Below are 112,652 nucleotides of genomic sequence, written 5' to 3'. Positions count from 1 at the left end.
CTCGGGCCGTACAACCCGTCACACATCTCCGCCGGTTCACAGCCGGACTGGTACATGCTGTGGACGGAGGGCGGCGCACGTGTCATGCCGGCATGGGAGCTCTACCTGGGCCCGTACACAATCCCCGCGGTCCTCTGGGTGGCCGTGATGCTCGGCGCCATGGTCGTACTGATGTTCGCCTACCCGCAGATCGAGGCCAAGCTCACCGGCGACAAGGCGCACCACAACCTGCTGCAGCGTCCGCGCGACGTCCCAGTGCGTACGGCGGCCGGTGTCATGGCGATCTCGTTCTACGTGATCCTCGTGCTGATGGGTTCCAACGACCTCATCGCGTACCACTTCAACATCTCGCTCAACGCCACCACGTGGGCCGGCCGCATCGGCCTGATCCTTGTGCCGCCGCTGGCGTACTTCTTCACCTACCGGCTGTGCCTGGGTCTCCAGCGCGCCGACCGCGAGGTGCTGGAGCACGGCATCGAGACCGGCATCATCATGCGCATGCCGCAGGGTGAGTTCATCGAGGTCCACCAGCCGCTCGGCGGCATGGACGACGACGGTCACGCCATCCCGCTCGAGTACGCCGGTGCCAAGGTCCCGACCAAGGCCAACCAGCTCGGTGCCGCCGGTCGCCCGATCCGCGGCATGTTCACCGCCGACCCGGCCGATGAGGCTCGCCGACTCGAGGACGCCGAGCACAGTGGCCACAGCGAGGAGTCCTCAATGCTCCGCACGCTGCAGGAGGAGAACCGCTCGCTCCACTCGCGCGACGAGCACTGATCCACCGGCTCACGCGCCGACCGCGGGCCGGATCTCCACTCGGAGATCCGGCCCGCGGTCCATTTCGCCTCCGGCGCGCTCGGATACCCTGCCGCGTCGAGCCCGCACCACCAGCTCCGAGCGCCCGTGTCGGTTCGCGCGGCCTGCGTCCCTCGCGGTTCGTGTGCTCTTCGCAACCCGAGCGGCCCGCATCGCCACCACTGCACCCGGGCGAGGTCGAGAATCTGACCACGGCCGTTGCCGATGCCGACGCCGTTGCCGGCGTGGGTCACTGCCCGCCGCCGGCCCCGCCACTGTTCACGTACATCTGCTCCGGCGCGCGCCAGGGCAGACGTACGCGATCAGTGGCGACGTCCGCGCCCCACGAGCATCTGCTCGAGCACGTGCCGGCCCCGACGACGCCGTGGCCCAAACGGCACGTCCCGTCGCAAGGGCACGCCGCCGGTGGGCGAGGGCCGCACGGCTCTCTGACGTCCTCAGCCGTCAGGTGGCGGCACCGGCGAGGAAAGGGGCCCATACATGGGTCCGCAGGCGCTCCACGGGCGTTCTGGCCCCCTCTAACGCGGGTGTCACGGAGCACGGGGCGACACGAGCACCTGCTGGACGCCACCGGGCCCAGCCGGCCGAGTTCCCCGGGACCGCCCAGCCCCCGGGACCGCCGAGCCCCCAGCTCCTGGACCAGAAACGGGGAGGCCCCCACCGCGGGCAGCGCGGTGGGGGCCTCCCGGAGAGACCGTGGGGGTCAGTGCTTCTCGCGACCCCAGTGGTATTCGAACACCAGGCCACTGGCGGTGATGATGATCGCCACAGCGCCGCCGATGATCACCCACCAGTTCCAGAACGCCGCGCCGAAGCCCAGCACGAAAATGGCGGAGGCGAGGAGGAAGGGCCAGAAGCTGTGCGGGCTGAAGAAGCCCAACTCGCCCGCTCCGTCCGAGACCTCTGCCATCTCGTAGTCCTCGGGCAGGGTGTTGATGCGGCGTCCGACGAACCGGAGGTAGCCGCCCACCAGGAGGCACAGGCCCGCGGTGAGGACCAGCGCCGTGGTACCCACCCACTCGACGTCGGTGCGCGAGCGCCCCGTCGAGTAGGCGTAGCCGACCGCGACGACGGCGAGGAATATGAACAGACCGTCGAAGATCTTCGTGGTTGCGCTCATCGTGCTGGAGTCCTTCGCGTGCTACCGGGGAGAGGCATCAGTTGGCGGATGCGTTCTCGATGATGTTGTTCGTGTCACGAGTGTCGCCACGGCCCGTCTTGAACGGGGCGGTGGACGTGGCGTACGGGTCCTGGCCGATGGCCTCGAGAGCCTCGGCGTTGGTCGCCGTCGGGTTGTCCTGGCGGAACTCGATGTAGCGACCGAAGTCCTCCGGGGACACCGCGCGGAGTTCGAAGTTCATCATCGCGTGGTAGGTGCCGCACATCTCGGCACAGCGGCCGACGAACGCGCCCTCACGCTCGATCCGCTCGACCTGGAACATGCTCAGCTGCTGGTTTTGGCCGGGGTGCGGCATCACGTCCAGCTTGTAGATGAACTCTGGGATCCAGAAGGAGTGGACCACGTCCGCGGACGCGAGCCGGAACTCGATCCGCGTGTCGGTGGGCACCACCAGGACCGGGACCTCCTCGGAGGTGCCGACGGTCTCGATGTTGTTGTAGTAGAGGAACGACTTGTCCTCGGCGAGACGGCCGTGGATCGGACCGCCGGCCGCGGGCTCACCGTGGTGGCCGAGCGCCTCGCGCTGCTCGTCGGAGAGGACACCGGCCTCTTCCGCGGCGCGCTGCGCCTCGTGGTTCGTGCCGTCCTCGATGGTCACGCCCCCGACGTTGTTGACGCGGTTGTAGCCGAACTTCCAGTTCCACTGGTAGGCGGTCACGTCCACCTTGACCCCGACCTGGTCCTCGGGGGCCAGGTGCAGAGCCTTGTTCTGGGTGAGAACGGTGAAGTAGAAGAGCACCGAGATGATCACGAACGGCACGGCGGTGTAGACCAGCTCGAGCGGGACGTTGTACCCGGTCTGCCGCGGGAACTCCTCGTCGCCCTTCTTCTTGCGGTGGAAGGCCATCGACCAGAAGATCAGGCCCCACACGAAGAAGCCGACGATCAGCGACGTGACCACCGTCAGCGTCCAGAACTCACGGATCGCGATGCCCTCGGGCGTGATGCCCTCCGGGAATCCGAAGTTCATGGTCTGGTTCCACCACTTGTTCTCGGTGTGGAGGCTGGGCAGAGTGCACCCGGACAAGAACAAGCCGAGAGTGCCGAGAGACACCGCGAGTGCAGCCCTGCGCGTCCGTCGACGCCCGTCACGCTGTTCCACCATCACGCCTTCCTGATCAGCGGCTCCGGCCACGTGGCCGGGACACCTAAGAAGAGTAGACCACGGCTCTCAGTTTGCGGGCCGCGGGTACCGGCAATTCACCGAAGTTCCCCCCTCGCCGTCGGGCGGAGTGGTGGGGAACGTCGACACCAGTAGTATTCGCCACGCACCGCGACCCGCGACAAGCGTGTCCGACCCCACCCCCGACCGATGATCGATGAGGTACCCGACGCATGTGTGGCCTGCTTGGTCTGCTCACCCCCGACGGCTCCGCGCGGGGCCTCGAGCCGAGGATCCTGTCGGCCATGGGGTGCCAGCGGCACCGGGGACCCGACGAGGTGGGGACGTGGGTTGACGACGACGTCGCGTTCGGCTTCAACCGGTTGTCGATCATCGACATCGCCCACTCGCACCAGCCGCTGCACTGGGGCCCGCCGGAACACCCCGACCGCTACGTCATGACGTTCAACGGCGAGATCTACAACTACCTCGAGCTCCGTGAGGAGCTGCAGCGGGAGTTCGGCGCCCGGTTCACGACGGAGGGTGACGGCGAGCCGATCCTCGTGGGCTTCCACCACTGGGGGGCCGGCGTGGCCCGGCGGCTGCGGGGAATGTTCGCCTTCGCGATCTGGGACACGGTCGAGCGCACTCTGTTCGTGGCGCGCGACCCGTTCGGCATCAAGCCGCTCTACATGGCGTCGGGCCCCGGGGGCACGGCCGTCGCGAGCGAGAAGAAGTCGCTCCTGGAGCTCGTCGACGTCCTCGCCGTCGACACCTCGATCGACACCCGCGCCCTCCAGCACTACGTCACCCTCCAGTACGTCCCGGAGGACGAGACACTGACCCGCGGCGTCCGGCGCCTCGAGTCCGGGTGCCACGCCACCCTCTCCCCTGGCGCCGCACCGGTGGTCGAGCGCTACTTCGAGCCCACGTTCCCGGTGGTGCCGGTGGCCGACGGCGAGGCGGAGAAGCGCTACGACCAGATCGCGGCCGCGCTCGAGGACTCGGTGGCCAAGCACATGCGCGCCGACGTCACGGTGGGGTCCTTCCTCTCCGGCGGCATCGACTCCACGGCGATCGCCGCCCTGGCCCGCCGGCACAACGAGAACCTGCTGACCTTCACCACCGGCTTCGAGCGGGAGGGCTACTCGGAGATCGACGTGGCCGCCGAGTCGGCCGCCGCGATCGGGGTCGAGCACATCGTCAAGGTGGTCTCCCCCGAGGAGTTCGCCGCCGCGATCCCGGAGATCATCTGGTACCTCGACGAGCCGGTGGCCGACCCGGCGCTCGTCCCCCTGTACTTCGTGGCGGCCGAGGCCCGCAAGCACGTCAAGGTGGTCCTGTCCGGCGAGGGCGCGGACGAGTTGTTCGGTGGCTACACCATCTACAAGGAGCCGCTCTCGCTCGCCGCGTTCGAGAGGGTGCCGGGGGCGCTGCGCCGCGCACTCGGCCGGGCCAGCACCCGCCTGCCCGAGGGGATGCGGGGCAAGAGCCTGCTCCACCGGGGCTCGCTCACCCTCGAGGACCGCTACTACGGCAACGCCCGCTCCTTTTCCGAGGAGCAGGTGCGCTCTGTGCTCCGCGACTACCGGCCCGAGTGGGGGCACCAGGACGTCACCGGGCCCATCTACGAGCGCTCACGCGGCTGGGACCCCGTGGCCCGGATGCAGCACCTGGACCTGTTCACGTGGCTGCGGGGCGACATCCTGGTCAAGGCGGACAAGATCACCATGGCCAACTCCCTCGAGCTGCGCGTGCCCTTCCTGGACCGAGAGGTCTTCGAGGTCGCGCGGCGTTTGCCGCACTCGGAGAAAATCGCCCACGGCACCACCAAGTACGCGCTGCGCCAGGCCATGGAACGGATCGTCCCGGCGCACGTGCTGCACCGCCGCAAGCTGGGCTTCCCGGTGCCGACCCGCCACTGGCTAGCCGGTCCGGAGCTGCACGACTGGGCCCGCGAGCACGTCGCGGCGTCGGGGACGGACGAGTTCGTGGACAAGGCCGCCGTCCTGCGAATGCTCGACGAGCACCGGCGCGGCGACTCCGATCACAGCCGCCGCATCTGGACCATGCTGTGCTTCATGATCTGGCACGGCATCTTCGTCGAGGGGCGGATCACCCCCCGCATCGAGCAGCGCGAGTACCCGGTCCGGCTCTGAGGCTCCGGACGCCCCCCAGGCCTCAGCCGGGCAGGACGGCCACGATCTCCTGTGCGGCCTCGGCCCCGTAGGCGTCGGTGAGCCGGCGCCGCATCGCGGGCACGTCGAGCTCCCACTCCTGCGTGCCCGTCGTCTCCAGGACGAGGGTCGCCACCACGGCACCGAACTGCGCTGAACGCTCCAGGGAGAGCCCGTCCAGGACGCCGGTGAGGAAGCCGGCACGGAACGCATCCCCCACGCCGGTGGGGTCGAGGAGGTTTTCCGACGGCACGATGCCCACCTCGAGGGGCTCCGCGCCCTGCTCCACGATGACGACCCCCTTGCCGCCGCGGGTGGTGATCCGCGTGCCGACCCGGGCGTCCAGCTCCTCCGCCGTCCAGCCGGTCTTGGTGAGCAGCAGCTCGTACTCGTACTCGTTGGTGAAGAGGTAGCGGGCGCCGTCGACGAGGGCCTTGGCGGCCTCGCCGTCGAGAAAGGCGAGCTGCTGGGAGGGGTCGGCGGCGAAGTCGAGCCCGAGCTCGCGGCACTCGGCGGTGTGCGAGTGCATGGCCGTGGGGTCGTTGGCGCCCACGAGCACGATCTCGGGACGCCCGATGCGCTCGACGAGGCTGGCGAGCGAGATGGTGGCGGCCTCCCCCATCGCCCCGGGGTAGAAGGAGGCGAGCTGCGCCATGTCCGAGTCGGTGGTGCACACGAACCGGGCGGTGTGCATGGCGGTACTGATGTGCACGGCCGAGCAGTCCACGCCGTGCTCCTCGAGCCAGGCGCGGTAGTCGGCGAAGTCCTCGCCGGCGGCGCCCACGAGGTGCGGGGCCCGCCCAAGCACGCCGAGGGCGAAGGCGATGTTGCCTCCCACCCCACCCCGGCGGATCTGCAGCGAGTCCACGAGGAAGCTCAGCGACACGTGGGCCAGCTGGTCGGGCAGGAGCTGCTCGGAGAACCGACCGGAGAAGGTCATGAGGTGATCGGTGGCGATGGATCCGGTGATGACGACGGGCATGCCCCAGACAGTAGACGCCCCGGGCCGGTCGTCGATCGGCCCGGGTCGTCGGTGCGCGGGGGCGTCCCCGCCGGAGGTCAGTTGAACGAGTCGCCACAGGCGCAGGAGCCGGTGGCCTGCGGGTTGTCGATCGTGAAGCCCTGCTTCTCGATGGTGTCCACGAAGTCGATCGACGCGCCGGTGAGGTACGGCACGCTCATGCGGTCCACGGCCAGCTTGACGCCGCCGAACTCGTCCACGACGTCGCCGTCGAGCGTGCGGTCGTCGAAGAACAGCTGGTAGCGCAGGCCCGCGCAGCCGCCGGGCTGGACGGCGATGCGCAGCGAGAGGTCGTCGCGCCCCTCCTGTTCGAGGAGCGCCTTGGCCTTGGAGGCCGCGGCGTCGGTGAGCACCACACCGGTGGCGGTGTTCTCTGCAGTGGTCATGAGCGGTTCTCCTTGCGGTGTCACAGACGGGTCGGTGGTCGTCTGAGGGGTGCAACGCCCCGACGGGCGTCCTCTATTCCCGCTCCACGGTACGCCCTCGTCGCGCGCGGGCTGGATGTCCGCCACCCAACGGCATCGCCTAGCCTGGGTGCGTGAAGTTGCGCGCATTCGGCTCCAGGAACGATCGGCCCGGCGAGGATCCGGAGGACCGGGCGGCCACGCCCGCCCCCGCCCCGGAGTCGACCGTCGATCCGAAGCGCCCGGCGGGCAAGGGCAAGCCCACCCCCAAGCGCCGCGACCAGGAGCGCGCCCGGGGCCTGCATACCGGCCCGGTGACGGCGCCGATGACGCGCAGGGAGGCCAAGGAGCGCAAGAAGGCGGCCGAGGCCGGCATGTCCAAGGAGGAGCGCAAGGCGCACCGCGCCGAGTTGCGGGCGGCCCGCGAGGAGCGGCGCCAGCTCATGCTGGACGGTGACGACCGCTACGTGCTCTCCCGGGACCGCGGCGAGGTCCGCCGGTACACGCGCGACTGGGTGGACACCCACCGGCGCCTCATCAACTGGTTCATGCCGTTGGCACTGTTCGTCATCGTGTTCCAGCTCATCCCGGACCCCACGCTCATGATGTACAGCCAGACGCTGTTCCTCATCCTCATCGCGGTGATCGTCGTGGACGGCGTCCTGCTCGGCCGCTCGGTCAACAGGGCGGTCCGCGAGCGGTTCCCGGACACCGAGGACACCGGCTTCGGCCTGGGCTTCTACGCGGTCATGCGCGCCACCCAGCCCCGCATGCTCCGCACCCCGCGCCCGCGGGTCCGCCCCGGCGACATGATCTGACCCCACGCGCCCCGTTTCCCCGACACCCCGAAAGGCCACTGACACCATGCGCCTGCTCGTCCTCGGCGGCACCCGCTCGGGTAAATCCGCTCACGCGGAGGCCGTGGCCGCCGCCGCCGGCGCGCCGGTGGTCTATGTGGCGACCGCGCGCCGGGATGACGCCGACGCCGAGATGGCCGACCGCATCGCCGCGCACCGCGACCGCCGGCCCGCCGACTGGGTGACCGAGGAGACCACCGAGCTGGCGCGGGTCCTGCGGGAGCACCCGGACGCGACGGTCCTTGTCGACGACCTGGGGGGCTGGCTCACCGCTCGTCTCGACGCGACGCTCGGCTGGACCGACGGCGGCCACGGGCTCGCCGCGGAGCTCGACGCCCTCGTGGAGGCGGTGGCCCACCACCCGGGGTCGCTCGTCCTGGTCTCCCCCGAGGTCGGGCTGGGCGTGGTCCCGGACACGCTCTCGGGTCGTGTCTTCGGCGACCTGCTCGGCACGCTCAACCGGAGGATGGCCGACGCCTGTGGCGACGCGGTCCTCGTCGTCGCCGGCCGGGTCCTGCCCCTCGGGGCCTCCGGCTCCGGCTCCGGCACCGGGGGCTCCGCGGCCATCGCGACCGCCCCGGTTGCAGCGGCGACGGTGTCCTCAACGACGACGAGCCCGGCGGCTCCGGAGGACGACGACGAGGGCGCGGCCGCGCCCACCTCCCGCGGGACCGGCCGGGACGCCGCGCCCGCCGATCCCCCGGCCGGCGGTTTCCGCGGGCTCGACGACGTGCGGTACTACGACGACCCGGTCGCTTTTGAACCCGTCCAAGGCCCATCGCACTCCGTCGCCGACGAGGCGCGTGCCCGCCAGCTCACCCTGACCAAGCCGGCAGGCTCGCTGGGCCGGCTCGAGGAGCTCGGCGTGTGGATCGCGTCGTGCCAGGAGACGTGCCCGCCGCGGCCGCTGGAGCGGGCGCGGGTCGTGGTGTTCGCCGGCGACCACGGCGTGGCCGCCGGCGGCGTGTCCGCCTATCCGCAGGAGGTGACCCTGCAGATGGCGGGCAACATCGTGGGCGGCGGTGCCGCCGTCTCCGTGCTGGCGCGCGCGGCCGGGGCCACGGTCCGCGTGGCCGACCTCGCGATGGCCGACGAGGTCCCGGGCGGGCTCGACGACCACAAGGTCCGCCGCTCCAGCGGGTCCATCGACCGCGAGGACGCGCTGACCGAGGACGAGGTCCGCGCCGCGATCGCGGCCGGGCGCCGGATCGCCGACGAGGAGGTCGACGGCGGGGCGGACCTGCTCATCGCCGGCGACCTGGGCATCGGCAACACCACCCCCGCCACCGTTCTGACCTGCCTCGTCACGGGCCGCGAACCGGTCGAGCTCGTGGGCCGCGGCACGGGCATCGACGACGAGGGGTGGATGCGCAAGACCGCCGCCATCCGCGACGCGATGTTCCGCTGCTCCGATGACCTGCGCAATCCCGTGGCGCTGCTGCGTCGCGCGTCCGGAGCCGACATCGCGGCCATGGCCGGCTTCCTCGCCCAGGCCGCCCAGCGGCGCACTCCCTGCCTCCTCGACGGCGCGGTCGTCACGTCGGCGGCACTGCTCGCCGAGTTCCTCGCCCCCGGCTCCCGCCAGTGGTGGGCGGCCGGACACCGCAGCGCCGAGCCCTGCCACTCGGCGGCCCTGACCTATCTCTCGCTCGAGCCGATCCTCGAGCACTCGATGCGGCTCGGCGAGGGCAGCGGCGCGGTGGCCGCGCTCCCCACCGTCCACGCCGCCGTCGCGATCCTCGGGGAGATGGCGACCTTCGCCGACGCCGGGGTCAGCGACAAGGACTGACGCGCGGTGCTCTCCGCCGTCCGGCTGGCCGTCGCGTGGATGACGGTCCTGCCCATGGGCCTGCGCGACACACCGGACCCTCGCACCGCCGGCCGGGCCATGACCGTCCTCCCCCTGGTGGGGCTCCTGTGCGGGCTTGTCGCGACCGGCGTGGCGCACGGCATGCTCGCGCTGGGTTCCGAGCCGCTGCTGGCCGGGGTGGCCGGGATCGCGGCCGTGCTGGCACTCACCCGCGGCATGCACATGGACGCGCTCGCCGACACCGCCGACGGCCTCGGTTCCTACGCCGGACCCGAGAGGGCCCGCGAGATCATGCGCTCCGGCTCGATCGGCCCGATGGGCGCGGCCGTGCTCGTCATGGTGCTGCTCGCCGAGGTCGCCGCCCTCGGGGCGTTAGCCGAGGCCGGCGCGTGGGTGGCCCCGGTCGCGGCGCTCGTGCTGCCCCGCTGCCTGCCGGCCGTTCAACTGCGACGAGGGGTTCCCGCCTCCTCGACCACAGGGTTCGGCGCGCTGCTCGCGGGTTCGCAGTCGCGGGCCGCGGTGCTGGTCCTGGGCGTGCTCGCGACGCTGGCCGGCGCGGCACTCGCGGTGGGCGGGCCGGCAGCGGTCGACGCGGTGGGCGACGCGGCGGTGTCCGGGTGGTGGGCGGTGTCCGGGTGGTGTGCACCGGCCGTGGGGGCCGCGTTCGGCCTGGCGGTCTACGCGGCGGCGGCCGGGTTCGCCCGTCACGCTGTCCGCCGATTCGGCGGCATCGGTGGCGACGTACTGGGCGCGACCATCGAGGCGGGCACCGCGGCGGCACTCGTCGCGGCCGTGCTCCTCATCTGACCCCAACCGCCTGGTCCACACTCCCCACCACGGATATCGGCGGGGCGCCGGACGGCGGTCGGGGGCTCAGCCGAGGGTGGTCATCCAGCCGAACGGGTCCTCGACGGAGCCGCGCTGGATCCCGGTGAGGGTCTCGCGCAGGCGCATGGTGACCTCGCCGGGCGCGCCGTCGTCGATCGTGTATCCGCCGCTGGCGTGCTTGACCGAACCGACCGGGGTGATCACGGCGGCGGTGCCACAGGCGAACACTTCGGTGATCGTGCCGTCGGCCACGCCGGACTCCCACTCGTCCACGTCGATCCGCCGCTCGGAGACGGGGTAGCCGAGGTTCGCCGCCACCTTGAGCAGGCTGTCGCGGGTGACGCCCGGCAGCAGCGAGCCGGACAGTTCGGGGGTGACGATCTCGGCGTCGGCGCCGCTGCCGAGGACGAAGAACAGGTTCATCCCGCCCATCTCCTCGACGTAGCGGCGCTCGATCGCGTCGAGCCACACCACCTGGTCGCAGCCCTGGTCTGCGGCCTGTTGCTGGGCCAGCAGTGAGGCCGCGTAGTTGCCGCCGAACTTGGCGGCGCCGGTGCCGCCCGGGCTGGCGCGCACGTACTCGGTGCTCAGCCACACGCTCACGGGCGCCACACCACGCGAGAAGTAGGCGCCGGCGGGCGAGGCGATCACCGCGAAGAGGTACTCGTCGGCGGGCCGGACGCCGAGGCCGGTCTCGGTGGCGATCATGAACGGCCGCAGATAAAGCGACTCCTCGCCGCCGGCGGCGGGAACCCAGTCGCGGTCGATCGCGATGAGCTGCCGCAGCGACTCCAGGAACAGCTCCTCCGGTAGCTCCGGCATGGCCAGCCGCTGCGCCGAGCGGTTGAAGCGTGCAGCGTTGGCCTCCGGCCGGAACGACGCGATGGAGTCGTCGGCCTGCCGGTAGGCCTTGAGGCCTTCGAAGATGGTCTGCGAGTAGTGCAGCACCACGGCCGACGGGTCCAGTGTGAGCGGCCCGTACGCCTCGACGGTCGGGGTACCCCACTCGCCGCCGGCATACGGGATGGTGACCATGTGGTCGGTGAAGTACTTGCCGAAGCCGGGAGCGGCGAGGATCGCTTCGCGCTCCTCGGGGGTCCGCGGCGAGGCGGAGGGGTGGACGGCGAAGCGCGCTGCGGTGTCGGACATGTTCTCTCCTCGTGGCGAGCGGTACGGGAGCCGTGTGGGCCCGGCTACTTGGTGCGGATCTGCACGAGCGGGGGTACCGCGAGTCGGCAGACGACGTCTCGTCCACGGACGTCGACGACCACCTCGTCGTCCTTCTTCACTCCCGCGTCCGTGGCCACGAACGCCAGCGCGATCCCGGTCCTCAGCGTGGGCGAGAACGTCCCGGAGCTGGTGACGCCGACGTCGCGGCCCCCCGCCCGGACGGTCTGCCCGGCTCGGAGTACACCACGGCCGGTGACCTCGAGTGCGTACATCCGCCGAGCCGGTCCCGCCTCCTTGCGGCGCAGCAGCTCGTCCCGGCCCCAGAACGAGGGCTTGTCCCAGCCGATCGCCCAGCCGCAGCGGGCCTCGAGCGGGTCGAGGTCCACCGACAGCTCCTGGCCGTGCAGCGGGTAGCCCGCCTCCATGCGCAGGGAATCGCGGGCACCGAGGCCGCAGAGGGCGCCCTCGCGGGCGAGGACCTGCTCGGCGAGGGCGTCCCACAGCGGGCCCGCCTCCTCCCAGGCGGGCAGGACCTCGAAGCCGTACTCGCCGGTGTAGCCGGTGCGGCAGATCCGCACGGTGTGCCCGTTCCAGTCGGCATCGACGAAGGCCATGTAGTCGAGGTCGGTGGGCAGCCCCAGCGCCTCGAGCACCTCGCCGGACCGCGGGCCCTGGACGGCGATCACCGCGCGGGAGCGGTGCTCGTCGGTCACCGTGACCTCCGGGGCGCGTTCGGCGGCCGCGGCCTGCAGCAGGCGCACGACCTCGGCGGTGTTGGCGGCGTTGGGGATGAGGAACACCTCGTCGCTGGACACCCGGTACTGGATGAGGTCGTCGATGACGCCCCCGTTCTCGTCGCAGCACAGGGTGTACTGGGCGCTGCCCGCGGCGATCTTGTCGAGGTCGTTGGTCAGGCAGGAGTTGACGAAGGCGGCGGCGCCGGGCCCGGAGACGAGGGCCTTGCCGAGGTGGCTCACGTCGAACAGCCCCACGGCGGTGCGGGTGGCGGTGTGCTCGGCGACGGTGCCCGTGTACTGGACGGGCATGGACCAGCCGCCGAAGGGTGCGAAGGTGGCCCCGGCCTCGACGTGACGGGAGTGCAGCGGCCCCTCGTGGAGATCTCCGGTCTCGGTCATGTCGTCCTCTCCTCGCACGCGGCCGCGGACCCCGGCCGCGTCGCCCGATCGTTCCCTCCCACGGTAGTCGATAGACTGTGGTGCCCTCGCGCCAGTCGCCGGACCCGGCGCACCGGGCGTGACCCGTCACCGCGACCCCAGGAGCGCTCCATGCCGACCGCGCAGTCGATCCTCTCCCGCACCCCGGACCTCGCCGCCCTGGAGGCGGTCACCACGCCTGTCGAGTCCGACGTCGTGGTGGTGGGCGTCTGCGCGGCGTCGACGGGGGATGACGGCGAGGCCGGCGGTCGCGGCGCCGGGGCGGGGCCCGACCTCGTCGTCGTCGCCCCCGGCCTGTCCGGGGAGGCGACCGGCGCCGTGGCCGCCGCCGCGTCGGCCGTCGCCGCCTCGACCACGGTCGGCGCCACCACCCGGATCCCCGCCGCGGACAGCGTCCCGGGCGCCTCGGTGATGCTGGTGGGATTGGGGAAGGACGACGACGAGCGCACCGACGAGACGCTGCGCCGCGCCGCGGGGGCGGCTGCGCGCGCGTGCCGCGGGCTGGGGACTGCCCTCGTCGCCCTCGACACCGACCGCGCCGAGGCGGTCGCGCTCGGTGCCGGCCTCGGCTCCTTCCGCCCGGCCAAGGTCACCGCGAAGGACGAGGAGGCGACGACGGACACCCTGCGCATCCTCGTGGCCGATTCCGCCGCCGCGACGGCCGTGGACCGCGCCGCGGTGATCGCCGACTGTGTGGGCCTGGCCCGCGACTTCGTCAACACCCCGCCCAACCTGCTCTTTCCAGGCTCCTTCGCCGACCGCGCCGCCGAGCTCGGGGCCGGCGCGGGCCTCGAGGTGGAGGTCCTCGACGAGGCGGCGCTGGCCGACGGTGGCTTCGGCGGCATCCTCGCCGTGGGCGGCGGTTCCTCGCGCCCGCCGCGCCTGGTCCGGCTCACCCACCGCGGCGGCGAGGGCCGCCCGCCGGTCGCGCTCGTGGGCAAGGGCGTCACCTTTGACACCGGCGGCATCTCCATCAAGCCGGCCGCCGGCATGGAGCAGATGACCATGGACATGGGCGGGGCGGCGGCGGTCGTGGCCACCGTGATCCTCGCCGCGCGGCTCGGCCTGGATCTCACGGTGATCGCCACCGTCCCCATGGCCGAGAACATGCCGTCGGCCACCGCCTACCGTCCGGGCGACGTGCTCACCATGTACGGCGGCACCACCGTCGAGGTGCAGAACACCGACGCCGAGGGTCGGCTCATCCTGGCCGACGCGATCGTCCGCGCCTGCGAGGACTCCCCGAGCCACCTCATCGACACCGCCACGCTCACCGGGGCGCAGATGGTGGCGCTGGGCAAGAAGACCCCGGGCGTCATGGGCACCGAGGACTTCCGTGACCGCGTGGCCGAGCTGAGCCGGGAGGTCGGGGAGGGCGGTTGGCCCATGCCACTGCCGGAGGAGCTGCGCGACGGCCTGGACTCGGAGGTCGCCGACCTCACCAACGTCACCCCGCACCGCTGGGGCGGCATGCTCTCGGCGGGGCTGTTCCTCTCCGAGTTCGTGGCCGACGGTGTGGAGTGGGCGCACATCGACGTGGCCGGCCCGGCCTACAACGACGGTGGCGCCGACGGCTACCTGCCCAAGGGCGCGACCGGCGTACCGGTCCGCACGATGCTCGCGGTGCTCGAGGACATCGCCGCGAGCTGATACCCCGGGCTGGGGCTACCGGCCGTCGGCCTCGCGCATCTGCTCCCGCAGGCGCTCACGCCGCTCGCGACGTTCGACGGCACGGCGCCCCTCCTCGAAGTCCCGCATCCGCTGGGGGTAGCCCGTCTCGAGGACGTCGTACAGGGGCAGGCCGAGCTCGTCGGCGACCTTCCGGGCGGTGGCGACGTCGCCCACGGGCCGCCGGGTCCACTCGCCGTCGAAGGCCACGAGGCACAGTCCGGGAACCGACACGAGCGTCTCCGGTTCGAGGAACGCCTCGATCCCGACCCGTGTGACGCACCAGCGGCGGAGGTGGTCGAGGTCGGCCGGGTCGGCGGGCACGCGCGGGCGGCGCCGCCGGAAGAGATCGCGGATCGCCACCCCTGTACCTCCTCGTCGGTCCGCCCCCGTCCGGGGTGAGGAGGCGTTCAGGTCGTCGATCGTACCGGGCGCCAACTGCATCGATGTCACGGCCGTCGTGCTCCCCGCGCCCGGGTCCGGTGGCCGGATCGGTGCGTCCGTCCGACACTCGACAGTGGCAGAGGGCACAATGGGCAGCGATCGTCCCGGCGGGGCGCCACCGCGATCCCGTCGGCCGGTCACCGTAGTAGACGAACAGTTTCAAGCACCCACCCACGACGCCGCCACGAGCGGGCGCGGACCGCGTCCCCCGGCAGCGTCCGAGAACTCTCGAGGAGTCACGACACCATGGCCTTCTCCGTACAGATGCCGGCTCTCGGTGAATCCGTCAGCGAGGGCACCGTCACCCGCTGGCTCAAGAAGGAGGGGGACACGGTCGAGGTCGACGAGCCCTTGCTCGAGGTCTCCACCGACAAGGTCGACACCGAGATCCCGTCGCCCGCCGCGGGCACGCTCAAGAAGATCATCGCGGAGGAGGACGAGACCGTCGAGATCGGCGGCGAGCTCGCCCTGATCGACGACGGCTCCGACGGCGACTCGGACGATTCCGACGACGAGGACGACGACGCCGACGACTCGGCCGAGGACGACGCCGACGACTCGGCTGATGACGAGGACGAGGACGACTCGGACGACGAGGCGGAGGAGAAGCCGAAGCCCAAGAAGAAGAAGTCCTCCGGCGGCGGCACCGACGTGTCCATGCCCGAGCTCGGCGAGTCCGTCACCGAGGGCACCATCACCAGCTGGCTCAAGAAGGTCGGCGACACCGTCGAGCTCGACGAACCCCTGGTCGAGGTCTCCACCGACAAGGTCGACACCGAGATCCCCTCCCCCGTCGCCGGCACCCTGCTGGAGATCGTCGCCGAGGAGGACGAGACCGTCGAGGTCGGCGCCAAGCTCGCCGTCATCGGCGACGAGTCCGACGCCGACGGCTCCGACGATGACGACGACGCGGCCACCGACGACGAGGGCGCACCCTCGGAGGAGGCCATCGAGGCGTCCGAGGACAAGTCCTCCGACGACACGGTCGACGAGGCCGAGGAGAAGCCGAAGCCCAAGAAGAAGTCCTCCGGCGGCGGCACCGACGTGTCCATGCCCGAGCTCGGCGAGTCCGTCACCGAGGGCACCATCACCAGCTGGCTCAAGAAGGTCGGCGACACCGTCGAGCTCGACGAACCCCTGGTCGAGGTCTCCACCGACAAGGTCGACACCGAGATCCCCTCCCCCGTCGCCGGCACCCTGCTGGAGATCGTCGCCGAGGAGGACGAGACCGTCGAGGTCGGCGCTAAGCTCGCCGTCATCGGCGACGAGTCCGACGCCGGCACCTCCGCCGATGACGACGACGCAGCCGAGCCCGAGGACGAGGGCACCCCCGAGGAAGCCGAGGAGGCCCGCCCGGACGATGCGGACAAGCAGGCCGAGGGCGACGCCGCGGACGCCTCAGACGCCGACGAGCAGGACGACGCGTCCGGCAAGACCCCGGATGCCGAGAAGAAGGCCGCGGAGAAGGCGGACGCCAGGACTGCCGAGAAGTCCGAGAAGAAGCCCGCGAAGGACGAGTCGTCGGAGGTCATCCCGAAGCGGGCCGAGCCCGCGGCGGCCGCCAAGGCGGGCACGACTCCCTACGTCACCCCGCTCGTGCGCAAGCTCGCGCAGGAGCACGGCGTGGACCTGGAGACGGTCAAGGGCACCGGTATCGGTGGTCGCATCCGCAAGCAGGACGTCCTCGCCGCGGCCAAGGGCGAGGGCGCCGGGTCCGGCGCCGAGGCCCCCGCCGCGGAGACGAAGGCCTCCGGCGGCCCGTCGAGCGCCGGGGTCCGTCCCGAGCTCGCCGAGCTGCGCGGCACCACCCAGAAGGCCAACCGGATCCGCAAGATCACGGCGCAGAAGACCCGCGAGTCGCTGCAGCAGAGCGCCCAGCTCACGCAGGTCTTCGAGGTGGACATGACCCGAGTGGCCCAGTTGCGGGCCGAGGTCAAGGAGCAGTTCGCCGAGAAGCACGACGTCAAGCTGACGTACCTGCCGTTCTATGCGAAGGCCGTGGTGGAGGCCCTGGTCTCGCACCCGAACGTCAACGCGTCATTCGACGAGGAGGCGGGCGAGATCACCTACCACGAGTCGGTGAATCTCGGCATCGCGGTGGACACCGAGAAGGGCCTGCTCTCGCCGGTCATCAAGGACGCGCAGGACATGGACATCCCGGCCCTGGCCAAGGCGATCATCGACCTGGCCGAGCGGGCGCGGGCGTCCAAGCTCACGCCCAATGACCTGTCGGGCGGCACGTTCACCATCACCAACATCGGCAGCGAGGGCGCGCTGTTCGACACGCCGATCCTCGTGCCGCCGCAGGCGGCGATGCTCGGCACCGGCGCGATCGTGCGGCGCCCGGTGGTGGACTCCGACGACGACGGCGAGGCGATCGCCATCCGGTCGATGGGCTACATCCCGCTGACCTACGATCACCGCCTCATCGACGGCGCCGACGCCGGCCGCTTCCTCACCACGGTCAAGGACCGGCTGCAGAAGGCGGAGTTCGAGGGCGACCTCGGGCTGTAGTCACGACGTACGCCACGCGACGGGCGTCCTCCCCTGCGGAGGGCGCCCGTCGTCGTCATCCCTGACCCGCGCCTACTCTGGACGGCATGTCCCATACCGGTCAGTCCCTACGCCGCGATCCGGCCGAGCTGGAGATCCGCCGCCTCGGCACCGCCGAGTACACGCCCACCTGGGAGCTGCAGCGCACGCTCGCCACCGAGCGGGCCGACGGTCTCCGGGGTGACACGCTGCTGCTGCTGGAGCACCCGCCCACGTACACGGCGGGAAAGCGCACCGAACCGTCGGACCGCCCCGTCGACGGCACGCCGGTGGTCGACGTGGACCGGGGCGGCCGCATCACGTGGCACGGCCCGGGCCAGCTCGTCGGGTACCCCCTCGTGGCGCTCGCCGAGCCGGTGGACGTGGTGGAGTTCGTCCGCCGCATCGAGCAGGCGCTCATCACCAGCTGCGCCCGGCTCGGGGTCGAGGCCGGCCGGGTCGAGGGCCGGTCGGGCGTGTGGTGCGCGGCCGACGGCGACCGGCCCGAGCGCAAGATCGCGGCCATCGGGATCCGGGTGCAGCGGGGCGTGACGATGCACGGCTTCGCCCTCAACTGCGACTGCGACCTCGGCGCGTACTCCCGGATCGTCCCCTGCGGCATCGCCGACGCCGGTGTCACCTCGCTCTCGGCGGAACTCGACCGGGACGTCACGGTGGCCGAGGTGCTCGACCAGGTCACCACCGACCTGGTGGACGCCCTCGACGGCCGGCTGCCCGTGTCCTGAAAGCGGCGTACCCTCGGGGGCGTGACTGTGACTCCCGAAGGCCGCAAGCTGCTCCGCATCGAGGCCCGTAACGCCGAGACCCCGATCGAACGCAAGCCGTCGTGGATCCGCACCCGCGCCACCATGGGCCCGGAGTACAAGGAACTCAAGGGCCTCGTGCGCGGAGGGGGTCTGCACACGGTGTGCGAGGAGGCGGGCTGCCCCAACATCTACGAGTGTTGGGAGGACCGCGAGGCCACCTTCCTCATCGGCGGCGAGCAGTGCACGCGGCGGTGCGACTTCTGCCAGATCGACACCGGGAAGCCGAGCGCCCTGGACCGTGACGAGCCGCGGCGCGTGGCCGAGTCGGTGCGCGAGATGGGCCTGCGCTACTCCACGATCACCGGGGTGGCACGTGACGACCTGGAGGACGGCGGCGCGTGGCTGTACGCGGAGACCGTCCGCAAGATCCACGAGCTCAATCCCAATACGGGTGTGGAGAACCTCATCCCCGACTTCAACGGGAACCCGGACCAGCTCGCCGAGGTCTTCGACTCCCGGCCCGAGGTGCTCGCACACAACCTCGAGACGGTGCCGCGGGTGTTCAAGCGCATCCGCCCGGCCTTCCGCTACGACCGCTCGCTCGAGGTGATCCGCGCCGCCCGTGACTTCGGCCTGGTGACCAAGTCCAACCTCATCCTCGGCATGGGCGAGACCACCGAGGAGATCGTCGAGGCCATGCGCGACCTGCACTCCGCGGGCTGCGACCTCATCACCATCACCCAGTACCTGCGCCCGAGCGCGCGGCACCACCCCATCGACCGGTGGGTCAAGCCCGAGGAGTTCGTCGAGCTGTCGGACCAGGCGCGCGAGATCGGGTTCGCCGGCGTCATGGCCGGACCGCTGGTGCGGTCCTCGTACCGCGCGGGCAAGCTCTACGCCCAGGCCATGGCACACCGTGGCCAGGAGGTTCCGGAGAACCTCCGCCACCTCACCACCGAGGGCTCCGCCGCCCAGGAGGCCTCGAGCGTGTTGGAACGCACCCGCGCCTGAGCCGCGGTTCCCGAACCGTGGTGTCCGCCACGTATCCTGGTGGGCATGGCGAAGAGCGAGGTCAGCAAGGCGGACAAGAAGGCGGCCCGGGCCGCGCGGCGGCAGGCCGCCAAGGAGCAGCGAGGCCAGATGTGGCAGGCGCTCAAGATCCAGTCCAAGCAGGACAAGCTTCTGTGGCCACTGATGATCGGCGCCGTGGTGCTCTCGGCCGCGGCGTTCTTCCTCCTGGGCATGCTGTGGGGCGGGCAGTGGTGGATGCTCCCACTGGGAGTGCTCGTGGGCGTCATGCTCGCCATGCTCGTGTTCACCCGACGCGTCCAGAACACCGTCTACGCGCGGGCCGAGGGCCAGCCGGGCGCGGCCGCGTGGGCGCTGGACCAGCTCCGCTCGGGGTGGCGCGTGAGCCAGGCCGTGGCCGCCACGACCAACTTTGACGCCGTGCACCGCGTGGTCGGCCGCTGCGGGATCGTGCTCGTGGGCGAGGGGCAGCCACACCGGCTCAAGCCGCTCATGGCGCAGGAGAAGAAGAAGGTCGCCCGGATCGTGGGCGACACCCCGATCTACGAGCTCATCGTGGGCGAGGAGGAGGGCGCGAGCCCCGAGCAGGTGCCGCTGCGCAAGCTCACCCGCCGCCTCACCCGCTATCCGATGAACATCGACCGGGCGAAGGTCGACGCGCTCGACGGTCGCCTCCGCGCACTGAGCACCAAGACCGGCATCCAGAACCAGATGCCCAAGGGCCCGCTCCCGCAGGGCGCCAAGGTCCGCAACATGCAACGCTCCGCCCGGCGCCGTAGCTGATCCCGCGCCGTAGCTGATCCCGCGCCGCGGCGACCGGGCCGGCGCCGCGGCGACTCAGCGGGTACGGATGAGCGCGGTACCCGTGGCGCGGTCGTGCATGCCGCGGCCGTCCTCGTCCTGGATGAGCGGCGGAAGCAGGAAGACGATGAAGAGCACGCGGACGACCGAGCGCCACAGTCCGACCCGCTCGTGGGCGTCGATCCTGGCGACCCCGAGCCCCAGCAGCGCCTGACCGGGGGTCTGGGCGAAGAGCCACACGCAGATCACGCCGATGACGCCCCACAGGAAGAGGACGGCCCAGCTGGCGACGCCGGCGAAGCTCTCCGCGCCGAAGGCGCCGGGCCCGGCCACGGCGACGGTCGCCCCTACGATCGCGTACGCCAGGAGCCAGTCCACGAGGAGCGCACCCATGCGCACCCCCAGCGAGGCGATCGAGCCCTCGCCGTACTCGGGCAGGCCGAGCCGCTCGCCCCTGTAGGCCTGTTCCGGCCCGTCGCCGGAGGAGGCGGGGCCCGTGAGCCAGGATCCGGTGAGTTCACGCATGTCGACAAGGGTAGCGGGGGCGGCCGGAAACCCCATGTCACCGGCCCCGCCGCCGGGGGCGACTAGGCTCGTCCCCTAGGGCCGGGACACCCGCGACGTCGCGTAACACCGCCGAAACATTCGGTTGACGGCCGGGCAACACCGCCCCCCTACCGTGAGGTCATCGCACGACGGGAGGCACCGGTCACCCGCCGCCAAGAGAGACGAGGAGCGACACCGTGGGATTCTCCACTCCGGACGAGGTCATCAAGTACATCAAGGACGAGGGCGTCGAGTACGTCGACATCCGGTTCACCGACCTGCCGGGTAATGAGCAGCACTTCACCATCGCCGCCGCTGCGTTCGACGAGGACGTGTTCGAGGACGGCCTGGCATTCGACGGCTCGTCGATCCGCGGGTTCCAGTCGATCCACGAATCCGACATGATGCTGCTTCCCGACGTCGCCACGGCCCGTCTGGACCAGTTCCGGGCCGCCAAGACGCTCAACATCAGCTGCTTCGTCCACGACCCCTTCACCCGCGAGGCCTACAGCCGCGATCCCCGCAACGTCGCCCGCAAGGCCGAGGAGTACCTGGCCTCGACGGGCATCGCCGACACCTGCTTCTTCGGCGCCGAGGCCGAGTTCTTCGTGTTCGACTCGGTGAGGTACGGCTCCACCCCCAACAGCTCGTTCTACGAGTTGGACGCGGACTCGGCCGGCTGGAACACCGCCGCCGAGACCAACATCGACGGCTCGCCGAACCTCGGCTACAAGGTGCGCCCCAAGGGCGGCTACTTCCCCGTCGCCCCGTACGACCAGTACGTGGACCTGCGGGACCAGATGTCCACCAACCTCACCAACGCCGGCTTCGAGCTCGAGAGGTTCCACCACGAGGTCGCCAGCGGGCAGCAGGAGATCAACTACAAGTTCAACACCCTGCTCCACGCCGCCGACGACGTGCAACTGTTCAAGTACATCGTCAAGAACACTGCCTGGAAGAACGGCAAGTCCGCCACCTTCATGCCCAAGCCGATCTTCGGCGACAACGGGTCGGGCATGCACGCCCACCAGTCGCTGTGGAAGGACGGCCAGCCGCTGTTCCACGACGAGTCCGGCTACGCGGGGCTGTCGGACATCGCCCGCCACTACATCGGCGGCATCCTGCACCACGCGCCGTCGCTGCTGGCCTTCACCAACCCCACGATCAACTCGTACCACCGGCTCGTCCCGGGCTACGAGGCGCCGATCAACCTCGTGTACTCGCAGCGCAACCGCTCGGCCTGCGTGCGCATCCCGATCACGGGCAACAATCCCAAGGCCAAGCGCATCGAGTTCCGCTGCCCCGACTCCTCCGGAAACCCGTACTTCGCGTTCGCCGCGATGATGATGGCCGGACTGGACGGAGTCAAGAACAAGATCGAGCCGCTCGCGCCGGTCGACAAGGACCTCTACGAGCTCCCGCCGGAGGAGGCCGCCGACATCCCGCAGGCGCCCACCTCCCTGCCGGCCGTCATCGACCGCCTCGAGGCCGACCACGAGTACCTCACCGAGGGCGGCGTCTTCACCGAGGACCTCATCGAGAACTGGATCGCCTACAAGCGTGAGAAGGAGATCGCCCCGGTCAACCTGCGCCCGCACCCCCACGAGTTCGAGCTCTACTACGACTGCTGAGCAGGCCACCCGCCGCGGGGCCCCGCCGGAGGATTCTCCGGCGGGGCCCCGCGGTTTCTCACACTGTCCCGAGTGCCCGGCGAGATCGACTGGTAACGCCGGGGCGGGGCCCGCGCCGGTCAGCCCAGCTTCGGGAAGTTGTGCGCGCAGTACGTTCCCACCGCCGCGCCGAGGAAGAACCCCTGCTGGTCGAGGTCGAGCGCGGCGCGTTCGCCCAGCCACCCGGACACCTCGGTCATCGGCTGGCCCTGGTCGAACCGCCCGCAGGCCTCGGTGGCCGTGGCGACGGGGTCCACGCCCTCCGGCATCGCGATGCCGTTCTGCTGGAGCAGCCCCGCGAAGTCGCCGCCGCCGGGGGCGGGCGGCGGGGGCTCGTCAGGTGCCGGCTCGGGCTCCGGCTCGGCGTCGGGTTGGGGTTCCGGCTCCTCGGGCGGGGGCGGCGGGGGCGAGACCGACGACTCGGGCTCGACGGGGCGTTCCTCGATGAACGGCGTGCTCGTCGGCGTGGACGAGGTCTGCGGCGACACCTCGGGCGCCTCACCCTCCACGGTTGTCCCCCCGCAGCCCGTCGTCAGAACGGCCACTGCGGCGCCGGCCGCGAGGACGGCGCGGACTCGCGATCGTGAGTTCATGGTGCGCATGCTAGGTCACCCGGGCCGTCCGGCGGGAAGACGCACCGTCGCGACCACGCCGAGGTGGTCCGACCCGGAGATCCGGACCGTGCTCGTCTCCCCCACCCCGGCGGCCCCGCGGGCCAGAACGTGATCGATGCCGATGAGCGGCGGGAACCGGCGGTCCGCCGGCCACGTGGGCACCCAGCCGTCCCCTCCCCCCGAGACGGAATCGACGTACCCGAGCCCGCGCAGGTCCCGGAACCGCACATGGCCCCAGGTCGCGTTGAGGTCGCCGCCCACGACCACCGGGGCGGGGCCGGGCAACGCCCCGAGGTAGTGGCGGAGCAGGGCCGCCTCGGCGACCGCACCCGGGCCGTCGAAGACGGGGGCCACCGGATGGGCCGCCACCACGGTGACGGGCCCGGCGGGGCCGTCCATCACCGTCTGGAGCACCCCCATCCGGAAGCCGGGGACGAGCTCGGGCGGGCCGAGTCGGTGGCGGGACCACACCGCCACCCCCGCGGTGCCCGGCGCGGGGGCCAGCGCCTCGTGGGGTAGGTCCCCCGTGAGCCCGGCCGCGCGCAGGCCGTCGACCGCCTCCGGGGTGGCTTCGACGGTGAGTACCAGATCGACCCCGCCGTCACGGACCGCGCGGACCACCTCGCCGGGGTCGGCCCGCCCGAACTCCAGGTTCTGCACCAGCACCCGCAACGGGACGCCCTCGCCGTCGGCACCCCGGCCCGGCACCACGAGCGGGGCGTACTGGGCGACGCCGGCGCCCACGAGCCCCACGGTGAGCGCCACGAGCAGGCCCGAGCGGGCCCGCAGGGCCGCGAGCAGGGCGGGGATCGCAAACGCCCACGCCCAGAAGGCGAAGGTCGCGGCCACGAGCACCGCCGGGACCTCCGAGCGGGAGTGGTGCAGGGCGATCCCGGCCGCGGCGACCAGGGAGCAGAGGGCGGCCAGGGCGCGGGCGACCGGGCGGCCGGTCACCGGAGGAACGTGCGGAGTTCTCCCAGCACGGCGATCACGCGGTCGAGGTCGTCGCCGTTGCGCACCATCGACCGCACGGTCTCGGCGATCTTCGCGGTCGACGGCGCGGCGGGGCCACCGGACTCGGTGGCGGCCGGGGCCACGGGGGTGCCCACGAGCGCCCCCGACGCGGCCCGCGCCGCTCCCGCGCGCCGACGGTCGGGGCCGACCTCCACCTCGAAGCGGTCGCCCTTCTCGTCCGAGCCGATGCACCGGACCCGCTCGTCGGCGGGCACACCGGCGGCGCGCACCGCATCGACGAACTCGTACAGCTCGCCGTAGGTCACGCCGTCCAGGGTGAGGGTGAGGGTCATCGTCACAGCCATACCCCCAGGCTAACGACGCGGCGGGGCCGGCGCATCGGGGAGAACCCCGGTCACCGGCCCCGGACCCGACCCCGGGGTCCGGCTCAGGTCTCGCCCCAGAACACGTGGTCCACGGCCTTGCGACCGTGGCGGGTCACGCGCAGGTACTCGTTGAGGAACCCGGAGCCGTCGGCGTCACCCGCGCAGATGGCGGCCACGGCGGACAGGACCTTACCCTGGGTGGGGAGCTGGTCGATCGCCTTGCCGCGCGCCAGCACGAGCGCGTTGCGCGCGTGGCCGGCCATGATCCAGGACTGCACCAGCGCCTCGCGCTCGGCCTCGGACAGCAGCTCGGAGGCGGCCGCCGCGTCGAGCGCCTCGAGTGTCGACGTGGTGTGCAGTCCCGGCACGCGGGAGGCGTGTTGCATGGTGAGCAGCTGGGCCGTCCACTCCACATCCGCCAGGCCACCGCGACCGAGCTTGGTGTGTGTGGCCGGGTCGGCCCCACGCGGCAGGCGCTCGGAGTCGATCCGCGCCTTCATGCGTCGGATCTCCTGCACGACCTTGGCGGGCACCCCGTCCTCCGGGTAGCGGAACTCGTCGATCATGTGGAGGAACTCCACGCCCAGCTCTCGGTCGCCGGCCGCGAACGAGGCCCGCAGCAGCGCCTGCAGCTCCCAGGTCTCCGCCCACTTGGCGTAGTAGGCGCGGTAGGACCCCAGGGTCCGGACGAGCGCGCCGCTGCGCCCCTCCGGGCGGAGGTCGGCGTCGAGGTCGAGCGGGGGGTCCGACGACGGCGTCGACAGCAGTTTGCCCACCCGGTCCGCCACCTGGGTGGCCCACCGGACCGCCTCCTCGTCCGAGACCCCCTCCGCCGGGTCGCAGACGATCATGACGTCGGCGTCCGAGCCGTAGGACAGCTCGTCGCCACCCAGTCGGCCCATCCCGATGTAGGCCAGCCGGGCGGGCGGGTCCTCCCCCTGCTCCACCGAGTCACGGGCCACCGCGGCGAGCGCTGCCTCGAGCACGGCGCGCCACACCGCCGAGAGCCGTCGGCCCACGTCCGGCACGGAGATGAGCCGCAGGACGTCGGCGGCGCCGATCCTCGCGAGCTCGGCGCGCCGCAGCGCGCGGGCGGCCGCAATGACCCGCTCCGGCGTGCGGTGCCGGGCCGCCGCGGCGGTGAGCGCGGAGGCGATGTCGCCGGCCCCGGAGACCACGAGCAGCGGTCCCTCGGCGCCGTCGGTGAGGTCCGGGATCACCTCGGGGGCCCGCAACAGCAACTCCGCGACGAACGCGGAGGTGCCGAGCACCGTGATGAGCCTGCGGGCCACGAAGGGGTCGTCCCGCAGTGTCCGCAGGAACCACGAGAGCTCCTGGTGCTCCTCGCACAGCTTGCGGTACGAGAGCAGGCCACCGTCCGGGTCCGGGGTGTCCGCCAGCCACTCCATGAGGGTGGGCAGGAGCAGCGCCTGGATCCGGCCCCGCCGGTTGTTCTGCCCGGCGAGCGCCCGCAGGTGCCCGAGCGCGTTGCGCGGGGAGCCGAAGCCGAGGGCGGCGAGCTGCCGCTCCATCGCCTCGGACGTCAGGGAGAGCGCCTCGGCGTCGTAGGCCGCGATCGAGTCGAGCAGCGGGCGGTAGAAGAGCTTCTCGTGGAGGCCCCGCACCCGGCGCCGGACCGTCTTGAGCTCACGTTCGAGAACGCCCGCGGCGTCGTGCCGCCCCTCCGGCAGGATGTCCGCCGCGCGCGCCAACCACCGCATCTGCTCGGCGTCGTCCGCCGGCGGGAGCAGGTGCGTGCGCTTGTAGCGCTGGAGTTGGAGCCGATGCTCGAGCAGCCGGAGGAACTCGTAGGCCGAGAGCAGCTCGGCGCCGTCCTCGCGGGCGATGTATCCGCCGGCCCGCAGCGCGCCCAGCGCGTCGATCGTCGCCGTCACCCGCAGGTCCGGGTCGGTGCGGCCGTGCACCATCTGGAGGAGCTGGACGGCGAACTCCACGTCCCGCAGTCCGCCGCGGCCCAGCTTGAGCTCGCGGTCGCGGAGGTTCTCGGGGACGTTCTCCTCCACCCGGCGGCGCATGGCCTGGACGTCGTGGACGAAGTCGTCGCGCTCGGCGGCGGACCACACCATCGGGTACAGGATGGCGTGGTACTCCTCTGCCAGCGCGACGTCCCCGGTCATCGGCCGGGCCTTGAGCAGCGCCTGGAACTCCCACGTCTTGGCCCAACGCCTGTAGTAGGCTGCGTGAGAGTCGAGGGTGCGGACCAGTTCGCCGGATTTGCCCTCGGGCCGCAGCGCGGCGTCCACCTCGAAGAAGGCCATCGAGCCGATGCGCATCATCTCCCCCGCCACCCGGGCCGTCTTGGCGTCGGCGGGGTCGGAGACGAAGATCACGTCGACGTCGGAGATGTAGTTGAGCTCGCGGGCGCCGCACTTGCCCATCGCCACCACGCCCAGCCGGCCGGGCATCGGGCCGTCCGGGTAGACGGTCGCCACCGCCACGGCGAGGGCGGCCGTCAGCGCGGCGTCGGCGAGGTCGGACAGCCGGTGGCCCACATCGGTAAAGGCGAGGGGCGGCAGGTCCTCCACGGTCGCCCCCACGTCGTGCGCGGCCAGCAGCGCGACGTGGTTCCGGTACTCCGACCGCAGCGCGTTGATCGCCGCACCGCCGGTCACGCCGGCCCGGTAGGTCCCCACCGAACGGAGGTCCGCCGACTGGGTGGGTTCCGGCGCCCCCTCGGCAGGCTCCTCCGGCACCGCCTCGACCGCGGCGAGCATGTCGGCGAGGACGTCCTCCCGGGTCGGCAGCCCGGACCGCAACAGGGCCCAGCGGGTGGGTTCGGCCACGATGTGGTCGCCCAGCGCGCTCGACGAGCCGAGGAGCCCGAGGAGCCGACCCCGCAGCTCGGGGTCGGTGCGCAGCGCCGAGTCGAGCGCGGCCACGCCGGTCTCGTGCCCAGCGCGCGCCGTCGCGGACCTGCCGTGCGACTCCGACGCCAGCGATTCCCGGAGACGGACGAGGGCGCCCAGCGCGAGGTCGGGGTCTGGCGCGCGCGACAGCGACCACAGGGTCGGGATCGACTCCTCGTCCGTCCAGCCCAGGTAGTCGAGCCAGCCGGCCGCGCGGTCGTCGAGGAGCCCGAGGCGCCCCGGGCTGGGGAGCCTCGGACGGGACTGGTCCCCGGTCACAGCGCGAGGTAGGAGCGGAGTTCGTACGGGGTGACGTGGCTGCGGTACTCGTTCCACTCTCGACGCTTGTTGCGGAGGAAGAACTCGAAGACGTGCTCGCCGAGCGCCTCGGCCACGAGTTCGGACTCCTCCATCGCGTTGAGCGCCTGTTCGAGGCTGCCCGGCAGGTCGGTGTACCCCATGGCGCGGCGCTCCCGCCGACTCATGGTCCACACGTCGTCCTCGGACTCCGGCGGGAGCTCGTAGCCCTCCTGGACGCCTCTGATGCCGGCGGCGAACATCACCGCGAACGCGAGGTAGGGGTTGCACGCCGAGTCAGGGCTGCGCACCTCGATGCGGCGGGAGGAGGACTTGTTGGGCGTGTACATGGGCACGCGCACGAGCGCCGAGCGGTTGGCCCGGCCCCACGTGGCGGCCGTGGGCGCCTCACCGCCGCCGATGAGACGCTTGTACGAGTTGACCCACTGGTTGGTGATGGCCGAGAACTCCGGGGCGTGCTGCAGGATCCCCGCCACGAAGGACCGGGCGGTCCCGGAGAGCTGGTACTCGTCGTCGGGGTCGTGGAACGCGTTGGTGTCGCCCTCGAACAGGCTCATGTGGGTGTGCATCGCCGAGCCCGGGTGTTCGCGCAGGGGCTTGGGCATGAACGACGCCCACACCCCGTTGTTCATGGCCACCTCCTTGACGATGTAGCGGAAGGTCATGATGTTGTCCGCCATGCTCAGCGCATCGGCGTAACGCAGGTCGATCTCCTGCTGCCCGGGCGCCCCCTCGTGGTGGGAGAACTCCACGGAGATGCCCATCGCCTCGAGGGCCTCGATGGCGTGGCGCCGGAAGTGCGGCGCGGTGTCGTGGACGGCCTGGTCGAAGTAGCCGCCGCTGTCCGTGGGCACCGGCTCGGCGCCGTCGGTCTCGAGGCTCTTGAACAGGAAGAACTCGATCTCCGGGTGGACGTAGCAGGAGAAGCCGAGGTCGGCGGCCTTGTTGAGCTGGCGGCGCAGGACGTGCCGGGGGTCGGCCCAGTTGGGGCTGCCGTCGGGGTTGAAGATGTCGCAGAAGATACGCGCCGAGTGCTGGCCGCCGTCGGCGTGCGCCCACGGTAGGACCTGGAACGTGGACGGGTCGGGCTTGGCCACCGTGTCGGCCTCGGAGACCCGGGAGAAGCCCTCGATGGCGGAGCCGTCGAACCCGATCCCCTCCCCGAAGGCACCCTCGAGCTCGGCGGGGGCGACGGCCACCGACTTGAGGGTGCCGAGCACGTCGGTGAACCAGAGCCGGACGAACCGGATGTCGCGCTCCTCGAGCGTCCTGAGAACGTACTCCTGCTGGCGGTTCATGCCCCCCAACCTAGTGCCTGTCGTGTTACGGCCGTGTGACATCGCGCGGCCGTGGCAGACTCGCGACCATGAGCGACAGCACCGACACCCCCGTCTACGGATCCGGGGCTGCCACCCCCGCCGCGCAGTCCGAGGGCCTGACCCGGGTCACCCGAATCCACCACCTCGCCGAGCTCAAGGCCAAGGGTGAGCCGTGGCCGATGCTCACCGCCTACGACTTCACCTCCGCCCGCCTCTTCCAGGAGGCCGGCGTCCCCGTCCTGCTCGTGGGCGACTCGGCCGCCAACGTGGTCTACGGGTACGACACCACGGCGTCGGTCACCACGGAGGAACTCCTGCCCCTGGTCCGTGCGGTGGTCCGCGGCGCCCCGAGGGCGCTCGTCGTGGCCGACATGGTCTTCGGCTCGTACGAGGTCTCCGACGAGCAGGCCGTCGCCTCCGCGATCACGCTCATGCGCGAGGGCGGCGCCCAGGCGGTCAAGCTCGAGGGCGGCGTGCGCATGGCGTCCCGCATCCGGGCGATCGTCGAGGCCGGTATCCCGGTGATGGCCCACATCGGCTTCACCCCGCAGTCCGTCCACGGGCTCGGCGGTTTCCGGGTTCAGGGTCGCGGTGACGAGGCGGCCGAGCAGCTGCTCGCCGACGCCCGCGCGGTGCAGGAGGCCGGCGCCTTCGCGGTGGTTCTCGAGATGGTGCCGGCCGACGTGGCCGCCCGGGTCACCGACCAGATCGCGATCCCCACCGTCGGCATCGGCGCCGGCAACGGGTGCGACGCCCAGGTGCTGGTGTGGACCGACATGGCCGGCTACGCCACGGGCCGCTCCCCCAGCTTCGTCAAGCGCTACGCCGAGATCGGCGACACCCTCCGCGAGGCGGCGCGGCAGTACGCGACCGAGGTCCGCACCCGCGACTTCCCGGACGCGGACCACAGCTTCGCCCGATGAACGCGCCCCGACGCGCGCCGTACCCGGAGATCGAGCCGTACGAGACGGGGATGCTCGACGTGGGCGACGGCCAGCTCCTCTACTGGGAGACATGCGGCACCCCCGACGGAACCTCGGTCGTGTTCGTCCACGGCGGCCCCGGCGGTGGGTGCTCGGCGCAGCACCGGCGGATGTTCGACCCCACGGCCTACCGGATCGTGCTCGTCGACCAGCGCGGGTGTGGGCGCAGCACCCCACACGTCGCGGACGGCGCGGACCTCGCCGTCAACACCACGTGGCACCTCGTCACCGATCTGGAGCGGCTCCGCGAACACCTGGGCATCGACCGCTGGCAGGTGTTCGGCGGCTCGTGGGGCAGCACGCTCGGCCTCGCCTATGCCCAGGAGCACCCCGAGCGGGTCACCGAACTCGTCCTCCGCGGGGTCTTCCTGTGCCGCACGGAGGAGATCGACTGGTTCTATCGTGGCGGAGCAGCCCACCTGTTCCCCGAGGCGTGGGAGGGCTACCTCGCCCCGCTGCTCGCGGCCGACGGCCCGGACGCCGTCGCCGCCCCCGGGTACGACCACGTGGCCGCCTACCACCGCCTCCTGCACTGCGGTGCCCCCGAGACCGAGCTCGCGGCGGCACGGGCGTGGACGACGTGGGAGACCACCACGTCGACGCTGCTGCCCCGCCCGGCCGCGACCGACGACGACCCGGACCGCTTCGCGCTGGCGTTCGCTCGCATCGAGAACCACTACTTCGTCCACGACGCGTTCCTCGCCGGCCGCGCGATCCTCGACCGGATGGACCGGATCGCGCACCTGCCCGCGGTGATCGTCCACGGCCGCTACGACGTGGTGTGCCCCGTGGCCAACGCATGGGACCTGCACGGGGCGTGGCCGGGCTCCGAGCTGCACATCGTGCCCGACGCCGGCCACGCGATGGCCGAGCCGGGCACGACCCACCACCTGCTCGAGGCGACAGACCGCTTCCGGCGCTGAGCCCCGTCCGGCCGGTCCGGCCGGTCCGGCGCGTCAGACCAGGCCGGCACGCTTGGCCATGATCACGACGCCTTTCTGGTAGGTCACCGGGAACAGCCGCACCAGCACGTCGAGGACGTAGGCGTCCGGACCCACGAGGATGCGGGGATTGCGCCACTCGATGCCGTCGAGGATCACGCGCGCGGCCTCGTGGGCGTCGGTGCGCGCGAGGTGCTCGTCGAAGGCCCGGGCGATGCCCGCCTGGTCCAGCCCCTCGGCCACCCCGGCGTTGCGGGCCACGGCGGTACGGATGCCGCCCGGGTGGACGCAGGAGACGTCCACGGGGTGCCCGGCGGCGAGGAGCTCCATGCGCAGCGACTCGGTGAACTGCTGCACCGCGGCCTTGGCGGCGTTGTACGCGTTCTGGGTGGGGATCGAGGTGAAGGCGAAGATGCTGGAGAGGTTGGCCAGGTGGCCGTCACCGGAGGCGATGAGGTACGGCAGGAACTCCTTGGTGCCGTGGACGACACCCCAGTAGTCCACGTCCATGACGCGGGCGATGTCCTTGTAGGACGACTGCTCGACCGTGCCGGTGAACGCGATGCCGGCGTTGTTGATCACGCAATGGACCACCCCGAAGTGGGCGGCCACCTGGTCGGCGTACTCGGCGACGGAGCCCTGTTCGGTGACGTCGAGCCGGTCCGTGCGGACCTCGGGCGCTCCGACGGAGTCCGCCAGGGCGGCGGTGGCCGCCAGGCCGTCCGCGTCCACGTCGCTCAGTGCGAGCCGGGCTCCGCGCCGGGCGGCCTCGACGGCCAGTTCGCGGCCGATGCCCGACGCTGCGCCGGTGATGACGACGACCTTGTCCGCCATTCGCCAACGCGGGCGGCGGTCGAGGACGGAGCCCACGGTGCCGAGGACGGTCTGGACGGGGATGCGGGGCACACGCAGCTTCACCGGGCCGGCTCCCGGAGGACGGCGGGGTCGGTGGTCGGGGTGCGGTGGTAGGCGCCGAGGTCGAAGCGCCGCGTGGCGTTGCGGAACCGGAACGTGAAATCGGGCCAGACGGCGGGCGCGTTGCCCTTGGCGTCGAGGTACCAGCTGCTGCACCCGGTCACCCACACGGTCTCGCCGGTGTCGGCGCGCAGCTCGGCGTTGTAGGCGTCCTGGACGGCCTCGCGGACCTCGACGGTGGCCAGGCCGCGGTCGCGCATGGTGCGCAGCGCGTCCACGAGGTAGGCCAGCTGCGACTCGATCATGTAGATCATCGACGAGTGCCCCAGGCCGGTGGCGGGCCCCACCAGCACGAACAGGTTGGGGTAGCCGGCGACGGTGGTGCCCTTGTAGGCCTCCATCCCCTCGCGCGACCATGTGTCGGCGAGGGTCCGCCCGTCGACTCCGCGGACACGCTCGAAGAACGGGGAGTCCGTGACGTGGAAGCCGGTGGCAACCACGAGGACGTCGGCCGGGTGCTCGACGCCGTCGGCGGTGACGACACCGCGGGGCGAGACCCGCTCGATAGGGTCGGTGACGAGGTTGACGTTGAACCGGGTGAGCGCCCGGTACCAGTCGTTGGAGAGCAGGATCCGCTTGCAGCCGATCTCGTACCGCGGGGTGAGCCGGGCCCGCAGCTCGGGGTCGCGCACCTGGATCGCGAGGTGCGCGCGGGCCAGCGCCCGGATCGGCGCGAGCGCGGACCGGGTGCGGGTCAGGCCCACGACCTGCAACTCACGGCTCGCGTACTGCAGTGCCCGGACGGCCCGCTGGAGGCCGGGGATCTTGCGGTAGGCGGCGCGCTCGAGTCGCGGGTACGGGCGGTCCATCCGGGGCAATACCCAGGGGGCGGTGCGCTGGTAGACGTCCAGGTGTCCGACCGTCGGCGCGATCGACGGCACCACCTGGACGGCGGAGGCGCCGGTGCCGATGACCGCCACGCGGCGGCCGGTGAGCGGGACCGAGTGGTCCCAGCGGGCGGTGTGGAAGACCTCGCCGGCGAAGTCGGCGAACCCCTCGATGTCCGGGTAGTTGGGTTCGCACAGGGCGCCCACGCCCAGGACGAGTACGCGGGCGTCGTACTCCCCCGCCGTGGTGCGGACGGTCCAGCGCCCCCGGTCCGGGTCGTAGCCGCAGGCGGTCACCTCCACGCCGAAGCGGATCTTCTCCCGCACCCCCGCCCGCTCGGCGGTCCGCCGGATGTAGTCGTGGATCTCGCCCTGCGGCGAGAACGCGCGCGACCAGCCGGGGTTGAGGGCGAAGGAGTAGGAGTACAGGTGCGAGGGCACGTCGCAGGCCGCGCCGGGATAGTGGTTGTCGCGCCACGTCCCGCCGACGTCGGCGGCCCGTTCGAGGACCACGACGTCGTCGAACCACTCCTCGCCGAGCTTGATGACCGCGCCCAGGCCGGAGAAGCCGGCCCCCACGACGAGTACGTCGACCCTGGTCGTCTGATCCACTGGTTCTCCCCCTCGGCTCCGGCGTCCTCCTGGCCCCGGAACCCTGTGACCGGAACCACGCCCACCCTACCCGCCGGTCAGTTCCCGTAGGGCTGCGTGAGGGCCACGGTTCACCCGGACCTGGTACAACCAAGCCATGACGAGCAGCGCCCACGTCGAGATCGAGAGCAAGTTCGAGGTCGGGGACGAGACCCCGGCGCCCGCGCCGGACGCCTTCGCGCCCCTGGTCGCGGGCGAGCCCGTGGTGCACCGCCTGTCCGCCACCTATCTCGACACCGCCGACCTCTCGCTCACCCGCCACAAGATCACCCTCCGCCGCCGCACGGGCGGGGACGACGACGGCTGGCACCTCAAGCTCCCGGCCGAGACGGGCCGGCTCGAACTGCACGCCCCGCTCGGTGACGACGACGAAGTCCCCGCCGAGTTGGTGGCGGCGGTCGCGGGCCTGGTCCGGAACCGCCCCTTGACCCCGGTGGCCCGCATCGACAACGAGCGCCGGGTGCTGCTCCTGCGCGACGACGCCGGCGTGCCGGTGGTCGAGTTCTGCGACGATCGCGTGACCACCGAGTCGTTGACCGGCGTCACCACCGGCGGCGGGGGCGACTGGCGGGAGTGGGAAGCGGAGATCGTCGATCCGGACCTGCCCGGGTCCGAGGAGCACCTGGCCGCGGTCTCCGCGGCGTGCGCCGCCGCCGGGGGCACACCCTCGTCGTCGGAATCCAAGCTCGCCCGCGCCCTCGGCACCCTCCCCGCCGCCTTTCCCCCGGGCGTCTCGGCGGTCAAGGACGCCCTCGCGGCGGACCTCAACCAGCTCCTCGACCACGACCCCGGCGCCCGCCGCGGCGCGATGCGGGGCATCCATCAGATGCGGGTGGCCGTGCGCGGGCTACGCAGCACCATCGGCACCTACGCCACGGAGCTCACCGCCGAGACCGAGGACACGGACCTCGACCTTCCCGCCCTCCTCGGCGAGCTCAAGGTGCTCGCCGCGGTCCTGGGGAAGGTGCGCGACCTCCAGGTGGTGGACGAACGGCTGGAGCGGCTGGCCGAGGAGTTCACCGACGACCTGGTCTCTCCCGTGACCCGCGAGCGGATCCGCACCGAGCTCGGCGCCGAGGAGCGCCGGGCGCAGACCCGCGTCGCGGCCGCGCTCGCCTCGGACCGCTACCTCGAGCTGGTGGACCGGCTGCACGAGCTCGTCGAGGTGGCTGGCTCGGACCCCGCCGCGGGCGGCGGGAAGAAGAAGGAGAAGGCGACGTCGAAGGAGAACTCCGGCGTCTCGCCCACGAAGCGCAAACGCGCGGCGCAGGACATGGTGCTGCGGGGCGTGGACCGCCAGTTCGCCAAGTTCACCAAGGTCCGCACCCGCACCGAACGCGACCTCGACTCGCTCGATCTCACGCTCGCCCAGCGCGAGGAGCTCACCCACGTGGTCCGCAAGCGCGCCAAGGCGCTGCGCCGCAACGTCAACGCCCTGCCCGAGTCCGGCGACCTGTCGGTGGCACCGCTGCGGACCGCCTGCCAGCGGCTGCACACCGTGCTGGGCGACGTGCAGGACAGCGTCACCGCCCGGTTCTGGCTGCGGCGGATCGCCCGGCGCGCCGAGGCCGCCGGCGAGTCCACCTTCGGGCTCGGCGTGTTGTTCGAGCACGAGCGCGGGTTCTCCGAGCGGGCACTGGCCGGGTTCGAGCACGACGCGGCGACGGTCACCGCCGCCTATCGGGAGCTGGCCGAATCGCGGCGCGCCGCGCGTCGCCGCAAGGGCAAGAAGGGCGACAAGGGCAAGAAGAAGCACTGACCGGGGTCGGCGGGAGCCGCCCGGCCGGGCCGCCCGGGCGGCTCAGTCGTGCTCGTCCTGCGCGTCCCACTCCTCGTTGCGGGCCCTGGCCCTGCCGAGCGCGGCCTCGGCCTCGGCGCGGGAGCCGTACGGGCCCATGCGGGTGTCCCAGTTGGTGACCTTGCCCTGGACCGCCTGGCCCTTCTCCGTGTCGTAGTACCACTTCTCGCCGCTCACGACGGCCTCCTCGAACTCGGACGGTCTCCTGCTGCTGTCGAACCTACCCCCGCACCGGCGGCTCGCCACCGGGATCGACCACGGCGAAGCGGACCCGCCGCTCGGCGACGTCGGCCTCGGCCACCGTGGCCGTCACCCGCGTGCCCACCCCGGCGGGTCCGGAGCAGTCGCCGAACACCGGCGGGTCCGCGCACCAGGCCTCGCCCGGCCCGCCCCCGGCGGGCGCCCGGAGCACCACGACGGGCCGCTCCGTGCCGATGAGCCCCTCGAGGACGAGAGCCTCGGCCAGGTCCACGCACGCGCGGTCGACCCGCCCGGCGACGCGGTCGGACTCGCGCATGGCCGCGGTGAGCTCGTCGTGCCGCGTGGTGACCCAGTCCGGGACGGGCCGGCCCGCGTACAGCGCCAGGCACGCCTCGGCGGTGTACCGGTCCACGACCCGCCGCAGCGGGGCGGTGACGTGGGTATAGACGCCGCCGATGCCGGCGTGACCCAGCGTGGCCGCATCGAGCCCCGGGCCGAGGACGGTGTAGCCGGCCCCGCGCAGACCCTTGGTTGCCTCGCGCATCATCGCCATGCCCGCCGGGGAGTTGGGGTCCACCCGGTCGAGCATCGCGCCCAGCCCCTCGGACGCCGACCAGGCCAGCCCCAGCGCGGTGGCCGAGTGGCGGAGTTCGTCGATCACCTCGGCGGGCGCGTCGGGCAGCGTGCGGACCAGGCCGATCCCACCCTCCACCATGAGGCCCGCGGCAGCACGGCCCACGAGCAGGGAGATCTGAGCGTTCCACTCGTCGGCGGCGACATGAGGCTCGATCGCCAACGTCCACCCCCACTCCGACCGCACGACCTCCTGGGCCGGCAGCCGCAGCGAGATCGCCCCGGCCCGGACCCCGCGCAGGCGCAGACGCTCGCCGAGCAGCGGCAACCCGGCGATCGACGGGTGGAGACGGCCCGTGTCGGCATCGGCCTGGACACCTGCGTAGTCCAGACGCGCGGTCGACCGTATGGTCGCGCGTTCCACCGCCACGGAGACGGTCTCTCCCTCGGAGTCCACCTCGACGGTCCACACCACGGCCGGGCGCACCTCGTCCGGCAGCAGGCTGGCCGAGCCCTCCGAGAGCACCGGTGGGTGCAGCGGGATCGCGCCGTCCGGCAGGTAGACGGTCTGGCCGCGGCGCAGCGACTCCGCCTCCAGCGCCGACCCCGGTTTCACGACCGCGCCGACGTCCGCGATCGCATACCGCACCCGGTGCCCGTCGCCCACGGCCTCGATGTGCACGGCCTGGTCGAGATCTCTGGCGCCGGGCGGGTCGATGGTGACGAACGGGATCTCGGTGAGGTCGGCCCGCTCGCCCGCGTGCCGGTCGGTCGCCTCCGCGGCGTCCCGCTCGACCTCCGGCGGGAACGCCCCGGGCAGGTCGAACTCGGCGCGCAGGCCGTCGAAGTCGATCGCGTCGGCGTGCAGGATCATGGGCGTTCGCTTTCTGGTCGGCTGCCGTCGCCGAGACTAGTCGGCCGCCGGCGGAGAACACCGGGCGGCGAACGAGCCGGCCTGTAAGCCGGATCCTGTGCCCCCTCCCGAGGGAGGGGCGACGACCATCCATCTGGACACACCGTCGCCGGGTGCCTCGAGCGGTCCACCCGCGGACTCGGGCGAGCAGCCCTCCTCTGCATCTCTGCAGTACATCCGCGCAGCCGCACCGTCTCCGGTGCGTCCTTCAACCTTGCTCCGGGCGGGGTTTACCGAGCCGCCCCGGTCGCCCGGGGCGCTGGTGCGCTCTTACCGCACCGTTTCACCCTTACCGCGCGGCCGCTCCCCGAAGGGCCCGGGCGCGGCGGTCTGTTCTCTGTGGCACTGTCCCGCGGGTCACCCCGGGTTGCCGTTAGCAACCGCCCTGCTCTGTGGAGTCCGGACTTTCCTCGGTCGCGGGCCTGGCGCAGCGGGTGCGCCGGTTCCCGGACCGCGGCCGTCCGGCCGGCTCGTTCGTCAGACCAGTCTAGTCGAGGTGCGAGGTGTCGTTGACCAGGTGCACCGACGTGGGACCGTCGGGGTAGAAGCGCACGTCGGAGACCGAGGCCAGGTCCAGGTGCAGGCGGAAGAGCAGCTCGTCGCCCACACCGAGGCCGGCCCGGATGGCGAGCTTGATGGGGGTCACGTGGCTCACCACCGCCACCACCCCGCCGGGCCGCTCGCCGACGATGCGGCGCAGGCCGCGCTCGACGCGGGTGCGGACCACCGCGAAGCTCTCGCCGCCCGGCGGCGGCACGGCCGTGTCGCCGAGCCAGCGGGAGTGCACCTCGGGGTCACGGGCGGCGGCCTCGGTGAAGGTCAGGCCCTCCCAGGCGCCGAAGTCGGTCTCGACGAGGTCGTCCTCCACCACCAGCGGCACGCCCGCGGCCCGGGCGGCGCGTTCGGCGGTCGCGAGGCAGCGGCGAAGCGGCGAGGTCACGACGGCCGACAGGCCCGGGATCGCGGCCAGACGCTCGGCGGTCCGCTCGGCCTGGCGCACACCCAGGTCGGTGAGGTCGGGATCGCCCTGGCCGGAGTAGCGGCGCTCCACCGAGAGCGGGGTCTGCCCGTGCCGGGCGAGCACGATCCGCGTGGGGCGGCCGGTCGCGCCGGTCCAGCCCGGCCCGGGGCCGGATTCCCCCGCGCTCACGAGGCCTCGGCGCGGACCACGATCACGCCGCACTCGGGGCAGGTGAGAACCTCGTCGTCGGCGGCGTCGCGGAAGGCCGCGACCGTCTCCCTGTCCAGGTCCATGGCACACCCCGAGCAGCGCGCACCGCCGAGCACCGCGGCGCCGACCCCGGCGCGCGCCACGTTACGGGCGTAGAGGGCGAGGAGGTCGGCGGGCACCTGCTCCGCGGCGCGGGCGCGCTCGGCGGTGCTCGCCGAGACGGCGTCCTCGAGGTCGGCGAGCGCGGTGTCACGCGCCGACCGCGCATCCGCCAGCCGCACGTCGAGGTCGGAGGCGGCGGCCCCGGAGTGCTGCACGTCCGCCTCGACGGCCTCGCGCCGCTCGTCCAACTCGGCGAGCTCGGCCTCGAGCGCCTCCTGCCGGCGGGCGAGGGAACGCAATTCGTACTCCAGCTCCGTGGCCTGCCGCTCGGAGACACCGCCGCCGGCGAGCAGCGCGGCGTCCTTCTCGCGCCGGGTCCGCACGGCCCGCAGGTCCGACCGCAACTTGGCGAGGGCACGGTCCAGGTCCTCGAGGTGGATGCGGGCGCGGGCCGCGGACTCGGAGACCGCGCGGCGCTCGGCCTCCAGGCGGTCGAGGTCGTCCTGCTCGGGGAGCACCCGGCGCCGGTGCTCGAGACCCGAGAGCCGCCGGTCGAGGTCGGCGAGCTCGACGAGTCGACGCTGGTCGGTAGGATCGGCCTTCATGACCGTCAAGCCTACCGCTCGGCGGCGTCGCCCCCCGCGCCGTGCCCGGCGGCCACGGTCCACGGGTCGGTGCGCGGGTCACACACCGTCGCGGTCACCCCCACCCCCTCCTCGAGCAGGGCGGCGGCCTGGGCGCACCACGGGAACTCGAGCGCCCAGTGCGCGGCGTCCACGAGCATCGGCCCGCCCTCGCGGAGGTGCTCGTCGACGACGTGGTGGCGCAGGTCGCCGGTCAGGTAGACGTCGGCGCCCGCCGCCCGCGCGGCGCCGAGGAGCGAGTCGCCCGACCCGCCGCACAGGGCGACGCGCCGGATCTCAGCGCCTGGATCGCCCGCCGCCCGGACGCCCCACTCGGTGGCGGGCAGCCGCTCGGCGACGAGCGCGGTGAACGCCGCGAGGGTCGTGGGCTCGGGCAGTTCGCAGACGCGGCCCAGCCCCGTGTTCGCGGGACCAGGCCCGGGGGCGGCATGGTTGACCAGCACGTCCATCGCCGGCACCTCGTACGGGTGGGCGGCCACCAGGGCGCGCCGGACGACCGACCGCAGCTCGGGCGGGGCCACGAACTCCACACGGGCCTCGCGCACCTCCTCGGGCTCGCCGACCGTGCCGATCGTCGGGTCGGTGCCGTCGCCGGGGCGGAAGCGGCCGGTCCCCTCGAGGGTGAACGAGCACTCGGTGTAGCCGCTCATCCGGCCGGCGCCGGCGGCGAACACGGCGGCGAGCACGTCCTCGGCGTCGTCGGCGGGGACGGTGAACACCCAGCGGTCCACGGTGCCGTCGCCGGACGGGGCCAGCGGCCGCCCCGGCTCCAGGCCGAGCAGCTCGGCGAGCGCGTCGTTGACGCCCGGCCGGGCCGAGTCCGCGTTGGTGTGGGCGGCGTAGAGGGCGCAGCCGCCGGCGATGAGCCGGTGCAGCAGCCGGCCCTTGGGGGTGTCCGCGGCCACCGAGTGCACGCCGCGCAGCAGCGGCGGGTGGTGGACCAGCAGGAGGTCGGCGCCCACGGCGAGGGCGTGGTCGACGACCGCGTCGGTGGCGTCCACGGCCACCACGACGGTCTCCACGTCCGCAGTGGGATCGCCCGCGACCAGGCCCACGCGGTCCCACGACTCGGCCAGCCGCGGCGGGTAGGCGTGCTCGAGCAGGTCGATCACGTCGGCGAGGGTGGGCCCGCTGGTCATCGTCGCATCCCTTCCGTCACGGCCCGCCAGGCGGCGACGAGCTCGTTCACCATCGTGCCCTCGCGCACCGCCAGCCGCAGGTGTCCGGCGTCCAGTCCGGGGAAGGTGTCGCACCGGCGGGTCGCGATCCCCCGCCCGGCCAGCCCCTCCCGGAACGCCACCGGGTCCACGCCGCGCGGCGTCCGGACCAGTACGAACGGCGCCTCGGGCGGCACCACCACGGCGATGCCCGCGGCCCCCAGCGCCCGCAGCATGGCCGTGCGCTGCGCCGCGACCTCCGCGCGGATCGCGGCCAGTCCGGCCTCCGCCTCCGGGCCGAGGCACGCGCGGATCGCCTCGAGCTGCAACGTCCCGAGCGGCCAGTGGGGGCGCCGGTCCGCGAGGTCGGCGAGGACGGCCGGGTCGCCGACCGCGTACCCCACCCGGAGCCCGGCGAGCGCCCAGGTCTTGGTGAGCGAGCGCAGCACCACGAGCCCGGGCAGCGCGGCCCCGGCGAGGGTGTGGGACGCCTCGTCCGCCACCACGTCGCAGAACGCCTCGTCGACCACCGTGACCCGCCCGGGGCGGCACAGGGCGGCGACGTCCGCGCGGGGGTGGAGGACCGAGGTGGGATTGGTGGGGTTGCCGACGACGACGAGGTCGGCCTCCGCCGGGACCGCCGCCGGGTCGAGCCGGAACGGCGCGTCCAGCACGACCCTCTCGACCGGCACGCCGGCGCGGCGCAGCTCGAGCTCCGGTTCGGTGAACGACGGGTGGAACACGGCGGCTTGCAGTCCGCGGCGCGCCGCGTGGTCGGCGAGCAGGTGGAACCCCTCCGACGCGCCGCCCAGGAGCAGGACGCGCTCCGGGCCCACCCCGTGACGGGCGGCGACGGCGGCGACGGCGGCCTCGTCGTCGTCACCCCCGGGGTACGCCGCCAGGTCGCCCACCCGCGCCGCGAGACGCGCGCGCAACCACCCGGGCGGGGCGTCGCCGCGCACGTTGACGGCGAAGTCGCGGCCGCCGGGGACGAGGTCGGCGTCCCCGTGGTGGCGCAGCGCGTCGAGCCCCGCGGCGTCGGTCATGCCCGTAGCCTAGAGCCGCCGACCGGGCCGTGGGGCCGCCGGGACGCGTCTCTGCCAGGATGGGGCCATGTCCGTCCGCCCCACCCTGCTCGTCGACCTCGACGGGACGATCACCGACTCCCTGCCCGGCATCGCCGCCTCCCTGCACCACGCGCTCGCGGCCGTGGACTCCGCCTGGGACGACTCGCGCGACATCCGGCAGATCGCCGGCCCGCCGATGCCGGAGACCCTCGCCTCGCTCGGGCTCGAGGGCGACCGCGCCGAGCGCGCGCTGGCCGCGTACCGGGAGCGCTACGACGCGATCGGCTGGTCGGAGAACTCCGTCTTCGAGGGCATGGACGACCTGCTGGCCCGTCTGGCCGCCGACGGCTACCGGATGGCTGTGGCCACGAGCAAGGCCGAGACGTCGGCACGACGCATCCTCACCCACTTCGGGCTCGCCGACCACTTCGCCTTTATCGGCGGCGCCGACCTGGCGGTGGGCCGCTCGGCCAAGGTCGACGTGGTGGCGCACAGCCTCGCCGCGCTCGGGATCGAGCCGGTCCCCGCGACCCGCGGCGGCACCGGCGAGGTGCTCATGATCGGCGACCGCGCCCACGATGTGGAGGGCGCGGCCCACCACGGCATCCCCACGGCGCTCGTGCGCTGGGGCTACGGCTCGCCCCGAGAGTGGGACACCGCCCGCTGGTCCGCGGCCGACACCACCGTGTTGGAGAGGATCGTCCATGCCTGGTGACGCCGCCCCCGGGGCCCTGCGGGTCGTGTTCGTCTGCACCGGCAACATCTGCCGCTCCCCCATGGCCGAGATCATGGCGCGCCGGGCGTTCGAGGAGGCCGGGCTGGCCGACCGCGTGACCGTCTCCAGCGTCGGCACCGGCGGCTGGCACGTCGGCGACGGCATGGACCCGCGCGCCGCCGCCGAGCTCGAGCGGCACGGCTACCCCTCGGCGCACACCGCCGCGCAGCTCGCCGACGACGACCACACCGCCCACCTCCTCGTGGCGCTCGACCGCGGGCACCGCGCGCACCTGCACCACGTGGGGGTCGAGCCAGACCGGGTGCGCCTGCTGCGCTCGTTCGACCCCGACGCCCACGGCGAGGACGTGGCCGACCCCTACTACGGCGACCACTCCGACTTCAGGCGCACCCGCGTCGAGATCACCGCCGCCCTCCCCGGGCTGGTGGACGAGGTCCGCGACCTGCTCGGGTAGCCGCCGGCGCGGGACGGTTACGCTGGAGGAATGCAGGCACTGCGGCAATTCCTCAGCCCCGGATGGGTCCTCGGCCTGCTGGCCGTGGTCCTGTTCACGTGGGCCTGCTTCGCCTTGCTCGCCCCGTGGCAGCTGGGCAAGAACGACGACCTGGACGCCCGCAACGCCCGCCTCGCCGAATCCATCGAGGCCGCCCCGGAGCCCCTGGGGCAGGTCGTGGAGTCCCCGGCCGACTTCGTCGAACGAGAGTGGCGGCTCGTCACCCTCGAGGGCACCTGGCAGCCGGACGCCGAGGCCCTGCTGCGCCTGCGCTCCGTCGACGGCGAGTTGGTCTACCAGATCCTCACGGTGTTCCGGAGCGCCGACGGCGAGGAGTTCCTCGTCAACCGCGGGTGGGTTCCCGTCGGCGAGAACAACACCGTGCCCGACTACCCCCGCGCCCCGTCCGAGCCGGTCGAGATCACCGCGCGCCTCCGCGCGACCGAGGCGGGCCAGGCCGAGCCGGTGCTCGTGGGCGGGCGGCAGGCAGTCCGGGTGGTGGACCCCGCCGTGCTCGGCGACACCCTGGGCCACGACCTCGAACCAGCCGGCTACCTGCAGCTCATCGGCGACCAGCCGGGGTCGCTGACCCCCGCGCCGGTCCCGGGCATCGAGAGCGGCCCCTACCTCTCCTACGGCCTGCAGTGGCTGCTGTTCGGCCTGCTCGCCCCCGTGGGACTGGCATACTTCGCGTGGAGCGAGATGCGCGCGCGCCGCCGGGTCGCCGAGCAGGACACGCACCCGCCGTCGTCCGCGGCCCCGGCGGGCGGCGGGGGTGACGGCGAGGGCGGCGCCCCCGACCCGGCCGGCAACGACGAGGGGACCCCCGACCCCGACCTCGCCGCCCGGGACCGCGCGATGTTCGACAGGTACGGCGAACGCTACGACGCCGAGCAGCGGCGCGCCGCCCGGCGTCGGGACCGGCTCCGCCAGCCGTGAGCCGAGGCCTGGCCCGCCACTGCGACCAGGGCAGCACCGACCTGCACCGCGCGCATGAGCCGGACCGCCCGCCGCACGTCCGCCGGGCCCGGCGCCGCCCCGTCGCCGAGGGTCGGCCGGTGCTCGACCCCGTAGGGGTACGGCGTTCGCCCGCCCAGTCGCACGCCGAGCGCGCCGGCGGTGGCCGCCTCGACCACGCCGGCGTTGGGACTGGGGTGCGCGGCGGCGTCGCGGCGCCACACCCGGAGCGACTCCCGGGCCCGGCCGCCGGCCACCCCCGCCAGCGCCGCAGTGAGCAGCCCCGCCGCGCGGGCGGCCGGCCACCCCAGGACGTCGTCCAGCCGGGCCGAGGCCCACCCGAAGTCCCGGTAGCGCTCGGAGCGGTGCCCCACCATCGCGTCGAGTGTGTTGGCCGCACGGTGCGCGGCCGCCCCGGCCGGGCCGGCGACCGCGGCCCAGAGAAGGGTCGCCACGGAGGCGTCGGAGGTATTCTCCGCCACCGACTCCACCACGGCGCGGGCGAGGTCATCCACGCCGAGCGCCGACGGGTCCCTGCCACACAGCCACGGCAACAACGCACGGGACCCGGCCACGTCTCCGGACCCGAGCAGGTCCGCCTGCCGAGCGGCGACCCCCAGCAGCGAGGTCCCGCCCAGGCTCGCCCACACCGTGGTCGCCGTCCACGCCGCGCGCCACGCGGGCCGCGCGGCGAGGGCGCGGTCCACCGCCCCCACCGACACCGCGGCCCCGCCCACGAGGACGCTGGTCAGGGCGACGCCGCGGACCCGCGCGACGGGTCCGCTCGGCACGGGCGCGTCGCCGACCGGGTGCAGGGCATCCTCCAGGGCGAGAGCCAGGCGGCCGAACCCGGCGACGGGGTGGTACCGCCCGGGGTCTGCCCAGACCAGGTCGGCCGCGAACCCCAGTGCGATGCCGAGGTGGCGGTACGGGTCGGGAGAACAACGCATGGCCCAAGACTGCCACCCCACCCGCCGCGCCAGGACGGGGCCCCGTGGGGCCGATGTGGCTGATGTGACAGGAGTGCTGTGCACATCCGGCGGCAGCGGTACAGTTCGACTGACCATGGTCGGGACAAGGGCCCGGCCGGGAGCCCGACTGCTCCGGAGCATCCGGGAAAGGATCGCCATGACCAGAACGCACGTCCACGCAGACCAGCCCGCCACAGCCCGCCGTCCGCTCACGCGCCGCGCACTCACCGCCACCCTCGCCGCGGGGATGGCGCTCGGCACCCTCGCCGCCGTGGCGCCGGCCGCGGGCGCGCAGGAGCACGAGATCGGGGGCGCGATCAGGGTGGAGTACCTCGCGGCCGCTCAGGCGAACGGTCAGTCGCCCGAGGACTTCTTCGGCCCGGCCCTCTCCCCCGAGACGCCGATCGCCCGGGACGGCCGCTTCCAGGTGTTCCAGAACGACCAGTCGATCTATTGGGCGCCGGGCGTCGCCGGTGGCCGGGCCAATCAGATCGGCGGCGCGATCCGGGACCGGTGGGAGGCCGAGAAGTGGGAGGTCGGCCCCCTGGGCTACCCGACCACCCGCGAGTGGAGCGGCAAGCCGTCCTCACGCACCGAGAAGGTCGCCCGGGGCAACCACTTCGAGGGCGGCACGATCTACGCCGTGCCCGACGAGGGCACCTTCGTCACCTGGGGCCTCATCCGCGACGCCTGGTGGCGCGACGGCGCCGAGAAGGGGTCATTCGGCCTGCCCGTCGGCCCCGAGAAGGCGACCGACGACGGTTGGGTGCAGGAGTTCGAAGGCGGAACGATCCGGGTCACCCGAGAGGGCCGCGTGAGCTTCGACTGGAACTACTCCCCCGATGAGAAGCCTTCCACGCCCTCGCCCGAGGCGGGCCTGGGCGACCAGCTCGCCGACATGGTGGCCGGGTGGATCGATCAGTTCTCCTGACGCGGCGGGGCGCCGCACGGCCGGCCCCCACGCACGAGTGAGGCCCCGGATCGACGGTCACCGTCGATCCGGGGCCCACAGAACGTGCGCGCGGAGGGACTCGAACCCCCGACCGCTGGTGTGTAAGACCAGAGCTCTAACCGCTGAGCTACACGCGCCGACACCGGCGTACGGGTGCACGCCGGTGCGGGTCAGAGTAACGCACCCCGGGGGCGGCGTACCGCGCCGGAGTGGGGACTCTACTTGCGGGGAGTGGCCTTCTTGCGCAGGGCGAGCCGGCTGCCGGCCCAGTCCCCGAGCGAGGCGGTACGCGTCTGGTGCATCCCGGAGGTCTGCGCCGATTCGGCGATCACCGCGGGCTCCACGTGGCCGTCGATTCCCGTCTTTGGCGTGAGCACCCACACGCAACCCTCGTCCGCGAGCGGGGTCATGACGTCCATGAGCCGGTCCACCAGGTCGCCGTCACCGTCCCGCCACCACAGCAGGACCGCGTCCACCACCTCGTCGGTGTCCTCCTCGAGGAGCTCCGATCCGACCGCGTCCTCCACGGCCTCGCTGATCGCCTCGTCACAGTCGGAATCCCATCCGACCTCCTGGACGAGCATGCCCTCCGTCAGTTCGAGCTGACCGGCAACCTGGCCCGCTCCGTCCTGTTGGTTCGCCGCGGCGACCACCGTGGTGTTCCTCCCTCGAGTTCGTTGGCGCAGAGTAGACCTCTGCTGCCCAGGAACACTACCCGCGCGGCCCTACCGGGGACACGCCTACCGCCCTTTTCGTGCCCGCCGACGGCGCCCCGTGTCGCCCGTCACGCTTTCGGGCACAATCATGGCCAGGGGCCCACCGGGCCCGTACCCGGTCCGTCGCCCGTCCGCCCCACACCCGCGTGACACGGCGGACCACCCGACTGCACCACGAGACGTGGCCGCCCCACCGGGAGGACACCGTAGAAGTGAGGACGAGACCGATGAGCGAGAACGCGGACACCCGGGAGACGGACGCCAAGACCACTTCCACGCCGACCAACGTGCCGGTCCTCCGGGAGGGCGTCGCCTCCTACCTCGCGGACACGGACCCCGAGGAGACCCAGGAGTGGATGGACTCGCTCGACGGCCTGCTCGCCGAGGCCGGCCCGGAGCGCGCCCGCTACCTCATGCTTCGGCTCCTCGAGCGCGCGTCCAAGAAGCGCGTTCCACTGCCCGCGCTCACCTCGACCGACTACGTCAACACCATCCCCACCGAGCTCGAGCCCGAGTTCCCCGGCGACGAGGAGATCGAACGGACCTACCGCCAGTGGATCCGGTGGAACGCGGCGGTCATGGTGCACCGCGCCCAGCGCCCCGGGGTCGGCGTCGGCGGCCACATCTCGACCTACGCGGGCGCGGCCCCGCTCTACGAGGTGGGCTACAACCACTTCTTCCGCGGCAAGGACCACCCCGGCGGCGGCGATCACGTCTTCTTCCAGGGCCACGCCTCTCCCGGCATGTACGCCCGCGCCTACCTCGAAGGCCGGCTCCGCGAGCACGACCTGGACGGCTTCCGACAGGAGAAGAGCCACCCCGGGCGCTCACTGCCGTCCTACCCGCACCCCCGCTGCCTGCCCGAGTTCTGGGAGTTCCCCACCGTCTCGATGGGCCTGGGCCCCATCAACGCCATCTACCAGGCGCGGTTCAACAAGTACCTCCACAACCGGGGCATCAAGGACACCTCGCAGCAGCACGTGTGGGCGTTCCTGGGTGACGGCGAGATGGACGAGGTCGAGTCGCGGGGCGCCCTGCAGATCGCGGCCAACGACGCGCTCGACAACCTGACCTTCGTCATCAACTGCAACCTGCAGCGCCTCGACGGACCGGTCCGCGGCAACGGGCAGATCATCCAGGAGCTGGAGTCCTACTTCCGCGGCGCCGGGTGGAACGTCATCAAGGTGGTGTGGGGCCGCGAGTGGGACGCACTGTTCGAGAAGGACACCGAGGGCGCCCTCGTCTCGCTCATGAACTCGGTCTCCGACGGCGACTACCAGACGTTCCGCGCCAACGACGGTGCGTGGATCCGCGAGCACTTCTTCGGCCGCGACAAGCGGACCGCCAAGCTCGTCGAGGACCTGTCCGACGACGACATCTGGGCCCTCAAGCGCGGCGGGCACGACTACCGGAAGATCCACGCCGCGTACAAGGCCTCGCTCGAGCACACGGGCCAGCCGACGGTGATCCTCGCCCACACCATCAAGGGCTACGGTCTCGGCCACAACTTCGAGGGCCGCAACGCGACGCATCAGATGAAGAAGCTGACGCTGGACGACCTCAAGCTGTTCCGCGACAAGCAGAACATCCCGATCACCGACGAGGAGCTCGAGGCGGACCCGACGCTGCCGCCGTACTACAACCCCGGCCCCAACTCGGCGGAGATCCGCTACCTGCTGGAGCGCCGGCAGGCACTGGGCGGCCACGTCCCCGAGCGGCGCCAGACCTTCACCCCACTCACCGTCCCCTCGCTGGACAAGCTCGCCTCGATGCGCAAGGGGTCGGGCAAGCAGGACGTGGCCACCACGATGGCCCTGGTACGGATCTGCAAGGAGCTCATGCGCGACGACGCGCTGCGCGAACGCTTCGTCCCGATCATCCCCGACGAGGCCCGGACCTTCGGCATGGACTCGTGGTTCCCGACGCTGAAGATCTACAACCCGCACGGACAGAACTACACCTCGGTCGACCACGAGCTCATGCTGAGCTACAAGGAGGCCAAGGACGGGCAGATCATGCACGAGGGGATCAGCGAGGCCGGCTCGGTGGCCGAGTTCACCGCCGCCGGCACCGCGTACGCCACCCACGGCGAGCCGATGATCCCGCTGTACATCTTCTACTCGATGTTCGGCTTCCAGCGGACCGGCGACGCCATCTGGGCGGCAGCCGACCAGCTCGCCCGCGGGTTCTTCCTGGGAGCCACAGCCGGCCGCACGACGCTCACCGGCGAGGGCCTGCAGCACATGGACGGCCACTCGCACCTGCTCGCCGCCACCAACCCGGGGATCATCTCCTACGACCCGGCGTGGGGCTTCGAACTGGTCCACATCATGCGGGCCGGCATCGAGCGGATGTACGGCCCCGGCGCCGCGCACGAGACGGAGACCGACGGCATCGACCGCAACGTCTCCTACTACATCACCCTGTACAACGAGCCCGTCCAGCAGCCGCCGGAGCCGGAGGATCTCGACGCCGAGGCGCTGCTGCGCGGCCTGTACCCGTTCCGCAAGGGGGAGAAGGGCACGCACAAGGCGTCGATCCTCGCCTCCGGCGTGGGCATGTACGCCGCGGTCGAGGCCCAGAAGCTGCTCGCCGAGGAGTGGGACGTCTCGGCGGACCTGTGGTCGGCCACCTCGTGGACCGAGCTCGCGCGCGACGGGCACGACTGCGAGCGGCATGCGCTGCGGCACCCCGACCAGCAGCCGCGCGTGCCCTTCGTCACCGCCTCCCTGCAGAACAGCGAGGGCCCGTTCGTCGCGGTGAGCGACTTCCAGAAGGCCGTCCCGGACCAGATCCGCGGCTGGGTCCCGGGTGACTACACGGTGCTCGGCTGCGACGGCTTCGGGTTCTCCGACACCCGGCCCGCCGCGCGCCGCTACTTCAACACCGACGCCCAGTCGATCGTCGTGGCGGTGCTCGCCGGACTCGCCCGGGAGGGCACGGTCGAAAAGCGCCTCGCCGTCGAGGCGGCGCGGAAGTACCGGATCGAGGACGTCATGGCCGCGCCCGAGCCCACGACGGACCCCGGGGTGGCATGACGGACGACGCGGCGGCGGGGACCCCGGCACCCGTGCCGGGGCGCTCCGCCACGCGCGTCCCCCCGGACGAGCGGCCGGTCTCCGACGCGCTGCTCAAGCGCATCACCCGGTACTCGGGGACCCTGTCCACCGAGGCCGTCCGCGCGCTCGAGGAGGAGCTGCCGTTCTTCGCCGAGCTCTCGGCCGACCAGCGGGCGGAGATCCAGCTCATCATCCAGAGCGCCGTCCGCGACTTCGTCACGTGGATGCGCAACCCCGACGCCCAGCACACTGACACCATCGCCGGGTTCAAGCTGCTCCCCAAGGGGCTGGGCCAGGGGCTGACGCTCCAGCAGACCGTGCAGCTGGTCCGGTCCACACTCGAGTACTTCGAGCTGGTCATGCCGCGGATCAGCCACAACGAGCGCCAGCGCGGGCTCATGATCGCCGCCGTGCTCAAGTTCGGCCGCGAGCTCGGGTTCACCGCGGCCTCCGTCTACGCCGCCGCCGCCGAGAACCGCGGTGCGTGGGACACCCGGATGGAGGCGATGATCGTCGACGCGGTGGTGCGCGGCGACCGGCACGCCGACCTCACCTCCGGCGCGTCGGCGCTCAACTGGGATCCCACCACGTCGGCGACCGTCATCGTGGGCACCCCCCACGCGGACCTCGGGATCGCCGCGGTCCCGGCAGTGCACAACGCGGCGGTCGCGGCGGGGCGGCACGCGCTCGCCGTGGTACAGGGCGCACGCCTCGTCGTCATCCTCTCCGGCGAGCTCGACTCCGTCCTGTCGGTCCCCGCCGCGCTGCTGGAGTCCTTCGCCCCCGACGAGCCCGTCGTGGTGGGCCACACGGTCGGCTCCCTCGGGGACGCGCCCAGCAGTGCCGCGGAGGCGCTCTCCGGTGCCGCGGCCGTCCGCGGCTGGCCGGGCGCCCCGCGGCCCGTGGCCGCGATCGATCTGCTGCCCGAGCGGGTCCTGGGGGGCGACCGCGGCGCGGCGCGCCTGCTCGTCGACCGCGTGGTGACCCCCCTGCGGGGCGCGGACCCCTCGCTCGAGGAGACGCTGCGCGCCTACCTCGACTCCGGCGGACACGTCGAGGCGTGCGCGCGGCGGTTGTACGTCCATCCCAACACGGTGCGGTACCGACTCAAGAGAGTCGGACAGATAACGCAGTTCGACCCCCTCGATTCGAGGGACGGTTTCGTGCTCCGGATCGCCCTCGTCCTCGGGATGTTCGACGAATCCCATTCACAGGAGACGTAGTTCTTCACACCTGCCACACTGTGTAACGAAAACGCTTCGTGATCAGATGGACGCCTGGCCAACTCGGCTTTTGTGGGAAACCCACAAAAACCGGCGGGTGATTCTGGCTTGCGGAACATCATCCCGAAGGGGCCCCGCCGTGTTCCCTGATACTCGTGCTTTGTCTCACCGCCCCAGGACAGGGGTCTCAGAAGGCCGGGATGCTCGCGCCGTGGCTCGAACTGCCCGGCGCGGCCGCTCGGCTCGCCGAGTGGTCCGCCGCCGGCGGTCTGGATCTCGCGCACCTGGGCACCACCGCGACACTGCAGGAGATCACCGACACCGCGGTGACCCAGCCACTCGTCGTGGCCTCCGCTCTCCTCGGGGCCGCCGAGCTCCGGCGCCGGGGCGACGTGCCGTCCGACACCGTGGTGGCCGGGCACTCCATCGGCGAGGTCGCGGCACTCGCGATCGCCGGTGTCATCTCCGAGACGGACGCACTGCGCCTGGCCTCGCTGCGCGGCCAGGCCATGTCCCGTGCCTGCGCGGAGCGCCCCACCGGCATGATCGCCGTCCTCGGCGGCCGTGAGGCCGACGTCCTGCTCTCCCTCGAGAACGCGGGCCTGACCCCGGCCAACCGCAACGCCGCCGGCCAGATCGTGGCCGCGGGCCCCCTCGAGGCGTGCGACGCGCTCGAGCAGAACCCGCCCACCCGCGCCCGTCTGCGACGCCTCGAGGTGGCCGGCGCCTTCCACACCGGCTACATGGCCTCCGCCGTCGAGGCGGTGCACGAGCTCGCGGCCTCGCTCGAGGTGCGCGACCCGGAGCTCACGCTGCTGTCCAACGCGGACGGCACCGTTGTCACCTCCGGTCGGGACGCCCTCGACCGGGTGGTCTCGCAGATCACCCACCCCGTGCGGTGGGACCTGTGCACGCAGACCATGCTCAAGCTGGGCGTGGACACCCTGGTCGAGCTGCCGCCGTCCGGCGCGCTCGTGGGCATCGCCAAGCGCGAGATGCGTGACGCCGCCCGCCACGGGCTCACGACGCCGGAGGATCTCGACGCCACCGTGGCGAACGTCCCCGCACTGAGCGGCACCTAGCCGCCCCCGAACCCGCGGCCGCCGGAGGGATCCGGCGGCCGTGTCATGACGACCACGTCCCTCCCGCCGGGAGGGGCGCAACCGACAAGGAAGGAAGCCACATGGCACGCACCGAGGCCGAGATCATCGCGGGACTCGCCGAGATCGTCGAGGAGGTCACCGGGATCGAGCCGTCCGAGGTGACCCCGGAGAAGTCGTTCGTCGACGACCTGGACATCGACTCGCTCTCCATGGTCGAGATCGCCGTCCAGACCGAGGACCGCTACGGGGTCGAGATCCCCGACGAGGACCTGGCCAAGCTGCGCACCGTCGCCGACGCCGTCGAGTACATCCAGAAGATCGACCAGGGCTGACGCCCCGTCCCGTGGGTCGGGGCGGGGACACGACAAGGGCCGTTGGTGCGGTCGGTGCACCAGGACGAGCCCGTGTCCTCTCCCTCCCGTAGGGCAGACGTCACGCCCACCCGCCCCGCCTCGCGCGGGGCGACACGCGGCCGGCGTGAGCAGGGACGGGGGTCCCTCTCGAACGCCGGTCGACCACCAGACAGTCCGGGGGTCCATCAGCCCGCACTGCCCGTCACGGGTCGAGCGGCACGGAAAGGACTGCATTCCATGACCATCACCACCACCGTGGATCACACCACCCAGATCGACCCGCGCGACCCCGTCGTCCGGCTCGAGAACCTCTTCGACCCGGCGTCGCTGGAGTTCCTCACCGAACCCGACGCCTCGGGTGCGCTCGCCGCACGCGGTCTCATCGACGGCGTGCCCACCATCGCCTACGCCACCGACGCCACCGTCATGGGCGGCGCCATGGGCCTCGACGGCTGCCGCCACATCGTCCACGCGATCGACGTGGCGATCGACGAGCAGCTGCCCGTGGTGGGCGTCTGGCACTCGGGCGGGGCGCGACTGGCGGAGGGCGTCGAGGCGCTCCACGCCGTGGGCACCGTCTTCGAGGCCATGGTCCGCGCCTCGGGCCTCGTACCGCAGATCTCCGTGGTACTCGGACCCGCCGCCGGCGGCGCCGCGTACGGCCCCGCCCTCACCGACGTCGTGATCATGGCCCCGGCGGGCAAGATCTTCGTCACCGGGCCCGACGTGGTCCGTTCCGTCACCGGCGAGCAGGTCGACATGGAGGGCCTGGGCGGCCAGGAGGTGCACCACCGCAAGTCGGGCGTGTGCCACATCGCCGCCGAGGACGAGCGCGATGCCCTCAACCGCGCCCGCCGACTCGTCACCCTGCTCTCGGCCCAGGGCGAGATCGACCCGCAGGCCCTAGAGTCGGACCACACGGACCTCGCCGGGCTGCTCCCCGAGTCCGCCAAGCGCGCGTACGACGTGCGGCCGCTCGTCCACGGGATCCTCGACTCCTCCCCGGTCGACGGGAGCACGACCTTCGAGGAGCTCCAGTCCAAGTGGGCGCCGAGCATCGTCGTGGGCTTCGGCCGCCTCGCCGGCCGCACGGTCGGCGTGATCGCCAACAACCCGCTGCGCCTGGGTGGCTGCCTCAACTCGGAGTCGGCAGAGAAGGCCTCGCGCTTCGTCCGCCTCTGCAACGCGTTCGGCGTGCCGCTCCTCGTCGTCGTCGACGTCCCCGGGTACCTCCCGGGCGTCAACCAGGAGTGGGAGGGTGTCGTGCGCCGCGGCGCCAAGCTCCTCCACGCCTTCGCCGAGGCCTCGGTCGCGCGCGTCACCCTGGTGACGCGCAAGATCTACGGCGGCGCGTACATCGCCATGAACTCGCGCGCCCTGGGCGCGTCGGCGGTCTACGCGTGGCCGGACGCCGAGGTGGCGGTGATGGGCGCCAAGGCCGCCGTGGGGATCCTCCACAAGCGCACGCTCGCCGCGGCGCCGGAGGACGAGCGCGAGGAGCTCCACGAGCGGCTCGCCGAAGAGCACGCCGCGATCGCCGGCGGCGTGGGCCGGGCGGTGTCCATCGGCGTGGTCGACGAGGTGATCGAGCCCACCGACACGCGCCGTCGCCTCGCCGAGGCGCTGGACGCGGCCGCGCACGTCCGCGGCCGGCACAAGAACATCCCGCTGTGACCTGACGGCGCGGCTCGCCCGATGCACCGCGCCGCCGGGCACATGCGACGACGCCCGCACCCCGAGAGGGTGCGGGCGTCGCCCGTGTCGGTCGGGAGTCGGTCGCGGGGGTCAGCCCACGCGGGAGAGCCAGGTGACCTCGGCGGCGACGGGGTGGCCGCGCAGCGGCTCGAGGGCGCGGTCCCAGGCGGCGCCGAGCTCCTCCTCCATGGCGGCGTGGAAGGCGGCGGGGCCGGCGGCCATGAGGTGACGCAGGCGGTTCTCCCCCACCACCACGTCGCCGCTGGCGCCGGTCTGGCCGCGCCACATACCGAGTTCGGGGGTGTGGGAGAAGCGCTCGCCGTCGACGAGGTCGCTCGGGTCCTCGGTCACCTCGAAGGCGAGCATCGACCACTTGGCGAGGGACTCGGCCAGGCGGGCGCCGGTGCCGACGGGGCCGATCCAGTCGACGACCGCTTTGCGGGCGCCGGGTTGGGCCGGCTGGTCCTCCCACCGCATGGCGGAGGTCGCGTCGAGCGTGCTCGCGAGAGCCCACTCGACGTGGGGGCACAACGCGGTCGGCGCGGCGTGGATGAAGACCACACCCGTCGTCGTATCCGCGAAGGGGTTCATGTCAGACATCGCTTCACTCCCGACTCACTGAGGGACGTCTTCCCCAACGACCTCGTGAAATCGCGTGAACGATGATGCTTATGTGGTTATCGAGAACCAGTGTGCCTCAAGTGACGCTTGCTCACCAGGGACACTTCTGGATTCTCAGCAAAGTTACAGCAGCGTGATTACGCCGGGGGAAGACCCCCCGGCGTGTCGGCTCTTCACGGCGGAACTCAGCCGCCCAGCGCGTCCTCGTCGCGGGAGCGGCGGGTGGCGACGTCAACGACCCGGTCCGACAGCTCGGGCCAGAGCGGCTTGGCCCAGTCACCGAAGTCGCGGTCGGTGAGCACGACGAGCGCGGTCTCGATCTCCGGCTCCACCCACAGCAGGGTCCCGGACTGGCCGAAGTGGCCGAAGGTCGCCGGGGAGTTGTGCTGCCCCGTCCAGTGCGGGTGCTTGGCGTCGCGCAATTCGAATCCCAGACCCCACGGGCAGGGCTTCTGCATGCCGTACCCTGGCACGATCCCGTCGAGGCCGGGGAACTGTTCGGACACCGCCTCCTCGAGCGTCTCCGGGGCGAGGAGTCGCGGCGCCACGAGTTCCCGCGCGAACTCCGCCAGGTCCGCCAGGTTGCCGGACGCGCCGTGCCCGGCGGAGCCCTCGAGCGTGGTCGAGCCCATGCCGAGCGGCGCGCACACCGCCCCGGCCAGGTAGTCGGGGAAGGCGATCCCGGTGGCCTCGTCGATGTGGTCGGCGAGCACCTCGAACCCCGCGGAGGAATAGATGCGCCGCTTCCCCGGCTCCGTGCGGACCTTCTCACGGTCGGCGAAGTCCAGCCCGGAGGCGTGGGCGAGGAGGTGCCGGACGGTGGAGCCCTCGGGGCCGGCCGGGTCGTCGAGCCCGATGGCCTCCTCCTCCACGGCGAGCAGCGCCGCCACCGCGACGAGCGGCTTGGTGACCGACGCCAGTCGGTAGACACGGTTCTCGTCACCCGTCGAGGCCAGGACCCCCTCGGGGCCCACCACCGCCGCCGACACATGGTCCACCGGCCAGTCATCCACGGCCGACAAGGCGGTCGCGAACCGATCTCGATCGAACTGGTCGGTCATCGTGGGCCTCCCGGTGTCAGGCGCCGGCGGGGCCCGGCGCGTGGGGCCAGTCTTCCAGAACACCCACCGCCGGCTACCGCCTCCGGGCCGTCCCGCGTGATTCCCCCGTCGCCCGCGCGTGCGCTCGGCACAATGACCCCCATGCCCTCCCCGATGTCCGGCCACCGCGACTTCTCCCCCTCGCTCGCCGACCGCCTCTCGCAGACGGTCATGACCACCGCGGGCGCCCTGCCTGGCCCGCTGATCCGACTCGCCGCCGGCCGGGCCCGGCGGGTGGACGGCCAGGAGCTCGACCCGCACTTCCAGGCCGGGATCCGGATGATCGCGCTGACCTCGCCCGGTGAGTACGAGGACATGCCGATCGAGCAGGCGCGCCAGACCGTGGAGCGCTCGGCGTTCACCGCGTCCGGGGGGACGGTCCGCCTCCCGGTGGTCGAGGACGTCATACTGCCCCTGGCCGGGATGCCGTCGGCCTCCGGGGAGACGACCCCGGCCGACCTGCCGGCCCGCCTCTACTCCCCGGTCCCCGGGGACGAGGTCCTGCCGATGCTCCTCTACTTCCACGGTGGGGGCTGGGTGCTGGGCAGTGTCGACTCCCACGACGCGACGTGCCGCTACCTCGCTCACGAGGGCCGGCTGCGGGTGCTCAGCGTGGACTACCGGCTCGCGCCGGAGTTCCTCTTTCCCACCGCCGTGGACGACGCGCTGGCCGCCTACCGATACGTGCGCGCCCACGCCGACGCGTTCGGCGCCGACCCGGAGCGCATCGCAGTGGGCGGCGACAGCGCGGGCGGGAACCTCGCGGCCGTCGTGTGCCAGCAGACCCGGGCCGCCGGCGAGCGTACCCCGGACTTCCAGCTGCTCTTCGTCCCCGCCACGAACATGTCGGCGCGCACCCGGTCCTACGAGCTGTTCGGCGAGGGCTACTTCCTCACCGTCTCGAACATGGACTTCTACGAGACCACCTACCTGCGGTCCGACGACGACCGCACCGACCCGCGCGCCTCCCCGCTGCTGGCGGAGGATCTTTCCGGGCTCCCGCCGGCGCACGTCGCCACCGCCGGGTTCGACCCGCTGCGCGACGAGGGCGAGGCCTACGCCCGGCGGCTGGCCGACGCCGGCGTCACCGTCTCACTGCGTCGGCACCCGACGATGGTCCACCCCTTCGTCAACGCCGTCGGGGCCACGCCCCTCGCACGCGCCGCGCTCTCCGAGGCCGTGGGGGCGCTGCGGATGGGGCTCGCGTAGGGCCTCCTCCTCAGCTATGTGGCGGGGAGGTCCAGCTCCACCAGGTCGCTGCGGTCCGCGTCGTCGAGCTCGATCTCCCAGCGCAGTCTCCCGTCGTGCTCATCGAGGTCGATCTCGTCGAGCACGCCGTCCGGGTGCTTCTCCAGGGCCTGCCGGATCGCGTCGGCGGCGGAGACCGTGGCGGCCCGTGCGTCGCGGGCGTCGTCGTCATCCCCCTCGCGCTCGTCCTCGCGGACCGCGCCATCGGGCCCGACCTCGAGTTCCACCACCTGGCCGTCCTGCACCACGTCGACGTCGTAGGAGTCGCGGTCGTCGCGGTCGATGCCCACGACCACCGCGCCGGAACGCTCCGCCAGGACGGCATCGACAGCGGCGAAGACCGGGTCGTCGCCGTCGACCTCCTGCCGGGCCCCGGCCTGAGCCTCGCCGTCCGGCGCCTCCCGGGGAAGGGACTCGCTAAGGGGCATCGTCTCGGTCACGGTCTCCACGGCGGGTTCGCTCGCGTTTCCGCCGCACCCGCCCAGGATCAGTGCGCTCGCGGCGACCACCGCGGCCGCCACCTTTTCGTTCGCCGTCATCGCTCGGTCCCTTCGTCGCCTGTCCACGACAGTACTGACGCGGCGTGAGTCCGCGATGAAGCCGACATGAGGCGCGCGTGATCCGACCTCGCGCGACGACGGTGGTGGGGCCAGCGGGGCTCGAACCCGCGACCAGCGGATTATGAGTCCGCGGCTCTAACCAACTGAGCTATAGCCCCCTGGGCGTCGGGCGACCCGGCGCGGGGAAAGCCTAGCAAGCGGTCGGCGGGCTACTCGGGCCGCCAGACGGCCCGGACCCGCGCGAGCCCGTCGTCGACGTCCTCGGGCGGGTCGTCCCACTCGCGGACCCTGCGCCCGGGCAGGGCGTAGGGCGGGAAGCCGGGGTCGCCGTGGCGGACGAAGTCGACCCAGGAGTCGTGCATCGCCGCGACGAGGTCCGGCGGCGGGGGCGCGCCGAGGAACTCCTCGACGTTCTCTGCCGCGGGGGCGTTCCAGAAGAACGGCAGGTCGGAGCAGTGGACCGCGCCGCGACCCCCGGCCCAACGGAAGTCGTAGACCCATGTCGCGGCCCCTTCGGCGGCCCGCGTTTCGGCCACGCCCACGACGGTGGAGTGGAAGGAGGCGGCGTTGATCGCGGCGCCGACGCTCGTGCGAACAGATCGGCCGGCGGACTGCCGCGCCAGCGCGCCGAGGCCCTTGACGGGGACCCGCTGTGCCCGCAGTGCGAGGGCCGCGCCCGGGACAAGCGCCGGGCCGGGGATCCTGCCGACCACCTCGTCGAACTCCGTGGCGGTGGCGCCGATCATCAGCGGGATGTCCGCGCCCGCCCCGGCGGCCACGGCCTCCATCGGGGGCACGGGTACGGTCTCGTCGCCGATGGTGGGGCGGAACGGCAGCTTGAGCGGGTTCTCGCGGCGCAAACGGCGGTGGAACTCGTCGATCGCGCCGCGCCCGCCCGCGGCGAGCTCCTCCGCACGGACGCCCTTGGGTGTGGACGCCGCCGGTGAACGCAGCATCGCGGGTGAGGCGGCGATGGCGCCATGGACGAGCCCCTGAGCCACGGGCGAGGTGAGCAGGCACAGGATCGCACCGCCCCCGGCGGACTGCCCGGCGACCGTGACCCGCCCGGGGTCGCCCCCGAACGCACCGATCTCGTCGCGTACCCACTCCAGGGCGGCGATCCAGTCGAGGACCCCGCGGTTGTCCGGGGCGTCGGGAAACGGGGTGAAGCCCTCCACACCGAGGCGGTAGCCCACCGAGACCACGACGATCCCGCGGCGTGCGAAGGACGAGCCGTCGAACCAGGGTTGGTGGGAGGACCCGGACTCCCAGCCGCCGCCGTGGATCCAGACCAGCACGGGGTGACCGGACCCGCCGGCCGCGGGCGTCGCCGGCGTCCAGACGTCCACGTGGAGGACGTCCGTCCCGGCGACGATGGGCTCGGGGATCGCCGGGTTCGGGTCAAAGCGCAGGCGCTGAGCGGTGGCGGCGGGCCGGGTGGCGTCGCGCTCCCCGAGCCACGCTCGGCGCCGCTCCGGTGGCGCGAAGCGGAGGTCGCCGACCGGGTCCTGCGCGTACGGGATGCCCAGATACCGGTGAGCGCCCCCGAGGTCGGTGCCCCGCACCGCGCCGGTGGACAGGGTGACCCGCGGCTGTGGCATGTCCGTCAGCCTAGCGAGGTGGCGCGGCGCGCCCCGGTTCGTGACCCCCGGGGGTATTAGGGCACAATGGCCCGAATGTTCCCGGCGCTCCTGCGCGCCCCGCACCCCACAGGGATCCATGGACGTCGTCATCACCCCCGACCCGGCACGCGCGGCCGTCGCCGCCGCCGACATCGTCGAGGAGCACGTGCGCCCCGGACCGATGACGCTCGGCCTGGCCACCGGCTCGACGCCCGTCGCCACGTACCGCGAACTCATCCGCCGGCACCGCGAGGCGGCGCTGTCCTTTGCCCGCGTCCGCGCCTTCCTCCTGGACGAGTACCTCGGGCTCACACCCGACGACGAGGAGTCCTACCACCGCACGATCCGCCGCGAGTTCACGGAGAGTATCGACATCCCCGACGACGAGGTGTTCGGTCCCGACGGCACGAGTTCCGACCCGGACCGTGCCGCCCGGCTCTATGACGAGGCGATCCGGTCGGCGGGGGGCGTGGACCTACAGCTGCTGGGGATCGGCAGCAACGGCCACATCGGCTTCAACGAGCCCGGCACCCCGCTGGACCGGCGCACGCACAGCGCGACGCTGCACCACCAGACCGTGTCGGACAACGCCCGGTTCTTCGGCGGCTCGACGAGCGCGGTCCCGGTGCACGTGCTCACCCAGGGGCTCGGGACGATCCGCGACGCGCGCGCCCTGCTGCTCATCGCCACCGGCGAGGCCAAGGCCGAGGCCGTGGCGGCGATGATCGAGGGGCCCGCCGACCCGAGCTGCCCGGCCTCTGTGCTGCAGCTCCATTCCCACGCCACGGTGATCCTCGACGAGGCGGCGGCCTCACGGCTGCACGGACGGCTCCGAAGCGAGTAACCGGACTTTCCGGCCTAGTCCTCCGGCCCGTCCGACCACTGTGGTGATGGTCGCCAACGATCCGAGGAGGGTCGACTCACTGCCGACGGCCCCGTCGACGCCGAAGTTCGTCATGTCACTCACCCGATCCCGCGGTCGAGGTTCCGGCGATCCGGACAAGCGAACCGGTCGAACCACCGTCCGCCTCGCCGCCGGACCCGGGAACTGACGAACCGGCCGAGCCGTCGCCGTCGTTCGACAGCGACCCGAGCGATCCCGCGCTCAGGGATCCGAACGACTCCGTCCCGTCCGAGGGCTCTTGCACGGTGACCGTGATCGGCCCGGCGGACGCATCGGTGAACCGCGGATTGCCAGGCGTGAACTTGGCCGTGATCGCGTGGTCGCCGACCGAATCGAAAACATGGCTCAGGGTCGCCGTTCTGTCGGTCACGGCGACCGGCTCACCGATCGCCACGCCGTCGGCGAAGAACTGGACCGTGCCTTCCGCCGCCGGGTCGAGGGTGACCGTGAGGTCGACCGGCGTACCCGGAGCCGCGATCGACGGAGCATCGAGGGTCGCCGTGGGTACCACGTGACAACCCGACACATCGGTGGTGTACGTGACAAAGTCCTGAGCAACGGGATCCCAGCCCTTGTGTGGCGCGTGAGGGCCCAAGACGACCTGGTAGGTGATGGTGTGCGTATCGGATGTGGGGTTGGGCAACCACGCCTGCTCGAGAATGTTGCGCGTCCTCGTGGTGGTCACCGGATCGCGGTCGCTCTCGTACTTCGTGCTCGGCGGCATCGTCGGCGACGATGGCTGCGCCTGGACGCCGGGGCGTCCGACGTATCTGATCTTCGTGACACCCTTCACCGTGTTTTTCACGGTGCTCCCGGTCAGTCCCCCGCTGTAGCCACCGGGTACACCGACCAGGCTCGCTGGATCCTCGTCGTCGATGATGAAGTCAATGTAGTAGAACGCATTTGTCCTGTTGACGATGGTGAATGTGACCTCGCACTGGTCATTGCCCTGGGCAAAGAAGCGGACGGGATCCTGGTCCCAACCCTGGGCCTGGGCAGTAGGCGCGGCGAGACCGAGCGCGAGGCCGACGTAGGCGAGGGCCGTGGTGGGGCCGCGGAAGCGCCGGAGAAGTGCGGACATGAGAAACTCCTGAACCGAGCCGTCGCACACACGCACTTCGTGAGGACATAAAGGAGCGGTGCCGGCTCCATTGGGTATGTACCCCGCCACCATAATCAATGAATTCACATGTGTGGAAGCGTGACATCGACGAGGGGCGCATGCCCCGCACAAAGGGCGGGCCCGGGGATCTCTCCCCGGGCCCGCCCTGGTTCTGCTCCCCCAATTGGACTCGAACCAATAACCCTTCGATTAACAGTCGAATGCTCTGCCAATTGAGCTATGGGGGACTGTGTCCGGTGCCAGCGTCACCGCCAGACACCGAGGTCTTACCTTAGTGCGCGCCTGCGCGGAGACCAAATCGGCTGGTTACGCCATGTCTGGCGTGGCGCCCACCGCCTGCTCGAGCAGGCCTCGCCGGTACTCCTCCAGCGCCACGAGGTCGCCGAAGAGCGCCGAGTAGCCTTCGGGGTCCTGCGCCGGGCTCATGCGCTGCACCTTGGACTTGAGGTCCGCGATCTGCCCGGACACCCACACCTCCTGCAGCCGCGCCAGGACCCCGGACACGTACCGCGGCAGCGCCTCCTCGGAGGCGCGGAGGGTCTCGACGGCGAGGATGCCGACCAATTTCCGGAGGCCGACGTCGGCGAGTCCCTCCGACACCTCCGACACCCAGTTCGCCCCGCTCTTGCCGGCGGCGCACCCGCCGGCACCGGTCAGCGCATCGGCGATCCCGGCGTACGCGGGATGGGTGTAGCACTCGCCCGGCAGAGAGTCGAAGAGCGGCCCGGCCAGACCCGGGTACTGCAGAGCGGCCTTGATCGCCTCGCGCTGCGGCCAGAGCGCCGGGTCGGCCGGATTCGGCAGGGGGACGCCCGTCGGCTCGGGCGGGGCCGGCGGCTCGTCCCGGTATCCGCGCGCCTCGTCGTCGTGGCCCCGGCCGCCCCGCTCCACGCGGTCGCGCATCGGGCGCGGCCCTCCCCCGCCCGGGCCACCCTGCCCCCGGCGCCGCGGGCCGGCGTCACGGGACCTCGCGCGGCCCTTCTTGCGGGCCTCCTCCCGTACCCGCCGCAGGACGGTGGCCGGGTCGTCCCAACCCACCCAGCCGGCGAGCTGCCGCGCGTACTCGTCGCGCAGCGTGGCGTCGCGGATGTCGGCGACCACGGGCACGGTGCGGCGCAGCGCCTCGACGCGGCCCTCGGCGTGGTCGAGGTCGTACTCCTCCAACATGGAGCGGATCGCGAACTCGAACATCGGCACCCGCGCCGAGACCAGGTCCCGCACCGCGGCGTCGCCCTTGTCCTGGCGCAGGTCGCAGGGGTCCTGGCCGGCAGGGGCGACGGCGACGAAGGTGCGGCCGGTGAACTGCTGGTCCCCCGCGAACGCCTTGAGCGCGGCCTTCTTGCCGGCCTCGTCGCCGTCGAAGGTGTAGACGATCTCGCCGCGGAACGAGGAGTCGTCCAGCATGAGCCGGCGCAGGGTCGACAGGTGGTCCTCGCCGAACGCCGTGCCGCACGCGGCCACGGCCGTGGTGACGCCCGCGGCGTGCATGGCCATGACATCCGTATAGCCCTCGACCACCACGGCGCGCCGCTGGGCGGCGATGTCCCGCTTGGCCACGTCCAGCCCGAACAGCACCTGCGACTTCTTGTAGAGCAGCGTCTCCGGCGTGTTCATGTACTTGCCCAGCGTGTCGTCGTCGAAGAGCTTGCGCGCGCCGAAGCCGATCACCTCCCCCGCCAGGCTGCGGATGGGCCAGAGCAGGCGGCGGTGGAACCGGTCGATGAGCGTGCCGCGCGAACTCGTCTTGGACAGGCCCGCCGCCTCGAGCTCCTTGGCCTCGAACCCCTGGCGCATGAGGTGCTTGCTCATGGTGTCCCAGCCCGACGGCGCGTAGCCGCAGCCGAAGTGCTCGGCCTGCGCCATGTCGAATCCACGGTCCCGGAGGAAACGCCGAGCGGTCTCGGCCTCCTCGCTCGTGCGGAACTGCTCGGCGTAGAACTGCTGTGCGGCCGCGTTGGCCTGGGCGAGCCGGGACCGGGTGCCGCGGTCGCGCCGCACCACCTGCCCGCCGCCCTCGTAGTTGATGCGGTAGCCGATCCGGTCGGCCAACTGCTCGACGGCCTCGACGAAGCTGATGTGCTCCATCTTCATGAGGAACGTGAAGACGTCGCCGCCCTCGCCCGTGGAGAAGCAGTGGAAGTAGCCGTGCTGCGGGCGCACGTGGAACGACGGCGTCTTCTCGTCCTTGAACGGCGACAGGCCCTTCATGGAATCCACGCCGCCGGGCTTGAGCGCGACGTACTCGCCGACGATCTCCTCGATACGGGTCCGTTCGCGGATCGCGGCGATGTCCTGCTCCGGAATCCGCCCTGCCATGCCGTCCAGAGTAGCGGCCGGCGACGCGGACCGGTGCCCGCTCCGGGGGCGGCCGATACGCTGGGCCCATGATGCCCCGTTCGTGGTCCGGGACCCCCGCGCGCCTTGTCGCCCTGCTCGTCGCCGCCGCGCTCGCGGCCTTCCTCGTGGTGGCCGGCGCGGCGCCCCGCGCCGACGCCGAGCCGCCGTCGCGCCTCCAGACCCAGGTGACCGACTCCGTGGGCGCGCTCGGCGGTGAGCGGGGCGCGGTCGAGTCCCGGCTCGCCGAGCTGCGCTCACGCGAGAACGTCCAGCTCTGGGTGGTGTTCGTGGACTCCTTCGACGGGCTCGGGCGCGAGCAGTGGGCGCTGCAGACGTGGCGCCGTTCCGACCTGGGCACCACCGACGCGCTGCTCGCCGTGGCCGTCGAGGACCGCACGTACCAGTTCCTGCTCAGCGACCCGGGAGCCTCGGCGTCGTCAGACCAACAGCGCGCAGACCGGATCGGCTCGTCCGACATCGAGCCCCGCCTCGCCGTGGACGACTGGGCCGGCGCGGTGACAGGCGCGGCCGACGGCCTCGAGGGTCGGGGCTCCGGCTCGGGCGCCGGGGGCTCCGGCTGGGTGGTGCTCGCGCTGCTCGCTGGCGTCGTCGCCGTGGTGGCCGCCGTCATCGCGCTGAGCCGGCGGCGCACCGCCCGCCGCACCGCCGAACAGGCCGAGTCCGCACGCGACATCCCCGGCGACGATCCCCGCCTCGCTCGCCTGCCCCTCGAGGTCCTGGATCAGCGCGCCCGCGCCGGCCTCGTGGACGCCGACCAGGCTGTCGAGGCCAGCCGCACGGCCCTGGAGACCGCGAGCAGCGAGTTCGGCGACCTACGCACCCGCCCCTTCCGCGAGGCGCTCGGCGCCGCGACCGCTGAGCTCGCGGCCGCCCACGCCGTGGTCCAGCGCCTCGACGACGACATCCCCGAGACCCCGGCCCAGCGCCACGCCATGCTCCTCGAGGTGGCCGCCCGCAGCGAACGCGCCGAGAGCGGCCTCGCCGGGCAGGCCGAGGCGTTCGCCCGGATGCGCGACCTGCTCATCAACGGCGGCGCCACCGTGGACGCCCTCACCCGCCGCACCGTGACCCTGCGCGCCCGCCTCCCCGAGTCCGCCCGCACCCTGGAGGAGCTGCGCGAGCGCTTCCCCGCCGGCGCGCTGGCCTCGATCGGCGACAATGTGGAACTGGCCACCGAACTCGTCACCGCCGCCGAGTCCGAGGTCGAACGCGCCCGCGGCGCCCTGGCCCGCCCTGTCGGTGAGCAGGGCGAGGCCGTGGACGCGATCACGACCGCCGAGGGCGAGCTCGCCCGCGCCGAGAAGCTCCTCGACGGCGTGGACCACGCCGCCGACGACATCGCCACCGCCCGCCGCGACCTGGGCGCGCTCGTCGCTGAGGTCGACGAGGAACTCGAGATCGCGGCCCGGCTGCTCGGCTCGACCGACGTCAGCGACGCCACGACCCGCCGGCTCCGCGACTCGGCCACCGCCGCGCGGACCGCCGCCGACGATGCGCGCCGCCACGGCGAGTCCGACCCGCTCGGCACGTTCTCGCGCCTGGTCGACGTGGACCGCGACCTCGACGAGGCGCTCGCGGCTGCCGGGAACGAGGCGGAGACCGCCAACCGCGCCCGCGCCGCCCGCCAGGCCGCCCTCACCCGCGCCCGGGGTGCCGTCCGCGAGGCCGACGACTACATCTCGGCCCGCTCCTACGTCATCGGCCAGACCGCCCGGACCCGCCTGGCCTCCGCCAAGGAGGCCCTCGCCACCGCCGAGGCCACCGAGGGACCCGCCGCTTTCCCGTACGCGGACCGCGCGATCGCGCTCGCCCGCGAAGCCCTCCGGCAGGCACAGAACGACGCCTCCCGTCCGCAGTACACGGGCCGCTACCACGGCGGTCCCCGCGGCGGCCCCAGCACCGGCGCGATGGTCGGCGGCATGGTCGCCGGCGCGCTCATCCAGGGGATGATGCGCGGCGCCGGCTCGAGCTTCGGCTCGGGCCGCAGCTGGGGCGGCGGCGGCTTCGGCGGTGGCTTCGGAGGCGGCGGTGGCTTCGGAGGCGGGAGCGCCGGCGGGCGTTTCTGAGCCGACCGGACCCCGCCGGATCGCGACCGGGCCGCACCCCGCGGCGGCTAGCCTTGTGATCCATGACGCGCCGCCGGAAGCTCCTCATCGCACTGGTCACGGTCCTGGTCCTGCTCGTCAGTACCGTGGTCGCCGCGGGGGTCTGGTATCGCCCCATGCTCATGACGGGCACCGGCTACGCCGCGCACAACGCGTGTGCGATCCACCACCTCACCGACCGCACCGGGGACCCGGCCGACGACCTGCCGCCCAACCCTCTCGTCCCCGTCCTTCGCACCGAGCTCGACGATGCCGAGGGGTCGGCCACCTCCTCCGTGCTGGGCGTGGCGTTCCACCAGACGGCCTGGCTCACCGAGCACGGCTGCGCCGTGGCCGGGGAGCGGCCCGCGTGGACCACCGCCGGCCTCCCCGCCGCCGGCGCGGACGGGCCCGGCGGCGTCCCGCTCCCCCACGCCGGCGACGCGCCCGTCGGGATCGACCGGGCGCTCGACGTGGCGGCCGCCGTCGAGGGGACCCGCGGTCTCGTCGTCGTCCACCGCGGTGAGGTCGTCGGCGAGCGCTACGCCGCCGGCTTCGGCCCCGACACCCGGCAGCTCGGGTGGTCCATAGCCAAGAGCGTCACCGCCGCCCTCGTGGGGCGAGCCCGGCTCGAGCATCCCGACGCCGGACTGGACCCGGAGGCCACCGGGCTGCGGCCCGAGTGGACCGACGAGCGCGCCGACATCTCGCTCGACGACCTGCTCCGCATGACCTCCGGGCTGGAATGGGACGAGGAGTACGACCTCGGCACGCCCATCACCCGAATGCTGTTCTCCGAGCCCGACATGGCCTCCTTCGCCGCCTCCCAGCCCCTCGCCCACGAGCCCGGCACGCACCGGCAGTACTCCTCCGGCACCACCAACATCGTGTGCGACCTCGTCCGCGAACGCACCGGGCTCGGCACCGACTTCGCCGACCAGCTGCTCTTCGCACCGCTCGGCATGCGCAGCGCCGTGCTCGAGGCCGACGCGAGCGGTGGCCCCGTCTGCAGCTCCTACCTATGGGCCACCCCGCGCGACTTCGCGCGCTTCGGCCAGTTCGTCCTGGACGACGGCGTGATCGACGGCCGGCGTCTGCTCCCGGAGGGCTGGATGGACTACTCCACCGACGTCATCCCGGCCGGTGGCGAGCCCGAGCCGTACGGCGCACAGTGGTGGATCAACGACGCACGCGACGGCACCTCGCCGCGGTTCCCGAAGATGCCCGCGGACGCCTACTGGGCGTCGGGGCACGACGGCCAGTACGTCGTGGTGGTGCCCTCCGCCGACCTCGTGGTGGTCCGGACGGGCTTCTCCCCCGGCGGCACGCTCGACTCGCTCGGGGTCGACGCGCTGGTCCGGGACGTCGCCGCTGCGGTGGGCTGACGGAGGGCGGCCGGACTCAGCCCCAGGCCGCCTGGATGCCGGCACTCGCGCGGTCGATCCGCTCCAGCCGGCTCTCCGTGTACAGCGCCACCTGGTCCACGATCACCCGCATCCGCGCGGCGTCGTCGGGCGCGGCGTCCCACAGCGGCCGCAGACCCGGGTCGAGACCTGCGGGCGCGGAGTGCGCGAGGTACTCGGCCACCCGGTGGATCCGGTCGCGCTGGCGCTCCTGCCGCACCCGGTGGCCGGGGTCGCTCATGACGTACCGGACGGCCATCGTCTTGAGCATGACCACCTCCGCCTCGACCTCGGCCGGCACCTCGAGGTCCGCGCTGTAGCGCCCGTGCGGAACGGCACCGTGGCGCTCGCGCGTGGCGTGGATGGCGGGCATGACGAAGCGGCCGACGAGCTCGCTGGTGAGCGTCTTGAGCGCCACCAGGCCGGCGAAAGTCTCCTCGAACGGCTGCACGGCGCGCACCACCTCGAGCGCGGCGAGACGCTCGGCGGCGGCCCGCAGGTCGGCCGCGTCCGGGCCGCGGAACTCCTGCGCGCCCAGGTCGGCCAGCGCCGCAGCCTCGTCCGGGTCCGCGAGGGAACGCAGGTCCAGGCGGCCGGCGACGATCGCGTCCTCGACGTCGTGCACCGAGTAGGCCACGTCGTCGGAGAAGTCCATGATCTGCGCCTCGAGGCAGCGGCGGTCGCCCGGCGCGCCCTCGCGGATCCACGCCAGGGTGTCCGCGTCCTCGGCGTACGCCCCGAACTTGGTCGTGCCCTCCCGCGGCAGCCACGGGTACTTGGTGGCCGCGTCCAGCGCGGCCCGCGTGAGGTTGAGTCCCACCCCGCGGCCCCTGGCGTCCACCACCTTGGGCTCGAGGCGCGCGAGTATCCGCACGGTCTGGGCGTTGCCCTCGTAGCCGCCGCAGCCGCGGGCCACCTCGTCGAGGGCACGCTCGCCGTTGTGGCCGTACGGCGGGTGGCCGATGTCGTGACTCAGCCCCGCCAGGTCGGCGAGGTCCTGGTCGCACCCCAGCCCGGCGGCGATGCTGCGGGAGATCTGCGCCACCTCGAGTGAGTGGGTGAGCCGGGTCCGCGGGGTGTCCCCGTCACCAGGGCCCACCACCTGCGTCTTGTCCGCGAGCCGGCGCAGAGCCGCCGAGTGCAGCACGCGGGCGCGGTCCCGCTCGAAGGGGCTGCGCTCGCTCGCCGTACCGGCCCCGTCCGCGCGCTCGGTGCGCTCCGCCACCCGGCGCTCGCCGTCCGCCGCGGCGTAGGCGTAGCCCGTCATGCGTGCCTCCTCGACCCGCTCATCCCGGGAAGTCGACGTCCGTGCCGGCCAGCCGGTGGTACTGGTACCAGAGCACCGCGCCGGTCTCCCGGATGATGCTCATGATCTGGTTCTCGCGCGTCCACACCGCGGGCCCGTGCCGGGTCGGCGAGGTCCACGCATCCAGGCCGGCGTCGCGCGCCATCATCCGCGCGCGGTACGAGTGTGTGGGGTCGCTCACCAGCACCACCGACGACCCGCCCTGGTCCTTGACCGTCTGGGCCACGGCCTCGAGGCTGCCGACGGTGTTGGTACCGGTCTCCACCGCGAGGATCGCCAGCGGGGACACGCCCAGCTCGGTGAGGTAGGCCCGGCCGGAGCCCGCCTCCGTGTAGGTGTCCCCCGGCTGGTTGCCGCCCACGGTGATGACCTGCGGCGCGACGCCCTGCTCGTAGAGGGTCGCGGCGTGCTCGAGCCGCGCCTTGAACACCGGCGTCGGGACACCGTGGTACTGCGCCGCGCCGAGCACCACGATCGCGTCGGCCGTCGTCCGGTCGTCCACCCGCGCCACGTGCCAGACGCGGAACGCGATGAACCCGGGCACAATGAGGCACGCCAGGAGCGCGATCACCAGGAGCCAGCCCAGGCCCCTGGTCGCCGCGCGGAACGGGGACCGGGATCTGCTCACCCGACCAGTGTGCCAGCGTCCGGTCAGCAGCCCAGGAGACGCTGCGCCAGGTAGCCCTCGACCTGGTCGATCGCCACCCGCTCCTGCGACATGGTGTCCCGCTCGCGGATGGTGACGGCCTGGTCCTCGAGGGTGTCGAAGTCCACGGTGATGCAGAACGGGGTGCCGATCTCGTCGTGGCGGCGGTAGCGGCGGCCGATCGCCTGCGCGTCGTCGAAGTCCACGTTCCAGTTCTTCCGCAGCTGCGCGGCGAGGTCGCGCGCCTTGGGCGAGAGGTCGGCGTTGCGGCTCAGCGGCAGCACGGCGGCCTTGAACGGGGCCAGCCGGCGGTCCAGCTTGAGCACCGTGCGCGTGTCGACGCCGCCCTTGGCGTTGGGCGCCTCGTCCTCGGTGTAGGCGTCGATGAGGAATGCCATGAGCGAACGGGTGAGACCGAAGCTCGGCTCGATGACGTGCGGGATGTAGCGCTCGCCGGAGGCCTGGTCGAAGTACTGCAGGTCCTCGCCGGAGTGCTCCTGGTGCTGCGAGAGGTCGTAGTCCGTGCGGTTGGCCACGCCCATGAGCTCGCCCCACTCACCGCCGGCGAAGCCGAACTTGTACTCGAAGTCGATGGTGCCCGCCGAGTAGTGGGCGCGCTCGTCGTCCGGCACGTCGAAGCGGCGCATGTTGGCCGGGTCGATGCCCAGGTCCACGAACCAGTCCCAGCAGTCCTCGACCCACCGTTCGAACCAGGAGTTCGCGTCCTGCGGGGCGGTGAAGAACTCGATCTCCATCTGCTCGAACTCGCGGGTGCGGAAGATGAAGTTGCCCGGGGTGATCTCGTTGCGGAACGCCTTGCCGATCTGCGCGATGCCGAACGGCGGCTTACGCCGGGCGGTGGTCATGACGTTCTTGTAGTTGATGAAGATGCCCTGGGCGGTCTCCGGGCGCAGGTAGTGCAGACCCACCTCGTTGTCGACCGGGCCGAGGTAGGTCTTCATGAGACCGGAGAACAACTGCGGCTCGGTCCACTTGCCCTTGGTGCCGCAGTTGGGGCAGGCGATCTCCGTCATCGGGACGTCGGCCGGGTTGTCGAGCTTCTTCTTGGCCGCGTACGCCTCCTGCAGGTGGTCCTGGCGCAGGCGGTTGTGGCAGTTGAGGCACTCGACGAGCGGGTCGGTGAAGGTGTCGACGTGGCCGGAGGCCTGCCACACCTGGCGCGGCAGGATGATCGAGGAGTCCAGGCCCACGACGTCCTCGCGGGCGGTGACGAAGGTCCGCCACCACTGGCGTTTGATGTTGTCCTTGAGCTCCACGCCCAGCGGCCCGTAGTCCCACGCCGACCGGGTACCGCCGTAGATCTCGCCACACTGGTACACCAGGCCCCGGCGCTTGCAGAGGTTGACGACGGTGTCGATGACGGACGTTGAGGAAGCCACGTCGGGGGTTCTCCCTTGATGAGTCGGTGTGGTTCGGCCGCCGGTACACGGCGTCGGCGCGCCGACCGTGCGGCGCGCCACTTCCCCCAGGGTATCCGGTCGCCTCCGGTGGTCTGGGATACTGGGGTCCCCACCCCACCGCCGCGCCCGCGGCAGCCGCGCCCGGAAGGTGCCCTGAGATGCGACCCGGACCCGACCCGACAATCGACCCCGAGTCGGCGGACGACGTCCACCACTGCGCACACGAGGCCGCGCCCGTCCCGCTTCCGCCCGTGCCCGTTGTCGAGGCCGCCGGCGAGCTGCTCCGCGCGCTGTCCGCGCCGCTGCGCATCGGGATCGTCCTGCAGTTGCGGGAGGGTCCGCGCTGCGTCCACGAGCTCGTCGACGCGCTGGGCGTGGCCCAGCCGCTCGTGAGCCAGCACCTGCGGGTGCTCAAGACGTCCAAGGTGGTGGCCGCACACCGGCAGGGCCGGGAGATCCGCTACGAGCTCATCGACGACCATCTGCTGAGCATCGTGGAGGCCGCGGTGGTCCACGCCGCAGAGGACCGCCCGTGACCACACCCGGCAAGCCCATCGGGGTCCGGTCGACCCGGCAGCGCAGCGCCATCTCGGCCCTGCTCGACGAGTCGAAGGGCTTCCGCTCGGCCCAGGACCTCCACGCCGAGCTTCGCGACCGCGGCGACACGATCGGCCTCACCACCGTCTACCGGACGCTGCAGTCGATGGCGGACGCCGGCGCGGTGGACGTGCTGCGCACCGACTCGGGCGAGGCGATCTTCCGCAAGTGCTCCGACTCGCACCACCACCACCTGGTGTGCCGGCGCTGCGGGTTCACCATCGAGGTCGAGGGCCCGGAGGTCGAGTCGTGGGCCCACGCGACCGGCTCCGCCCACGGCTTCGCCGACGTGGAGCACACCGTCGAGCTGTTCGGCCTGTGCGCCGATTGCGCGGCCGCCTGACCGACGCGCTCAGGCAGGCTTGACGCCGCCGAAGCGCCGGTCGCGCTCCGCGTATTCCAGGCACGCCGCCCACAGGTCGCGGCGGTCGAAGTCCGGGAACAGGGTGTCCTGGAAGACGAACTCGGCGTACGCGCTCTGCCACAGCAGGAAGTTGGAGGTGCGCAGCTCGCCGGAGGGGCGCAGGAACAGGTCCACGTCCGGCATGTCCGGTTCGTCGAGGTAGCGGGCGAAGGTGTCCTCGGTCAGGTGGTCCGGCGACACCTCGCCGGCAGCCACGCGGCGGGCGAATTCGCGGGCGGCGTCAACGATCTCGGCGCGGCCGCCGTAGTTGACGCACATGGCCAGGGTCATCACCGTGTTGTCGCGGGTGAGCTCCTCAGCCTCCTCGAGCTCGTCTATCACCGACTTCCACAGCCGCGGCCGGCGGCCCGCCCACCGGACCCGCACGCCGAGCTCGTGCATCTCGTCGCGGCGACGCCGCAGTACGTCACGGTTGAACCCCATGAGGAAACGCACCTCCTCGGGGCTGCGCTTCCAGTTCTCCGTGGAGAACGCGTACGCCGAGAGGTACGGCACGCCAAGCTCGATGCAGCCCTGGACCACGTCCATGAGCACGGCCTCGCCGCGCTTGTGCCCCTCGGTCCGCGGCAGTCCGCGCTCCTGGGCCCAGCGGCCGTTGCCGTCCATCACCAGCGCGACGTGGCGCGGCACGAACTCGGCGGGGATCGCCGGGGGCCGCGCACCGGACGGGTGGGGGGTGGGGGTCCGCGCGGTCTCCGGGGTCACGCCCTGCCGGGCGGAGGCACGCTTACGAAATCTGGGCAGTCCGGGCACCCGGGGTCTCCGTTCTGTGGGCGGCGTGGTCGCCCCGGTCCACGTGGGGCAGGCTGCGCAGGTCGCGCTCGAGGTGCCACTGCAGGTGAGCGGCGGCGATGCCGGAGGCCTGGCGGGCCACGGCGGGCGAGGAGACGGCGACGGCGTCCCATTCCCCGGCGAGCAACGCGGACAGGTGTTCGGCGACGCCCGGCGAGAGCGTGGCGCAGCCCTGCGGGCGGCAGTGCACGCACACGGTGCCGCCGGAGGGAACGTGGAACGCCCGGTGCGGGCCCACCACGCCGCAGCGCACGCAGCAGTCCAGCACCGGCTCCCAGCCGGAGGCGGCCATGGCCCGCAGGAGGAAGGCGTCGGCGACGAGCCCCGGTGGGCGGCGCCGCTCGGCGAGGGAACGCAGGGCCCCGACGGCGAGGCCGAGCAGCCGCGGCGTGGGGGCGCCCTCCTCGCCGGCGAGCCGTTCGGCGGTCTCGAGCACCACGCACCCGGAGGTGTACGCGGGGTAGTCGGCCACGAGCGGCCGGGCGAGCGACTCGCGGCTGGCGGCCTGGCGGATCGTGGCCAGGCCGCTGTTCCCGCGGCCGGGCGCGATCTGGGCCTCGACCACCGCGAACGGCTCGAGGCTGGCCCCCATCCGGGAGCGGGTGCGGCGGACGGCCCTGGCCACCGCGCGGACGAGGCCGTGGCGCTCGGTGAGCAGGGTGACGATCCGGTCGGCCTCACCGAGGTCGTGGGTGCGCACGACGAGCCCGGTGTCCGTGAACGGGTGCATCGCGGCCTCCTCCCCGTCGTCCGTGCGGATGTCGGCGTCCAGTCTCCCACCCCGGCAGCCCCCGCGAGAAGCGGCCACGCGGCCCGGCCCGGCAGGTAGAGTCCCGGCGCATGCCGAGTCTCGTGTCCCGCCTGGTACCGCTCTACATCCGCGCCACCGGCCGGCAGCGCCTCCTCGCCGACGCGGCGCGGGCCCGCCGCCACCTCGACGAGGCCCCGCTGCGCCCCGAGTCCTACGGCCCGCCGACACGCCTGCGCCGCGACGTGCGCCTCGAGCGAACCGACCGCGGCACCTGGCCGGTGTACACACTCACCCCGCGGGACATTCCGGCCCGCGGCACGCTGGTCTACGTACACGGCGGCGCGTGGGCCCGGGAGATCGCACGCCAGCACTGGCAGCTCTGCGCGCGGATCGCCGCCGAGGCCGGCACCCGGGTCGAGGTCCCGATCTACCCGCTGGTCCCCCGCGGCACCGCGGCGGAGGTGGTCGAGACCGTGGCCGCCCTCGTGGAGGAGGCCCGGGCGGAGCACGGCCGGGTGGCGGTGGGCGGAGACAGCGCCGGCGGCCAGATCGCGCTGTCGGCGGCCCTGACGCTACGCGACCGCGGGGCCGCGCCCCTGGACGCCACGGTCCTGCTCTCCCCCGCGGTCGACCTCGCGCTGGACAACCCCCAGATCGACCTGGTGCAGCCGAGCGACCCGTGGCTCGAGCGGCCCGGAACCCACGTCTTCATCGCCGCCTGGCGCGCCGACCTGCCGCTCGACGACCCGCGCGTGAGCCCGCTGCACGGCGACTTCACGGGCCTGGGCCCGCTGACGATCACCGGCGGCACCCGCGACATCTGCATGCCGGACACCCGGCTGCTGGTGGCGGCGGCCCGGGCCGCCGGCGTGGAGGTGGACTACCGGGAGGAGCCCGGGCAGCTGCACGTGCACCCGCTGCATCCCTCGCGGGAGGGGCGGCGGGCGCAAGAGCACATCGTGAGGGTCCTCCGGGCAGCCCTGACCGGCTAGGACCGGACGGCTAGAAGCCGAGCCGCCCCAGCATCTTGGGGTCGCGCTGCCACTCCTTGAGCACCTTGACGTGCAGGTCCAGGTACACCTTGGTGCCGAGCAGTTCCTGGATGCCGGCGCGGGCGCGGGTGCCCACCTCGCGCATGCGGGAGCCGCCCTTGCCCAGGACGATCGCCTTCTGGCTCTGCCGCTCCACGTAGACGGTGGCGTGGACGTCCACCATGTCGTCGCGCCCCTCGTGCGGGAGCACCTCCTCGATCGTCACCGCGATCGAGTGCGGCAGCTCGTCCCGCACGCCCTCGAGCGCGGCCTCCCGGATGAGCTCGGCCATGCGGGTCTCGTCGGACTCCTCCGTGACCACATCCTCGGGGTAGAACCGCGGGCCCTCCGGTAGAAGGGAGGCGATCACGTCGGCCACCACGTCCACCTGCTCGCCCGCCGTGGCCGACACCGGCACGACCTCCGAGTCCGGCCCGAGGAGCCGCGATACCGCGAGGAGCTGCTCGGCGACCCTGGCCCGCGAGACCGTGTCGATCTTGGTCACCACGCCCAGGATCGGGGTGTCGGGGCAGAGCTTGCGGACCTGCTCGAGGATCCAGCGGTCGCCGGGCCCGATCCGCTCCCCGGCGGGGATGCACAGGCCGATGAGGTCGACGTCGGAGTACGTGTCCTCGACGAGCGCGTTGAGACGCTCGCCGAGCAGGGTGCGGGGACGATGCAGCCCGGGAGTGTCCAAGAGGATGATCTGCGCGTCCGGCCGGTGGACGAGTCCCCGGATCGCGTGGCGGGTGGTCTGCGGCTTGGCGGAGGTGATGGCGATCTTCTCGCCGACCAGCGCGTTGGTCAGGGTGGACTTGCCCGTGTTGGGCCGGCCCACGAAGCTGACGAACCCGCTGCGGAAGCCCTCGGGCGTGGTCATCGGTCGCTCTCCTCGTCGCGGCGGTCGCCCTCGTCGTCGTCACCGGTGCGCTGGGCCACCACCGTGACCACCTTCACCCGGCCGCGGCGGTCGTGCCCGCCCTCGGCCCGCAGGTCCAGGCCGGACGACACCACGTGCGCGCCCGGTAGCGGGACGCGGCCCAGCTCGAGCGCGAGCAGTCCGCCGACGGTCTCGACCTCCTCGGCCACCTCGTCCGGGAACTCGATCCCGAACAGCTCGGCCACCTCGTCGATCCCGAGCCGGGCGGACAGCCGGTAGCGGCCGTCGCCGAGCTCCTCGTGGGGCGGAACCTCGGTGGTGTCGTACTCGTCGACGATCTCGCCGACGATCTCCTCGAGGATGTCCTCGATCGACACGAGCCCGGCGATCCCGCCGTATTCGTCGACGAGGATCGCGAGGTGGTTGCGGTCGCGCTGCATCTCGGCGAGCAGCCCATCCACGGCCTTGGAGTCCGGGACGAAGACCGCCTCGCGCATGACGTCGGCGATCGGCGCCGCCCGGCCGTCCGGGTCCTCCAGGCGGGCCACGAGGTCGCGAAGGTAGACCACGCCCACCACGTCGTCGGCGTCCTCGCCCACCACCGGGATGCGCGAATAGCCGGACTTGACGGCGAGGCGCGCGGCCTGCCCGACGGTCTTGTCCGACTCGATCCACACCATCTCGGGCCGCGGGGTCATGACCTCCCGCGCGGTGGTGTCGCCGAGCTCGAAGACGGACTGGATCATGCGGGACTCGTCGTCGGCCACCACGCCGCGGTCGCGGGCCATGCCCACGATCTCGAGCAGCTCGATCTCCGAGGCGAAGGGCCCGTTGCGGAAGCCGCCGCCCGGGGTGACGGCGTTGCCCACCCCGACCAGCAAGCCGGCCACCGGCCCGAGCAGCACGCCGAGCACGGAGACCGGCATCGACGAGCCGAGCGCGAGGGTGTACGCGTGCTGGCGACCCAGCGTCCGCGGCCCGACGCCGGCCACGACGTACGCGGCGACGGTCGTCACGCCCACGGCCGCGGCGATGCCCCACGCCGTGGAGTCGAGGAGTTCGATGAACACCTCGGTGAACAGCACCGCCGCCGCCACCAGGCACAGCGAGTGCAGCAGCACCGCCACGTTGATGTAGCGGGGCCGGTTGTTCAGCATCCGGGACAGCCGGGTGGCGCCGTAGCGCGACTCCTTGGCCATCTCCTCCACCCGCGCCACCGACACCGTGCTCAGGGCCGCGTCGAGGGCGGCGAAGAGCCCGGCGGTGGGGACGAGCAGGATCGCCGAGATGGCCATGCCGAGGGTGCCGTCCACGGCTCAGGCGTCCCCGTCCGGCGCGTCGTCGCGACGGTCGTACCACTCGCCCAGCAGCTCGTTCTGCAGGCCGAACATCTCGCGCTCCTCCGCCGGCTCGGCGTGGTCGTAGCCGAGCAGGTGCAGGCAGCCGTGCACGGTGAGCAGGGCCAGCTCGTGGGCGAGCGGGTGCCCCGAGCTCGCGGCCTGGTCGGCGGCGAACGCCGGGCACAGCACGATGTCGCCGAGCATGGCCGGCCCCGGGTCCGGCAGGTCGGGCCGGCCGCCGGGCGCGAGCTCGTCCATGGGGAAGCTCATGACGTCGGTGGGGCCGGGCAGGTTCATCCACGTCACGTGCAGGTCGGCCATGGTGTCCTTGTCCACCAGGGTGATCGACAGCTCGGCGGCGGGGTGCACGTCCATGCGGGACAGCACGAAGGCGGCGACGTCGACGAGCTCGGCCTCGTCGACCTCCACACCCGACTCGTTGGCGACCTCGATGCTCATCGGTGGCGGTGCTCCCTGTTCTCGTCGTGTCCCCCGGACCGCAGCTCGGCGGCGCGGCGTTCGCGCTGCGCCCGGCCCTCCGCGGACTGCGGGCGGCGGCGGATCGTGGCGCGGCGCTCGGCGCGGTTGGCCCCGGCGGGGTCCTCGCCCCGCTCGCGGCGCTGCTCGTAGGTCGCGTAGGCGTCCACGATCCGGGCCACGAGCTCATGCCTCACGACGTCGCGCGAGGTGAGCTCGGAGAAGTGGATGCCGTCGACCCCGGTGAGGATGTCGCGCACCACCTTGAGGCCCGAGCGCTGGCCGCCCGGCAGGTCGATCTGCGTGATGTCGCCGGTCACCACGATCTTGGAGCCGAAGCCCAGGCGGGTGAGGAACATCTTCATCTGCTCGGGCGTGGTGTTCTGCGCCTCGTCGAGGATGATGAACGCGTCGTTGAGGGTGCGCCCGCGCATGTAGGCCAGCGGCGCCACCTCGATCACTCCGGCCGCCATGAGCTTGGGGATGGTCTCGGGGTCCATCATGTCGTGCAGCGAGTCGTACAGCGGCCGCAGGTACGGGTCGATCTTCTCGTGCAGGGTGCCCGGCAGGTATCCGAGCCGCTCCCCCGCCTCGACCGCGGGCCGCGTGAGGATGAGCCGGCTGACCTCCTTGGCTCGCAGCGCGGCCACCGCCTTGGCCATGGCGAGGTAGGTCTTGCCGGTGCCGGCGGGGCCGAGGCCGAACACCACCGTGTGGTCATCGATCGCGTCGACGTAGCGCTTCTGCCCCACAGTCTTGGGCCGGATCATGCCGCCGCGGCGGCTCAACACGTCGGTGCCCAGCACCTCTTCGGGCGTGAGCGGGCCCTCTTCGGCGAGGATCTCCACCGAGCGGCGCACCGAGGCCGGGGTGATCCTCACGCCGCGCCGCGCCTGGCGCAGCAGGTCCGCGACCACCCGGGATGCGGTGTCCACGGCGTCCGGCTCGCCGGAGATGGTCATGGTGCCGCCGCGCACGTGGAGGTCCGCGTCGAGCAGCTCCTCGAGCGCGCGGAGGTTGGCGTCCGCCGCGCCGAGCACGGCCATGGCGAGGTCGGGGTCGAGTTGGACCGCGGTACGGGCCTGCTGGTCGGGGTTCTGCGGAGAGGCTACGACGATCACTTCCTGGTGGACGGGTCCGATGGGTCGAGTGTAGTCCCCGGGTCCGACCACCTCGAGGTGAGAACGCCGAGCGCGCCCAACGCGACCGCGGCGGCGGTGGAGGTCCGCAGGACCTCGGGGCCGAGGACCACGGCGACGGCCCCGGCGGTGGTGAGGTCCCGGAGCTCCTCCCCGGAGACCCCGCCCTCGGGCCCGACGACGAGGACGACCCTGTCCAGCGGCGCCCGGCCGGTCACCGCGCGGGCCAGCGGGACCGCGCCCTCCTCGTGCAGGACCAGGACTGCGGAGCCATCCGCGACCTCTCCCGTCACGAGCGCGATCAGCCCGGCGGCGTCGACGGGCTCGGCGATCTCCGGCTCCCACGCGCGCCGCGACTGCTTGGCCGCCGCGCGGGCCGCGTTGACCCACTTGGCCCGGCCCTTGTCGAGCTTGGGCCCGGACCAGCGGCTCACGCAGCGGGCGGCCTGCCACGGCACGATCCGGTCCGCGCCGGCCTCGGTGGCCAGCTCCACCGCGAGCTCTGACCGCTCCGACTTGGGCAGCGCCTGCACCACGGTGACCGTGGGTGCGGGCCGGGGTACGCGGTCGAGCGTGACGACCCGGGCCTCGACCCGGCCGGAGGCCACGTCGGTCACCTCGCAGTCGGCCACCGCGCCGCGGCCGTCGCCCACCCGGATCGTCTCGCCCGGCCGCACCCGCAGCGCCGACCCGGCGTGCCGGCCCTCGGCGCCGTCGAGCACCACGGTCCCGTCCTGCCCGGGCAGCGCGTCCGCGCGGAACAGCGGCGGGGTCACGAGGCCGCCCCCGACCCGTCGCAGCCGCCGGTCGTCTTCATCGCACCTCGCCCAGGCTGCTCAGTGCCCGGCGACGGCGTCGCGGAGGCGGGAGAACAGGCCGCCGCGGCGGGCGGTGGTCTCGTCGACGACCTCGGCGGTGTCGCCGTCGAGCCGGCGGAGCTGCTCGACGAGCTCGCGCCGCTTGCGGTCGAGCTTCTCGGGGACCACGACCTCCATGTGGACCGTGAGGTCGCCGGTGCCGCCGCCGCGGACCCGCGGCATGCCGTGGCCGGGCATCGTCACCGTGTGGCCGGGCTGGGTGCCGGCCGGGATCTCGATCTCCAGGGGCTCGCCGACCACCGACTCCAGCTCGACGCTGCCGCCGAGCATGGCGTCCACCACGGGGACGCGGACAGTGCAGTGCAGGGCGTCGCCGTCGCGCACGAACACCGGGTGCCGGCGCTCGGTGACCTCGATGTACAGGTCACCGGCGGGACCGCCGCCCGGGCCGACCTCGCCCTGCCCGGCGAGCCGGATGCGCATGCCGCCGCCGACGCCCGCGGGAATCTTGGCCGAGACGGTCCGGCGCTTGCGCACGCGCCCCTGGCCGCTGCAGCTGCCGCACGGATCGGTGATGATCTCGCCGGTGCCCGCACAGGTGGGGCACGGTCGGCTGGTCATGATGTTGCCGAGCAGCGACCGCTGGACGGACTGGATCTCGCCCTGCCCCTGGCACATCGAACAGCGGGCCGGGGGCTTGTCGCTCGCCGACCCCTTGCCGTGGCAGGTCTCGCACAGCACGGCCGTGTCGACCTGGATCTCCTTGGTCACACCGGTCGCGCACTCGGACAGGTCCAGCGTCACGCGGATGAGGGCGTCCGAGCCGGGCTGGACGCGGCTGCGCGGCCCGCGCGAGCCCCCACCGGCCCCGCCGCCGAAAAATGCCTCGAAGACGTCGCCGAGGCCGCCGCCGAAGCCGCCGCCCCCGAAGCCGCCACCTCCCGGCGAGGAGTCGAGCGGGTCGCCGCCCATGTCCACGATCCGGCGCTTCTCCGGGTCGGTGAGCACCTCGTAGATCGCGGTGATCTCCGAGAACCGCTCACGCGCCTCGTCCGACGGGTTGACGTCGGGGTGCAGTTCCCGGGCGAGCTTGCGGTAGGCCCGCTTGATCTCCGACTCCGAGGCTCCCCGATCGACCCCGAGGGTCCCGTAGTAGTCGCGTGACACTGATGGCCTTTCGTCTGCTGATAGGTCGTGCTGGGCTGGGTGCGGGCGCGGTCAGCGCCCGGCGAGGATCTCGCCCACGTAGTGGGCAACAGCGGCGACCGAGGCGATTGTTCCCGGGTAGTCCATGCGTGTGGGCCCGAGCACCCCCATCCCGCCGAGCATGTGGCCCGCGGGACCGTACACCGAGGACACGACCGACGCGCCCCGCATCTCCGCGGCCTGGGTCTCCTCGCCGATCTGGACGGTGACCCCGCCCGGTCCACCGGTGCCGACGGCCTGGGCGGCAGACAGCAGGCGCAGGATCACGACCTGCTCTTCGAGCGCCTCGAGGACGGTGCGTAGGGAGCCGTCGAAGTCGGCGGCGCTGCGGGTGAGGTTGGCGGTGCCGCCCAGCACGATCCGGTCGTCCGGGTGCTCGACGAGGGTCTCCAGGAGCACGGTCACGCACTGCTCGGCGGCGGTCCGGTACTCCGGACGGGCCCGCTCGAGCGCGGAGGTGAGCGCCACGGAGGCGTCGGGCAGCCGCTTGTCGGCCACCGTCTCCGAGAGCAGGGCCCGCAGCTCGTGCAGGTGGTCCTCGGCCAGCGGCTCATCCAGCTCCACGATCCGCTGGTCCACGCGGCCGGTGTCCGTGATGAGCACGAGTAGTAGGCGAGCCGGCGCCAGGCTCACCACCTCGAGGTGGCGCACGGTGGAGCGCCCGAGGACCGGGTACTGGACCACGGCCACCTGCTGGGTGAGCTGGGCGAGTAGGCGGACCGCGCGGCGCAACACGTCGTCCAGGTCCACGGCGCCCTCGAGGAACGCCCGGATCGCGCGACGCTGCGCTGTCGACAGCGGGGTGATCTGCTCGATCGAGTCGACGAAGTGCCGGTAGCCCTTCTCCGTGGGGATGCGGCCGGAGCTGGTGTGCGGCTGGACGATGTAGCCCTCGGCCTCGAGGACGGCCATGTCGTTGCGGATGGTGGCGCTGGACACGCCCAGGGCGTGCCGCTCGACGAGGGACTTGGAGCCCACGGGCTCGTGGGAGGCGATGTAGTCCGAGACGATCGCGCGCAGGACGTCGGTCCTGCGGTCAGCCGTGCTCGACATCTGCGGTCCTCCCCTCTTGGCGCCGGTCCTGCCCGATTCTAGGCCAGCGGCTCAGACGAGCACGTCGCGGACGACCCCGTCCGCCAGCAGCCGTCCCCGCTCCGTGAGCGCGTACCCGGGGCCGCCGGGGTGCCCGGCCGGGCGGCGGGCGAGCAGCCCGGACGCGACCTGCGCGTCGGCCCGCCGCCGTTCGTCGACGGTGAACGCCTCGTCCGGCAGCCCCTCGGCGAGCCGCAGGCCCACCATGATCCGCTCGAGGTGCCGGTCGTCGGCGTCGAGGATCTCCCCACCCGCGACGGGCAGCTCTCCGGCGTCGCACGCGGCGGCGTAGCGGGCCGGGTGCTTGACATTCCACCAGCGCGCCCCTGCCACGTGCGAGTGCGCGCCGGGGCCGATCCCCCACCAGTTGCCGCCGCGCCAGTAGCCGAGGTTGTGGCGACAGTACCCGGAGGCGTCGGTGGCGAAATTGGACACCTCGTACCAGTGGAAGCCGGCACGCGAGAGCCGCTCGACCACCTGCTCGTAGCGGTCGGCCAGCACGTCGTCGACGGTCCCCGGCAGCTCGCCGCGGCGGATCCTGCGGGCCAGGGCCGTGCCGTCCTCCACGATGAGCGAGTACGCGGAGACGTGGTCCACGCCGGCGTCGACCACCGCGTCGAGGGTGCGCGCGAGGTCGTCGTCACCCTCCCCCGGCGTGCCGTAGATGACGTCGAGGTTGACGTGCTCGAACCCCGCCCGCAGCGCCTCACCGACCGCCTCCTGCGGCCGCCCGGGGGTGTGCACCCGCTCCAGGACACGCAGGACGTGCGGGGCCGTGGACTGCATGCCGAGCGAGATGCGGGTGTACCCGCCCTCGCGGAGGCGCTCGAAGAACGCCGGCGAGGTGGACTCGGGGTTGCTCTCGGTGGTGACCTCCGCTTCGGGCGCCAGCCCGAAGGACGAGTGAATGCGGTCGAGCAGCCCCACCAGGACGTCCGCGCCGACGAGCGACGGCGTGCCGCCGCCCACGAAGACCGTGTCCACCTGCGGCGGCGACCCCCCGTCCGCGAGCGCGGCGGCCGCGCGGTCGATCTCCAGCGCCGCCGCGCGCTCCCAGTCCGCGGGCGAGGTGGCCGAGCCGAGCTCGCCGGCGGTGTAGGTGTTGAAGTCGCAGTACCCGCAGCGCGTTGCGCAGAACGGCACGTGCAGGTAGACCCCGAACGGTGTGCGCGGATCGCGCCGGGGTGGGGTCGTCGCCAGCTCGACCGGGTCGGTGGCCTCCCGCGTCACGCCGAGCCGGAGGGCGCGTCCGAGGCGGGACCCGACGGCGAGGTGGACCCCGCGTCCCGCGACCTGTCAGCCGGGCCCGCCGGCTGCGTGGGCGGGGCGGGCTGCGAACCCACGGGCTTGGTACCCGTCGGCTTGGCGCCGGTGGGCTTGGCCCCGGAGGGCCCGGCCGCGGCGGTGGCCGCCGAGCTCGAGGCCGAGGTGGACGACTTCTCCGATGCCGGCGGGGCCGCCTTCGTCGCCGTCGGCGGGGACGCGGTCGGCTTCGATCCCGTGGCCTTCTTCGCGGCGGCCTTCTTCGTAGGGGTCCTCTTCGCCGTCTTCTTCGCCGGCGTCTTCTTCGCGGTCTTGGTGTCGGTCGCCTTCTTGGCCGGCGTCTTCTTGGCGGGAGCCTTCTTCGCGGGCGCCGCGTCGGTTCCGGCGCCGGTCGTCTCGGCGGTGGTCGCCGCCTTCCTGGCGGGAGCCTTCTTGGCGGGAGCCTTCTTGGCGGGAGCCTTCTTGGCGGGAGCCTTCTTGGCGGGAGCCTTACGGCCGGACTTCGCGCGCTCACTCTTGCGCGCGGCCCGCTTGCGGGAGGCGAGCTCGGCCGCCGACGTGGGTCGGTCCACGACGGTGCCCTCGGCCTCTCGGGCCTCGGCCGCCGCGACGAACTCGGCGAGGGCGCCCTCCACCGCGTCGGCAAGTGGCCACGGGTCCGGCACGAGGTGCTTGCAGGCGATGAAGCCCACGTGGAGCAGTCCGTCGAGCGACATCACGGTGCAGTTGAGTCCGGCGCCGTGGAACACCGGCCCCAGCGGGAGCATCTTGTCGATCTTGGCGCCGAGGAAGTACAGCGGGATGTTGGGCCCGGGCACGTTGGAGATGACGAGGTTGTGGACCACCGGGTGCCGCTCGGACAGGCGCAGCCGCGAGTACATCCGCACCGCCGACCCGAACACCGACGGCGCCGCGAACTGCGCCCAGTCCGTGAGGAGGTTGGCGTCGAGCGCGTTGGTGTGGTCCTTGGCCACGATGTTCGCGTCGCGGATCGCCTCGAGCCGCTCTACCGGGTCCTCGATATCCGTCGACAGGGACATGAACATGCCGGAGACGCGGTTGGTCCCCGGCCGGGACTCGGCGGCGTGGACGGACATCGGCACCATCGCGATGAGCGGCTTGGCGGGCAGCTCGCCCAGCTGGTCCAGGTAGCTGCGCAGGGCTGTCGAGCACACCGCCAGCACCACGTCGTTGACGGTCGTGCCGAAGGCGTTCTTGACCCGCTTGATCTGGTCCAGCTCGAGGCTCGCGAACGAGATCGTCCGGTGGCCGGTGATGGTGCGGTTGAACGGCGTGCGCGGCGCGGTGAACGGCGCCGGCATCGCCAGCCCCTTGCGGGCGCGGCTGATCCACGCCGGCAGCACCCCGAGCGTGCCGGGCAGCAGGGAAACCAGGCGCCAGGGCGTGGCCAAACGCGAGAGCGCACCACCCACGGCGAGTTCCAGCGCGCCCGAGCCGCCGGCGGTCTCGTTGACCAGCTCCTCGTCGAGGGTCGGGTCGTCGGGGGTGAGGGTACACAGCTGCGACATCATGTTGGCGCCGGTCACGCCGTCGACGGTCGAGTGGTGCATCTTGGCGAAGATCGCTATCCGGTCGTTCGGCAGGCCCTCGATCACGTACATCTCCCACAACGGCATGGACCGGTCCATGGGCGTGCCCGCGAGGTGGGCGGCGAGTTCCGCCAGCTCCCTGTCCGTCCCCGGCTCGGGGATGCCGACCCGGTGCAGGTGGTGGTCGATGTCGAAGTCCTCGGCCTCGACCCAGACCGGGTGGTCCACGTTGAGCATCGAATCGTGGAGCTTGCGCCGGAACCCCGGCATGCCCTTCACGCGGCGGTTCAGCTCCGCCCGGATGGTGTCGAACGAGTACCCGCCCTCGATGGTGGACGGGTCCAGGACCATCAGACCGCACACGTGGAGAAGCTGGGCCCTGGTCTCGAAGTAGAGAAAGCTGGCGTCAAGTCCGCTCAAGCGCTGCATACGGGGAGTTTACGACGCTCCCGCGCACGAGGTGCACGATCCGCCGGACCCACGCTCGCGCGCACGTCCGGAACCCGCGGGCTCCGAAAAAAAGTAAACCGGGGTCCGAGCCGGCGACGAACCAGCCGCGTCCCCCGACACACGCCCCCACGCTGCCGGCTTCCACGACCACCACGCGGATCGCATGGCTGTCCGACGGATCTCCGGCCCGGAGACCCCGCTCCATCAGGTGACTCATCCAGCACCGGACGGCACCGATCAGGGTGGTCCATCACGGCGGCGATGTCAACGTGGACACGAGTCACACGAGTTCAAGGACGACCCACGCGATCACGACGAGGGCGATCAACGACAGCAGCGCCACCGTCACACGCGATCGAGGCATCACCGGACCTCCTTCCCGTCACCGGCGGTCCGCGGGGCCACGAGGCCCCGCATGCCGCGAACGAGCAGGTCCGACACGCGCTCGACACCTGTCGCGACGAGCAGGAAGACCGGAAGTCCCATCACCACCATGATGAGGACCTGCAGGGCGAAGGGCAGGGTCACGAGCCAGAGCTCGACCCTGTCCCAGAACCCGAGGAAGGCGGTCACGAGCCGATCCTACGACCGTCCGCCGGTGACGGCCGCGCCGCCGCCCACCACCGCGCTGTCGAGCCCGCGACGGCGCAGGAGCGCGCGGGGGCTCGGATCGGAGCCGCGCAGGGCGCGGTAGGCGTCGAGGAAGTCGATGGCTCCACCGCGCGAGAGCACCTCGCGCCGCATCACCTCCCCCGAGGAACGCTGCAGGCCGCCGCGCTCGTCGAACCACTCGGCGGCGTCGGCGTCGAGCACCTCCGCCCAGAAGTACGAGTAGTAGGCCGCCGAGTAGCCGCCGGCAAAGACGTGCTGAAAGTAGCGCGACCGGTACCGCGGATGGATGCCCGGCACGTCCAGCCCCGCGTCCGCCAGGACCCGGGCCTCGAAGGCGTCGACGTCGGTGACCTCCTCGGCCTCTTCCCGGGTGAGCGAGTGCCACGCCAGGTCGAGCAGCGCCGCCCCGAGGTATTCGACGGTGGCCTGGCCCTCGCCGAAGCGCTCGGCCTGGCGCATCCGCGCGACGAGGTCGTCGTCGATCACCTCCCCGGTGGCCACGTGCCGCGCGTACCGGGCGAGCATGTCCGGGCGCCGCGCCCACATCTCGTTGATCTGGGAGGGGAACTCCACAAAGTCCCGCGGTACCGATGTCCCGGAGAACACCGGGTACTCCACGTCCGACAGTAGGCCGTGGAGGGCGTGGCCGAACTCATGGAACAGGGTGGTGACCTCGTCCATCGTGAGCAGGGTGGGTTCGCCGTCGGCGGGGCGGGCGAGGTTCATGACGTTGACGACGACGGGCCGCTCGTCGAGGAGCCGGGACTGGTCGCGGAACGAGGACATCCACGCCCCGCCCCGCTTGGTGGGCCGGGCATAGTAGTCCAGAAGGAGCAGACCCAACCCCGCGTCCCGCTCGGTGCGCTGCTCGTCGAAGACCTCGATCACGCGGACGTCCGGCAGGTATCCGCGCAGGTCCGGACGGTCGACAAAGCGCAGGCCGTAGAGCTCGGACGCCGCGTGCATGACGCCGTCCCGGAGGGTGCGCTCGAGCTCGAAGAACGGGCGCACCCGCGCGTCGTCCACGTCGAAACGCTCGGCGCGCAGCCGCTCGGACAGGTAGGCCCAGTCGGCGGGGTCGAGCTCGCGGTCCTCGCCGCCGAGGAGGTCCTTGGCCTCGTTGCGGGCGTTGGTGACGGCGGCGTCGACCACGTTGAGCAGCAGCCCGCGGGCAGCCTCGGGTGTCCCGGCGGTCTCCACGGCGAGCACGTGATCGGCGTGGCAGCGCAGGCCGAGCAGCTCGGCCCGCTCGGCGCGGAGCCGGACGATCTCGAGCACGATCGGGGTGTTGTCGTGCCCGGGGGTCGCGCCACGCCGCAGTGAAGCCTCCATGACCCGGCGGCGCAGGCCCGCGTGCGCTATCCAGGCGGAGATCGGCTGGACCGTGGGCAGACCGAGCGGGATGAGCCAGCCTTCACGGCCCGCCTCGGTGGCGGCCACGGTGAGCGGGGCGCGCAGGGACTCGGGCAGCCCTTCGAGCTCCGCCTCGTCGGTGACCGGCACGGCCAGCTCCGTGGTCGAGGCCAGCAGGTTCTCCCCGAAAGCCGTGGTGAGTTCGGCGAGCCGGGTGTCGATCGCGGTGAGTCGACCGCGCTCCTCGTCGTCGAGCCCCGCCCCCGCCCGGAGCAGGTCGCGGTGGTGGCGGCGCACCAGTCGTGCCGTCTCGTCGTCGAGGTCGAGCAGCCCGTCCTCGAGCGCGCGGAAGACCGCGTCCACACGGGCGTAGAGGGCCGGGTCGGACATGACCGCGGAGTGGTGCGCGGCGAGCAGCGGCGAGACCACGCGGTCGACCTCGAGTCGGGCCGGGGTGGCGTCCGGGCCGAGCAGTCCGTAGAAGATCGAGAGCACCCTGCCGAGCGCGACCCCTGCCCGCTCCAGTGCGACGTCGGTGTTCTCCGCGGTGGGTGGCGCCGGATCGGCGACGATCGCGGCGACCTCGGCCGCGTGATCGTCGATCGCCGTCCGGATGGCGGGCTCGAGGTCCTCGTCCCTGATCGCCGCGAAGTCCGGCAGACCGTACGGGAGCGGGGACTCGTCGAGCAGGGGGTGTCGGGGGTCTTCGCTCGGGTCGGTCATGGCGCCGAGTCTACGTCGGCCGAATCGAGCCGCTCACGCCCACTGGGCAACCGTGTCCCACGCGAGTTTGGCTGCCAGGACGGTGATGACCACCAGGAACACCGCGCGGATGAAGTCGTTCCCGTGCCGGAGCGCCATCCTCGCCCCCAGAAGGCCCCCGGCCAGGTTGGCCGCGGCCATAACGCCGCCGAGGATCCACAGGACCTCGCCGTGGAAACCGAAGACCAGCAACGACGCGAGATTGGTGGTGAGGTTGGCGAGTTTGGCGACCAGGGTTCCCTCGAGAAAGCCGAAACCCAACACCACCACGATCGCGATCACGAAGAACGACCCGGTACCCGGGCCGAGGATTCCGTCATAGAAGCCCACCGCGCCGCCGATGGACCCCGAGCGCCAGGTGAGCGCCCAACCGGAATGCCGTGACTCATGCGTGCGCCCCATGGTCGGACGGAACCATGTGTAGGCACCGACGAGCACCACGGCCGCGAGCACGATCGGCGTGAGCACCTCCTTGGGGACGAAACGGGCCGCGGAAGACCCGGCCGCCGATCCCGCGAACGCGGCCGCGACGAGGGGAAGGACCACCTCCACCGGCACGCGGATGCGGCGCAGATAGGTGGCCGCTGCGACGAGCGTACCGGCGATCGATGAGAGTTTGTTGGTTCCCAACACTACAGGTGTCGAGGTCTCGGCGGGCAGCCCGATCACCAGTGCGGGCAACTGGATGAGTCCGCCCCCACCGACGACCGAGTCCACCCAGCCGGCGACGAACGCCGCGAGCGACAGGGCGAGTAGCACCCCCACGGTGACCCCGGACGCGGTCGAGGTCAGCGCCTGGAACGCCACTGGGATCACGGGCCGTGGGGTCCGTTCGCTACTTCTTCTTGTCGGCGCTCGTGTCCGCCGAGAGCGCGGCCACGAACGCCTCCTGTGGCACGTCCACCCGCCCGATGGACTTCATGCGCTTCTTGCCCTCCTTCTGCTTCTCGAGCAGCTTGCGCTTACGGCTGATGTCGCCGCCGTAGCACTTGGAGAGCACGTCCTTGCGGATCGCGCGAATGTTCTCACGGGCGATGATCTTGGAGCCGATCGCCGCCTGAACGGGTACCTCGAACTGCTGGCGCGGGATGAGTTCCTTGAGCTTGACTGTCATCTTGTTGCCGTACCCCTGGGCGTGGTCGCGGTGCACGATCGCGCTGAACGCGTCGACCGCCTCACCCTGCAGCAGGATGTCCACCTTGACCAGGTCCGCGAGCTGCTCGCCGGCGTCCTCGTAGTCCAGTGACGCATACCCCTTGGTCCGGGACTTGAGGGAGTCGAAGAAGTCGAAGATGATCTCGCCGAGGGGCATGACGTAGCGGAGCTCGACGCGGGTCTCGGACAGGTAGTCCATGCCCTTCATCTCGCCGCGCTTGGACTGGCACAGCTCCATCGTGGTGCCGACGAACTCGCTGGGCACGATGATCGTGGTCTTGACGATCGGCTCGTACACCTCGCGCTGCTTGCCTTCGGGCCAGTAGGAGGGGTTGGTCACCTGGTGCTCGGTGCCGTCCTCCGAGACCACCCGATAGACGACGTTGGGCGCGGTGGAGATGAGGTCGAGGTTGAACTCTCGCTGTAGGCGCTCGCGGGTGATCTCCATATGGAGCAGCCCCAGGAAGCCGCAGCGGAAGCCGAAGCCCAGCGCGACCGAGGTCTCGGGCTCGTAGTTGAGCGCGGCGTCGTTGAGCTGCAGTTTGTCGAGCGCGTCGCGCAGGACCGGGTAGTCAGACCCGTCGATCGGGTAGAGCCCCGAGAAGACCATGGGGTTGGGCTCCTCGTAGCCTGCGAGCGGCTCGGGGGCGCCGTGACGCGCCGAGGTCACGGTGTCGCCGACTTTGGACTGGCGGACGTCCTTGACTCCGGTGATGAGGTAGCCCACCTCGCCCACGCCGAGCCCCTTGGCGGCCTTGGGCTCGGGTGAGATGACGCCGATCTCCAGCAGCTCGTGGGTCGCGCCGGTGGACATCATCTGAATTTTCTCGCGGGGCTTGAGCTCGCCGTCGACCACGCGGACGTAGGTCACGACGCCGCGGTAGGTGTCGTAGACCGAGTCGAAGATCAGGGCGCGCGCCGGGGCGTCGACGTCGCCGACCGGAGCGGGCACGGCCTCGCACACGCGGTCCAGCAGTTCCGCGACGCCCTCGCCGGTCTTCCCGGAGACCCGGAGGACCTCCTCGGGCTCGCAGCCGATGATCTGGCCGATCTCGGCGGCGAAGCGGTCCGGGTCGGCGGCCGGCAGGTCGATCTTGTTGAGGACCGGGATGATCTCCAGGTCCTTGTCCATCGCCAGGTAGAGGTTGGCCAGCGTCTGCGCCTCGATCCCCTGTGCGGCGTCCACGAGCAGGATCGCGCCCTCACACGCCTCGAGTGCGCGCGAGACCTCGTAGGTGAAATCGACGTGCCCGGGGGTGTCGATCATGTGAAGGACGATCTCCTCGCCCTGTTGCGCGCCCGACCGGGGCACCCAGGGCAGCCGGACGTTCTGCGCCTTGATCGTGATGCCGCGCTCGCGCTCGATGTCCATGCTGTCGAGGTACTGCGCGCGCATGAGCCGTTCCTCGACCACGCCGGTGAGCTGCAGCATGCGGTCGGCCAGGGTGGACTTGCCGTGGTCGATGTGCGCGATGATGCAGAAGTTCCTGATCCGGGCGGGATCGGTGAACGTCGTCTCGGCGAAGTTGGGAATCTCGATCACTCCTACATGGCGGTACCGGGCGTGGCGGGGCGAGAGGTGCGCCCGGACGATGGCCCCATTGTCACACGTCCGGGCCGGGAACCCGCATCACGTACCGGCCGGTGGGGATCGCGTCCACGGCGCCGTCGTCGAGGAATCGTCCGGTCGAGGCCGTCATCGCCGCGACATTGGCCGCCAGCCGTGTGTCGTCCCCGGCCGCGTCGAAGAACACGCCCAGATCCCGCACCGCCCCGAGCGGGAAGACCTCCTCGACCACGCCCTCGATCGCCGGGGCGTCGTCGGTGAGCGCGCGGACCACCACGTGCTGCGTGTAGGCGCTGGTCGACTGCGTGGCGACCGCCACCGGGGTGTGGTCCTCGAGCCACCGCCGTAGCCACTCCGCGCGCCCGATCCACTCGGGCCGCCGGAGGAGGGCGAGATTGGCCATGCCGTCGCACCGTCCGTCGGGGCCTGGCGCGGGCGGCGGGAGCGGCTCGGAGGCGGTCACCGACCACGCCGAGACCGGCCCCAGGCCGGCCAGCGCGTCCAGGATCCCCGCACACGCGGTCGCCGAGGCCACGGGGACACGGACCCGGACGGCGGCGGCGAACGGGCGGGGGGTGACCCGGACGTCGATGAGGGCCCCCTCGACGAGCCGGTCGCGGACGTTGACGACGACCTCGGTCACCCCGAGCTCCGCGAGCGGTCCCGCCAGTGCCCGGGACACGTTCGCACGCAACGCGTCCGCGTCGGGCGGGGCCCCCGCGTCGTCGTCCGCCCACAGCACCGCCAGCAGTACGTCCATGGGCGTTGACCCTAGACGCCGTTACGCTGGTGGACATGGCGATCAACTGGGCCCGCGTGGGCCGCACCGCAGTCCGACTCGGCCGCCAGTACGGCCCGACGGTGGCCCGCGAGGTCCGCCGCCGGATGGACGGGCGCGACGACGCCGCCGCGCTGGCCGGTCGCGCGCCGACCCCGGCCGGGCGGCCCGCGACGACCGGCACCACCCCCACCTCCAGCCGGGCGCGCCAGATCGTCTACGCGCCCGACCTCGACGGCCAGGCGGACCCGGGCGAGATCGTGTGGACCTGGGTCGAGTTCGAGGAGGCCGACGGCCGAGGCAAGGACCGGCCCGTACTCGTCGTGGGCCGCGACCCCCACAACCTGCTGGGTCTCATGCTCTCGTCCAACAACCGCCGAGCACAGGACGACGACTGGCTGGGACTCGGCAGCGGGCCGTGGGACCCCGAGGGCCGCCCGAGCTGGGTGCGACTGGACCGCGTCCTCGAGGTCCCGGAGGACGGGATCCGCCGCGAGGGGGCGATCTGCCCGCGCGAGAGCTTCGACCGGGTCGCCGACCGGCTGCGGTCCGACTTCGGCTGGCGCTGACCTCGTCGATCCGGCGTTTTGGCCGGCATCCGGGCCGCTGGTAGGCTTGTGCGTCGGTGTCCACCCGCGGAGTCCGGGCGGACGAGAGACACGACATCCATCAGGCGGGATCCCGGACGGGGACCGTCACCACAGACCAGAGGTTGACGAGTGGCCAACATCAAGTCCCAGATCAAGCGGAACAAGCAGAACGAGCGCAACCGCCAGCGCAACCAGGCGACCAAGTCTTCCCTGCGCACCGCCATCCGTAGCCTCCGCGAGGCCGCCGAGTCGGGAGACAAGGAGAAGGCCGGTGCCCTTCTCGTGGCCACCTCGCGCCAGCTCGACAAGGCCGTGAGCAAGGGCGTCATCCACCGCAACCAGGCCGCCAACAAGAAGTCGGCGCTCGCCAAGGCCGTCAACGCGCTCTGACGCACCCGGCGCCCTCCGTCAGGGCTCCCCGCACGCAGCCCCGCGGCGGCCCACGCCGCGCCGAGGCTCCGAGGGCCCGCCCCGCACCCCGTGTGCCGGGCGGGCCCTCGTCGTGTCCGAGGCGGGTGCCATGACCTCTGGGCGGGGCCGCGACCAGTGGGCCGGGCTCACACCGCGGCGAGCGCGCCCACCTCTTGCACCGCACGCGCGAGGGCGTACGAGGTGTCCTCGGCCTGCCCCTTGACCTCGCCGTTGAGGCGGGCGACCACCTGCAGCGCACGGCCCAGGGTGTCGATGGACCAGTACCGGGTCTGCGCCGAGACCTTCTTGACCTTCCACGGCGGCAGCCCCTGCCGCGCCAGCTCAGCGGGCGCCACGCCTCGTTGGGTGCCCACGAGGACGATCGAGTTGACCGCGTCGGCCAGTGCGTCGGCGAGCACCACATGGGGCACCCCGGTGTGCATGGCCCATTCGAGGGCCTCGATCGCACCCGCCACGTCGCCGGTCACCGCCCGCTCGGCCACGGTGAACCCGCTCATCCCCACGACGCCCGAGTGGTAGCGGCGGACCGCCTCGACGTCGACCTTCCCCCCGGTGTCCGCGACGAGCTGGCCGCACGCCGAAGCGAGTTGGCGCAGGTCCGTGCCCACCGCCTCGACCAGCGCCTCGCACGCCTCGGGGGCCACCCGCACGTCGAGCCCGCGGAACTCGCCGCGGACGAAGCCCACCACCTCGGTGTGCCGGGTGATCCGGGCGGCGGGGTGCTCCTGCGCCCCGGCCTTGCGCAGATCCGGCACGAGCGCCTTGGCGCGGCCGCCACCCGTGTGTTGGACCACGAGCACGGTCTCCTCCGGCAGGTCCCGGGCGGCGTCGAGGACCGCCGCCTGGGCGTCCTTGCCCAACTCCGCCGCGCCGGTGACCACGACGATCCGCGCCTCCCCGAACAGCGACGGCGAGAGCAGTTCGAACAGCTGGGAGGCGGTGACCTCGGGCCCGCCGAGCCGGGAGACCACGGCCGGCTCCTCGCCCGCCGGGGCCGAGGCCCGGACCTCTGCCACCACGCGGGAGGTGGCGCGTTCGGTGAGGAACTCGTCGTCGCCCAGGACGAGGTGCAGTGCCGACGGTCCCGCCCCTGATGCCATCACGCCGCTCCTCCCGTGTGGTCTTTCCGTCCGCCATCGTGCCACGCACCCCCGACGCCGACCGGCCGGGTCCGGTGACGCGGGGCTACCGCGCGCCTCCCGGCGAGGGAGGCGGGGGCGATCCGGGCAGCCCTGACGCGACCCCGGCGACCGTCTCGAGCCACCACAGCGCCGGCCCGCATGCCCGGGCCAGCAGGACGGCGCCGCCTTCCCACACCGGACCGAGGGTGGCCGCCGCGGTGCCGAGCACGGTGACCACCGGCACCACCGGGGCCACCGCCACGTTCGCGGGCAGCGCCCACGGCCCCGACCCCAGGCCCGACAGGACGAGCACCGGCAGCGTGGCCAGGTGCGCGACGACGCACACCGCCAGGACGTCAGCGGCCGGGACGGGGAGCCCGCGGCCGCGCAGGAGGACGGAGACGGGCCGCGCGGCCACGATCAGTGCCGCCGTCGCCGTCACCGAGAGCACGAACCCGGCGCCGGTCGCGGTGGGCGGGTCGAGGAGGCTGACGAGCAGGACCACCCCGGCCAGCGCGGCGAGCGGGCGGCCCGTCCGGTGGGCACCGAGCGCGGCCAGCCCGATCACCCCGGTGCCGGCCGCCCGCAGGACAGCCGGTTCGGGGCCCACGACCGCGACGAAGCCGCCGAGCGCCACGACCGCGGCGGCGATCCGGCCCCGCCGGCCCGCGCCGAGGGCTGCTGCGGCGAGCAGCACCGCCCCCACCACGTAGGTGGTGTTGGCGCCGGATACCGCCGCCAGGTGCGTCAGCCCCGAGGCACGGAACTCCTCCCGGGTCTCCGGCGACACCTCGCCCTCGTCGCCGAGCACTAACGACGGGAGCAGCCCGGCCGCCTCGCCGTCGAGGGCCCGCGCCGAGACCACACGCATCCGCTCCCGCACGGCCGCCGGTACCGTCCCGGTCAGCCCCGGCGCCCCCGTGAGCCGCGGTGGGCCGAGCGCCCGGATCGCGGGCACCTCCCCCGCCGACCGGGGCTCGAGCACCTGCACCGTCGCCCTGAACCCGGTCCCCGGCGGCAGGCCCCGCCAGCCCTCGCGGGCCAGCAGCACCGTGTCGATCGCCGCCGCCCGGGCCGACGCCCCCGACCCGGTGACCTCCACCCGGACGGGCACCATGACGCCGCCCCCGCGCACCGGCCGGTCGAACCCCGTCACCTCCGCCTCGACCCCGGTCCGCCCGCCCACGTGCTCGACCAACGGGTGCGCGACGAGCACGTGCGCCCGCGCCGCCTGCGTCCCGGCACCGACCGCACCGAGCACGCACGCGAGCGAGAGGAGTCCCAACGCCGCCCGCTCGTGACCGCCGCCCCGCAGCGCGACGGCCCACCACGTCGAGGCCGCCGCGGACGCCGCGAGCACGACGGCCACCGCCGCGGCCGCGGCCGGGCGGGCCCCGGCGGTCGCCGCGACCGTCGCGTACAGGGCCAAAGTCGGCAGCACCAAACGCAGGTCCCGGACCGCGGGCACCCGGTGCGGGGCGCTCACACCGTGACGAGCGGTCGGAGGCGGGCCAGCGTCGCCGGCCCGATCCCGTCCACCTCGGCGAGCTGGTCCACGGCGGCGAAGGGTCCGTGGGCGCTGCGCCAGGACAGGATCGCCGCCGCGGTCACCGGGCCCACGCCCGGCAGCTCGTCGAGGGCGGCGGCATCGGCGGTGTTGAGGTTCACCAGCCCGGCCCCGCCCGCCGGTGCGCCCACATCGGGCGAGGACCCACCCTCGCCGCCGGGCGCGGGGGCCGCACCCTCGGCCCCGACGATGCCGCTGCGGGGACCGTGTGGCCCGTCGGGCCCGGGGGCCACCCCGACGAGGATCTGCTCCCCGTCGGCCACCCGGCGCGCGAGGTTGAGCCCGTCGCGGTCGCCGCCCTCGAGCACTCCCCCGGCCGCCTCGAGCGCGTCGGCGACGCGGGCGTCGGGCGCGAGCGTGACCAGCCCGCTGCGGTGGACCAGGCCCACCACCGACACCACCACCGACTCCGGCGACGGCGCCGCGTCCCCGGGCGCCGATCCCCTGGCCGCCGCGCCCGCGGCGGCCACGGTGGATGTGACGGGCGCGGCCTGGCCGCCGGGGAGCGCCTCCCCCGGTTCGGCCAGTGGCAGATCGGGCACCGGCGGGCCCGCTGGCACCGACCCGAGCAGCCGGTGGACGGAGAACCCCCCGAGCGCGAGCACGAGCACGACCAGCGCGACTCCGGACAACCGGTCCGGGGTCCACCGAACGCGGCGCCACCACGGCGGGTCAGCCCACGCGCCCGCGTCGGGTGCGGCGGGCGGCACCCGGACGGGCCGCCTGCCGTCGGGCTCGTGGTCCGTCGGGTCGGTCGGCGTCGGTGGATCGGCCGGCGCGGGCGGATCGGCCGTGATTCGCGTCCGCCCGACCTCGTCGTCGAGCCACGGCACGCCCGCCAGCCGGCGGAGCGCCGCGGCGCGCGCGGGGTCCGGGTCCTTCGACGGCCGGGTGGGGGTGTCGGTGCGCATGGCGCCGAACCTAGCGCCGCCCCCGCCCCCGACCGGCCGCCCAGAGCCCGCTCAGGCCTCAGCCTGTGGAGAGACCCCGGGGATGGGGAATTCCGTGTCGTGGAGCCCGGTCACCGAGACCCCCACTGCTCCGTCGCCCAGGTGCCACCCGAGCACCTCGTCGAACTCGACGATCCGCACCCGCTCCGGGAAGGTCGTCTCCTTACGGATCTCCGCGGCCATGTCCTCAGCCCGCTCGGGCGACCGGTGATGGTGCACGGCCACCAGGACGTCGCCCTTCGAGAGCTCCTCCCGCAGCAGCGACCGGATCTTCTGATGCGCCTTGGTGGTGGTGCGCGCCTTGGCGGCCAGGTCGATGGTGCCGCCGCGCAGAATGATGATCGGGCGCATGGACAGCGCGCCGCCGAAGATCGCGGCCACGGCGCTGATCCGGCCGCCCCGCCGAAGGCTGTCCAGGGACTCGACCGCCGCGAAGGTGCTCGCGCCCCGGCACAGTCGCTCCGCGAGCTCGTAGGTCGCGGAGAGCCCCAGCCCGCGCGCGGCAGCCCATGCGCACTGGGCGACCACCGCGCCGAAGGCCATGCCGGCGCCCTGCGAGTCCACCACGAGGACGCGCCCGCCGAAGCGCGTCGAGGCATCCGCCGCCGACTGCCAGGTCCGGGAGAGCTCGCGCGAGAGGTGGACCGAGACGACGCCGGTGCAGTCCGGGTCCGCGAGCAGCTCCTCGTAGACCTCGGCGATCTCGTCGGGCGTGGCCGCCGAAGTCGAGACCGGCACGCCGTCCTCCTCGACCAGGTGCAGGTCCACCACGGTGATCCCGAAGTCGCGGAGCCACTCCTCCGGCAGGTCGGCGGTGCTGTCGGTGACGAGGCGGATGGTCATGACGCCTCCAGGGGGACGCCGGCGTTCCACTGGTCCAGGCGCCAGAGCAGGTCCCTTGCTCCGTCGGTGGTGGGGGCCACCTCGGGCGCGGCCGTCTCACCCCACGACGGGTCGGGGCGGGGGTGTGCCGAGAGCTGCACCCAACACGTGTTGCCCAGGCCGTTGAACATCGGGTACTGGTCCACGGGCAGTTCGAGCAGTGCAGCGGTGAGCGCGGCGATCGCCCCGCCGTGCGCGACGAGGACCGCAGGATGCTCGCTCCACTCCGGCTCCCGGTCGACCAACTCGTCGACGACCTCGCGGGTCCGGTGCGCCACGTCCACGCGGCTCTCGCCCTCCGGCGGCGCCCACCGCGGGCTGCACCGCCAGCGGCCGCGGGCGCCGGGCCAGCGGGTGTCGACCTCGGAGTGGCTCATCCCCTGCCAGTCCCCCAGATGCGTCTCTCGCAGCCGGGCGTCGGTCCGCACCTCGAGGCCCACCTCCTCGGCGAGGGCGCGTGCCGTCTCGTGCGCACGCTGCAGGTCGGAGGAGATGATCGTCCACGGCCGGCGCGGCGCCAGCGCGCGGCCGACGGCATGCGCCTGCTGGACACCCAGCTCGCTGAGTTCGGTGTCCAGCTGGCCCTGCATCCGGAACGACGCGTTGTAGTTGGTCTGTCCGTGACGCAACAGGATGAGTCGTCGGGTCACAGGGTCATCAGAGCCCCTGGTCCCGTTGGGGCTCCTCGGGGGCGAGCGCGTCGTCGGCGTCGTCGGCACCTGCGGCGCCGCCGGGACGCGCGGCGGTCTCGACGCCGTCGATCTCCACCACGGGGCAGTCCTTCCACAGCCGGTCGAGCGAGTAGTAGTCGCGCTCGTCGACGTGCTGGACGTGCACCACAACCTCGTTGTAGTCGAGCAGCGCCCAGCGGCCCTCGCGGGTCCCCTCGCGGCGCAGCGGCTTGTGCCCGGCCTCCCGCAGGGCGTCCTCGATCTCCTCGACGATCGCGTTGACCTGACGCTCGGTGTCGGCGGAGGCCAGGACGAAGCAGTCGGTGATGACGAGCTGGTCGGAGACGTCGATCACCACGATGTCGGTCGCCAGCTTCTCGTCCGCGGCGCGCGCGGCGACGCCGGCCATCTCCAGGGCCTCGGGGCTTGCTGTCACTGGGGGGTCTCCTCGGGGTGGGGGTCTGTGGTCGGGGGCGCGGGCTCGCGGTGGACGGGCGCCGTGGCGGCGGGGGTGCCGTCGCTGCGGGTGGACCCCTCGGGACGGTAGAGGTTGCGCTTGGCGATGTACTGCACCACGCCGTCGGGCACGAGGTACCAGACGGGGGCGTCGGCACCGGCGCGGCGCCGACACTCGGTGGAGGAGATGGCCAGCGCGGGGATCTCCAGCAGGTGGACCCTCTCGTCGTCGATCTGCTCGAGGTGGGTGTCGGAGAGCTCGAAGCCGGGGCGCGAGACGCCGACGAACGTGGCCAGCTCGAACAGATCCTCCCACCCGCGCCAGGTGAGGATCTTCTCCAGAGCGTCGGCGCCGGTGATGAAGTACAGGTCGGCGCCCGGGTTCTGGCGCTGCAGGTCGCGCAGCGTGTCGACGGTGTAGGTGGGGCCCTGCCGGTCGATGTCCACCCGGCTCACGGAGAAGCGCGGATTGGAGGCGGTGGCGATGACGGTCATGAGGTAGCGGTCCTCGCCCGAGGACACGGTGCGTCCGCGCTTCTGCCACGGCTCACCGGTGGGGACGAACACGACGTCGTCGAGCCCGAACCGGTGCGCCACCTCGCTGGCCGCCACGAGGTGGCCGTGGTGGATGGGGTCGAAGGTCCCGCCCATCACCCCGATGCGGCGCCGCTCACCCGCGGGTTCCGGAGTCGTGGTCATGGTCACGGAGTCTATCGGGCCGCCGCCGCCACTAGGGGGTGGCGGCTCCCCAGCCGTGCCGGACGCTGTGGCCGGTGGCCAGGTCGGTGATCTCGACGCTCGCCAGCCCCGTCTCGTCGATCGTGTAGGTCTCCTCGACGTCGCCGAGCCCGTCCCCGACCCACCGCGACACCCGGCGCGCGTCCAACTCCCGCGGGCAGAGCCCCTGCAGGGCCGGATCGAAGGGGAAGGACACGGTGGCGAGCGGGGCGTTGTCGCCGCGCGGCTCGCCCTCGGCGTCCGTGCAGGTGTACTCGACGAAGCGGTAGCGGCCGAGATCGTGGGCCGGCCGGTAGCGGCGGCGGATCGTCTCCACCGCGCCGGGTGCCACCACGAGGTCGGGGCCGATGAGCGGGTCGAAGGTGGTGCGCCGGCCGCCGTCGGACTCGCGGAACACCCCGAACCCGCGCGAGAGGCGGTCGGTGAGCGAGTACCCGGCGTCGGTGTCCGCCGCGATCGCCAGACCCACCGCGGTGGGGCCATGGCGTTGCCTAAATCGATCCCCAGGCGCATCGGGTCAGCGTATCGGGGCCGTCACACGGGCAGCAGCCCGGACACCACGGCCGTGAGCTGCTCGACGTTGCGGCACTCGTGCATGGGCACGTACTGCGAGTACAGGCGGGCGGCGGAGTCGCCGGTCCCCCACTGCCGGCGCGGCTCGGGGTTGAGCCAGTGCGTGTGGCCCACCCGCTCGGAGACGAACTCGAGCGCCTGCACGGCGGGTTCGCGGTAGTTGTTGCGGCCGTCGCCCAGGATGAGCAGTGAGCCGGTGCGGGTGAGGGTGTGGGCATAGCGGTCGGCGAAGCCCTCGAGGGCGTGGCCGTAGTCGGAGTGGCCGTCGTAGGTGACGATCCGAGCCTCGCGGACCATGCGGCTCATCGCCGAGCCGAGGTCCGAGCCGGACTCGAAGAAGCGGGTCACCTCGTCGGTTGTATCGACGAAGGCGAACACGCGGACGCGGGAGAACTGCTCGCGCAGCGAGTGCACCAGCTGGAGCGTGAAGTGGCTGAAGCCGGCGACCGAGCCGGAGACGTCGCACAGCACCACCAGCTCAGGCCGGGCGGGGCGCGGCTTTCGCAGCACCAACTCCACCGGCACGCCGCCGGTGGACATCGAGCGGCGCATGGTCTTGCGCATGTCGATTGCGCCGTGGCGGTGGCGCCGGCGGCGGGCGGCCAGCCGGCTGCCGAGCTGGCGGGCCAGCGGGCCGACACGGCGCCGCAGGGTCTGCAGGTCCGAGTCGTTGGCACGGAGGAAGTCCACCTGTTCCGCCGCCGGCGCCACGGCGTAGTCGGCAATCCGGTCGCGTCCCACGGTCTCGGCGGTGCGGCGCCGGGTCTCGTCGGCCACCTCGCGCAGGAACCCCCGCACCATGTCGGCGGCCGAGTTGGCGGCCGCGGTCTTCTCCGCGTGCCGCTTCGCGCCGTCGGGATCAAAGGGGTTCGCGCCGAGCAGGCCGTCGAGGATCCGCTGCATGATCGAGTTGGTGTCCAGCGGGCTCAACGCCTGGTAGGCCGAGAAGCGCTGGCCGTTGACCGAGTCGTAGCTGCCCAACTGCTCCACGAGCAGCTCGGCCAGCGCCCGCGCCTTGGCCCGGGACTCCTCGGTGTCCTCGAGCAGCAGGTCCGCGATGAGCCGGTTGAGCGCCTCGGGGTCCACCGAGCCGTCCGGGTTTGTGGGGATCTCCTCCTCGAGCTCCACCACCTCGCCGGGGTGGTGCCCGCCGACCGCGGCCGGGAACCACAGGTCGAAGAGCTGGTCGAAGACGCCGCGGTGGGTGGGCTTGTGGAGGATCGTCGAGGCCATCGCCTCGCGGAGCGCCTGCCGGTCGAGCAGGTCCACGTGAAGCATCGCGGCGGCGGCGTCCACCGCCTCGCTCGGCCCCACGGGAATGCCCTTGCGGCGCAGCGCCTCGACGAAGTCGACGAGGTGCGCCGGGATCCCGCCCTCAACGGCCATGGCCCGCTCCCCTAGTTGAGCCGCAGCTCGGCCGCCGCGCGCAGCTGGTCGGACTGGTGCTTGAGCACCACGCCGAGAGTCTGCAGCACGGTCTCGTCGTCGATCGTGTCGAGCCCCAGCGCCACGAGAGTGCGGCCCCAGTCGATGGTCTCGGACACGCTGGGCACCTTCTTGAGCGCCATCGCCCGCAGCACGCCCACCACGCGCACGAGCTGCTCGGCCAACCGGTCGTCGAGCTCGGGCACCCGCGAGGCCAGGATCCGACGCTCGAGTTCGGGAGTCGGGAAGTCCAGGTGGAGGTAGAGGCAGCGCCGCTTGAGCGCCTCGGACAGCTCGCGCGCGGCGTTGGAGGTGAGCACGGCGAACGGCTTGCGCGTGGCCTCGATGGTGCCGAGCTCGGGGATTGTGACGGCAAAGTCGCTGAGCACCTCGAGGAGCAGCCCCTCGATCTCGATATCCGCCTTGTCCACCTCGTCCACGAGCAGGACAGTCGGGTCGCTGCGCCGGATCGCGGTGAGCAGCGGCCGCGACAGAAGGAACTCCTCGGAGAACACGTCGTCGCGGGTGGAGTCCCAGCCCTCGCCCTGCCCGGCCTGGATGCGCAGGATCTGCTTGGCGTGGTTCCACTCGTACAGCGCCCGCGCCTCGTCGACGCCCTCGTAGCACTGCAGGCGGATGAGCTCGGCGTCGGTCGCGCCGGCCACGGCCTTGGCCAGCTCGGTCTTGCCGACACCTGCCGGCCCCTCGATGAGCAGCGGCTTGCCCAGCCGGTCCGCCAGGTACACCACGGTCGCGGTAGAGCGGTCCGCGAGGTAACCCTGGTCGCCGAGGGCCTCGATCACGTGGTCGATGCTCTCGAAGACGGGGCGCTGCTCGGGTCGGGCTCGGTCCATGAATGCTCCTTTGTCGCCGGCCCGGGTCAGGGACGGACGTGTCCCTTGCCGTGGGCGATCCACTTTGTGCTGGTCAGCTCCTCCAGGCCCATCGGGCCGCGGGCGTGGAGCTTCTGGGTGGAGATGCCGATCTCGGCGCCGAAGCCGAACATCTCGCCGTCGGTCCACGCGGTGGAGGCGTTGACCATCACCGCGGCCGCGTCGACCCGGGCGCAGAACTCGTCGGCCACCTCGATGCTGCGGGTGGCCACGGCCTCGGTGTGCCCGGAGGACCAGCGAGCGATGTGGTCAATCGCCCCGCCAACGCCGTCCACGACCTTGAGCGCGATGTCCATGCTCAGGTACTCCTCGCCCCAGTCCGTGTCGTCGGCGGGGACGAGCCCCTCGCGGTCGCCGTGGACCGTGACGCCGGCGGTCTGCAGCGCACCCACCACGCGGTCGACCGCGGCGTCGCCGAGCGCGGCGTCCAGCAGGACCGTCTCGGTGGCGTTGCACACGCTGCATCGGCGGGTCTTGCCGTTGAGGAGCAACTCGATCGCCTCGTCGAGGTCCGCATCCCCATGGATGTAGAGGTGGCAGTTGCCGGTGCCGGTCTCGATGGCCGGCACCTTGGCGTTCTCCACGACGGCCTGGATGAGCCCGGCGCCGCCGCGGGGGATCACCACGTCCACCAGGCCGCGCGCCTGAATGAGGTGGGTGACCGACGAGCGGTCCTCGGACGGCAGGAGCTGCGCCGCGTCCTCGGCCAGGCCGTGCGCGGTGAGCACGGAGCGGAGCACCGTGACGAGCGCCTCGTTGGAGTGGCGGGCCGAGCGCGAGCCGCGCAGGAGGGCGGCGTTGCCGGACTTGAACGCCAGGCCGAAGGCGTCGACGGTGACGTTGGGCCGTCCCTCGTAGATCATGCCCACCACGCCGAGCGGCACCCTCACCTGACGCAGTTGCAGGCCGTTGGGGCGCGTGGTGCCGCGGGTCACCGAGCCGACCGGGTCGGGCAGGGCAGCCACCTGGCGCAGGCCGCCGGCGATACCGTCGATCCGATCCTCGGTGAGCCGGAGCCGGTCCAGCATGGCCTCGCCGGTGCCCTCGGCGGTCTGCTCGTCGATATCGCGCCCGTTGGCCTCGAGGATGTCCGCCCGCGCGGTGACGAGGGCGTCGGCGGCGGCGAGCAGGAGGGCGTTCTTGCGGTCCGCGGTGAGCAGGGCCAGCTCGCGCGAGGCTGTCCGCGCCCGGCGCGCGGCCTCGTACACGGCGTCGCGCACCGGGTCGGCCGCGCCCTGGTCCGTGGTGTCGGGGGCATCGAGGGAGCTGGTGGTCATGCCCGCCAGCGTACCGACGCCCGTCGCGGGCGGGCCGCGGGCGGCGTTCAGACCGCCGGCTCGGCCCCCGTCTCCCGCGCGGCGAACTCGCGGAACCGCCGCGCCCGGTCCCGGTCCCACGCCTGCGGCGCGCGGTCGCACATGCCGGGGGTGCCGGAGATCTGCCGCCAGCCGGTCGGTCCGACGTAGGAGCACGCCGGGAGGTCGGCCGTGGCCGCGTACAGCAGCGGACGGGCCCCGTCGGCCGCGGTGGGGACGATCCGGCGGCTGATCACGTTGAGCACCGCGTTGACCGGCGGGAACGGCGTGGGGTCGAGGATCGAGGTGGAGGCGAAACCGGGGTGCGCGAGCTGCACCCGCACGTCCGAGCCGGCCTCGCGGAGCCGTTCCTGGAGGTCCAGGCCCCACAGCATGCAGGCGAGCTTCGACTCGGCGTAGGCGGCGGCCATCGAGTAGCGGCGGTGCCGGAAGTGGGGGTCGTCGAGGTCCAGCCGGGCCGCCGCGTGCGACATCGACGCGGTGATGACCACCCGGTCGGCGATCCGCGGCAGCAGCAGTTCGGTGAGCAGGAACGGGCCGAGGACGTTGACGCCGAGGTGCAGTTCGAAGCCGTCGGCGGTCTCGCGGCGGGTCTTGCTCATGAGTCCGGCGTTGTCGAGCAGGACGTCGATCGGGCCGGTGTGGGCGGCGGCGAAGGCCCGCACCGCGGCGAGGTCGCCCAGGTCGAGCTCGTGGACCTCCGTCGAGCCGCCGATCTCCGCGGCCGCCGCCTCGCCCTCGGCCCGGGTGATCGACGGCAGCACGACGTGGGCGCCGCGGGCGGCGAACACCCGGGCGGCCTCCAGACCGATGCCGCTCGTCCCGCCGGTCACCATGATGGTGCGGCCGGTCTGGTCCGGCACGTCGTCGACGGTCCACTCGTGTGCGCTCATGCCGACCAGTGTGCACGGCTCGCCTGGCGCCGTGGGCCGTCAACTCACGTGCAGCAGGTCCCGCTCCCCGGCCGCGTGACACGGCGGTACCCCTATCGATTGAGCGGTGCGCGGAGGATCGGTGAGTGGATCACGCCCCCAGGAGCACGGCGACGAGGAAGCCGGCTTCGTCGGTGAACGGCCGCAGGTCCCACGTGGAGAAGCGCTGTTCGACGCGGAGCCCGGCGGCGGTGGCGTCCCGCTCGAAGTCCTCACGGGTCCAGCCGCGGTCGAGGCCGAACCCCACGACGAGACGGCCGGCCTCGTCGTCACCCTCCCCCGCCGGCGCCAGTCGCGCGGCGAGGTTGCGCAGCACCGCGCCCCGCTGGGCGGGGTCCACGAAGGCCAGGACGTTGCCCGCCGAGACGGCGAGGTCGAACGGCCCCGGCGCCCAACCGTCCGAGGCGAGGTCCGCGACCTCCCACGTCGCGTCGGGACAGGACTGCCGCGCCCGGTCGATGAGGTGCGGGTCGAGGTCGACGCCGGTCACGCGGTGCCCGCGGGCGGCGAGATAGGCGCCCGTCCGCCCCTGCCCGCAGCCCACGTCGAGGATCCGGGACCCGCGCGCGGCCATCGCGTCGATGAGGCGCGCCTCGCCGTCGATGTCCACTCCCTCGGCCACCATGTCGTCCCACCGCTGCGCGTACCTGCGGGAGTGCTCGGGGTCGGCCTCGACGATCTGCTTCCACGTTCGGGTCATGGGGCCAGTATGGCCCCGGGGTACGACACGGCGTCGGGGCCGGAGGTGACGACGACGAGGCGGGCCGTGACCCACGGGGCCTTGCCGCAGGCCTGCGATGTCCGACCCCTCGGGCACGATGGGTCCCATGAGCTCCCCCGCCCCGGCCCCGCCCGACCGCGACGCGTTGCGCGCCCGCGCCGACGAGCTGCTCTCGGCGCTCGCCGGGCCCGGCGCCCGGCTGCGCGAGGACCAGTGGACGGCCATCGAGGCCCTGGTCGTGGACCGCCGCCGCGCTCTCGTGGTGCAGCGGACCGGTTGGGGAAAGTCGGCGGTGTACTTCATCGCCGCGCGTCTGCTGCGCGAGTCCGGCGCGGGCCCCACGGTGATCGTCTCGCCGCTGCTGGCGCTCATGCGCAACCAGGTCGAGTCGGCCGCGCGAGCGGGCGTGCGGGCGGCGACGATCAACTCGGCCAACATGACCGAGTGGGACGCGGTGCGCGAGGCCGTCCGCGCGGGCGAGGTCGACGTGCTGCTCGTGAGCCCGGAGCGGCTCAACAACCCGGACTTCCGCGACACCGTGCTGCCGGCGCTCGCTGCCGACGCCGGGCTCGTGGTGGTGGACGAGGCGCACTGTGTGTCGGACTGGGGGCACGACTTCCGGCCCGACTACCGGCGCATCCGTACCCTGCTCGGGGACCTGCCCGAGGGCGTGCCCGTGCTGGCCACCACCGCCACCGCGAACGACCGCGTGGTGCGGGACGTGGCCGCGCAGCTCGGCGTGGGCGCCCACGGGACCGACACGCTGGTGCTGCGCGGCGGCCTGGACAGGGAGTCGCTGCGCCTGTCGGTGGTGGACATCGCGGACTCGGAGCGCCGCGCCGCGTGGCTGCTGGAGAACCTCGAGGACCTGCCCGGGAGCGGGATCGTCTACTGCCTCACCGTGGCCGCGGCCGAGGACATGGCGGAGCTGCTGGCCTCGGCCGGCCACCGCGTCCGCGCGTACACCGGCCGGACCGACGCCGCCGAGCGCGAGGAGCTCGAGGCGGCGCTGCTGGCGAACGACGTCAAGGCGCTGGTGGCCACGTCGGCACTGGGCATGGGCTTCGACAAGCCGGACCTGGGCTTCGTGGTGCACCTGGGCGCGCCGCCGTCGCCGATCTCCTACTACCAGCAGATCGGCCGCGCAGGCCGTGCCGCCGACCGCGCCGATGTGGTACTGATACCGGGGCCCGAGGACCGCGCCATCTGGAACCACTTCGCGTCCCTGGCGTTCCCGGGCGAGGACGTGGTGCGGCGGGTCCTCGGCGCGCTCGAGCCCGACCGGCCGCAGTCCACGCAGGCCCTCGAGCCGGCGGTGGACCTGGGGCGCACGCGCCTGGAGATGGTGCTCAAGGTGCTCGACGTGGACGGCGCCGTCCAACGCGTCCGCGGCGGCTGGATGGCCACCGGCGAGCCCTGGGAGTACGACGCCGAGCGGTACGCCGGCCTGGCCGAGGCGCGACTGGCCGAGCAGCAGGCGATGCTCACCTACGAGCGCACCGACGGCTGCCGGATGGAGTACCTGCGCGGACAGCTCGACGACCCGACGCTCGACCCTTCCTCGGGCGGGTGCGGCCGCTGCGACAACTGCACGGGCGAGCGCCGCACGACGGCGGTCGAGGAGAGTGCGCTCACCCGCGCCCGGCACGCGCTCGAGCGGCCCGGCGTGGTGATAGCGCCGCGCAGGCAGTGGCCCACCGGGCTCGCCCGCCTGGACGTCCCGCTCAAGGGCCGCATCTCCGACGGCCCGGCCGAAGGACGGGCACTGGCCCGACTCACCGACCTCGGACTGGGGCAGCGGATCCGCGGGCTGCTCGCCGAACCGGACCAGGAGCCCCCCGACTGGCTGGTCCACGCCTGCGTCCCGGTCCTGCGCGAGTGGGGATGGGAGGAACGTCCGGCGGGCGTCGCCGCGCTGACGAGTGGCGAGCGCCCTCTACTGGTGCAGAGCCTCGCGCGCCGACTCGCCGAGATCGGCCGGATGGACTACCTCGGCGAGGTCGGCCGCGATCCCGCCCTGCCGCCGGTGACCGCGCAGAACTCCGCCTACCGCGTGGCGCAGTTGTGGGGCACGTTCGGCGGGCCGGACGGCGCCGCCGAGGGCACGGTGCTGCTCGTCGCGGACACCGTGGGCACCGGCTGGACGGTCACGGAGGCGGCCCGGCACCTCCGGTCCGTCGGGGCCGACGCCGTGCTCCCCCTGGCCGTGGCGTCCGCGGGCTGACCTGACCCGCCCGACCCCTGATACCAGAGTGGTACCGTGGCGGCATGGCCATGACACTCCGACTGACCAACGCAGAAGACGAGGCGCTCACCGCCCTCGCCGCGGCGGAGGGCGTGAGCAAGCAGGAGGCGGCGATCCGCGCGATCCTCGACCGATCCGCCCGGCTGGCCCAGGATGCCGAGGTGCGGACCGCGGCCCGCGAGGCGATCGCCCGCTACGGACCACTGCTCGATCGCCTCGCACGGTGACCCGGCACCTCATACTCGAGGATCTCCTCGCCATCGTCGACGAATTGGGGGTGGGACCGGTACGCGACATCGGACTGCTGGACGCGGCGGCGCACCGCCCTCGCTCGACCCTGTTCGGCGTTGACGCCTACCCCGATCTGGACACCAAGGCAGCCGCGCTACTCCACTCGCTCGTGCGGAACCACTGCCTCGCGGACGGGAACAAGCGCCTGTCCTGGGTGGCGGTGGTCGTGTTCTACGCGATCAATGACGTGAGCCTCGAAGCCCCCGAGGACCCGGCCTACGACCTCGTGATCGACGCGTCCACCGGAGCGATCGACGTCGGGGAGATCGCGCGCACTCTCGCGACATGGCGTACGCGGTAGAACCGGACGCCGCCCGTCCACGCCTGTCGAGTCAGCCCGACCTGGCGCGCCACGCACGGCGTGCGAAGACCCCCACCCCGACCAGGGCGGCAAGTACCACGGCTGCGATCAGCGGGCGCGCCATCTCCCGCGTCCGCTCCCCCGCCAGGGTCGTCTCGATGTCGGCGGGCGGCTCCCCGGTACCGAGCGCCTCCTCGACGGCGGCCCGCGGGTCGAGCCGTGTCCCGTCCTGCAGCGCGAACATCCCGCCCGAACACATGTCGGCGTTCCAGTCGCCGGGTCCGTCGACTCCGGCGACGGCTCGGTCGGACACCACGACGACCTGTTCGACGCCTTCGGCGAATCCCGTCCCACACGCGGCGCCGTCGCTCGGCGTGGAGACCACCGTCCGTGCTCCGATCTCACCGGCATAGACCCGCTCCACGGTGAACTCGAACGACACCGTCTCGTCCGTCTCGCGGACCGCCACCGGGGTGCCGACGAACACCCCGGGCATCCGGTGCAGTTGGTCCCGGACCCCCCCTTCGTCGTGAACAGATGGCAGCTGCACGCGGTGGCCGGCGGGGCGAGGGCCACCGCGGGGGCCGCCGAGACGGCCGACGGCAGAAGCACGACGGCACCTACCGCCCCGGTGCGCACCTCAGACCTCGCGCGCCATCGCCCGCCCGGCCTTGAGCCCCGAGAAGATGCAGCCGCCGAGGAACGTCCCCTCGAGCGCGTTGTAGCCGTGGACGCCGCCGCCACCGAAGCCGGCGACCTCGCCCGCCGCGTACAGGCCCGGGAACGGCTCGCCGCCGGGGCGCACGCACTGCGAGTCCAGCGTGGTCTCGATGCCACCCAGGGTCTTGCGGGTCATGAGGTGCACCTTGACGGCGATGAGCGGCCCGCCCGAACCGGCGGCCGAACCCTTCCCCGGCCCGGAGTCGGCGAGCAACTTGTGCGGCTTGGCCAGGCGAGTGAGCTTGTCGGTGAGCACCCGACGTGAGTTGTGGATGGCCTGCACCTGGGCGTCCTTGGCAAAGGCGTTGTCCATCTGGCCGTCCATCGACAGGACGAACTCGCGGACCTTCTCCACGTCCAGCTCAGGCTCACCCTCGCGGACGAGGCCGTTCATGCCCGCGACCAGCTCCTCGAGGGTGTCGGCCACCACCCAGTCCACGCCCTTCTCGGCGAACGCGCCGATCGACGGCGGCAGCCCCTTCTTGGCGCGGGAGACGAACTTCTTGAGCTCCTTGTCCGTCATCTCCGGGTTCTGCTCGGACCCGGACAGGACGAACTCCTTCTCGGCGATCGCCGAGTCGAGCACGAACCACGAATAGTCGTACCCGGTGGCGCGGATCGCCTTGATCGAGGCCGTGGTGTGGAAGCCGGGGAACAGCGGGACGGGGATCCGGTCGCCGTGGGCGTCGAGCCAGTACGTCGAGGGGCCGGGGATGATCCGGATGGCATGCGAGGGCCAGATGGGCGCGAAGTTGGCCACACCCTCGGTGTAGTGCCACATCCGGTCGCGGTTGATGAGGCTGGCGCCGGCCGCGCCGGAGATCTCCAGCATCCGGCCGTCCACGTGCTCGGGCACGCCCACGATGAGGTCCGTGGGGGCCTCGCCGAGCCGGTCGGTGGGCCAGTACCGCCGCACCAGGTCGGGGTTGCCGCCGATGCCGCCCGAGGAGACGAGCACGGCCCCGGCCCGGAACTCGAAGGTCCCGGTCTCCTCGCGCGGTGAGGCCACACCGCGGTCGAGGTCGCACGGCACGAGGGTGGCGCCCCGGACGCCCACGGCGCGACCGTCCTCGACCACGATCTCGTCCACCCGGTGCCGCACAGCGAAGCGCACCCGCCCCTCGGCGGCGGCCGCGCGCACGGGTTCCTCGAACACGCGCACCACCTCGGGTCCGGTCCCCCACGTCACGTGGAAACGCGGCACGGAGTTGCCGTGACCATCCACGTCCCCGCCGCCGCGCTCGGCCCAGCCGACGGTGGGGATGATCCGCAGGCCCAGCTCGTGCAGGTAGCGCCGCTTCTCCCCCGCCGCGAACTCGACGTAGGCGCGCGCCCACTGCCGGGGCAGCTCGTCCTCGGGGCGGTCGAAGTCCGCCGAGCCGAGCCAGTCCCGCCAAGCCAACTCCAGCGAGTCGTGGATGCCGATGCGGCGCTGCTCCGGGGTGTCGATCATGAACAGCCCGCCCAGGGACCAGTAGGCCTGGCCGCCGAGGTTCTTCTCGTTCTCCTGGTCCACCACCAGCACCTTCTTGCCGGCGCGGCTCGCCTCGTACGTGGCGACCAGCCCGGCGAGCCCGTGGCCCACCACGATGATGTCGGGCGCGAAGCCGGGCTCGGGTGCGGGCAGCGGACCGGCGTTCGCCGCGGTCGAGGCCGACGGCGGGGCGTACGGCGGGTACACGGGGTGGACGGGCCGGGCCTCGCCGGCGGTGCGCACGGAGTCGGTCATGGGTCCAGTGTGCCGTGGCCCCCCACCGCGGGGATCGAATACGGCCAGTCGCCGGGGTCGCCCTCCTCGCCGTCGACCCCGGCGGCCCGCAGCCCCGGCAGCGCGTCCACGCGGACGACGGGCCGGGGGTCCACCACGTCCCCCGTCCTCACCCGGCCAGCCCTCATGCCGCCACGGTACCGTCGCCTCCATGCGAATCCACCGACTCAACTGCGGGACCCTCCGGGCACCCGGCGGGCCGATCCCCTGCCGTGTCCTCCTGGTCGAGGCGCCCGGCGGGCTGGTCCTGGTGGACACCGGGCTCGGGCTGCACGACGTGGCCGACCCCGCCGGCCGCCTCGGCCCGCTCCGGCACCTCATCCGGCCCGCGCTGGACCCCGCCGAGACCGCCGTCCGGCGGATCGCGGCGCTGGGTCTGGACCCCGCGGACGTCCGCCACGTGGTGCTCACGCACCTGGACGCGGACCACGCCGGCGGACTCGCGGACGTGCCGCTGGCGTCGGTCCACGCCTCCGCGACGGCGCTGACGTGGGCGATCCGCACCCCACGCTGGCTGGAGCGGCGCCGCTACCGCCGGGCCCAGTGGGCGCACGGACCCCTGTTCACCGACCACGAGTTCGGGGCCGAACGCTGGGAGGGCTTCCGGGTGGTGCGGCTGGACCAGGTGGCACCGGGAATGCTGCTCGTCGAGCTCCCCGGCCACACGCGCGGGCACGCCGGTGTCCTGGTCCCCGGTGGTGACGACGGGCCCGACGTGCTCCACGCCGGCGACGCCTTCTACCACCGCGGACAACTCGACCCGGCCGTCGCCGTCCCGGCGCAGATCCCGGTCCAGGAGCGGCTGTTCGCCCTCGAGCCGTCGGCCGTCGCCCTCACGCACGCCCGGCTGTCGGCGCTCGCCGAGCGCCGCGGCGAGACGCTGGACATCGTGTGCGCACACGACCCGTCCGGCCCCGGCGGCACTGCCGACGCGGGAGGGCCCGCCGGGTGAGGATCCGCGAGACCGCCTGGACGCCGGCCGAGCACACCGAGCCGGACGTCGACCTCGCCGACCGCGTGCGCGCCCTCGCCGACCTGCTCCGCGGCCGACGCACGGTCGTCCTCACCGGCGCGGGGATCTCCACGCCGTCGGGCATCCCCGACTACCGCGGCCCGGACTCACCCGCCCGCACCCCGATGACCTACCAGCAGTTCGTGGGCGACCCCGGGTTCCGCCGCCACTACTGGGCGCGCAACCACCTGGGCTGGCGGCACATGGAAGCGGCCCGGCCCAACTACGCGCACGTGATGCTCGCCCGCTGGGAGCGACGCGGGCTGGTCACCGGCGTCATCACGCAGAACGTGGACCTGCTGCACCTCAAGGCCGGCAGCCGGACGGTGGTGGACCTGCACGGCACATACGCGGTGGTGGCGTGCCTGGACTGCGGAGCTCGTCAGAGCCGGTGGGCACTGCACGAGGAGCTCGAGCGGCTCAACCCCGGGTTCGCGGAGCGGGTGGCCTCGCGCGGCGCGATCGAGGTGGCGCCGGATGCCGACGCGGTGCTCGCCGACACGGCCGACTTCCGCCCGGCCGTGTGTCCGGCCTGCGGCGGGGTGCTCAAGCCGGACATCGTGTACTTCGGGGAGAACGTCCCCTCGGCCCGGGTCGCGGCCGCCAACGCGCTCGTCGATTCGGCGGACGTCCTCCTCGTCGTCGGATCCTCCCTCACCGTCCGCTCCGGCTACCGGTTCGCGCGGCGGGCGGCCACCACCGGCATCCCGGTCGCCGTGGTCAACCGGGGCCGCACCCGCGCGCACGACGAGGCGGCGCTCACCCTGGACGGCGACTGCGTCGAGGTCCTCGCCGCCTGCGACCGACTGCTCTGACCGCGCGGGGAGCAGGGTGGATACTGGGGCCATGCACTCACCGCTCACCCCGGACGGAGCGTGGCGCCGGCTGCTCGACGGCAACGCCCGCTACGTCACCGGCGACGCCCTACACGCACACCAGGATCACGACCGGCGGCTCGCGCTCGCGGACCGGCAGACCCCGTTCGCGCTAGTCCTGGGCTGCTCGGACTCGAGGGCGCCCGCCGAGGTGCTCTTCGACCAGGGCCTGGGCGACCTGTTCGTGGTGCGGACCGCCGGCCACATCCTCGACTCCGCCGTGCTCGGATCAGTGGAGTTCGGCGTCGACGTGCTGGAGATCCCGCTCGTGCTGGTGCTGGGCCACACGCGGTGCGGCGCGGTCAGGGCCACGCTCGAGTCGATCGACCGGCACCGCACTCCGGCGGGCTATCTGCGCGACGTGGTGGAGCGCGTGTCGCCGGCCGTCTTCGAGGCCCGACGAGACCCGGACGCCGGTCCGGACGAGGTCACCGCGGAGAACGTGCGCCACACGTGCCTGGGGCTCCGGGAGAAGTCGGCGGTCCTCACTCGCGCTGTGGAGATGGGCCGGACCGCGATAGTGGGCGCGGTCTACGACGTCGTCGAGGGGCACGTCACGCCCGTCGTGGCCGAGGGATCGGTGGAGCTCGGGCTCAGACCGTGACGAGGTCGTCGGCGTGCACGAGCGGGCGGCCCTGGCCGCCGGCCGCCGCGCCGGTCTCGCGCTCGCGCAGACGGCGCCGCACGTCCAGTGAGTCGTACTGGGCGATCCCCCGGGCCACCACCGCCCCGTCGGGATCGTGTAGCTCGATCACGTCGCCGAAGTGGAACTGGCCCTCGACGCCCGTGACGCCGGCGAGCAGGAGGGAGCGGCGCGATCCGGTGACCGCCCGGACGGCGCCCGCATCGAGCGCCACCGAGGCGCGGGCGTCGGCGGCGTGGCGCACCCAGAAGCGGCGGGCGGTCATCCGCTCGGGGCGGGCGGCGAACACGGTGCCGACGCACGGGTCGGCGGCCAGCGCCCCGGCGGCGAGCTCGGCGGCGGTGAGCAGGACGGGGATCCCGGCGTCGGACGCCAGCCGGGCGGCCGCGAGCTTGGAGGCCATGCCGCCGGTGCCGAGCGCGCCGCCGGCGCCGGCCACCACGCCGTCGAGGTCGTCGGGGCCGGCCACCATGGTCACCGGGGTGGCGTCGCCCTTGCGAGGATCGGAGTCATAGAGGGCGTCCACGTCGGAGAGCAGGACCAGCGCGTCGGCGCCGATGAGGTGGGCGACGAGCGCGGCCAGCCGGTCGTTGTCGCCGAACCGGATCTCGTTGGTCGCCACCGTGTCGTTCTCGTTGACGATCGGCACGGCGTGCAGCGTCCGCAGCCGGTCGAGGGTCCGCTGGGCGTTGGCCGCACTCTCCCGTCGGCCGATGTCGGCGGCGGTGAGCAGCACCTGGCCCACCACGCGGTCGTGCCGGGCGAACGAGTCGCCCCACGCGCGGGCGAGCTCGAGCTGACCCACGCTCGCCGCGGCCTGTTTGGCGGCCAGCGCCGTGGGCCGGCGCGACATCCCGAGCGGCGCCATGCCGGCGCCGATCGCGCCGGAGGAGACCACGAAGACGTCGGAGCCGGCCGCCATGCGGGCCTGGCACACGTCGGCGAGCGCGTCGAGCTCGGCGCGGCGGATCCCGCCGTCGAGGCTCGTGATGGCCGACGAGCCGATCTTCACCACGACGCGGCGCGCGCCGCCGATACGCTGCCGCAGGTCCCGCTCGACCGCCCCGGCCGACGAGTCGGCCCCGGAGGAGCCCCCGCTCACTCGAGGATCTCCTCGTCGGGGTCGATGAGGCCGCGGCGCACGCGCTTGCGGTACTTGCGCTCGGCGGCGCCCACGCGCTCGTCCGACTCGAGGCGGATGTCGGTGCCGCGGCCGGTGCGCATGAGGTCCACGCCGGCGGGCGTCTGCGGCTCCCAGTCGAAGGAGACGTCGCCGATGGTGACCGTGCAGCCCTCCTCGGCGCCCGCGGAGATGAGCGCCTCCTCGACGCCGAGCCGGGCCAGCCGGTCGGCGAGGAAGCCCACGGCCTCGTCGTTCTCGAAGTCGGTCTGGCGGATCCAGCGTTCGGGCTTGGTGCCGGTCACCACGTAGCCGCCGGGGGTGGCGGGGTCGCGGCGGATCTCGAAGTCACCGGCGTCGACCGCCTTGGGGCGGATGACGATCCGCTCGGGCGCCGCCACCGGATGCGCCTTGCGGTGCGCGGTGACCAGCTCGTAGAGGCCGTAGCGCAGCTCGTCGAGCCCCTTGTGGGCCACCGCGGAGATCGCGTAGACGGGCCAGCCCTTGTCGCGGAAGTGCTGGGTGACCATCTCGGCCATGTCGGCGGCGTCGGGCACGTCGATCTTGTTGAGCACCACTACGCGGGGCCGGTCGGCGAGGTCACCCAGGCCCGCGTCGGCGAGCTCGGGCTGGTAGGCGGCGAGCTCGGCCTCGAGCGCGTCGACGTCGGAGACCGGGTCGCGGTCGGCCTCGAGGGTGGCGCAGTCCACCACGTGGGCGAGCACGGCGCAGCGCTCGATGTGTCGCAGGAAGTCCAGGCCGAGGCCGCGGCCCTGGCTGGCGCCGGGGATGAGGCCGGGGACGTCGGCGATGGTGAACGTGTCGTCGCCCACCGACACCACACCCAGGTTGGGCTGGAGGGTGGTGAAGGGGTAGTCGGCGATCTTGGGCTTGGCCGCCGAGAGCACCGAGATGAGCGAGGACTTTCCCGCCGACGGGTAGCCCACGAGGCCGACGTCGGCCATGGACTTGAGCTCCAGCGTGACGTCCTTGACCTCGCCGGGCTCGCCGAGCAGCGCGAAGCCGGGTGCCTTGCGGGCGCGGGAGGCCAGGGCCGCGTTGCCGAGACCGCCCTTGCCGCCCTCGGCGGCGACGAAGCGGGTGCCGGGGCCGGTGAGGTCGGCGAGCAGCTCACCGCGCTCGTCGAGCACCACGGTGCCGGGCGGCACGGCCAGCACGAGGTCATCTCCCTGGGCGCCGTTGCGATTGCCGCCCATGCCGGGCTGGCCCTTGCCGGCCTTGGCGTGGGGCCGGAAGTGGA

General features: G+C 72.7%; 102 protein-coding genes, 3 tRNA genes, 1 other RNA gene and 2 pseudogenes (2 of these 108 only partly in view). 38 read left to right on the top strand and 70 right to left on the bottom strand.

Annotation, left to right across the window (positions count from 1 at the left end; translation table 11 throughout):
• Positions 1-777 carry the final stretch of a cytochrome bc complex cytochrome b subunit gene (locus ACH0BZ_RS08270; RefSeq protein ID WP_406897642.1) on the top strand. The gene continues 849 nt to the left of window position 1, outside the view, so 777 of the gene's 1,626 nt are visible here — the last part of the coding sequence; its start codon lies off the left edge, out of view; the stop codon is at positions 775-777.
• A gap of 742 nt (positions 778-1,519) precedes the next feature.
• On the opposite strand, the gene ACH0BZ_RS08265 is transcribed toward ACH0BZ_RS08270, so the two are convergent.
• Both ACH0BZ_RS08265 and ACH0BZ_RS08260 read right to left on the bottom strand, forming a co-directional pair.
• Positions 1,520-1,936: a cytochrome c oxidase subunit 4 gene (locus ACH0BZ_RS08265; protein ID WP_406897641.1), complete on the bottom strand. Its 417-nt coding sequence runs from the start codon at positions 1,934-1,936 to the stop codon at positions 1,520-1,522.
• A 37-nt stretch (positions 1,937-1,973) separates the two neighbouring features.
• Positions 1,974-3,101, bottom strand: a complete 1,128-nt coding sequence (locus tag ACH0BZ_RS08260; protein ID WP_406897640.1) for a cytochrome c oxidase subunit II — start codon at positions 3,099-3,101, stop codon at positions 1,974-1,976.
• A 230-nt stretch (positions 3,102-3,331) separates the two neighbouring features.
• Here ACH0BZ_RS08260 and asnB point away from each other — a divergent pair, with 230 nt between their 5' ends.
• Entirely contained in the window at positions 3,332-5,257 is a 1,926-nt protein-coding gene (gene asnB / locus ACH0BZ_RS08255; protein WP_406897639.1) for an asparagine synthase (glutamine-hydrolyzing), read from the top strand.
• 22 nt (positions 5,258-5,279) lie between these two features.
• Here the strand turns inward: asnB and ACH0BZ_RS08250 are convergent, their stop codons facing one another.
• Both ACH0BZ_RS08250 and ACH0BZ_RS08245 read right to left on the bottom strand, forming a co-directional pair.
• Positions 5,280-6,257, bottom strand: a complete 978-nt coding sequence (locus ACH0BZ_RS08250; RefSeq protein WP_406897638.1) for a carbohydrate kinase family protein — start codon at positions 6,255-6,257, stop codon at positions 5,280-5,282.
• A 77-nt stretch (positions 6,258-6,334) separates the two neighbouring features.
• Entirely contained in the window at positions 6,335-6,682 is a 348-nt protein-coding gene (locus tag ACH0BZ_RS08245; RefSeq protein WP_406897637.1) for a HesB/IscA family protein, read from the bottom strand.
• A 152-nt stretch (positions 6,683-6,834) separates the two neighbouring features.
• Between ACH0BZ_RS08245 and ACH0BZ_RS08240 the strand changes: the two genes are divergently transcribed.
• From ACH0BZ_RS08240 to ACH0BZ_RS08230, 3 genes are read left to right on the top strand one after another with little or no spacing between them, the layout of a single operon-like run.
• Positions 6,835-7,518: a DUF3043 domain-containing protein gene (locus tag ACH0BZ_RS08240; protein ID WP_406897636.1), complete on the top strand. Its 684-nt coding sequence runs from the start codon at positions 6,835-6,837 to the stop codon at positions 7,516-7,518.
• Between the two features lie 46 nt (positions 7,519-7,564).
• Positions 7,565-9,346 (top strand): nicotinate-nucleotide--dimethylbenzimidazole phosphoribosyltransferase, encoded by a 1,782-nt coding sequence (cobT, locus tag ACH0BZ_RS08235; protein WP_406897634.1) that lies wholly within the window; start codon positions 7,565-7,567, stop codon positions 9,344-9,346.
• A 6-nt stretch (positions 9,347-9,352) separates the two neighbouring features.
• Complete coding sequence (locus ACH0BZ_RS08230) at positions 9,353-10,174, top strand: adenosylcobinamide-GDP ribazoletransferase (protein WP_406897633.1); 822 nt, start codon at positions 9,353-9,355, stop codon at positions 10,172-10,174.
• 66 nt (positions 10,175-10,240) lie between these two features.
• On the opposite strand, the gene ACH0BZ_RS08225 is transcribed toward ACH0BZ_RS08230, so the two are convergent.
• Both ACH0BZ_RS08225 and gcvT read right to left on the bottom strand, forming a co-directional pair.
• A complete protein-coding gene (locus ACH0BZ_RS08225) occupies positions 10,241-11,344 on the bottom strand; it encodes a branched-chain amino acid aminotransferase (RefSeq protein ID WP_406897632.1) in 1,104 nt (367 codons plus the stop codon).
• 44 nt (positions 11,345-11,388) lie between these two features.
• Positions 11,389-12,501 (bottom strand): glycine cleavage system aminomethyltransferase GcvT, encoded by a 1,113-nt coding sequence (gcvT, locus tag ACH0BZ_RS08220; RefSeq protein ID WP_406897631.1) that lies wholly within the window; start codon positions 12,499-12,501, stop codon positions 11,389-11,391.
• Between the two features lie 150 nt (positions 12,502-12,651).
• Between gcvT and ACH0BZ_RS08215 the strand changes: the two genes are divergently transcribed.
• Positions 12,652-14,190, top strand: coding sequence for a leucyl aminopeptidase (locus tag ACH0BZ_RS08215; RefSeq protein WP_406897630.1), 1,539 nt, complete (start codon positions 12,652-12,654; stop codon positions 14,188-14,190).
• 15 nt (positions 14,191-14,205) lie between these two features.
• On the opposite strand, the gene ACH0BZ_RS08210 is transcribed toward ACH0BZ_RS08215, so the two are convergent.
• Positions 14,206-14,571 (bottom strand): oxidoreductase, encoded by a 366-nt coding sequence (locus tag ACH0BZ_RS08210; protein WP_406897629.1) that lies wholly within the window; start codon positions 14,569-14,571, stop codon positions 14,206-14,208.
• Positions 14,572-14,898: 327 nt separating this feature from the next.
• Here ACH0BZ_RS08210 and sucB point away from each other — a divergent pair, with 327 nt between their 5' ends.
• The 4 genes from sucB to ACH0BZ_RS08190 all read left to right on the top strand — a co-directional run bounded on the left by sucB (position 14,899) and on the right by ACH0BZ_RS08190 (position 19,763).
• The gene (gene sucB / locus ACH0BZ_RS08205) at positions 14,899-17,166 is read left to right on the top strand and encodes a 2-oxoglutarate dehydrogenase, E2 component, dihydrolipoamide succinyltransferase (protein ID WP_406897627.1); all 2,268 of its coding nucleotides are present in this window, start codon (positions 14,899-14,901) and stop codon (positions 17,164-17,166) included.
• 86 nt (positions 17,167-17,252) lie between these two features.
• Positions 17,253-17,930, top strand: coding sequence for a lipoyl(octanoyl) transferase LipB (lipB, locus tag ACH0BZ_RS08200; protein ID WP_406897626.1), 678 nt, complete (start codon positions 17,253-17,255; stop codon positions 17,928-17,930).
• Between the two features lie 21 nt (positions 17,931-17,951).
• The gene (gene lipA / locus ACH0BZ_RS08195; protein WP_406897624.1) at positions 17,952-18,962 is read left to right on the top strand and encodes a lipoyl synthase; all 1,011 of its coding nucleotides are present in this window, start codon (positions 17,952-17,954) and stop codon (positions 18,960-18,962) included.
• Between the two features lie 45 nt (positions 18,963-19,007).
• Positions 19,008-19,763 (top strand): DUF4191 domain-containing protein, encoded by a 756-nt coding sequence (locus ACH0BZ_RS08190; protein ID WP_406897622.1) that lies wholly within the window; start codon positions 19,008-19,010, stop codon positions 19,761-19,763.
• A 54-nt stretch (positions 19,764-19,817) separates the two neighbouring features.
• On the opposite strand, the gene ACH0BZ_RS08185 is transcribed toward ACH0BZ_RS08190, so the two are convergent.
• Complete coding sequence (locus ACH0BZ_RS08185; protein ID WP_406897621.1) at positions 19,818-20,306, bottom strand: RDD family protein; 489 nt, start codon at positions 20,304-20,306, stop codon at positions 19,818-19,820.
• A gap of 218 nt (positions 20,307-20,524) precedes the next feature.
• On the opposite strand from ACH0BZ_RS08185, the gene glnA (ACH0BZ_RS08180) reads away from it, so the two are divergent.
• Complete coding sequence (gene glnA / locus ACH0BZ_RS08180; RefSeq protein WP_406897620.1) at positions 20,525-21,958, top strand: type I glutamate--ammonia ligase; 1,434 nt, start codon at positions 20,525-20,527, stop codon at positions 21,956-21,958.
• Positions 21,959-22,077: 119 nt separating this feature from the next.
• Here the strand turns inward: glnA (ACH0BZ_RS08180) and ACH0BZ_RS08175 are convergent, their stop codons facing one another.
• The 5 genes from ACH0BZ_RS08175 to glnA (ACH0BZ_RS08155) form a co-directional block, all read right to left on the bottom strand.
• Positions 22,078-22,590, bottom strand: coding sequence for a DUF732 domain-containing protein (locus ACH0BZ_RS08175; RefSeq protein ID WP_406897619.1), 513 nt, complete (start codon positions 22,588-22,590; stop codon positions 22,078-22,080).
• A gap of 15 nt (positions 22,591-22,605) precedes the next feature.
• Positions 22,606-23,565 (bottom strand): endonuclease/exonuclease/phosphatase family protein, encoded by a 960-nt coding sequence (locus ACH0BZ_RS08170; RefSeq protein ID WP_406897618.1) that lies wholly within the window; start codon positions 23,563-23,565, stop codon positions 22,606-22,608.
• Complete coding sequence (locus ACH0BZ_RS08165; RefSeq protein WP_406897617.1) at positions 23,562-23,930, bottom strand: hypothetical protein; 369 nt, start codon at positions 23,928-23,930, stop codon at positions 23,562-23,564. The genes ACH0BZ_RS08170 and ACH0BZ_RS08165 overlap by 4 nt, the downstream gene beginning before the upstream one ends.
• Positions 23,931-24,013: 83 nt before the next feature.
• The gene (locus tag ACH0BZ_RS08160; RefSeq protein WP_406897616.1) at positions 24,014-27,097 is read right to left on the bottom strand and encodes a bifunctional [glutamine synthetase] adenylyltransferase/[glutamine synthetase]-adenylyl-L-tyrosine phosphorylase; all 3,084 of its coding nucleotides are present in this window, start codon (positions 27,095-27,097) and stop codon (positions 24,014-24,016) included.
• Positions 27,094-28,434 carry a type I glutamate--ammonia ligase gene (gene glnA, locus ACH0BZ_RS08155; RefSeq protein WP_406897614.1) on the bottom strand — a complete coding sequence of 447 codons (1,341 nt, stop codon included), beginning with the start codon at positions 28,432-28,434 and terminating at the stop codon, positions 27,094-27,096. The genes ACH0BZ_RS08160 and glnA (ACH0BZ_RS08155) overlap by 4 nt, the downstream gene beginning before the upstream one ends.
• A 68-nt stretch (positions 28,435-28,502) precedes the next feature.
• Between glnA (ACH0BZ_RS08155) and panB the strand changes: the two genes are divergently transcribed.
• Positions 28,503-29,378, top strand: coding sequence for a 3-methyl-2-oxobutanoate hydroxymethyltransferase (gene panB / locus ACH0BZ_RS08150; protein WP_406897612.1), 876 nt, complete (start codon positions 28,503-28,505; stop codon positions 29,376-29,378).
• Positions 29,375-30,361 (top strand): prolyl aminopeptidase, encoded by a 987-nt coding sequence (gene pip, locus ACH0BZ_RS08145; RefSeq protein ID WP_406897610.1) that lies wholly within the window; start codon positions 29,375-29,377, stop codon positions 30,359-30,361. The genes panB and pip overlap by 4 nt, the downstream gene beginning before the upstream one ends.
• 33 nt (positions 30,362-30,394) lie before the next feature.
• Here the strand turns inward: pip and ACH0BZ_RS08140 are convergent, their stop codons facing one another.
• Positions 30,395-31,213 carry an SDR family NAD(P)-dependent oxidoreductase gene (locus ACH0BZ_RS08140; protein ID WP_406897728.1) on the bottom strand — a complete coding sequence of 273 codons (819 nt, stop codon included), beginning with the start codon at positions 31,211-31,213 and terminating at the stop codon, positions 30,395-30,397.
• Positions 31,214-31,293: 80 nt separating this feature from the next.
• Complete coding sequence (locus ACH0BZ_RS08135) at positions 31,294-32,793, bottom strand: flavin-containing monooxygenase (RefSeq protein ID WP_406897609.1); 1,500 nt, start codon at positions 32,791-32,793, stop codon at positions 31,294-31,296.
• 136 nt (positions 32,794-32,929) lie between these two features.
• Between ACH0BZ_RS08135 and ACH0BZ_RS08130 the strand changes: the two genes are divergently transcribed.
• Positions 32,930-34,591: a CHAD domain-containing protein gene (locus tag ACH0BZ_RS08130; RefSeq protein ID WP_406897608.1), complete on the top strand. Its 1,662-nt coding sequence runs from the start codon at positions 32,930-32,932 to the stop codon at positions 34,589-34,591.
• A 42-nt stretch (positions 34,592-34,633) separates the two neighbouring features.
• On the opposite strand, the gene ACH0BZ_RS08125 is transcribed toward ACH0BZ_RS08130, so the two are convergent.
• The 7 genes from ACH0BZ_RS08125 to cobC all read right to left on the bottom strand — a co-directional run bounded on the left by ACH0BZ_RS08125 (position 34,634) and on the right by cobC (position 40,437).
• Positions 34,634-34,807 (bottom strand): SPOR domain-containing protein, encoded by a 174-nt coding sequence (locus ACH0BZ_RS08125; RefSeq protein ID WP_406897607.1) that lies wholly within the window; start codon positions 34,805-34,807, stop codon positions 34,634-34,636.
• A 43-nt stretch (positions 34,808-34,850) separates the two neighbouring features.
• Entirely contained in the window at positions 34,851-36,278 is a 1,428-nt protein-coding gene (locus ACH0BZ_RS08120; RefSeq protein ID WP_406897605.1) for an RNB domain-containing ribonuclease, read from the bottom strand.
• A 68-nt stretch (positions 36,279-36,346) separates the two neighbouring features.
• Positions 36,347-36,790: RNase P RNA component class A (gene rnpB / locus ACH0BZ_RS08115), an RNA gene on the bottom strand.
• A 14-nt stretch (positions 36,791-36,804) separates the two neighbouring features.
• Positions 36,805-37,467, bottom strand: a complete 663-nt coding sequence (locus ACH0BZ_RS08110) for a histidine phosphatase family protein (RefSeq protein WP_406897604.1) — start codon at positions 37,465-37,467, stop codon at positions 36,805-36,807.
• On the bottom strand, positions 37,464-38,195 hold the full coding sequence (locus ACH0BZ_RS08105) for a zinc ribbon domain-containing protein (protein ID WP_406897603.1): 732 nt from the start codon (positions 38,193-38,195) through the stop codon (positions 37,464-37,466). Before ACH0BZ_RS08105 ends, ACH0BZ_RS08110 begins: the two co-directional genes overlap by 4 nt.
• Positions 38,196-38,206: 11 nt before the next feature.
• Positions 38,207-39,373 (bottom strand): Nif3-like dinuclear metal center hexameric protein, encoded by a 1,167-nt coding sequence (locus ACH0BZ_RS08100; RefSeq protein WP_406897602.1) that lies wholly within the window; start codon positions 39,371-39,373, stop codon positions 38,207-38,209.
• A complete protein-coding gene (gene cobC, locus ACH0BZ_RS08095; RefSeq protein WP_406897601.1) occupies positions 39,370-40,437 on the bottom strand; it encodes an Rv2231c family pyridoxal phosphate-dependent protein CobC in 1,068 nt (355 codons plus the stop codon). Before cobC ends, ACH0BZ_RS08100 begins: the two co-directional genes overlap by 4 nt.
• 67 nt (positions 40,438-40,504) lie before the next feature.
• Here cobC and ACH0BZ_RS08090 point away from each other — a divergent pair, with 67 nt between their 5' ends.
• Genes ACH0BZ_RS08090 through ACH0BZ_RS08080 form a run of 3 tightly spaced genes read left to right on the top strand, consistent with a single transcriptional unit; the run spans position 40,505 to position 42,626 of the window.
• Positions 40,505-41,173: an HAD hydrolase-like protein gene (locus ACH0BZ_RS08090; protein ID WP_406897600.1), complete on the top strand. Its 669-nt coding sequence runs from the start codon at positions 40,505-40,507 to the stop codon at positions 41,171-41,173.
• Positions 41,163-41,648 carry a low molecular weight protein-tyrosine-phosphatase gene (locus tag ACH0BZ_RS08085; RefSeq protein WP_406897599.1) on the top strand — a complete coding sequence of 162 codons (486 nt, stop codon included), beginning with the start codon at positions 41,163-41,165 and terminating at the stop codon, positions 41,646-41,648. The genes ACH0BZ_RS08090 and ACH0BZ_RS08085 overlap by 11 nt, the downstream gene beginning before the upstream one ends.
• A 30-nt stretch (positions 41,649-41,678) precedes the next feature.
• Entirely contained in the window at positions 41,679-42,626 is a 948-nt protein-coding gene (locus ACH0BZ_RS08080; RefSeq protein WP_406897597.1) for an SURF1 family protein, read from the top strand.
• On the opposite strand, the gene ACH0BZ_RS08075 is transcribed toward ACH0BZ_RS08080, so the two are convergent.
• Positions 42,569-43,594: a CobD/CbiB family cobalamin biosynthesis protein gene (locus ACH0BZ_RS08075; RefSeq protein ID WP_406897596.1), complete on the bottom strand. Its 1,026-nt coding sequence runs from the start codon at positions 43,592-43,594 to the stop codon at positions 42,569-42,571. The genes ACH0BZ_RS08080 and ACH0BZ_RS08075 overlap by 58 nt on opposite strands.
• A 178-nt stretch (positions 43,595-43,772) precedes the next feature.
• Between ACH0BZ_RS08075 and ACH0BZ_RS08070 the strand changes: the two genes are divergently transcribed.
• Entirely contained in the window at positions 43,773-44,546 is a 774-nt protein-coding gene (locus ACH0BZ_RS08070; RefSeq protein WP_406897595.1) for an LGFP repeat-containing protein, read from the top strand.
• 85 nt (positions 44,547-44,631) lie between these two features.
• On the opposite strand, the gene ACH0BZ_RS08065 is transcribed toward ACH0BZ_RS08070, so the two are convergent.
• A tRNA-Val gene (locus ACH0BZ_RS08065) sits at positions 44,632-44,704 on the bottom strand.
• An 81-nt stretch (positions 44,705-44,785) separates the two neighbouring features.
• Positions 44,786-45,220: a DUF3052 domain-containing protein gene (locus tag ACH0BZ_RS08060; RefSeq protein WP_406897594.1), complete on the bottom strand. Its 435-nt coding sequence runs from the start codon at positions 45,218-45,220 to the stop codon at positions 44,786-44,788.
• 290 nt (positions 45,221-45,510) lie between these two features.
• Here ACH0BZ_RS08060 and aceE point away from each other — a divergent pair, with 290 nt between their 5' ends.
• From aceE to ACH0BZ_RS08035, 5 genes are all read left to right on the top strand, one after another.
• The gene (aceE, locus tag ACH0BZ_RS08055) at positions 45,511-48,321 is read left to right on the top strand and encodes a pyruvate dehydrogenase (acetyl-transferring), homodimeric type (protein ID WP_406897593.1); all 2,811 of its coding nucleotides are present in this window, start codon (positions 45,511-45,513) and stop codon (positions 48,319-48,321) included.
• The gene (locus tag ACH0BZ_RS08050) at positions 48,318-49,565 is read left to right on the top strand and encodes a PucR family transcriptional regulator (RefSeq protein WP_406897591.1); all 1,248 of its coding nucleotides are present in this window, start codon (positions 48,318-48,320) and stop codon (positions 49,563-49,565) included. The genes aceE and ACH0BZ_RS08050 overlap by 4 nt, the downstream gene beginning before the upstream one ends.
• Before the next feature lie 155 nt (positions 49,566-49,720).
• Entirely contained in the window at positions 49,721-50,647 is a 927-nt protein-coding gene (locus ACH0BZ_RS08045) for an ACP S-malonyltransferase (RefSeq protein ID WP_406897590.1), read from the top strand.
• Between the two features lie 101 nt (positions 50,648-50,748).
• Positions 50,749-51,000 (top strand): meromycolate extension acyl carrier protein AcpM, encoded by a 252-nt coding sequence (gene acpM, locus ACH0BZ_RS08040; protein WP_406897589.1) that lies wholly within the window; start codon positions 50,749-50,751, stop codon positions 50,998-51,000.
• A 258-nt stretch (positions 51,001-51,258) separates the two neighbouring features.
• Positions 51,259-52,695, top strand: coding sequence for an acyl-CoA carboxylase subunit beta (locus ACH0BZ_RS08035; RefSeq protein ID WP_406897588.1), 1,437 nt, complete (start codon positions 51,259-51,261; stop codon positions 52,693-52,695).
• A gap of 111 nt (positions 52,696-52,806) precedes the next feature.
• Here the strand turns inward: ACH0BZ_RS08035 and ACH0BZ_RS08030 are convergent, their stop codons facing one another.
• Together ACH0BZ_RS08030 and ACH0BZ_RS08025 are read right to left on the bottom strand one after the other, a co-directional pair.
• Complete coding sequence (locus ACH0BZ_RS08030) at positions 52,807-53,316, bottom strand: DUF3145 family protein (RefSeq protein ID WP_406897586.1); 510 nt, start codon at positions 53,314-53,316, stop codon at positions 52,807-52,809.
• Positions 53,317-53,522: 206 nt separating this feature from the next.
• Positions 53,523-54,398, bottom strand: a complete 876-nt coding sequence (locus ACH0BZ_RS08025; RefSeq protein ID WP_406897584.1) for a serine hydrolase domain-containing protein — start codon at positions 54,396-54,398, stop codon at positions 53,523-53,525.
• Positions 54,399-54,539: 141 nt separating this feature from the next.
• Here ACH0BZ_RS08025 and ACH0BZ_RS08020 point away from each other — a divergent pair, with 141 nt between their 5' ends.
• On the top strand, positions 54,540-55,646 hold the full coding sequence (locus ACH0BZ_RS08020; RefSeq protein ID WP_406897583.1) for an alpha/beta hydrolase: 1,107 nt from the start codon (positions 54,540-54,542) through the stop codon (positions 55,644-55,646).
• A 14-nt stretch (positions 55,647-55,660) separates the two neighbouring features.
• Here the strand turns inward: ACH0BZ_RS08020 and ACH0BZ_RS08015 are convergent, their stop codons facing one another.
• From ACH0BZ_RS08015 to ACH0BZ_RS08005, 3 genes are all read right to left on the bottom strand, one after another.
• Positions 55,661-56,224: a PepSY domain-containing protein gene (locus tag ACH0BZ_RS08015; RefSeq protein ID WP_406897582.1), complete on the bottom strand. Its 564-nt coding sequence runs from the start codon at positions 56,222-56,224 to the stop codon at positions 55,661-55,663.
• Between the two features lie 102 nt (positions 56,225-56,326).
• Positions 56,327-56,403 (bottom strand) — tRNA-Ile (locus tag ACH0BZ_RS08010).
• 51 nt (positions 56,404-56,454) lie between these two features.
• The gene (locus tag ACH0BZ_RS08005) at positions 56,455-57,846 is read right to left on the bottom strand and encodes a carboxylesterase/lipase family protein (RefSeq protein WP_406897581.1); all 1,392 of its coding nucleotides are present in this window, start codon (positions 57,844-57,846) and stop codon (positions 56,455-56,457) included.
• A 118-nt stretch (positions 57,847-57,964) separates the two neighbouring features.
• Between ACH0BZ_RS08005 and nagB the strand changes: the two genes are divergently transcribed.
• Positions 57,965-58,711 carry a glucosamine-6-phosphate deaminase gene (gene nagB / locus ACH0BZ_RS08000; protein WP_406897580.1) on the top strand — a complete coding sequence of 249 codons (747 nt, stop codon included), beginning with the start codon at positions 57,965-57,967 and terminating at the stop codon, positions 58,709-58,711.
• Between the two features lie 115 nt (positions 58,712-58,826).
• Here the strand turns inward: nagB and ACH0BZ_RS07995 are convergent, their stop codons facing one another.
• From ACH0BZ_RS07995 to dnaG, 3 genes are all read right to left on the bottom strand, one after another.
• Positions 58,827-59,882, bottom strand: coding sequence for an Ig-like domain-containing protein (locus ACH0BZ_RS07995; protein ID WP_406897579.1), 1,056 nt, complete (start codon positions 59,880-59,882; stop codon positions 58,827-58,829).
• Between the two features lie 166 nt (positions 59,883-60,048).
• Positions 60,049-60,121: transfer RNA gene (locus tag ACH0BZ_RS07990), tRNA-Asn, on the bottom strand.
• Positions 60,122-60,200: 79 nt separating this feature from the next.
• The gene (gene dnaG, locus ACH0BZ_RS07985) at positions 60,201-62,210 is read right to left on the bottom strand and encodes a DNA primase (RefSeq protein ID WP_406897578.1); all 2,010 of its coding nucleotides are present in this window, start codon (positions 62,208-62,210) and stop codon (positions 60,201-60,203) included.
• Between the two features lie 68 nt (positions 62,211-62,278).
• Here dnaG and ACH0BZ_RS07980 point away from each other — a divergent pair, with 68 nt between their 5' ends.
• On the top strand, positions 62,279-64,318 hold the full coding sequence (locus ACH0BZ_RS07980; protein ID WP_406897576.1) for a TPM domain-containing protein: 2,040 nt from the start codon (positions 62,279-62,281) through the stop codon (positions 64,316-64,318).
• A 62-nt stretch (positions 64,319-64,380) separates the two neighbouring features.
• On the top strand, positions 64,381-65,721 hold the full coding sequence (locus tag ACH0BZ_RS07975) for a serine hydrolase domain-containing protein (protein WP_406897574.1): 1,341 nt from the start codon (positions 64,381-64,383) through the stop codon (positions 65,719-65,721).
• Between the two features lie 16 nt (positions 65,722-65,737).
• Here ACH0BZ_RS07975 and ACH0BZ_RS07970 read toward each other — a convergent pair whose 3' ends face one another.
• From ACH0BZ_RS07970 to ACH0BZ_RS07960, 3 genes are read right to left on the bottom strand one after another with little or no spacing between them, the layout of a single operon-like run.
• Positions 65,738-67,006 (bottom strand): deoxyguanosinetriphosphate triphosphohydrolase, encoded by a 1,269-nt coding sequence (locus ACH0BZ_RS07970; protein ID WP_406897572.1) that lies wholly within the window; start codon positions 67,004-67,006, stop codon positions 65,738-65,740.
• Between the two features lie 19 nt (positions 67,007-67,025).
• Positions 67,026-67,673 carry a YdcF family protein gene (locus ACH0BZ_RS07965; protein WP_406897571.1) on the bottom strand — a complete coding sequence of 216 codons (648 nt, stop codon included), beginning with the start codon at positions 67,671-67,673 and terminating at the stop codon, positions 67,026-67,028.
• A 23-nt stretch (positions 67,674-67,696) separates the two neighbouring features.
• Positions 67,697-69,091 (bottom strand): glycine--tRNA ligase, encoded by a 1,395-nt coding sequence (locus tag ACH0BZ_RS07960; RefSeq protein ID WP_406897570.1) that lies wholly within the window; start codon positions 69,089-69,091, stop codon positions 67,697-67,699.
• A 179-nt stretch (positions 69,092-69,270) separates the two neighbouring features.
• Between ACH0BZ_RS07960 and ACH0BZ_RS07955 the strand changes: the two genes are divergently transcribed.
• Together ACH0BZ_RS07955 and ACH0BZ_RS07950 are read left to right on the top strand one after the other, a co-directional pair.
• Positions 69,271-69,648 carry an ArsR/SmtB family transcription factor gene (locus ACH0BZ_RS07955; protein ID WP_406897569.1) on the top strand — a complete coding sequence of 126 codons (378 nt, stop codon included), beginning with the start codon at positions 69,271-69,273 and terminating at the stop codon, positions 69,646-69,648.
• Complete coding sequence (locus ACH0BZ_RS07950) at positions 69,645-70,052, top strand: Fur family transcriptional regulator (protein WP_406897567.1); 408 nt, start codon at positions 69,645-69,647, stop codon at positions 70,050-70,052. Before ACH0BZ_RS07955 ends, ACH0BZ_RS07950 begins: the two co-directional genes overlap by 4 nt.
• A gap of 9 nt (positions 70,053-70,061) precedes the next feature.
• On the opposite strand, the gene ACH0BZ_RS07945 is transcribed toward ACH0BZ_RS07950, so the two are convergent.
• Together ACH0BZ_RS07945 and recO are read right to left on the bottom strand one after the other, a co-directional pair.
• Positions 70,062-70,877 (bottom strand): isoprenyl transferase, encoded by an 816-nt coding sequence (locus ACH0BZ_RS07945; protein ID WP_406897726.1) that lies wholly within the window; start codon positions 70,875-70,877, stop codon positions 70,062-70,064.
• The gene (gene recO / locus ACH0BZ_RS07940) at positions 70,861-71,655 is read right to left on the bottom strand and encodes a DNA repair protein RecO (RefSeq protein WP_406897565.1); all 795 of its coding nucleotides are present in this window, start codon (positions 71,653-71,655) and stop codon (positions 70,861-70,863) included. The genes ACH0BZ_RS07945 and recO overlap by 17 nt, the downstream gene beginning before the upstream one ends.
• Positions 71,656-71,765: 110 nt before the next feature.
• On the opposite strand from recO, the gene ACH0BZ_RS07935 reads away from it, so the two are divergent.
• Positions 71,766-72,668 (top strand): alpha/beta hydrolase fold domain-containing protein, encoded by a 903-nt coding sequence (locus ACH0BZ_RS07935; RefSeq protein WP_406897563.1) that lies wholly within the window; start codon positions 71,766-71,768, stop codon positions 72,666-72,668.
• Positions 72,669-72,678: 10 nt separating this feature from the next.
• Here ACH0BZ_RS07935 and era read toward each other — a convergent pair whose 3' ends face one another.
• From era to ACH0BZ_RS07865, 14 genes and pseudogenes are all read right to left on the bottom strand, one after another.
• Positions 72,679-73,587 (bottom strand): GTPase Era, encoded by a 909-nt coding sequence (gene era / locus ACH0BZ_RS07930; protein WP_406897562.1) that lies wholly within the window; start codon positions 73,585-73,587, stop codon positions 72,679-72,681.
• Positions 73,584-74,900 (bottom strand): hemolysin family protein, encoded by a 1,317-nt coding sequence (locus ACH0BZ_RS07925; RefSeq protein WP_406897561.1) that lies wholly within the window; start codon positions 74,898-74,900, stop codon positions 73,584-73,586. The genes era and ACH0BZ_RS07925 overlap by 4 nt, the downstream gene beginning before the upstream one ends.
• A 3-nt stretch (positions 74,901-74,903) precedes the next feature.
• The gene (gene ybeY / locus ACH0BZ_RS07920; RefSeq protein ID WP_406897560.1) at positions 74,904-75,386 is read right to left on the bottom strand and encodes an rRNA maturation RNase YbeY; all 483 of its coding nucleotides are present in this window, start codon (positions 75,384-75,386) and stop codon (positions 74,904-74,906) included.
• A 104-nt stretch (positions 75,387-75,490) separates the two neighbouring features.
• Positions 75,491-76,450, bottom strand: a pseudogene (locus tag ACH0BZ_RS07915) (PhoH family protein); the annotation flags it as partial.
• A 71-nt stretch (positions 76,451-76,521) separates the two neighbouring features.
• Entirely contained in the window at positions 76,522-77,319 is a 798-nt protein-coding gene (locus ACH0BZ_RS07910) for a 16S rRNA (uracil(1498)-N(3))-methyltransferase (protein ID WP_406897558.1), read from the bottom strand.
• Positions 77,320-77,379: 60 nt separating this feature from the next.
• A complete protein-coding gene (gene dnaJ / locus ACH0BZ_RS07905) occupies positions 77,380-78,528 on the bottom strand; it encodes a molecular chaperone DnaJ (protein ID WP_406897557.1) in 1,149 nt (382 codons plus the stop codon).
• 51 nt (positions 78,529-78,579) lie between these two features.
• Complete coding sequence (gene hrcA / locus ACH0BZ_RS07900) at positions 78,580-79,620, bottom strand: heat-inducible transcriptional repressor HrcA (protein ID WP_406897555.1); 1,041 nt, start codon at positions 79,618-79,620, stop codon at positions 78,580-78,582.
• A 51-nt stretch (positions 79,621-79,671) separates the two neighbouring features.
• On the bottom strand, positions 79,672-80,859 hold the full coding sequence (hemW, locus tag ACH0BZ_RS07895) for a radical SAM family heme chaperone HemW (RefSeq protein ID WP_406897725.1): 1,188 nt from the start codon (positions 80,857-80,859) through the stop codon (positions 79,672-79,674).
• Positions 80,860-81,512: 653 nt separating this feature from the next.
• Positions 81,513-82,901, bottom strand: a pseudogene (locus ACH0BZ_RS07890) (WS/DGAT/MGAT family O-acyltransferase); the annotation flags it as partial.
• A gap of 384 nt (positions 82,902-83,285) precedes the next feature.
• Entirely contained in the window at positions 83,286-83,495 is a 210-nt protein-coding gene (locus ACH0BZ_RS07885) for a hypothetical protein (RefSeq protein ID WP_406897554.1), read from the bottom strand.
• A gap of 9 nt (positions 83,496-83,504) precedes the next feature.
• Complete coding sequence (locus ACH0BZ_RS07880) at positions 83,505-85,610, bottom strand: M3 family metallopeptidase (protein WP_406897552.1); 2,106 nt, start codon at positions 85,608-85,610, stop codon at positions 83,505-83,507.
• A gap of 33 nt (positions 85,611-85,643) precedes the next feature.
• A complete protein-coding gene (locus tag ACH0BZ_RS07875; RefSeq protein ID WP_406897550.1) occupies positions 85,644-86,465 on the bottom strand; it encodes a TSUP family transporter in 822 nt (273 codons plus the stop codon).
• Between the two features lie 19 nt (positions 86,466-86,484).
• A complete protein-coding gene (lepA, locus tag ACH0BZ_RS07870) occupies positions 86,485-88,398 on the bottom strand; it encodes a translation elongation factor 4 (RefSeq protein WP_406897724.1) in 1,914 nt (637 codons plus the stop codon).
• A gap of 10 nt (positions 88,399-88,408) precedes the next feature.
• A complete protein-coding gene (locus ACH0BZ_RS07865) occupies positions 88,409-89,131 on the bottom strand; it encodes a hypothetical protein (RefSeq protein WP_406897548.1) in 723 nt (240 codons plus the stop codon).
• 35 nt (positions 89,132-89,166) lie between these two features.
• Between ACH0BZ_RS07865 and ACH0BZ_RS07860 the strand changes: the two genes are divergently transcribed.
• Both ACH0BZ_RS07860 and rpsT read left to right on the top strand, forming a co-directional pair.
• On the top strand, positions 89,167-89,718 hold the full coding sequence (locus ACH0BZ_RS07860) for a type II toxin-antitoxin system PemK/MazF family toxin (protein ID WP_406897546.1): 552 nt from the start codon (positions 89,167-89,169) through the stop codon (positions 89,716-89,718).
• Between the two features lie 150 nt (positions 89,719-89,868).
• Positions 89,869-90,129 carry a 30S ribosomal protein S20 gene (rpsT, locus tag ACH0BZ_RS07855; protein WP_406897544.1) on the top strand — a complete coding sequence of 87 codons (261 nt, stop codon included), beginning with the start codon at positions 89,869-89,871 and terminating at the stop codon, positions 90,127-90,129.
• 167 nt (positions 90,130-90,296) lie between these two features.
• On the opposite strand, the gene holA is transcribed toward rpsT, so the two are convergent.
• The 13 genes from holA to ACH0BZ_RS07790 all read right to left on the bottom strand — a co-directional run bounded on the left by holA (position 90,297) and on the right by ACH0BZ_RS07790 (position 102,395).
• A complete protein-coding gene (gene holA / locus ACH0BZ_RS07850; protein WP_406897543.1) occupies positions 90,297-91,271 on the bottom strand; it encodes a DNA polymerase III subunit delta in 975 nt (324 codons plus the stop codon).
• Between the two features lie 85 nt (positions 91,272-91,356).
• The gene (locus ACH0BZ_RS07845; protein ID WP_406897541.1) at positions 91,357-92,778 is read right to left on the bottom strand and encodes a ComEC/Rec2 family competence protein; all 1,422 of its coding nucleotides are present in this window, start codon (positions 92,776-92,778) and stop codon (positions 91,357-91,359) included.
• Positions 92,775-93,770 carry a ComEA family DNA-binding protein gene (locus ACH0BZ_RS07840; RefSeq protein ID WP_406897539.1) on the bottom strand — a complete coding sequence of 332 codons (996 nt, stop codon included), beginning with the start codon at positions 93,768-93,770 and terminating at the stop codon, positions 92,775-92,777. The genes ACH0BZ_RS07845 and ACH0BZ_RS07840 overlap by 4 nt, the downstream gene beginning before the upstream one ends.
• A 51-nt stretch (positions 93,771-93,821) precedes the next feature.
• Positions 93,822-94,652 carry a DegV family protein gene (locus ACH0BZ_RS07835; protein ID WP_406897538.1) on the bottom strand — a complete coding sequence of 277 codons (831 nt, stop codon included), beginning with the start codon at positions 94,650-94,652 and terminating at the stop codon, positions 93,822-93,824.
• Positions 94,649-95,341, bottom strand: coding sequence for a histidine phosphatase family protein (locus ACH0BZ_RS07830; RefSeq protein ID WP_406897536.1), 693 nt, complete (start codon positions 95,339-95,341; stop codon positions 94,649-94,651). The genes ACH0BZ_RS07835 and ACH0BZ_RS07830 overlap by 4 nt, the downstream gene beginning before the upstream one ends.
• A 7-nt stretch (positions 95,342-95,348) precedes the next feature.
• Positions 95,349-95,798, bottom strand: a complete 450-nt coding sequence (gene rsfS, locus ACH0BZ_RS07825) for a ribosome silencing factor (protein WP_406897534.1) — start codon at positions 95,796-95,798, stop codon at positions 95,349-95,351.
• Positions 95,795-96,517, bottom strand: coding sequence for a nicotinate-nucleotide adenylyltransferase (gene nadD / locus ACH0BZ_RS07820; protein WP_406897532.1), 723 nt, complete (start codon positions 96,515-96,517; stop codon positions 95,795-95,797). Before nadD ends, rsfS begins: the two co-directional genes overlap by 4 nt.
• Positions 96,518-96,548: 31 nt before the next feature.
• A complete protein-coding gene (locus tag ACH0BZ_RS07815) occupies positions 96,549-97,025 on the bottom strand; it encodes a hypothetical protein (protein ID WP_406897530.1) in 477 nt (158 codons plus the stop codon).
• Between the two features lie 65 nt (positions 97,026-97,090).
• Positions 97,091-98,515 carry a vWA domain-containing protein gene (locus ACH0BZ_RS07810; protein ID WP_406897529.1) on the bottom strand — a complete coding sequence of 475 codons (1,425 nt, stop codon included), beginning with the start codon at positions 98,513-98,515 and terminating at the stop codon, positions 97,091-97,093.
• An 11-nt stretch (positions 98,516-98,526) separates the two neighbouring features.
• The gene (locus tag ACH0BZ_RS07805; protein WP_406897527.1) at positions 98,527-99,408 is read right to left on the bottom strand and encodes an AAA family ATPase; all 882 of its coding nucleotides are present in this window, start codon (positions 99,406-99,408) and stop codon (positions 98,527-98,529) included.
• A 26-nt stretch (positions 99,409-99,434) separates the two neighbouring features.
• The gene (locus ACH0BZ_RS07800) at positions 99,435-100,724 is read right to left on the bottom strand and encodes a glutamate-5-semialdehyde dehydrogenase (protein ID WP_406897525.1); all 1,290 of its coding nucleotides are present in this window, start codon (positions 100,722-100,724) and stop codon (positions 99,435-99,437) included.
• 47 nt (positions 100,725-100,771) lie between these two features.
• On the bottom strand, positions 100,772-101,656 hold the full coding sequence (locus ACH0BZ_RS07795) for an SDR family NAD(P)-dependent oxidoreductase (protein ID WP_406897523.1): 885 nt from the start codon (positions 101,654-101,656) through the stop codon (positions 100,772-100,774).
• Positions 101,657-101,786: 130 nt separating this feature from the next.
• On the bottom strand, positions 101,787-102,395 hold the full coding sequence (locus ACH0BZ_RS07790) for a class I SAM-dependent DNA methyltransferase (protein WP_406897522.1): 609 nt from the start codon (positions 102,393-102,395) through the stop codon (positions 101,787-101,789).
• Between the two features lie 118 nt (positions 102,396-102,513).
• On the opposite strand from ACH0BZ_RS07790, the gene ACH0BZ_RS07785 reads away from it, so the two are divergent.
• Genes ACH0BZ_RS07785 through ACH0BZ_RS07775 form a run of 3 tightly spaced genes read left to right on the top strand, consistent with a single transcriptional unit; the run spans position 102,514 to position 105,253 of the window.
• The gene (locus tag ACH0BZ_RS07785) at positions 102,514-104,640 is read left to right on the top strand and encodes a RecQ family ATP-dependent DNA helicase (RefSeq protein ID WP_406897723.1); all 2,127 of its coding nucleotides are present in this window, start codon (positions 102,514-102,516) and stop codon (positions 104,638-104,640) included.
• 44 nt (positions 104,641-104,684) lie between these two features.
• Positions 104,685-104,888 (top strand): CopG family transcriptional regulator, encoded by a 204-nt coding sequence (locus ACH0BZ_RS07780; RefSeq protein ID WP_406897520.1) that lies wholly within the window; start codon positions 104,685-104,687, stop codon positions 104,886-104,888.
• On the top strand, positions 104,885-105,253 hold the full coding sequence (locus ACH0BZ_RS07775; RefSeq protein ID WP_406897519.1) for a type II toxin-antitoxin system death-on-curing family toxin: 369 nt from the start codon (positions 104,885-104,887) through the stop codon (positions 105,251-105,253). Before ACH0BZ_RS07780 ends, ACH0BZ_RS07775 begins: the two co-directional genes overlap by 4 nt.
• A gap of 31 nt (positions 105,254-105,284) precedes the next feature.
• On the opposite strand, the gene ACH0BZ_RS07770 is transcribed toward ACH0BZ_RS07775, so the two are convergent.
• The 3 genes from ACH0BZ_RS07770 to ACH0BZ_RS07760 form a co-directional block, all read right to left on the bottom strand.
• A complete protein-coding gene (locus ACH0BZ_RS07770) occupies positions 105,285-105,749 on the bottom strand; it encodes a hypothetical protein (RefSeq protein ID WP_406897517.1) in 465 nt (154 codons plus the stop codon).
• Positions 105,750-105,893: 144 nt separating this feature from the next.
• Positions 105,894-107,702: an FAD-binding dehydrogenase gene (locus tag ACH0BZ_RS07765; RefSeq protein ID WP_406897515.1), complete on the bottom strand. Its 1,809-nt coding sequence runs from the start codon at positions 107,700-107,702 to the stop codon at positions 105,894-105,896.
• The gene (locus tag ACH0BZ_RS07760) at positions 107,699-107,869 is read right to left on the bottom strand and encodes a hypothetical protein (protein WP_406897513.1); all 171 of its coding nucleotides are present in this window, start codon (positions 107,867-107,869) and stop codon (positions 107,699-107,701) included. The genes ACH0BZ_RS07765 and ACH0BZ_RS07760 overlap by 4 nt, the downstream gene beginning before the upstream one ends.
• 23 nt (positions 107,870-107,892) lie before the next feature.
• Between ACH0BZ_RS07760 and ACH0BZ_RS07755 the strand changes: the two genes are divergently transcribed.
• From ACH0BZ_RS07755 to ACH0BZ_RS07745, 3 genes are read left to right on the top strand one after another with little or no spacing between them, the layout of a single operon-like run.
• Positions 107,893-108,693, top strand: a complete 801-nt coding sequence (locus ACH0BZ_RS07755; protein ID WP_406897512.1) for an MBL fold metallo-hydrolase — start codon at positions 107,893-107,895, stop codon at positions 108,691-108,693.
• Positions 108,690-109,568, top strand: coding sequence for a Sir2 family NAD-dependent protein deacetylase (locus ACH0BZ_RS07750; protein ID WP_406897510.1), 879 nt, complete (start codon positions 108,690-108,692; stop codon positions 109,566-109,568). Before ACH0BZ_RS07755 ends, ACH0BZ_RS07750 begins: the two co-directional genes overlap by 4 nt.
• A 31-nt stretch (positions 109,569-109,599) precedes the next feature.
• Complete coding sequence (locus ACH0BZ_RS07745) at positions 109,600-110,232, top strand: carbonic anhydrase (protein WP_406897508.1); 633 nt, start codon at positions 109,600-109,602, stop codon at positions 110,230-110,232.
• Here the strand turns inward: ACH0BZ_RS07745 and proB are convergent.
• Positions 110,222-111,373, bottom strand: a complete 1,152-nt coding sequence (proB, locus tag ACH0BZ_RS07740) for a glutamate 5-kinase (RefSeq protein WP_406897506.1) — start codon at positions 111,371-111,373, stop codon at positions 110,222-110,224. The two genes, ACH0BZ_RS07745 and proB, sit on opposite strands and share 11 nt — an antisense overlap.
• Positions 111,370-112,652, bottom strand: partial view of a GTPase ObgE gene (gene obgE, locus ACH0BZ_RS07735; protein WP_406897504.1) — the 3' portion only. It continues 178 nt past the right edge of the window; only the last 1,283 of its 1,461 coding nucleotides appear in the window; its start codon lies beyond the right edge, outside the window — the gene reads right to left on this strand; it ends in the stop codon at positions 111,370-111,372. Before obgE ends, proB begins: the two co-directional genes overlap by 4 nt.

The organism is Dietzia sp. 179-F 9C3 NHS (genome assembly GCF_045369825.1).
In the GTDB taxonomy this organism is placed as follows: Bacteria; Actinomycetota; Actinomycetes; order Mycobacteriales; family Mycobacteriaceae; genus Dietzia.
Note: the sequence above shows the minus strand (reverse complement) of the source record. Positions and strands in the feature narration are given on the sequence as shown.

Excerpts from the sequence above, each read along its gene's own strand:
- nadD (WP_406897532.1), bottom strand. The coding sequence starts at position 96,517 with ATGACCACGACTCCGGAACCCGCGGGTGAGCGGCGCCGCATCGGGGTG.
- ACH0BZ_RS07805 (WP_406897527.1), bottom strand. The coding sequence starts at position 99,408 with ATGGACCGAGCCCGACCCGAGCAGCGCCCCGTCTTCGAGAGCATCGAC.
- ACH0BZ_RS08075 (WP_406897596.1), bottom strand. The coding sequence starts at position 43,594 with ATGCGTTGTTCTCCCGACCCGTACCGCCACCTCGGCATCGCACTGGGG.
- asnB (WP_406897639.1), top strand. The coding sequence starts at position 3,332 with ATGTGTGGCCTGCTTGGTCTGCTCACCCCCGACGGCTCCGCGCGGGGC.
- ACH0BZ_RS08245 (WP_406897637.1), bottom strand. The coding sequence starts at position 6,682 with ATGACCACTGCAGAGAACACCGCCACCGGTGTGGTGCTCACCGACGCC.
- ACH0BZ_RS08090 (WP_406897600.1), top strand. The coding sequence starts at position 40,505 with ATGTCCGTCCGCCCCACCCTGCTCGTCGACCTCGACGGGACGATCACC.
- aceE (WP_406897593.1), top strand. The coding sequence starts at position 45,511 with ATGAGCGAGAACGCGGACACCCGGGAGACGGACGCCAAGACCACTTCC.
- panB (WP_406897612.1), top strand. The coding sequence starts at position 28,503 with ATGAGCGACAGCACCGACACCCCCGTCTACGGATCCGGGGCTGCCACC.
- ACH0BZ_RS07755 (WP_406897512.1), top strand. The coding sequence starts at position 107,893 with ATGCGAATCCACCGACTCAACTGCGGGACCCTCCGGGCACCCGGCGGG.
- era (WP_406897562.1), bottom strand. The coding sequence starts at position 73,587 with ATGACCACGCCCGAGGGCTTCCGCAGCGGGTTCGTCAGCTTCGTGGGC.
- pip (WP_406897610.1), top strand. The coding sequence starts at position 29,375 with ATGAACGCGCCCCGACGCGCGCCGTACCCGGAGATCGAGCCGTACGAG.
- ACH0BZ_RS07800 (WP_406897525.1), bottom strand. The coding sequence starts at position 100,724 with ATGACCACCAGCTCCCTCGATGCCCCCGACACCACGGACCAGGGCGCG.
- glnA (WP_406897614.1), bottom strand. The coding sequence starts at position 28,434 with ATGAACCGCCAGCAGGAGTACGTTCTCAGGACGCTCGAGGAGCGCGAC.
- ACH0BZ_RS08070 (WP_406897595.1), top strand. The coding sequence starts at position 43,773 with ATGACCAGAACGCACGTCCACGCAGACCAGCCCGCCACAGCCCGCCGT.
- sucB (WP_406897627.1), top strand. The coding sequence starts at position 14,899 with ATGGCCTTCTCCGTACAGATGCCGGCTCTCGGTGAATCCGTCAGCGAG.
- ACH0BZ_RS07935 (WP_406897563.1), top strand. The coding sequence starts at position 71,766 with ATGCCGAGTCTCGTGTCCCGCCTGGTACCGCTCTACATCCGCGCCACC.
- recO (WP_406897565.1), bottom strand. The coding sequence starts at position 71,655 with ATGCACCCGTTCACGGACACCGGGCTCGTCGTGCGCACCCACGACCTC.
- ACH0BZ_RS08130 (WP_406897608.1), top strand. The coding sequence starts at position 32,930 with ATGACGAGCAGCGCCCACGTCGAGATCGAGAGCAAGTTCGAGGTCGGG.
- cobC (WP_406897601.1), bottom strand. The coding sequence starts at position 40,437 with ATGACCGACGCCGCGGGGCTCGACGCGCTGCGCCACCACGGGGACGCC.
- ACH0BZ_RS08250 (WP_406897638.1), bottom strand. The coding sequence starts at position 6,257 with ATGCCCGTCGTCATCACCGGATCCATCGCCACCGATCACCTCATGACC.
- ACH0BZ_RS08035 (WP_406897588.1), top strand. The coding sequence starts at position 51,259 with ATGACCATCACCACCACCGTGGATCACACCACCCAGATCGACCCGCGC.
- ACH0BZ_RS08190 (WP_406897622.1), top strand. The coding sequence starts at position 19,008 with ATGGCGAAGAGCGAGGTCAGCAAGGCGGACAAGAAGGCGGCCCGGGCC.
- cobT (WP_406897634.1), top strand. The coding sequence starts at position 7,565 with ATGCGCCTGCTCGTCCTCGGCGGCACCCGCTCGGGTAAATCCGCTCAC.
- holA (WP_406897543.1), bottom strand. The coding sequence starts at position 91,271 with ATGGCATCAGGGGCGGGACCGTCGGCACTGCACCTCGTCCTGGGCGAC.
- ACH0BZ_RS07880 (WP_406897552.1), bottom strand. The coding sequence starts at position 85,610 with ATGACCGACCCGAGCGAAGACCCCCGACACCCCCTGCTCGACGAGTCC.
- ACH0BZ_RS07970 (WP_406897572.1), bottom strand. The coding sequence starts at position 67,006 with ATGACGGGCTACGCCTACGCCGCGGCGGACGGCGAGCGCCGGGTGGCG.
- hrcA (WP_406897555.1), bottom strand. The coding sequence starts at position 79,620 with ATGTCGAGCACGGCTGACCGCAGGACCGACGTCCTGCGCGCGATCGTC.
- gcvT (WP_406897631.1), bottom strand. The coding sequence starts at position 12,501 with ATGACCGAGACCGGAGATCTCCACGAGGGGCCGCTGCACTCCCGTCAC.
- ACH0BZ_RS08080 (WP_406897597.1), top strand. The coding sequence starts at position 41,679 with ATGCAGGCACTGCGGCAATTCCTCAGCCCCGGATGGGTCCTCGGCCTG.
- dnaG (WP_406897578.1), bottom strand. The coding sequence starts at position 62,210 with ATGGCAGGGCGGATTCCGGAGCAGGACATCGCCGCGATCCGCGAACGG.
- ACH0BZ_RS08100 (WP_406897602.1), bottom strand. The coding sequence starts at position 39,373 with ATGACCAGCGGGCCCACCCTCGCCGACGTGATCGACCTGCTCGAGCAC.
- ACH0BZ_RS08105 (WP_406897603.1), bottom strand. The coding sequence starts at position 38,195 with ATGAAGGCCGATCCTACCGACCAGCGTCGACTCGTCGAGCTCGCCGAC.
- ACH0BZ_RS07785 (WP_406897723.1), top strand. The coding sequence starts at position 102,514 with ATGGGTCCCATGAGCTCCCCCGCCCCGGCCCCGCCCGACCGCGACGCG.
- ACH0BZ_RS07760 (WP_406897513.1), bottom strand. The coding sequence starts at position 107,869 with ATGAGGGCTGGCCGGGTGAGGACGGGGGACGTGGTGGACCCCCGGCCC.
- ACH0BZ_RS08165 (WP_406897617.1), bottom strand. The coding sequence starts at position 23,930 with ATGGCTGTGACGATGACCCTCACCCTCACCCTGGACGGCGTGACCTAC.
- ACH0BZ_RS08025 (WP_406897584.1), bottom strand. The coding sequence starts at position 54,398 with ATGACCGACCAGTTCGATCGAGATCGGTTCGCGACCGCCTTGTCGGCC.
- ACH0BZ_RS07770 (WP_406897517.1), bottom strand. The coding sequence starts at position 105,749 with ATGCCCGGGGTGTTCGTCGGCACCCCGGTGGCGGTCCGCGAGACGGAC.
- ACH0BZ_RS07780 (WP_406897520.1), top strand. The coding sequence starts at position 104,685 with ATGGCCATGACACTCCGACTGACCAACGCAGAAGACGAGGCGCTCACC.
- ACH0BZ_RS08030 (WP_406897586.1), bottom strand. The coding sequence starts at position 53,316 with ATGTCTGACATGAACCCCTTCGCGGATACGACGACGGGTGTGGTCTTC.
- ACH0BZ_RS07865 (WP_406897548.1), bottom strand. The coding sequence starts at position 89,131 with ATGGACGTACTGCTGGCGGTGCTGTGGGCGGACGACGACGCGGGGGCC.
- ACH0BZ_RS08260 (WP_406897640.1), bottom strand. The coding sequence starts at position 3,101 with ATGGTGGAACAGCGTGACGGGCGTCGACGGACGCGCAGGGCTGCACTC.
- ACH0BZ_RS07765 (WP_406897515.1), bottom strand. The coding sequence starts at position 107,702 with ATGACCGACTCCGTGCGCACCGCCGGCGAGGCCCGGCCCGTCCACCCC.
- ACH0BZ_RS07840 (WP_406897539.1), bottom strand. The coding sequence starts at position 93,770 with ATGCGCACCGACACCCCCACCCGGCCGTCGAAGGACCCGGACCCCGCG.
- ACH0BZ_RS08085 (WP_406897599.1), top strand. The coding sequence starts at position 41,163 with ATGCCTGGTGACGCCGCCCCCGGGGCCCTGCGGGTCGTGTTCGTCTGC.
- ACH0BZ_RS07810 (WP_406897529.1), bottom strand. The coding sequence starts at position 98,515 with ATGGCCGTTGAGGGCGGGATCCCGGCGCACCTCGTCGACTTCGTCGAG.
- ybeY (WP_406897560.1), bottom strand. The coding sequence starts at position 75,386 with ATGAGCATCGAGGTCGCCAACGAGTCGGGTGTGGAGGTCGACGAGGCC.
- ACH0BZ_RS08185 (WP_406897621.1), bottom strand. The coding sequence starts at position 20,306 with ATGCGTGAACTCACCGGATCCTGGCTCACGGGCCCCGCCTCCTCCGGC.
- nagB (WP_406897580.1), top strand. The coding sequence starts at position 57,965 with ATGGACGTCGTCATCACCCCCGACCCGGCACGCGCGGCCGTCGCCGCC.
- ACH0BZ_RS08020 (WP_406897583.1), top strand. The coding sequence starts at position 54,540 with ATGCCCTCCCCGATGTCCGGCCACCGCGACTTCTCCCCCTCGCTCGCC.
- ACH0BZ_RS08050 (WP_406897591.1), top strand. The coding sequence starts at position 48,318 with ATGACGGACGACGCGGCGGCGGGGACCCCGGCACCCGTGCCGGGGCGC.
- ACH0BZ_RS07860 (WP_406897546.1), top strand. The coding sequence starts at position 89,167 with ATGGCGATCAACTGGGCCCGCGTGGGCCGCACCGCAGTCCGACTCGGC.
- ACH0BZ_RS08265 (WP_406897641.1), bottom strand. The coding sequence starts at position 1,936 with ATGAGCGCAACCACGAAGATCTTCGACGGTCTGTTCATATTCCTCGCC.
- ACH0BZ_RS07835 (WP_406897538.1), bottom strand. The coding sequence starts at position 94,652 with ATGACCATCCGCCTCGTCACCGACAGCACCGCCGACCTGCCGGAGGAG.
- ACH0BZ_RS08120 (WP_406897605.1), bottom strand. The coding sequence starts at position 36,278 with ATGATCCTGCACGCCGACGCGATCGACTTCGACGGCCTGCGCGCCGAG.
- ACH0BZ_RS08140 (WP_406897728.1), bottom strand. The coding sequence starts at position 31,213 with ATGGCGGACAAGGTCGTCGTCATCACCGGCGCAGCGTCGGGCATCGGC.
- ACH0BZ_RS07790 (WP_406897522.1), bottom strand. The coding sequence starts at position 102,395 with ATGACCCGAACGTGGAAGCAGATCGTCGAGGCCGACCCCGAGCACTCC.
- lipB (WP_406897626.1), top strand. The coding sequence starts at position 17,253 with ATGTCCCATACCGGTCAGTCCCTACGCCGCGATCCGGCCGAGCTGGAG.
- ACH0BZ_RS08215 (WP_406897630.1), top strand. The coding sequence starts at position 12,652 with ATGCCGACCGCGCAGTCGATCCTCTCCCGCACCCCGGACCTCGCCGCC.
- ACH0BZ_RS08175 (WP_406897619.1), bottom strand. The coding sequence starts at position 22,590 with ATGAACTCACGATCGCGAGTCCGCGCCGTCCTCGCGGCCGGCGCCGCA.
- ACH0BZ_RS07980 (WP_406897576.1), top strand. The coding sequence starts at position 62,279 with ATGATGCCCCGTTCGTGGTCCGGGACCCCCGCGCGCCTTGTCGCCCTG.
- ACH0BZ_RS08005 (WP_406897581.1), bottom strand. The coding sequence starts at position 57,846 with ATGCCACAGCCGCGGGTCACCCTGTCCACCGGCGCGGTGCGGGGCACC.
- ACH0BZ_RS08015 (WP_406897582.1), bottom strand. The coding sequence starts at position 56,224 with ATGACGGCGAACGAAAAGGTGGCGGCCGCGGTGGTCGCCGCGAGCGCA.
- acpM (WP_406897589.1), top strand. The coding sequence starts at position 50,749 with ATGGCACGCACCGAGGCCGAGATCATCGCGGGACTCGCCGAGATCGTC.
- ACH0BZ_RS07975 (WP_406897574.1), top strand. The coding sequence starts at position 64,381 with ATGACGCGCCGCCGGAAGCTCCTCATCGCACTGGTCACGGTCCTGGTC.
- ACH0BZ_RS08225 (WP_406897632.1), bottom strand. The coding sequence starts at position 11,344 with ATGTCCGACACCGCAGCGCGCTTCGCCGTCCACCCCTCCGCCTCGCCG.
- ACH0BZ_RS07955 (WP_406897569.1), top strand. The coding sequence starts at position 69,271 with ATGCGACCCGGACCCGACCCGACAATCGACCCCGAGTCGGCGGACGAC.
- ACH0BZ_RS07795 (WP_406897523.1), bottom strand. The coding sequence starts at position 101,656 with ATGAGCGCACACGAGTGGACCGTCGACGACGTGCCGGACCAGACCGGC.
- ACH0BZ_RS07745 (WP_406897508.1), top strand. The coding sequence starts at position 109,600 with ATGCACTCACCGCTCACCCCGGACGGAGCGTGGCGCCGGCTGCTCGAC.